The sequence below is a fragment of the Streptomyces sp. NPDC104761 genome (genome assembly GCF_055583445.1).
This window is the reverse complement of the sequence record NZ_JBVJNZ010000006.1, coordinates 219147-333047: the sequence shown is the minus strand read 5'-3', so window position 1 is coordinate 333047 and position 113901 is coordinate 219147. Positions and strand designations below refer to the sequence as shown.

Annotated in this window: 100 protein-coding genes, 2 tRNA genes, 1 pseudogene and 1 riboswitch (1 of these 104 cut by a window edge); of the genes and pseudogenes, 66 read left to right on the top strand and 37 right to left on the bottom strand. The window is 71.7% G+C overall.

Going from position 1 to position 113901, the window contains the following annotated elements; all coding sequences use genetic code 11:
- On the top strand, window positions 1-23 hold the 3' end of the coding sequence (locus ACZ63F_RS19195; protein WP_469712522.1) for a DNA-3-methyladenine glycosylase I. Its footprint begins 565 nt before the window's first position; 23 of the gene's 588 nt are visible here — the last part of the coding sequence; its start codon lies off the left edge, out of view; it ends in the stop codon at window positions 21-23.
- A gap of 72 nt (window positions 24-95) precedes the next feature.
- Here the strand turns inward: ACZ63F_RS19195 and chcB are convergent, their stop codons facing one another.
- Window positions 96-899: a 2-cyclohexenylcarbonyl CoA isomerase gene (gene chcB / locus ACZ63F_RS19190; protein ID WP_469712358.1), complete on the bottom strand. Its 804-nt coding sequence runs from the start codon at window positions 897-899 to the stop codon at window positions 96-98.
- Between the two features lie 446 nt (window positions 900-1345).
- On the opposite strand from chcB, the gene ACZ63F_RS19185 reads away from it, so the two are divergent.
- Window positions 1346-1513: a DUF3117 domain-containing protein gene (locus tag ACZ63F_RS19185; protein WP_004950282.1), complete on the top strand. Its 168-nt coding sequence runs from the start codon at window positions 1346-1348 to the stop codon at window positions 1511-1513.
- Between the two features lie 105 nt (window positions 1514-1618).
- Here the strand turns inward: ACZ63F_RS19185 and ACZ63F_RS19180 are convergent, their stop codons facing one another.
- Complete coding sequence (locus ACZ63F_RS19180) at window positions 1619-2317, bottom strand: O-methyltransferase (protein ID WP_093499247.1); 699 nt, start codon at window positions 2315-2317, stop codon at window positions 1619-1621.
- A gap of 235 nt (window positions 2318-2552) precedes the next feature.
- Here ACZ63F_RS19180 and sigE point away from each other — a divergent pair, with 235 nt between their 5' ends.
- The 4 genes from sigE (at window position 2553) to ACZ63F_RS19160 (ending at window position 5978) form a co-directional block, all read left to right on the top strand.
- Window positions 2553-3269, top strand: a complete 717-nt coding sequence (sigE, locus tag ACZ63F_RS19175; RefSeq protein WP_217553839.1) for an RNA polymerase sigma factor SigE — start codon at window positions 2553-2555, stop codon at window positions 3267-3269.
- Window positions 3266-4234, top strand: a complete 969-nt coding sequence (locus tag ACZ63F_RS19170) for a zf-HC2 domain-containing protein (RefSeq protein WP_469712357.1) — start codon at window positions 3266-3268, stop codon at window positions 4232-4234. The genes sigE and ACZ63F_RS19170 overlap by 4 nt, the downstream gene beginning before the upstream one ends.
- A 387-nt stretch (window positions 4235-4621) precedes the next feature.
- Window positions 4622-5068: a sec-independent translocase gene (locus tag ACZ63F_RS19165; RefSeq protein WP_469712356.1), complete on the top strand. Its 447-nt coding sequence runs from the start codon at window positions 4622-4624 to the stop codon at window positions 5066-5068.
- 238 nt (window positions 5069-5306) lie between these two features.
- Window positions 5307-5978, top strand: a complete 672-nt coding sequence (locus ACZ63F_RS19160) for a hypothetical protein (protein ID WP_469712354.1) — start codon at window positions 5307-5309, stop codon at window positions 5976-5978.
- Window positions 5979-6135: 157 nt separating this feature from the next.
- Here the strand turns inward: ACZ63F_RS19160 and ACZ63F_RS19155 are convergent, their stop codons facing one another.
- The 3 genes from ACZ63F_RS19155 to ACZ63F_RS19145 are packed head-to-tail and all read right to left on the bottom strand — an operon-like array spanning window position 6136 to window position 9218.
- The gene (locus ACZ63F_RS19155) at window positions 6136-7269 is read right to left on the bottom strand and encodes an Mrp/NBP35 family ATP-binding protein (protein ID WP_093499242.1); all 1134 of its coding nucleotides are present in this window, start codon (window positions 7267-7269) and stop codon (window positions 6136-6138) included.
- A gap of 43 nt (window positions 7270-7312) precedes the next feature.
- Window positions 7313-7909: a DUF1003 domain-containing protein gene (locus ACZ63F_RS19150; protein WP_469712353.1), complete on the bottom strand. Its 597-nt coding sequence runs from the start codon at window positions 7907-7909 to the stop codon at window positions 7313-7315.
- Window positions 7899-9218 carry a magnesium transporter MgtE N-terminal domain-containing protein gene (locus tag ACZ63F_RS19145; RefSeq protein WP_469712351.1) on the bottom strand — a complete coding sequence of 440 codons (1320 nt, stop codon included), beginning with the start codon at window positions 9216-9218 and terminating at the stop codon, window positions 7899-7901. Before ACZ63F_RS19145 ends, ACZ63F_RS19150 begins: the two co-directional genes overlap by 11 nt.
- A 199-nt stretch (window positions 9219-9417) precedes the next feature.
- Here ACZ63F_RS19145 and ACZ63F_RS19140 point away from each other — a divergent pair, with 199 nt between their 5' ends.
- On the top strand, window positions 9418-10143 hold the full coding sequence (locus ACZ63F_RS19140) for a hypothetical protein (RefSeq protein ID WP_469712350.1): 726 nt from the start codon (window positions 9418-9420) through the stop codon (window positions 10141-10143).
- Between the two features lie 105 nt (window positions 10144-10248).
- Here the strand turns inward: ACZ63F_RS19140 and ACZ63F_RS19135 are convergent, their stop codons facing one another.
- Together ACZ63F_RS19135 and ACZ63F_RS19130 are read right to left on the bottom strand one after the other, a co-directional pair.
- Complete coding sequence (locus tag ACZ63F_RS19135; protein ID WP_469712348.1) at window positions 10249-10761, bottom strand: hypothetical protein; 513 nt, start codon at window positions 10759-10761, stop codon at window positions 10249-10251.
- Window positions 10762-10771: 10 nt separating this feature from the next.
- Complete coding sequence (locus tag ACZ63F_RS19130; protein WP_469712347.1) at window positions 10772-11902, bottom strand: magnesium and cobalt transport protein CorA; 1131 nt, start codon at window positions 11900-11902, stop codon at window positions 10772-10774.
- Window positions 11903-12389: 487 nt separating this feature from the next.
- Between ACZ63F_RS19130 and ACZ63F_RS19125 the strand changes: the two genes are divergently transcribed.
- The 4 genes from ACZ63F_RS19125 to ACZ63F_RS19110 all read left to right on the top strand — a co-directional run bounded on the left by ACZ63F_RS19125 (window position 12390) and on the right by ACZ63F_RS19110 (window position 15550).
- Complete coding sequence (locus ACZ63F_RS19125; protein WP_469712344.1) at window positions 12390-12986, top strand: suppressor of fused domain protein; 597 nt, start codon at window positions 12390-12392, stop codon at window positions 12984-12986.
- A gap of 174 nt (window positions 12987-13160) precedes the next feature.
- Complete coding sequence (locus ACZ63F_RS19120) at window positions 13161-13802, top strand: DUF6758 family protein (protein WP_450473657.1); 642 nt, start codon at window positions 13161-13163, stop codon at window positions 13800-13802.
- 230 nt (window positions 13803-14032) lie between these two features.
- The gene (locus ACZ63F_RS19115; protein ID WP_469712342.1) at window positions 14033-14890 is read left to right on the top strand and encodes a PHP domain-containing protein; all 858 of its coding nucleotides are present in this window, start codon (window positions 14033-14035) and stop codon (window positions 14888-14890) included.
- 54 nt (window positions 14891-14944) lie between these two features.
- Entirely contained in the window at window positions 14945-15550 is a 606-nt protein-coding gene (locus tag ACZ63F_RS19110) for a MarC family protein (RefSeq protein ID WP_351957963.1), read from the top strand.
- 148 nt (window positions 15551-15698) lie between these two features.
- On the opposite strand, the gene ACZ63F_RS19105 is transcribed toward ACZ63F_RS19110, so the two are convergent.
- Window positions 15699-15851 carry a hypothetical protein gene (locus ACZ63F_RS19105; RefSeq protein WP_089098921.1) on the bottom strand — a complete coding sequence of 51 codons (153 nt, stop codon included), beginning with the start codon at window positions 15849-15851 and terminating at the stop codon, window positions 15699-15701.
- A 161-nt stretch (window positions 15852-16012) separates the two neighbouring features.
- Between ACZ63F_RS19105 and ACZ63F_RS19100 the strand changes: the two genes are divergently transcribed.
- Window positions 16013-16912 (top strand): NYN domain-containing protein, encoded by a 900-nt coding sequence (locus ACZ63F_RS19100; RefSeq protein ID WP_469712521.1) that lies wholly within the window; start codon window positions 16013-16015, stop codon window positions 16910-16912.
- A gap of 33 nt (window positions 16913-16945) precedes the next feature.
- Here the strand turns inward: ACZ63F_RS19100 and ACZ63F_RS19095 are convergent, their stop codons facing one another.
- Both ACZ63F_RS19095 and ACZ63F_RS19090 read right to left on the bottom strand, forming a co-directional pair.
- Window positions 16946-17848, bottom strand: coding sequence for an alpha/beta fold hydrolase (locus ACZ63F_RS19095; RefSeq protein ID WP_469712341.1), 903 nt, complete (start codon window positions 17846-17848; stop codon window positions 16946-16948).
- Window positions 17849-17985: 137 nt separating this feature from the next.
- Window positions 17986-20742 (bottom strand): DEAD/DEAH box helicase, encoded by a 2757-nt coding sequence (locus ACZ63F_RS19090; RefSeq protein WP_469712340.1) that lies wholly within the window; start codon window positions 20740-20742, stop codon window positions 17986-17988.
- 560 nt (window positions 20743-21302) lie between these two features.
- On the opposite strand from ACZ63F_RS19090, the gene ACZ63F_RS19085 reads away from it, so the two are divergent.
- Window positions 21303-22049 (top strand): ferritin-like fold-containing protein, encoded by a 747-nt coding sequence (locus ACZ63F_RS19085; RefSeq protein ID WP_352367017.1) that lies wholly within the window; start codon window positions 21303-21305, stop codon window positions 22047-22049.
- An 83-nt stretch (window positions 22050-22132) separates the two neighbouring features.
- Here ACZ63F_RS19085 and ACZ63F_RS19080 read toward each other — a convergent pair whose 3' ends face one another.
- From ACZ63F_RS19080 to ACZ63F_RS19065, 4 genes are all read right to left on the bottom strand, one after another.
- Window positions 22133-22405, bottom strand: coding sequence for a hypothetical protein (locus ACZ63F_RS19080; RefSeq protein ID WP_352367018.1), 273 nt, complete (start codon window positions 22403-22405; stop codon window positions 22133-22135).
- Window positions 22406-22579: 174 nt separating this feature from the next.
- A complete protein-coding gene (locus ACZ63F_RS19075) occupies window positions 22580-22807 on the bottom strand; it encodes a DUF3107 domain-containing protein (protein WP_352367019.1) in 228 nt (75 codons plus the stop codon).
- Window positions 22808-23018: 211 nt separating this feature from the next.
- Entirely contained in the window at window positions 23019-23663 is a 645-nt protein-coding gene (locus ACZ63F_RS19070) for a TetR/AcrR family transcriptional regulator (protein ID WP_351957958.1), read from the bottom strand.
- Between the two features lie 192 nt (window positions 23664-23855).
- Window positions 23856-24080, bottom strand: a complete 225-nt coding sequence (locus tag ACZ63F_RS19065; protein ID WP_352367021.1) for a hypothetical protein — start codon at window positions 24078-24080, stop codon at window positions 23856-23858.
- A 269-nt stretch (window positions 24081-24349) separates the two neighbouring features.
- Here ACZ63F_RS19065 and ACZ63F_RS19060 point away from each other — a divergent pair, with 269 nt between their 5' ends.
- From ACZ63F_RS19060 to moeZ, 12 genes are all read left to right on the top strand, one after another.
- The gene (locus ACZ63F_RS19060) at window positions 24350-25369 is read left to right on the top strand and encodes an alpha/beta fold hydrolase (protein WP_469712339.1); all 1020 of its coding nucleotides are present in this window, start codon (window positions 24350-24352) and stop codon (window positions 25367-25369) included.
- Window positions 25370-25376: 7 nt separating this feature from the next.
- A complete protein-coding gene (locus tag ACZ63F_RS19055; RefSeq protein WP_469712337.1) occupies window positions 25377-26840 on the top strand; it encodes a DUF3152 domain-containing protein in 1464 nt (487 codons plus the stop codon).
- Window positions 26841-26896: 56 nt separating this feature from the next.
- On the top strand, window positions 26897-26989 hold the full coding sequence (locus ACZ63F_RS19050; RefSeq protein ID WP_351321593.1) for an Ms4533A family Cys-rich leader peptide: 93 nt from the start codon (window positions 26897-26899) through the stop codon (window positions 26987-26989).
- A gap of 165 nt (window positions 26990-27154) precedes the next feature.
- Entirely contained in the window at window positions 27155-28873 is a 1719-nt protein-coding gene (locus ACZ63F_RS19045) for an ABC transporter substrate-binding protein (protein ID WP_469712336.1), read from the top strand.
- 4 nt (window positions 28874-28877) lie between these two features.
- The gene (locus tag ACZ63F_RS19040) at window positions 28878-29921 is read left to right on the top strand and encodes an ABC transporter permease (RefSeq protein WP_469712335.1); all 1044 of its coding nucleotides are present in this window, start codon (window positions 28878-28880) and stop codon (window positions 29919-29921) included.
- Complete coding sequence (locus tag ACZ63F_RS19035) at window positions 29918-30916, top strand: ABC transporter permease (RefSeq protein ID WP_352367027.1); 999 nt, start codon at window positions 29918-29920, stop codon at window positions 30914-30916. Before ACZ63F_RS19040 ends, ACZ63F_RS19035 begins: the two co-directional genes overlap by 4 nt.
- Window positions 30913-32505, top strand: coding sequence for a dipeptide ABC transporter ATP-binding protein (locus ACZ63F_RS19030; protein WP_469712333.1), 1593 nt, complete (start codon window positions 30913-30915; stop codon window positions 32503-32505). Before ACZ63F_RS19035 ends, ACZ63F_RS19030 begins: the two co-directional genes overlap by 4 nt.
- 232 nt (window positions 32506-32737) lie before the next feature.
- Window positions 32738-34519, top strand: coding sequence for a glycosyltransferase (locus ACZ63F_RS19025; RefSeq protein WP_469712331.1), 1782 nt, complete (start codon window positions 32738-32740; stop codon window positions 34517-34519).
- Window positions 34516-35859, top strand: a complete 1344-nt coding sequence (locus ACZ63F_RS19020; RefSeq protein ID WP_469712330.1) for a hypothetical protein — start codon at window positions 34516-34518, stop codon at window positions 35857-35859. The genes ACZ63F_RS19025 and ACZ63F_RS19020 overlap by 4 nt, the downstream gene beginning before the upstream one ends.
- A 190-nt stretch (window positions 35860-36049) precedes the next feature.
- A complete protein-coding gene (locus tag ACZ63F_RS19015; protein ID WP_093499217.1) occupies window positions 36050-37009 on the top strand; it encodes an NAD-dependent epimerase/dehydratase family protein in 960 nt (319 codons plus the stop codon).
- Window positions 36997-37746: a spherulation-specific family 4 protein gene (locus tag ACZ63F_RS19010; RefSeq protein ID WP_469712329.1), complete on the top strand. Its 750-nt coding sequence runs from the start codon at window positions 36997-36999 to the stop codon at window positions 37744-37746. Before ACZ63F_RS19015 ends, ACZ63F_RS19010 begins: the two co-directional genes overlap by 13 nt.
- A gap of 63 nt (window positions 37747-37809) precedes the next feature.
- Window positions 37810-38988 (top strand): adenylyltransferase/sulfurtransferase MoeZ, encoded by a 1179-nt coding sequence (gene moeZ / locus ACZ63F_RS19005; RefSeq protein ID WP_351489685.1) that lies wholly within the window; start codon window positions 37810-37812, stop codon window positions 38986-38988.
- A gap of 62 nt (window positions 38989-39050) precedes the next feature.
- Here moeZ and ACZ63F_RS19000 read toward each other — a convergent pair whose 3' ends face one another.
- The 3 genes from ACZ63F_RS19000 to ACZ63F_RS18990 form a co-directional block, all read right to left on the bottom strand.
- A complete protein-coding gene (locus ACZ63F_RS19000; RefSeq protein WP_469712326.1) occupies window positions 39051-40598 on the bottom strand; it encodes an alpha/beta hydrolase in 1548 nt (515 codons plus the stop codon).
- A gap of 122 nt (window positions 40599-40720) precedes the next feature.
- Complete coding sequence (locus tag ACZ63F_RS18995) at window positions 40721-42262, bottom strand: alpha/beta hydrolase (protein ID WP_469712324.1); 1542 nt, start codon at window positions 42260-42262, stop codon at window positions 40721-40723.
- Between the two features lie 132 nt (window positions 42263-42394).
- A complete protein-coding gene (locus ACZ63F_RS18990) occupies window positions 42395-45169 on the bottom strand; it encodes a lysylphosphatidylglycerol synthase domain-containing protein (RefSeq protein WP_469712323.1) in 2775 nt (924 codons plus the stop codon).
- 161 nt (window positions 45170-45330) lie between these two features.
- Between ACZ63F_RS18990 and ACZ63F_RS18985 the strand changes: the two genes are divergently transcribed.
- From ACZ63F_RS18985 to ACZ63F_RS18960, 6 genes are all read left to right on the top strand, one after another.
- Complete coding sequence (locus ACZ63F_RS18985; protein ID WP_469712322.1) at window positions 45331-45717, top strand: MGMT family protein; 387 nt, start codon at window positions 45331-45333, stop codon at window positions 45715-45717.
- Between the two features lie 266 nt (window positions 45718-45983).
- The gene (locus tag ACZ63F_RS18980) at window positions 45984-49277 is read left to right on the top strand and encodes an ATP-dependent helicase (RefSeq protein ID WP_469712320.1); all 3294 of its coding nucleotides are present in this window, start codon (window positions 45984-45986) and stop codon (window positions 49275-49277) included.
- 192 nt (window positions 49278-49469) lie between these two features.
- Window positions 49470-53045: a UvrD-helicase domain-containing protein gene (locus tag ACZ63F_RS18975; RefSeq protein WP_469712318.1), complete on the top strand. Its 3576-nt coding sequence runs from the start codon at window positions 49470-49472 to the stop codon at window positions 53043-53045.
- Between the two features lie 10 nt (window positions 53046-53055).
- Window positions 53056-54459 (top strand): dipeptidase, encoded by a 1404-nt coding sequence (locus tag ACZ63F_RS18970; RefSeq protein ID WP_469712317.1) that lies wholly within the window; start codon window positions 53056-53058, stop codon window positions 54457-54459.
- Between the two features lie 155 nt (window positions 54460-54614).
- Window positions 54615-55559 (top strand): NAD(+) diphosphatase, encoded by a 945-nt coding sequence (gene nudC / locus ACZ63F_RS18965; protein WP_469712315.1) that lies wholly within the window; start codon window positions 54615-54617, stop codon window positions 55557-55559.
- 10 nt (window positions 55560-55569) lie between these two features.
- Window positions 55570-56172 (top strand): class I SAM-dependent methyltransferase, encoded by a 603-nt coding sequence (locus tag ACZ63F_RS18960; protein ID WP_469712314.1) that lies wholly within the window; start codon window positions 55570-55572, stop codon window positions 56170-56172.
- Between the two features lie 53 nt (window positions 56173-56225).
- Here ACZ63F_RS18960 and ACZ63F_RS18955 read toward each other — a convergent pair whose 3' ends face one another.
- Entirely contained in the window at window positions 56226-56468 is a 243-nt protein-coding gene (locus tag ACZ63F_RS18955) for a mycoredoxin (protein ID WP_089098894.1), read from the bottom strand.
- A gap of 200 nt (window positions 56469-56668) precedes the next feature.
- Here ACZ63F_RS18955 and ACZ63F_RS18950 point away from each other — a divergent pair, with 200 nt between their 5' ends.
- The 5 genes from ACZ63F_RS18950 to ACZ63F_RS18930 all read left to right on the top strand — a co-directional run bounded on the left by ACZ63F_RS18950 (window position 56669) and on the right by ACZ63F_RS18930 (window position 60559).
- Window positions 56669-58864, top strand: a complete 2196-nt coding sequence (locus tag ACZ63F_RS18950; RefSeq protein WP_469712313.1) for an ATP-dependent DNA helicase UvrD2 — start codon at window positions 56669-56671, stop codon at window positions 58862-58864.
- Window positions 58865-59028: 164 nt separating this feature from the next.
- A complete protein-coding gene (locus ACZ63F_RS18945) occupies window positions 59029-59346 on the top strand; it encodes a hypothetical protein (protein ID WP_351957937.1) in 318 nt (105 codons plus the stop codon).
- A gap of 172 nt (window positions 59347-59518) precedes the next feature.
- Window positions 59519-59887: a WhiB family transcriptional regulator gene (locus ACZ63F_RS18940; protein WP_010984500.1), complete on the top strand. Its 369-nt coding sequence runs from the start codon at window positions 59519-59521 to the stop codon at window positions 59885-59887.
- Window positions 59884-60210: a hypothetical protein gene (locus tag ACZ63F_RS18935; RefSeq protein ID WP_469712310.1), complete on the top strand. Its 327-nt coding sequence runs from the start codon at window positions 59884-59886 to the stop codon at window positions 60208-60210. The genes ACZ63F_RS18940 and ACZ63F_RS18935 overlap by 4 nt, the downstream gene beginning before the upstream one ends.
- A 136-nt stretch (window positions 60211-60346) precedes the next feature.
- Window positions 60347-60559, top strand: coding sequence for a hypothetical protein (locus ACZ63F_RS18930; protein WP_469712308.1), 213 nt, complete (start codon window positions 60347-60349; stop codon window positions 60557-60559).
- Between the two features lie 10 nt (window positions 60560-60569).
- Here ACZ63F_RS18930 and ACZ63F_RS18925 read toward each other — a convergent pair whose 3' ends face one another.
- Both ACZ63F_RS18925 and ACZ63F_RS18920 read right to left on the bottom strand, forming a co-directional pair.
- Window positions 60570-62039, bottom strand: coding sequence for an ABC1 kinase family protein (locus ACZ63F_RS18925; RefSeq protein WP_469712306.1), 1470 nt, complete (start codon window positions 62037-62039; stop codon window positions 60570-60572).
- Window positions 62032-63237, bottom strand: a complete 1206-nt coding sequence (locus tag ACZ63F_RS18920; RefSeq protein ID WP_469712305.1) for a TOMM precursor leader peptide-binding protein — start codon at window positions 63235-63237, stop codon at window positions 62032-62034. The genes ACZ63F_RS18925 and ACZ63F_RS18920 overlap by 8 nt, the downstream gene beginning before the upstream one ends.
- Window positions 63238-63463: 226 nt before the next feature.
- Here ACZ63F_RS18920 and ACZ63F_RS18915 point away from each other — a divergent pair, with 226 nt between their 5' ends.
- The 4 genes from ACZ63F_RS18915 to ACZ63F_RS18900 all read left to right on the top strand — a co-directional run bounded on the left by ACZ63F_RS18915 (window position 63464) and on the right by ACZ63F_RS18900 (window position 67306).
- Window positions 63464-64060, top strand: coding sequence for a M48 metallopeptidase family protein (locus tag ACZ63F_RS18915; protein ID WP_469712303.1), 597 nt, complete (start codon window positions 63464-63466; stop codon window positions 64058-64060).
- A 137-nt stretch (window positions 64061-64197) separates the two neighbouring features.
- Window positions 64198-65841, top strand: coding sequence for a TerD family protein (locus ACZ63F_RS18910; protein ID WP_469712301.1), 1644 nt, complete (start codon window positions 64198-64200; stop codon window positions 65839-65841).
- A gap of 11 nt (window positions 65842-65852) precedes the next feature.
- A complete protein-coding gene (locus ACZ63F_RS18905) occupies window positions 65853-66533 on the top strand; it encodes an AIM24 family protein (protein WP_469712300.1) in 681 nt (226 codons plus the stop codon).
- 17 nt (window positions 66534-66550) lie between these two features.
- On the top strand, window positions 66551-67306 hold the full coding sequence (locus ACZ63F_RS18900; RefSeq protein ID WP_457699018.1) for an AIM24 family protein: 756 nt from the start codon (window positions 66551-66553) through the stop codon (window positions 67304-67306).
- Between the two features lie 84 nt (window positions 67307-67390).
- Here the strand turns inward: ACZ63F_RS18900 and ACZ63F_RS18895 are convergent, their stop codons facing one another.
- Window positions 67391-67912 carry an NUDIX hydrolase gene (locus ACZ63F_RS18895; RefSeq protein ID WP_469712298.1) on the bottom strand — a complete coding sequence of 174 codons (522 nt, stop codon included), beginning with the start codon at window positions 67910-67912 and terminating at the stop codon, window positions 67391-67393.
- Window positions 67909-69366 (bottom strand): zinc-dependent metalloprotease, encoded by a 1458-nt coding sequence (locus tag ACZ63F_RS18890; protein ID WP_469712297.1) that lies wholly within the window; start codon window positions 69364-69366, stop codon window positions 67909-67911. The genes ACZ63F_RS18895 and ACZ63F_RS18890 overlap by 4 nt, the downstream gene beginning before the upstream one ends.
- A gap of 192 nt (window positions 69367-69558) precedes the next feature.
- On the opposite strand from ACZ63F_RS18890, the gene ACZ63F_RS18885 reads away from it, so the two are divergent.
- The 4 genes from ACZ63F_RS18885 to ACZ63F_RS18870 all read left to right on the top strand — a co-directional run bounded on the left by ACZ63F_RS18885 (window position 69559) and on the right by ACZ63F_RS18870 (window position 72900).
- Window positions 69559-70671 (top strand): SDR family oxidoreductase, encoded by a 1113-nt coding sequence (locus tag ACZ63F_RS18885; protein WP_351957926.1) that lies wholly within the window; start codon window positions 69559-69561, stop codon window positions 70669-70671.
- A gap of 317 nt (window positions 70672-70988) precedes the next feature.
- Window positions 70989-71450 (top strand): molybdenum cofactor biosynthesis protein MoaE, encoded by a 462-nt coding sequence (locus ACZ63F_RS18880; protein ID WP_469712296.1) that lies wholly within the window; start codon window positions 70989-70991, stop codon window positions 71448-71450.
- A gap of 117 nt (window positions 71451-71567) precedes the next feature.
- Complete coding sequence (locus ACZ63F_RS18875; RefSeq protein WP_351957924.1) at window positions 71568-71732, top strand: hypothetical protein; 165 nt, start codon at window positions 71568-71570, stop codon at window positions 71730-71732.
- A 70-nt stretch (window positions 71733-71802) separates the two neighbouring features.
- Complete coding sequence (locus tag ACZ63F_RS18870) at window positions 71803-72900, top strand: YlbL family protein (RefSeq protein ID WP_469712295.1); 1098 nt, start codon at window positions 71803-71805, stop codon at window positions 72898-72900.
- Between the two features lie 94 nt (window positions 72901-72994).
- Here the strand turns inward: ACZ63F_RS18870 and ACZ63F_RS18865 are convergent, their stop codons facing one another.
- Window positions 72995-73537 (bottom strand): PPA1309 family protein, encoded by a 543-nt coding sequence (locus ACZ63F_RS18865; RefSeq protein ID WP_469712293.1) that lies wholly within the window; start codon window positions 73535-73537, stop codon window positions 72995-72997.
- Between the two features lie 187 nt (window positions 73538-73724).
- Between ACZ63F_RS18865 and ACZ63F_RS18860 the strand changes: the two genes are divergently transcribed.
- The 4 genes from ACZ63F_RS18860 (at window position 73725) to ACZ63F_RS18845 (ending at window position 79150) form a co-directional block, all read left to right on the top strand.
- Window positions 73725-76694: a UPF0182 family membrane protein gene (locus tag ACZ63F_RS18860; RefSeq protein ID WP_469712519.1), complete on the top strand. Its 2970-nt coding sequence runs from the start codon at window positions 73725-73727 to the stop codon at window positions 76692-76694.
- 110 nt (window positions 76695-76804) lie between these two features.
- A tRNA-Met gene (locus tag ACZ63F_RS18855) sits at window positions 76805-76878 on the top strand.
- Window positions 76879-77151: 273 nt separating this feature from the next.
- Entirely contained in the window at window positions 77152-78993 is a 1842-nt protein-coding gene (locus tag ACZ63F_RS18850) for a tetratricopeptide repeat protein (protein ID WP_469712291.1), read from the top strand.
- Window positions 78994-79076: 83 nt separating this feature from the next.
- Window positions 79077-79150 (top strand) — tRNA-Met (locus ACZ63F_RS18845).
- 164 nt (window positions 79151-79314) lie between these two features.
- Here the strand turns inward: ACZ63F_RS18845 and ACZ63F_RS18840 are convergent.
- Window positions 79315-79734, bottom strand: coding sequence for a Fur family transcriptional regulator (locus ACZ63F_RS18840; RefSeq protein WP_469712290.1), 420 nt, complete (start codon window positions 79732-79734; stop codon window positions 79315-79317).
- A 181-nt stretch (window positions 79735-79915) separates the two neighbouring features.
- Here ACZ63F_RS18840 and ACZ63F_RS18835 point away from each other — a divergent pair.
- Window positions 79916-80077: pseudogene (locus ACZ63F_RS18835) on the top strand (catalase-related domain-containing protein); the annotation flags it as partial.
- A gap of 61 nt (window positions 80078-80138) precedes the next feature.
- Here the strand turns inward: ACZ63F_RS18835 and ACZ63F_RS18830 are convergent.
- Complete coding sequence (locus ACZ63F_RS18830) at window positions 80139-80531, bottom strand: CBS domain-containing protein (protein ID WP_093499189.1); 393 nt, start codon at window positions 80529-80531, stop codon at window positions 80139-80141.
- A 192-nt stretch (window positions 80532-80723) separates the two neighbouring features.
- On the bottom strand, window positions 80724-81524 hold the full coding sequence (gene hisN / locus ACZ63F_RS18825) for a histidinol-phosphatase (RefSeq protein WP_352363323.1): 801 nt from the start codon (window positions 81522-81524) through the stop codon (window positions 80724-80726).
- A 219-nt stretch (window positions 81525-81743) separates the two neighbouring features.
- Here hisN and ACZ63F_RS18820 point away from each other — a divergent pair, with 219 nt between their 5' ends.
- Window positions 81744-82352, top strand: coding sequence for a TetR/AcrR family transcriptional regulator (locus ACZ63F_RS18820; RefSeq protein ID WP_469712287.1), 609 nt, complete (start codon window positions 81744-81746; stop codon window positions 82350-82352).
- 172 nt (window positions 82353-82524) lie between these two features.
- On the opposite strand, the gene ACZ63F_RS18815 is transcribed toward ACZ63F_RS18820, so the two are convergent.
- The 4 genes from ACZ63F_RS18815 to ACZ63F_RS18800 form a co-directional block, all read right to left on the bottom strand.
- Window positions 82525-82848: a DMT family transporter gene (locus tag ACZ63F_RS18815; RefSeq protein ID WP_093499187.1), complete on the bottom strand. Its 324-nt coding sequence runs from the start codon at window positions 82846-82848 to the stop codon at window positions 82525-82527.
- A 76-nt stretch (window positions 82849-82924) separates the two neighbouring features.
- Entirely contained in the window at window positions 82925-83935 is a 1011-nt protein-coding gene (gene rsgA, locus ACZ63F_RS18810) for a ribosome small subunit-dependent GTPase A (RefSeq protein ID WP_469712286.1), read from the bottom strand.
- Between the two features lie 11 nt (window positions 83936-83946).
- Complete coding sequence (gene aroA / locus ACZ63F_RS18805; RefSeq protein WP_469712284.1) at window positions 83947-85275, bottom strand: 3-phosphoshikimate 1-carboxyvinyltransferase; 1329 nt, start codon at window positions 85273-85275, stop codon at window positions 83947-83949.
- A gap of 159 nt (window positions 85276-85434) precedes the next feature.
- Entirely contained in the window at window positions 85435-86157 is a 723-nt protein-coding gene (locus tag ACZ63F_RS18800) for a M50 family metallopeptidase (RefSeq protein WP_469712283.1), read from the bottom strand.
- A 105-nt stretch (window positions 86158-86262) separates the two neighbouring features.
- On the opposite strand from ACZ63F_RS18800, the gene ACZ63F_RS18795 reads away from it, so the two are divergent.
- From ACZ63F_RS18795 to ACZ63F_RS18750, 10 genes are all read left to right on the top strand, one after another.
- The gene (locus tag ACZ63F_RS18795) at window positions 86263-87078 is read left to right on the top strand and encodes an SOS response-associated peptidase (RefSeq protein WP_469712282.1); all 816 of its coding nucleotides are present in this window, start codon (window positions 86263-86265) and stop codon (window positions 87076-87078) included.
- A 9-nt stretch (window positions 87079-87087) separates the two neighbouring features.
- On the top strand, window positions 87088-87720 hold the full coding sequence (locus ACZ63F_RS18790) for an alpha/beta hydrolase family protein (protein WP_469712281.1): 633 nt from the start codon (window positions 87088-87090) through the stop codon (window positions 87718-87720).
- A 256-nt stretch (window positions 87721-87976) separates the two neighbouring features.
- Complete coding sequence (gene sigR / locus ACZ63F_RS18785; RefSeq protein ID WP_189267612.1) at window positions 87977-88660, top strand: RNA polymerase sigma factor SigR; 684 nt, start codon at window positions 87977-87979, stop codon at window positions 88658-88660.
- Window positions 88657-88983: a mycothiol system anti-sigma-R factor gene (gene rsrA / locus ACZ63F_RS18780; RefSeq protein WP_469712279.1), complete on the top strand. Its 327-nt coding sequence runs from the start codon at window positions 88657-88659 to the stop codon at window positions 88981-88983. Before sigR ends, rsrA begins: the two co-directional genes overlap by 4 nt.
- A 166-nt stretch (window positions 88984-89149) precedes the next feature.
- Window positions 89150-90487, top strand: a complete 1338-nt coding sequence (locus ACZ63F_RS18775; RefSeq protein WP_469712278.1) for an HD-GYP domain-containing protein — start codon at window positions 89150-89152, stop codon at window positions 90485-90487.
- Window positions 90488-90603: 116 nt separating this feature from the next.
- Window positions 90604-91815 carry an HD-GYP domain-containing protein gene (locus tag ACZ63F_RS18770; RefSeq protein ID WP_469712518.1) on the top strand — a complete coding sequence of 404 codons (1212 nt, stop codon included), beginning with the start codon at window positions 90604-90606 and terminating at the stop codon, window positions 91813-91815.
- A 114-nt stretch (window positions 91816-91929) separates the two neighbouring features.
- The gene (locus ACZ63F_RS18765; RefSeq protein ID WP_469712516.1) at window positions 91930-92910 is read left to right on the top strand and encodes a hypothetical protein; all 981 of its coding nucleotides are present in this window, start codon (window positions 91930-91932) and stop codon (window positions 92908-92910) included.
- 123 nt (window positions 92911-93033) lie between these two features.
- Complete coding sequence (def, locus tag ACZ63F_RS18760) at window positions 93034-93684, top strand: peptide deformylase (RefSeq protein ID WP_093499178.1); 651 nt, start codon at window positions 93034-93036, stop codon at window positions 93682-93684.
- Between the two features lie 304 nt (window positions 93685-93988).
- The gene (cyc1, locus tag ACZ63F_RS18755; RefSeq protein ID WP_469712515.1) at window positions 93989-95074 is read left to right on the top strand and encodes an epi-isozizaene synthase; all 1086 of its coding nucleotides are present in this window, start codon (window positions 93989-93991) and stop codon (window positions 95072-95074) included.
- Entirely contained in the window at window positions 95071-96450 is a 1380-nt protein-coding gene (locus tag ACZ63F_RS18750) for a bifunctional albaflavenone monooxygenase/terpene synthase (RefSeq protein WP_469712276.1), read from the top strand. Before cyc1 ends, ACZ63F_RS18750 begins: the two co-directional genes overlap by 4 nt.
- 39 nt (window positions 96451-96489) lie before the next feature.
- Here the strand turns inward: ACZ63F_RS18750 and ACZ63F_RS18745 are convergent, their stop codons facing one another.
- Window positions 96490-97455, bottom strand: coding sequence for a helix-turn-helix domain-containing protein (locus ACZ63F_RS18745; protein WP_469712275.1), 966 nt, complete (start codon window positions 97453-97455; stop codon window positions 96490-96492).
- 93 nt (window positions 97456-97548) lie between these two features.
- On the opposite strand from ACZ63F_RS18745, the gene ACZ63F_RS18740 reads away from it, so the two are divergent.
- Complete coding sequence (locus tag ACZ63F_RS18740) at window positions 97549-97803, top strand: hypothetical protein (protein ID WP_469712274.1); 255 nt, start codon at window positions 97549-97551, stop codon at window positions 97801-97803.
- On the opposite strand, the gene ACZ63F_RS18735 is transcribed toward ACZ63F_RS18740, so the two are convergent.
- From ACZ63F_RS18735 to ACZ63F_RS18725, 3 genes are all read right to left on the bottom strand, one after another.
- On the bottom strand, window positions 97716-98729 hold the full coding sequence (locus ACZ63F_RS18735) for a ribonucleotide-diphosphate reductase subunit beta (RefSeq protein ID WP_469712272.1): 1014 nt from the start codon (window positions 98727-98729) through the stop codon (window positions 97716-97718). The genes ACZ63F_RS18740 and ACZ63F_RS18735 overlap by 88 nt on opposite strands.
- Window positions 98729-101131 carry a ribonucleoside-diphosphate reductase subunit alpha gene (locus tag ACZ63F_RS18730; protein ID WP_469712271.1) on the bottom strand — a complete coding sequence of 801 codons (2403 nt, stop codon included), beginning with the start codon at window positions 101129-101131 and terminating at the stop codon, window positions 98729-98731. Before ACZ63F_RS18730 ends, ACZ63F_RS18735 begins: the two co-directional genes overlap by 1 nt.
- A gap of 100 nt (window positions 101132-101231) precedes the next feature.
- Window positions 101232-101389: riboswitch (cobalamin riboswitch) on the bottom strand.
- A gap of 42 nt (window positions 101390-101431) precedes the next feature.
- Window positions 101432-101938 carry a GNAT family N-acetyltransferase gene (locus ACZ63F_RS18725; RefSeq protein WP_469712270.1) on the bottom strand — a complete coding sequence of 169 codons (507 nt, stop codon included), beginning with the start codon at window positions 101936-101938 and terminating at the stop codon, window positions 101432-101434.
- Window positions 101939-102111: 173 nt separating this feature from the next.
- Between ACZ63F_RS18725 and ACZ63F_RS18720 the strand changes: the two genes are divergently transcribed.
- A complete protein-coding gene (locus tag ACZ63F_RS18720) occupies window positions 102112-105663 on the top strand; it encodes an NACHT domain-containing protein (protein ID WP_469712269.1) in 3552 nt (1183 codons plus the stop codon).
- Window positions 105664-105787: 124 nt separating this feature from the next.
- Here the strand turns inward: ACZ63F_RS18720 and mctP are convergent, their stop codons facing one another.
- The 3 genes from mctP to ACZ63F_RS18705 form a co-directional block, all read right to left on the bottom strand.
- Window positions 105788-107392: a monocarboxylate uptake permease MctP gene (gene mctP, locus ACZ63F_RS18715; RefSeq protein WP_469712267.1), complete on the bottom strand. Its 1605-nt coding sequence runs from the start codon at window positions 107390-107392 to the stop codon at window positions 105788-105790.
- A complete protein-coding gene (locus tag ACZ63F_RS18710) occupies window positions 107389-107670 on the bottom strand; it encodes a DUF3311 domain-containing protein (protein WP_469712266.1) in 282 nt (93 codons plus the stop codon). Before ACZ63F_RS18710 ends, mctP begins: the two co-directional genes overlap by 4 nt.
- Before the next feature lie 173 nt (window positions 107671-107843).
- A complete protein-coding gene (locus ACZ63F_RS18705; RefSeq protein WP_469712265.1) occupies window positions 107844-108608 on the bottom strand; it encodes a GntR family transcriptional regulator in 765 nt (254 codons plus the stop codon).
- Between the two features lie 359 nt (window positions 108609-108967).
- Between ACZ63F_RS18705 and ACZ63F_RS18700 the strand changes: the two genes are divergently transcribed.
- The 4 genes from ACZ63F_RS18700 (at window position 108968) to ACZ63F_RS18685 (ending at window position 113744) form a co-directional block, all read left to right on the top strand.
- Window positions 108968-110254, top strand: coding sequence for an extracellular solute-binding protein (locus ACZ63F_RS18700; RefSeq protein WP_351957898.1), 1287 nt, complete (start codon window positions 108968-108970; stop codon window positions 110252-110254).
- Window positions 110255-110430: 176 nt separating this feature from the next.
- On the top strand, window positions 110431-111405 hold the full coding sequence (locus ACZ63F_RS18695; RefSeq protein ID WP_469712263.1) for a carbohydrate ABC transporter permease: 975 nt from the start codon (window positions 110431-110433) through the stop codon (window positions 111403-111405).
- On the top strand, window positions 111402-112244 hold the full coding sequence (locus ACZ63F_RS18690) for a carbohydrate ABC transporter permease (RefSeq protein WP_469712262.1): 843 nt from the start codon (window positions 111402-111404) through the stop codon (window positions 112242-112244). Before ACZ63F_RS18695 ends, ACZ63F_RS18690 begins: the two co-directional genes overlap by 4 nt.
- 9 nt (window positions 112245-112253) lie before the next feature.
- On the top strand, window positions 112254-113744 hold the full coding sequence (locus tag ACZ63F_RS18685) for a glycoside hydrolase family 3 protein (protein ID WP_469712260.1): 1491 nt from the start codon (window positions 112254-112256) through the stop codon (window positions 113742-113744).
- The last annotated feature ends 157 nt before the right edge of the window (window positions 113745-113901 follow it).

The following is a 113901-nucleotide window of genomic DNA, read 5'->3' as shown; positions in this document are numbered from 1 at the left end:
GCGTGGCGCGGAGAACCCCGTAAGGGACCGCGCCCCATGAGAAGCGCGGGGAACCGCGTGCTCGGCCCCCACTCGGCCGCAGTTCCCCAGCACCGTCACCGCCCCAGATACTTCGGCTTCTCCTTGTTCACGAACGCCTGCACGGCGATCCCGTGATCCTCGGAGGCCCCGGCCCGAGCCTGCAGCTCGTCCTCCTTGTCCAACGTCTCGTCGAGGGTGTGCGTGAGCCCGTAGGCGACGGCCTCCTTCAGCGCCGCGTACGCCACCGTCGGCCCTTCGGCCAGTTTCCGGGCCACCTTCTCGGCCTCGGCGCGCAGCTCGGCCGACGCCACCACCTTGTTCGCGATGCCCAGCTCGTACGCGTCCTGCGCACCGATGCTCCGGGGAAAGAGCAGCAGGTCGGCGGCGCGGCCCGGTCCCACGACCCGCGGCAGCGTCCACGAGACGCCGGAGTCCGCGGTCAGCGCCACCCCCGCGAACGACGTGTTGAAAGCGGCCGTGTCGGCGACCACCCGGTAGTCCGCCGCGAGGGCGAACCCGAAACCGGCGCCGGCGGCCACCCCGTTCACGGCGGCGACGACCGGCTTCGGCGCCGACACCAGCGCCCGCACGATCGGGTTGTAGTGCTCGCGTACCGTCGTCATCGTCTGCCCCGCCCCGGTCTCCCGGTCGGACGCGAGCAGGGTGATGTGCTCCTTGAGGTCCTGGCCCACGCAGAACGCCCGGTCACCGGCGGCGGTCAGCAGGATCGCCCGGACAGCCGTGTCGGCCGCCGCCTCCTGCGCGGCCTCCCGAAGGGCCACCTTCGTCGCGATGTTCAGCGCGTTCATCGCCTCGGGGCGGTTCAGCGTGATCGTCGCGAGCCCGTCGCCCACCTCGTAGAGCACGGTGTCGGTCATGATGCGTCGTCCCCTCCGTCGTCTTCGTCGTCTTCGTCGGTAGTCGGTAGTCGGTAGTCGTCAGGCGGTCTTCGGTCTTGGTTGTCCGCGTCGCCGCGGCTGACGTACCGCTCAGTACGTTGCTGTCCGAAGGACAGCATGGCGGAGATCGTTGCCGGTGGACCGGAGCGGGCGTGTGACCTGCGTCTAAGAATTCCGGAGCCGACTCGGTCGGCGTAAGGACACGAGGCGGCGAAGTATCGCAGTCACATCGCCGAATTGAGTGGTTTTGCTCGCGTGCGTTGCCCAAGCGATGCCGACTGATGTTGGTCATCGGGTCCTGAGATGCGGGATAATGGCTTGGAAGCAATGTGTTCGATGCCGGAGTCGCGTGTCCCGCCAGAGACCGCGCGTGCCCTCGGGGGCCGTCGGCAGACGATGAGCTGTTTTCAGGAAGGGGAACCAGCATGGCGGCCATGAAGCCGCGGACGGGTGATGGCCCGCTCGAGGTGACCAAGGAGGGGCGGGGCATCGTCATGCGCGTTCCGCTCGAAGGCGGCGGTCGGCTCGTCGTCGAGCTGACCCCTGACGAGGCCGCGGCGCTTGCCGACGCCCTCAAGAACGTCGTCGTCTGAGGCGTCAGCGACCACACCCTTTCGGCCGCCCCGGCATCCTAAGCGGTGCCGGGGCGTCGCCGTTCATGCGGGCCCCCTGCGCGGACCCGTCCCGGCCCGCGAGGCCTACCGCTTGACCGCGCACAGCAGCCCGTCGCCCACCGGCAGCAGCGACGGCACCAGCTCCGGGCTCTCCCGGACCGTGCGCAGCAGCTCGCGCAGCCGCAGCACCTCGGTCGGCTGCGGCCCGGAGTCGACGGTGCGGCCGTTGGCGAAGACACCCTCGAAGACCACCAGGCCACCCGGACGCAGCAGACGCAACGATTCAGCGAGGTAGTCGGAGTACTCCTGGCGGTCGCCGTCGCAGAAGACGAGGTCGTAGCCGGCGTCCGCGAGGCGGGGCAGCACGTCGAGGGCCCGGCCGGGGATGAAGCGGGCCCGGTTGCTGGCGAAACCGCAGGCGCGGAAGGCCTGCCGGGCGAACTGCTGGTGCTCCGGCTCCGGATCCACGGTGGTCAGCACGCCGTCCGGACGCATGCCGTGCAGCAGGTACATCCCGGAGACCCCGCACCCCGTACCGATCTCGGCGACCGCCTTGGCGTCCACGGAGGCGGCGAGCATGCGCAGCGCGGCGCCCGTGCCGGGCGACACCGAGCGCAGCCCTGCCTCGCGGGCCCGGTCACGGGCCCACCGCAGCGCTTCGTCCTCGGCGACAAAGGCGTCGGCGAACGCCCAGCTCGTCTGCCGGTTGCCGGTAATGACCCTCTCCTGTCCCCGTGGTTGCCTGGGCGTGACTGTATCCGTTGGCGTCGGGAACCCGCAGATGGGACCGGGCGTTTAGAGGGGTGGAAGAGAAGGCGGGGGGACACGAATGGATCACGATGACGAGACGGCGGCGGACCACCCGCTGTCGTGGCCGGACGAGCCGTACCAGCACAGATCAAATTCTTGTAAAACCGCTTATCCGGTGCTAACGGGCGAGGTGGCTATGGTAGGGGCTCCACTGGACACCACCAGAGCCGACAGGGGAGGTGCGGCTGCGCCTGGGGATCGGGGAGGAGTGCTGCGGCGCTTTCTCGGATCGGCAGGCAGGCCGAAATCCGTGAACGACACCGCTGCTGACCCCAGCCACGCCGCCGCGCTCGCCACGGGCGAGGACCGGACCGCGACCTTCTCCACCGACGCGGACGGGCAGGCATGGACTCCGCCCACGTGGGAGGAGATCGTCAGCACGCACAGCGGCCGCGTCTACCGCCTGGCCTATCGCCTGACCGGTAACCAGCACGACGCCGAGGACCTCACGCAGGAGGTCTTCGTCCGCGTCTTCCGCTCCCTGTCGACCTACTCCCCGGGCACCTTCGAGGGCTGGCTGCACCGCATCACCACCAACCTGTTCCTCGACATGGTCCGCCGCAAGCAGCGCATCCGCTTCGACGCCCTCGGCGAGGACGCGGCCGAGCGCCTGCCCAGCCGCGAGCCCACCCCCTCGCAGGCCTTCAACGACGCGCACTTCGACGCCGACGTCCAGCAGGCCCTGGACACCCTCGCGCCCGAGTTCCGCGCCGCCGTCGTGCTCTGCGACATCGAGGGCCTGTCGTACGAGGAGATCGCCGCGACCCTCGGCGTCAAGCTCGGCACGGTCCGCTCCCGTATCCACCGCGGCCGCTCCCAGCTGCGCAAGGCTCTCGCGCACCGCTCCCCGGAGGCCCGCAAGGCCGAGCGCCGCTCCTTCGTGCCCCGTGTTCCCGCACTGGGAGGAGGGGGCGCGACCGCGTGAGTGGATCACGACCGAAACCGGCCGAGCGGCAGCTCGCCGAGCAGCATCTGGGAGACCGACTCTCCGCCCTGGTGGACGGAGAGCTCGGTCATGAGACGCGTGAGCGCGTCCTGGCCCACCTGGCGACCTGCGCCCGGTGCAAGGCCGAGGCGGACGCCCAGCGCGCCCTGAAGAACGTCTTCGCGGCGGCCGCCCCGCCCCCGCCCTCGGAGAGTTTCCTCGCCCGCCTCCAGGGGCTGCCCGCGGGCGGCGACCCGGACGGCGGCGGTTCGCCGTTCGGCGGGGGAGACCCCTCGGGACGCGGATCCGGCGGCGGGGTCTTCGGCCTGAGCCGGGACGACCGCTTCGAGTTCGGCTACGTCCCCGCCCGCCCGCACGACCCGGCCGCGGCCGCCGGCCGGGGCTTCCGCATCCACCCCGTCGGCCGCCCGGACGGCGACCGCTCCGCCTCGCGCGGCATGCGGTTCGCGTTCGTCGCCGCCGGCGCGGTCTCCCTCGCCGCGGTCGCCCTCGGCGGCGTCACCGCGGGCCTTCCCGGCTCCCCGGCCGCCGACGCCCGCAGCGGCACCGGCGGCGGCAGCGTCGCCCCGGCCGGCACGGCCGGGGCGGGCACGACCGGGGCCGCCGACTCGCGCCGCCGCCTGCTCACCCCGCTGCTGTCGTCCGGCACCCTGCTCGGTTCCACCGCCGCCGTCCCCACCTCGGTGTCGGCGCCGCTGCTGCCCGGCGTGCCCTCCCCGGCCGCCGCGCAGCAGAAGCTGCGGGAACTGACCGCACCGGTGATGGCCGGCGCGGCCGCGGTCTCCCCGCTGATACGACCGCTGAGCACCAATCCGCCGTTCTCCCTCACCTCGTGGACCGCCGTTCCCGAGGCGACCGGCACCAGCCTGCTCGCCGCACCCGTCCCCGACACCACCTCAGCGCCCTCCCCGTCCCCGTCCCGCTCCTCCCGCGCAGTCCACTGACCGGCCGCTGCCCATCTGCTGAACGACCCCCGCGATCACTCGCGAACCTGGTCGAATCCTGTGAGCCGGCCATGTCCGCGGCGCCGCTGCGGACGGTTTCGCCGGGCAACACCACGTCGTCGCCCCCGCGGCCTCGGCGGGCGGCCGGATCACCGTGACGTCCGGCCCGGCCCCTCGGACAGGAACTGACAGAAACGTCACAGGCAGCCCCCACGCGTGCCGCGACTAGGCAAACAACCCGGAAAACCGGTCGTACACACGCAGTCGGACACCTCGGGCAGTACCGGTCGGACAGGTCCGCCGGGTACCGTGGACCCGGCCCGGACCACGGAACAGCCGCAACAGCGACCGGAGGGCCGAGACCGAGGACATCGCAAGGAGCTTCAGGTGTTCAATGACATAGGACCACTCGAGCTGGTGACGATCATTGTGCTCGCCGTGCTCGTCTTCGGTCCGGACAAGCTCCCGAAGGTCATCCAGGACGTCATGCGGACCATCCGCAAGATCCGGGAGTTCTCGGAGAGCGCCAAGGAAGACATCCGGCAGGAACTCGGCCCGGAGTTCAAGGACTTCGAACTCGAGGACCTCAACCCCAAGACCTTCATCCGCAAGCACCTGGACAGCGACGAGCTGGGGCTGAAGGAGATCCGCAACGGCTTCGACCTGAAGAAGGAGATGGCCGAGGTCACGGACGCGGTGCACAGCCGCGACACCGACCCCTCGCCGTCGTCCTCCGGGAGCGGTGCGTCGGGGAGCGGCCGGCTCGACATGACCAAGAAGCCCGAGGACCCGGGCACGGACGGCCGCCCGCCCTACGACGCGGACGCCACCTGAGTCCCGCACCCCGACCCGCGCATGAGCGGCGCACGTGACGCGTTTCATACCGCGTGTGCGCCGCTCATACGTCTCTTACGGCCCGAACCAGCCGCCCGCGCGACCCACGCACCGGGCGGTTTCGCGGCTGGTCCCAGCGGTGTCGATATGCTGCCGAGTTGTTGTGCGGACCGGACGAGTGCGCCCGAAGGGGGGCGGGCCGCCCCGGACCGACGAGAGCTAGGAGGCGTCCGGGCAGATGGAGACGACAAGTCGGGTGGACGGACAGGCGCCGGTCGCGGAGGGCGCACAGCAGGCCCCCTCCGCCCGCCGCACGGTCGACGGCTACCTGGAGGCGCCCTTTCCCTGGTACGGCCTCGACGAGGCGTTCACGGGGCCGCGCTGGCTGATGCAGGTGGGTACGGCGGCCGACGGTGCGGTGGAGCACGGGTCGATCGGGCACGGCGACGAGCCGTCGGTGCGCAACGAGCACCTCGCCGCGTCCGTCGGTGAGCCGCGGGAGAAGTTCGCGGTCGTCGTGACCGTCGCGGCGAGTCCGTCCCGGCGCAGCGCCGACGGGACGGGGTTGCTGGAGGCCACGTCGGTGTCGTCCGCCGCGTGGCTGGCCGGGGTCGGGCTGCTGTCCTTCACCTGGCCGGGGCAGATGGACCACAGCCTGCGGGACGACTGGCTGGAGCAGCAGACCGAGACGGCGTGGGAGCTGGCGGACGAGCTGTCCGGGCCGGAGTGGTCGACGCTGTCGCTGCCGGTGGACGGCGTGGCGACGCCGTTCCACTACCGGGAGTCGGAGTTCGGGTGGGTGCTCGCCGGGTCCACGGAGGCGGGGGTGCACCTCGGGGCGTACGGACGGGGGATGTCGGCGTACGGGCTGGGGTTCGCCGTGATCAAGGACGTTGCCGCGTACGCGTGAAAGTAAGGGGCGCCGGTGGTTTTTGGCGCCCCTTCGCCGTAGAGGGTGCGGTGCGTGGGCGACTGCGGCTGCGTTGTAGCTGGTCGCGCAGTTCCTCCCCCAGCCTTCGGCCGGGGGCACCCCCAACGCCCCTGACGGGGCGCTGCAAGTACCCCTTTTAGAACTTGTTGCGCGGCGTGATGCCCAGGGACATGCCGGAGAGGCCGCGCTGCCTGCCGCCGAGCTTGCCGGCGATGCCGCGGAGGGCTGCGCCGGCCGGGGAGTCCGGGTCGGTCAGGACGACCGGCTTGCCCTCGTCGCCGCCTTCCCGGAGGCGGACGTCGATGGGGATGGAGCCGAGGACGGGGACCGTCGCACCCGTCGTACGGGTCAGGCCGTCCGCGACGGTCTGACCGCCGCCCGTGCCGAACACGTCGACCATCTCGCCGCAGTGCGGGCAGGGCAGGCCGGACATGTTCTCGACGACGCCGACGATCTTCTGGTGGGTCTGGACCGCGATGGAGCCCGCCCGCTCGGCGACCTCCGCGGCGGCCTGCTGAGGCGTCGTCACGACCAGGATCTCGGCGTTCGGGACCAGCTGGGCGACCGAGATGGCGATGTCGCCGGTGCCGGGCGGGAGGTCGAGGAGGAGGACGTCCAGGTCGCCCCAGTAGACGTCCGCGAGGAACTGCTGCAGGGCGCGGTGCAGCATCGGGCCGCGCCAGACGACCGGGGCGTTGCCCGGGGTGAACATGCCGATGGAGATGACCTTCACGCCGTTGGCCGACGGCGGCATGATCATGTTCTCGACCTGGGTCGGGCGGCCGTCCGCGCCCAGCATGCGCGGCACGGAGTGGCCGTAGATGTCCGCGTCGACCACGCCCACCTTGAGGCCGTCGGCGGCCATCGCGGCGGCCAGGTTGACCGTGACCGACGACTTGCCGACGCCGCCCTTGCCGGAGGCGACCGCGTAGACGCGGGTGAGGCTGCCGGGCTTGGCGAAGGGCACCTCCCGCTCCGCCTGGCCGCCGCGCAGGGCGGAAGCCAGCTCCTTGCGCTGCTCGTCGCTCATCACGTCCAGGGTGACGTCGACGCGGGTGACGCCCTCGACGCGGGAGACCGCCTCGGTGACGCGCTGGGTGATGGTGTCCCGCATGGGGCAGCCCGAGACGGTCAGGTACACGGTGACCGCGACCGCGCCGTCCTCCCCGATGGCCACCGATTTGACCATCCCCAGTTCGGTGATGGGTCGGTTGATCTCGGGATCGTTCACCGTCGCCAGTGCCTCGCGCACCGCGTCTTCGCTAGCCATACCCCCGATGGTACGGCGCGGCGCAGGGCCCCTATAACGCCCCTCAGCGGTCGTCTACGTCACGCCTTGGCGACCGTTCTGCCGGGAATACGGCATGTTCGTGATGCCCGTCCCGCCGCTCGTCCATGTCCTTCAGCAGGTCCTGGAGCTCGGAGCGGATCCAGTCCCGGGTCGCCACCTCGCCCAGGCCCATGCGCAGCGCGGCGATCTCCCGGGTGAGGTACTCGGTGTCGGCGATGGACCGCTCGTTCTGCTTGCGGTCCTGTTCGAGGTTGACCCGGTCGCGGTCGTCCTGCCTGTTCTGCGCGAGCAGGATCAGCGGGGCCGCGTAGGAGGCCTGCAGGGACAGCGCCAGGGTCAGGAAGATGAACGGGTACTCGTCGAACCGGAGCCTGCCGGGTGCCGCGACGTTCCACAGCACCCAGAGGATGATCACGAACGTCATCCAGACGATGAACCGCCCGGTGCCCAGGAAGCGGGCGATGCGCTCGGAGAGCCGCCCGAAGGCCTCCGGGTCCCACTCCGGCAGCAGCCTGCGCCGCGGCGCGCGCGGCTGGTCCAGGCGGTGGCCGCGCGACCGGCCGGCCGCGGTGGCGCCGGACGGCGTCCGCTCACGGGTGCTCTCGCGCTCAGGCGCCATGGATCCCCGCCCCCTTCCCCGCCGTCCGCTCCTTCTCCTTCGGGTCCCCCTCGTCCAGGTGGAACTCGGTCTCCCGCCAGTCCTCCGGCAGCATGTGGTCCAGGACGTCGTCCACGGTCACCGCGCCGAGCAGCGACCCCGCCTCGTCCACCACCGGCGCAGCGACCATGTCGTACGTGGCGAAGAACCCGGCGATGACCGGGAGCGTGGCGTCGGGGTCGAGGGGCTGCAGGTCGTCGTCGGCGACCAGTGAACTGACCAGGGTGTACGGGGGATCGCGCAGCAGCCGCTGGAAGTGCACGGTGCCCAGGTACTTGCCGGTCGGGGTCTCGTCGGGCGGCCGGCAGACGTAGACCTGAGCGGCCAGGGCAGGGGAGAGGTCGGGGTTGCGGACCCGCGCGAGGGCGTCGGCCACGGTCGCGTCGGGCCGCAGGACGATCGGCTCGGTGGTCATCAGACCGCCCGCCGTGTGCTCCTCGTACGACATCAGGCGCCGCATCTCGGCCGCGTCCGCCGGCTCCATCAGGCTCAGCAGCCGTTCCTTGTCCTGTTCGGGGAGTTCGGCGAGCAGGTCGGCCGCGTCGTCCGGGTCCATGGCCTCCAGGATGTCCGCGGCCCGCTCCTCCTTCAGCTTGCCGAGGATCTCGATCTGGTCGTCCTCGGGGAGCTCTTCGAGGACGTCGGCCAGGCGGTCGTCGTCGAGGGCCGCGGCCACCTCGGCGCGGCGCTTGGCGGAGAGGTGGTGCAGCACGTTGGCGAGGTCGGCGGGGCGCAGCTGCTCGAAGGTGGCGAGCAGGCTCTCGGCGCCCTGGCCGTGCTCCTCCAGGGAGAACCCGGTGACCTGCGACCACTCGACGGTGAGCGTCTCGCCTCTGGCCCGCCGGAAGGCCCCCTTCTTCCCCTTGCGGACGAAGACCCGGTCGATCTCCCAGTCCCGGCGGGCCGGCAGCTGCTGCACGGCCAGGTCCAGGACGGTGACCTCCTCGCCGGTCTCGACCAGCTGGACGCGGCGGTCGAGGAGCTCGCCGAAGACGAGGCGTTCGGTCGGACGCTGCTCGAAGCGGCGGACGTTGACCACGCCGGTGGTGATGACCTGGCCGGACTCCACGCCGGTCACCCGGGTCATGGGCAGGAAGACGCGGCGCCGGGTGGACAGTTCGACGACCAGGCCGAGCAGCCGGGGCGGGCGGCGGCCGACGCGCAGCATGACGACGAGGTCCCGGACGCGGCCCACCTGGTCGCCGGCGGGATCGAAGGCGGGGACACCGGCGAGGTGCGAGACGAAGATGCGGGGAGCGCCGGCTGCCATGGGGATGCTTCCTTTACCTACCGGAGTGCTGCTTGCGTGGTTTTCGGTCCCTTCTGCCCGCTCGGTGGGCTTCAGGCTAGCCCGTACCGATCGGATACGCCCTGGTGGGCGGTCCGGACGGACCGGCTCCGCCGGGCGGGTGGGGCACCGGTACGCTGCGGTACGCCCTGCCGGACCCCTCAGAAAGGTGGCCCTGCCTGTGACCGTCATCGCTCCGGGCCGTACCCGCCACGCCGCACTGGTCACCGCGGTGTGCGCACTGGCCGTCCTCACCGGATGCGGCGGGGATCCGGACGCCGGCACGAACGGGGTGGGCAAGCTGGCGCCGGACGTCATCCAGTCGAAGACGCGGGCGGCGGCCTCGTCGGTGGCGACGGTGCGGATGGCGGGGACGGTGGTCACGAGCGGGCGCACGTACGAGCTGGACATGCGCCTGAACGAGGAGGGCGGGACCGGCTCGGTCACCTCGAAGGGCTCGACGTTCCAGCTCCTCCGGGTGGGCGACACGCTGTATCTGCAGGCCGACTCGGGGTTCTGGAACCACGCCGACGGCAGCGACACGACCGCGGCGAGCAAGCTCGACGGCAAGTACGTGAAGGTGCCGCGGACGGATCCCGCGTACAAGAAGTTCAGCGGCTTCACGGACAAGGACCTCCTCCTCTCGGGCCTGCTGACCCTGCACGGCTCGCTCGCGACGGCCGGTCACCACGAGCAGTCGGGTACCCGCACGATCCGCATCACCGGCGACGGCGGCTCCGGCGGCAGCCTCGACGTCTCCCTCGAGGGCAAGCCGTACCCCCTGCGCCTGGAGCGCGGCGGCGGCGCCGGCACCCTCACCTTCTCCGACTGGGGTAAGGACTTCAGCGTGGTCGAACCGGAGAAGGGTGAGACGGTCGACTACGGGAAGCAGTTGCCGGCGTCGTAGCGGGCCATGAGCCCGGCCTCCGTCCCGCCGCGACGGTGATCCGCGGCGACGGTGATCGACCGGGGCGGGGCTGTCCGGCGGCGCCGAACGCGGCCTGGGCTTCGGCTACTTGGACTTGCGGCGTCTCGACAGCAGCCGGGGCAGTGCGGCCGGGACCGGCTGCCGGGTCGTTGCCGGGGACGGGATCGGGGGCGCGGCCAGGTTCTCCGCCGGCAGGGGCGAGGTCGTCCCCGTCGGGGTCAGGCGCAGCACCCTGCACTCCCTCGCCCAGCGCTGGGTCATCGCTTCGCCGTCGGGGGCGTTGAGGCGTTTGCCCTTCAGTTCCGCCACCGCCGCGTCCCACTCGGGGGTGCCGGCGGGCAGCTCCGTGACCGTCGCCGTCCAGGTGACCAGCCGGCCGCCCTTGTCCTTGCTGCGGACGGTCACCTCCGCCGGCCCCCCGTCGGTCAGCCCGCCCAGCGGCTGCTCGGCGCCGTCACCGACCAGGCACATGCCGCCGTCGGCCCACGCGTGCCACACCGCACGCGCCGGGGCCGCCCCGGCGCCCCGCACCCAGACGAGGCCGGACTTCTTCGTGGCCTCCTCGACGAGGGCCTGGTCGAGCAGCTCGCTTGTCATGGCGACCAGCCTAGAGCCAGCCGTTGCGCTTCAGCGTGCGGTGGATGCCGAGACAGATCACCCCGGTGATGGCCATGATCACCGGGTAGCCGTAGCGCCAGTGCAGCTCGGGCATGTACTTGAAGTTCATGCCGTACACACCGCACACCATCGTCGGTACGGCGATGATCGCGGCCCAGGACGTGATCTTGCGCATGTCCTCGTTCTGCGCGACGGACGCCTGCGCGAGGTTGGCCTGGAGGATCGAGTTGAGGAGCTCGTCGAAGCCGACGACCTGCTCCTGGACGCGGGCGAGGTGGTCGGCGACGTCCCGGAAGTACTTCTGGATGTCGGGGTCGACGAGCCGCATCGGCCGCTCGCTCAGCAGCTGCATGGGGCGCAGCAGGGGCGAGACGGCGCGCTTGAACTCCAGTACCTCGCGCTTGAGTTGGTAGATCCGCGCCGAGTCGACACCGCGGGAGACGCCGCCCCTGCGGCCCGGCGTGAAGACCTCCGTCTCCACCTCGTCGATGTCGTCCTGCACCGCGTCGGCGACCGCGACGTAACCGTCCACGACGTGGTCGGCGATGGCGTGCAGCACGGCCGAGGGACCCTTGACGAGCAGCTCGGGGTCGTCCTGGAGCCGGTGCCGCAGCGCCCGCAGCGAGCCCTGCCCGCCGTGCCGGACGGTGATGAAGAAGTCCCGGCCGGTGAAGCACATGACCTCGCCGGTCTCCACGACCTCGCTGTTGGCGGTGAGCTGGTCGTGCTCGACGTAGTGGATGGTCTTGAAGACGGTGAAGAGGGAGTCGTCGTACCGCTCCAGCTTCGGGCGCTGGTGGGCCTGGACGGCGTCCTCCACGGCCAGCGGGTGGAGTCCGAACTCGCTCGCGATACCCGCGAATTCGGCCTCGGTCGGCTCGTGCAGGCCGATCCAGACGAACCCGCCGTCGCGGCGCACCAGCCGCATCGCCTCGTGCGGGGTCAGCGGCTTGCCGGTCTCCACGCGGGCGCCGTCGCGGTAGACGGCGCAGTCGACGACGGCCGAGGGCGTGCCGGGGTCGCGGGTGGTGTCGTACGCGCCGTTGTCCGGCCGCAGGCTCTTGCGCTGCGAGGGGCGGGACGGACGGACCACGGCTCGGAGGTCGCGGATCATCGACATGGGCAGGCTCCTTCGCGACAGGCAGCGGAAGACCGCCGGCGAACGGGTGGAACTACCCGGAATGGGGACGTCCTGGCTTCGGATGTTTGGCACGTCCACAAAGCGGGGAGCACCGCACCGTTGCGGTGGCGACTTCGCTACTGATTCAGATCAGACGAACGGATCCGGACAGATCCGGAACGGACCGGTCAAAGGGATCAGGCAAGCGAAACGAAGTGCTCTTCCGAACGACAACGCGCACGAAAAGGCGGCAGCCAGCCAGAGAAAGAGATTCAGAGGCAGGAAGAGCGAGTGGTACTGCACGGGTGACTTCGATCCATGACAGCCCCACCTCCTCCAGCCGGTCCCTCGTAAGGGAGTCCTGTCGGCGTCGGGGTCTGACCGCGACGCGCTGCGTGCTGCCCCGAACCACCGCGGTCAGAGTAGCAGCAGCCCTCGGTGTCAAGGCGCCGCTTTGCCCGGTGCTGACGAGTTCTATGCTCGCGACATGGTTGAAGTTCTTCCTCTGGTCGAGGCCCGGTTGACCACCGCACTGGGCGAACCGGACGCGCGTGCGGCGGTCACCTTCCTCGGTACGGACCGCATCGAGGTGCTCCGCTTCCACGAGGACCTGCAGGGCGAGAGCGTCGTCCGCTACGCCACGCTCGGGATGTCCGTGCACCCCATGACCGACCCCACCGCGATGGTCGCGGACCCCGTCAAGGGGCCGCGCGCCGAGCTGGTCCTGTCGGTCCGCGCCGGGCTCGCCGAGACCGACAAGGTGCTCCGCGCGCTCGCCGTGCTCGCCGCGTCCCCGCAGGTGGAGGGACTCGTCGTGGCCCCGGGCGCGTCGCTGGACGTCGGCGACCCGCTGTGGCCGGGCGCGCCCTTCACCTCCGTCCTGGTCGGCGAGCCCGGCGGTCTCGTCGAGGATCTGGAGCTGGACGAGCCCCTCGACCCCGTACGGTTCCTGCCGCTGCTGCCGATGACGCCGAACGAGGCCGCCTGGAAACGCGTGCACGGCGCCGGCGCCCTCCAGGAGCGCTGGCTCGCGAACGGGGCCGACCTCCGGGACCCGCACCGCAAATCCGTCCCGCTGGACTGACACGGGGGTGAGCAAACTCACCAAGGGGCATTCGCCGGCGACCAGTTGGCGAAGCCCGTGACGCCGTCGCCGGCGGTCTGCCGCAGGGAGGGAGCCGTCCGTCCACGCGGCCGCGTGCGCTGGACGGGTGATCGTCCTTGACGTGGGGGGTCCTGGGTAGGACCGTGGGGCTCTATGAGGGGCGAACCCAGTTGCCCGAAGTGTGGTGGCCGGGTCAGGGCTCCCGGACTCTTCGCCGACACCTGGCAGTGCGATGTCCACGGGACCGTGCATCCGGTACAGCCCGTGATTCCGCCCAGCGTCGAGGCCCTCGGCGTGGTGGTGCACCGCACCCAGGTTCCGGTGTGGATGCCCTGGCCGCTGCCGGTCGGCTGGCTGTTCACGGGTGTGGCGTGCGCCGGTGACGACCGCAGCGGGGGCCGCGCGACCGCCGTCGCCTGCTCCGGACCCGCGCCGCTCGGCGGCATAGGGGAGATGATCCTGGTCGCCGAGGAGCTGGGGGTCGGCCTCGGGGCGCGGTACGCGGGGATCGACGGACCGGACCCGGGGTCGTACATGAACGTGGAGAAGCCGCCGCAGGCGAAGGTGCTGGCGGCGGGCCGGCCGACGCCGCTGTGGCACGTCTCCGGCGCGCCGGACGACCGGGCCGTCTTCGCGGGCGAGGCCCGGGGGCTGTGGCTGTGGGCCGTGGTGTGGCCCGAGCAGACGGGTCTGCTGATGTACGACGAGCTGGTGCTGACCGATCTGCGGGACGCGGGGGCCGAGGTGGACCTCGTGCCGTGCGGGGCGTTGTCGCCGCGGCTGCTGGAGCCGTAGGGGTTGTGCCGTACGTGGTGGGCGGTGGGCGGCTGCGGCGCCGTGGGGGCAGGTCGCGCAGTTCCTCCCCCAGCCTTCGCCCGGGGGCACCCCCAGCACCCCTTCGGGGCGCGTTCTCCTGTGCGGTGGCTGTATGGGGCGCCCCCGGCTTTCGGGTGTGACAGGGGCACCCTCGGCCGGCCGTTATCCTTGACGCGTTCCCTTCGTCCCGTCCCGCTGGAGTCTGTGTCGTGCGCATCGATCTGCACTGCCACTCCACCGCGTCCGACGGCACGGACACCCCGGCGGAGCTGGTGCGCAACGCCGCCGCCGCCGGTCTCGACGTCGTCGCGCTGACCGACCACGACACCACCCGCGGGTACGCCGAGGCCGTCGCCGCGCTGCCCGCGGGGCTCACGCTGGTCACCGGGGCCGAGCTGTCCTGCCGCCTCGACGGCATCTCCATGCACATGCTCGCCTACCTCTTCGACCCCGAGGAGCCCGCGCTGCTCGCCGAGCGCGAGCTGGTCCGGGACGACCGGGTGCCGCGCGCCCGGGGCATGGTCGCCAAGCTGAACGCGCTGGGCGTGCCGGTCACCTGGGAGCAGGTGCGGCGGATCGCCGGGGACGGTTCGGTCGGTCGGCCGCACGTCGCCTCCGCGCTCGTCGAGCTCGGTGTCGTACCGACCGTGAGCGACGCCTTCACCGAGGAGTGGCTGGCCGACGGCGGCCGGGCCTTCGTGGAGAAGCACGAGACCGACCCCTTCGAGGCGATCCGGCTGGTCAAGGGCGCCGGCGGCGTGTGCGTGTTCGCGCACCCGGCCGCCGCGAAGCGCGGCCGCACGGTCCCCGAGTCGGCGATCGCCGAGATGGCCGCGGCCGGTCTCGACGGCATCGAGGTCGACCACATGGACCACGACGAGGACACCCGTGCCCGGCTGCGCGGGCTCGCCGGCGAGCTGGGGCTGCTGGTGACGGGCTCGTCCGACTACCACGGCAGCCGCAAGACGGTGACGCTGGGCGAGTACACCACCGACCCCGAGGTGTACGGCGAGATCACCCGCCGGGCCACGGGCGCGTTCCCGGTGCCGGGGACCGGCGGAGCCTGAAGCCCGGCCCCGCACGTCCAAGTCCCTCACTCCCGCAAGGCCTGTAGCACCGCCATGTTCGATCTCGCCGTCTTCGGCTCCCTCTTCCTGACCCTCTTCGTCATCATGGATCCCCCGGGGATCACCCCGATCTTCCTCGCCCTCACCGCCGGCCGGCCCGGCAAGGTGCAGAAGCGGATGGCCTTCCAGGCCGTGTGCGTGGCGGGCGGTGTCATCACGGTCTTCGGGCTGCTGGGGCACCAGATCCTGGACTACCTGCACGTCTCCGTGCCCGCGCTGATGATCGCGGGCGGGTTGCTGCTCCTGCTCATCGCCCTGGACCTGCTCACCGGCAAGAACGACGAGCCGAAGCAGACCAAGGACGTCAACGTGGCGCTGGTGCCGCTGGGCATGCCGCTGCTGGCCGGTCCCGGTGCGATCGTGTCGGTCATCCTCGCCGTGCAGAAGGCCGGCAGTGTGGCCATGCAGGTGTCCGTGTGGTGCGCGATCCTCGCGATCCACGTGGTGCTCTGGCTGGTGATGCGCTACTCGCTGCTGATCATCCGGGTCATCAAGGACGGCGGTGTGGTCCTGGTGACGCGGCTCGCGGGCATGATGCTCTCCGCCATCGCCGTGCAGCAGATCATCAACGGCGTCACCCAGGTGATCAAGGGCGCGTAGCCACACGAAGCAGGAGGCGAACGCAGAGCCCCCGCACGGCCTGGTGCCGTGCGGGGGCTCTGAAGACTGTGCGGTGCTCCGCGTGTCGTCGGTGTGGCTGCTGTCGTCTTCTTCTGTCGTTGTCGCGTCGTGCTGTTACGAGAGCCTGTTACGAAGCCTGGGTCTCGGCCGGTCGGATCCACAGGCGCTGCCCCACGGCGGCGGCCTGCTGAACGATCCTGCTGACGGAGGCGGCGTCCACGACAGTGCTGTCCACGGTGGTGCCGTCGACCTCGTCGAGTCGCATGATTTCGAAGCGCATGGCCTCTCCCTTCGTCGTCCTGTTCCGTATCAGTCAACGACTTGCGTGTTACAAACATTCCCTACGCTAAAGAAATTTTTCGAACGTCTAATTACCGACCGGTAAGAGTGTGCACGAGACTGACCGGGACCGGTTGTGTTCGCAGCGTGACCGCCGGGACAATGGAGGTGATGAACGACGACCTCGACGCCCTCCGGGCCCGTATCGACCGCACGAACGAGCTGCTCACCCGCATGCTCGCCGAAGTGGCCAAGACGCCCTCGACGCACGCCATCTTCGTGGACGCGGGCTACCTCTACGCGGCCACGGGCCGGCTCGTCGCCGGGACGGAGGACCGCCGCGCCTTCGACCTCGACGCCGAAGGGCTGATCGAGGCGCTCATCGACAAGGCGCGCCAGATCTTCGCCGACAGCCGGCTGCTGCGCGTCTACTGGTACGACGGTGCCCGCCGCCGCATCCACACCGCCGAGCAGCAGGCCATCGCCGAACTCCCCGACGTCAAGGTCCGCCTCGGCAACCTCAACGCCAACAACCAGCAGAAGGGCGTCGACTCCCTGATCCGCACGGACCTGGAGTCACTGGCCCGGCACCGCGCCATCAGCGACGCGGCCCTGCTCGGCGGCGACGAGGACCTGGTCTCGGCGGTCGAGGCCGCCCAGGGCTACGGCGCCCGGGTCCACCTGTGGGGCATCGAGGCCCCCGAGGGCCGCAACCAGGCCGAGCCGCTGCTCTGGGAGGTCGACAGCCAGCGCACCCTCGACCTCGAGTTCTTCAAGCCGTACGTCTCCCGACGCACCGCCGCCTACGAGGCCGGAGCCACCCGACCCACCCGCGAGGACGTCCGTTTCGTCGGCGCGCAGATCGCGGCGAAGTGGCTCTCCTCGCGCGGCCGCGAGGCGCTCGTCGAACTGCTGCCCGGCCACCCCTACCTGCCGGGCCCCGTCGACCAGGACCTGCTCGTCGAGGCCGAGGGAATGCTCCAGTACTCCCTGCGCGGCCAGGCCGACCTGCGCCGTGCCCTGCGGGACGGCTTCTGGGAGCACCTCCAGACGCAGTACTAGCCGCCGCAGCAGCCGCGGTACGTGTTCGCGGCGCTAGCCCTGGTTCCGGTCCGCGGGGCCTGTCTCGTCCCAGAAGTCCGCGAGCGCCTCGGCGGTGGCGGCGGGGCGGTCGGTGTTGGGGGAGTGCTCAGCCCCCGCGATCACCGTACGGCGCGCCCGCAGCCGCAGTGCCATGTCGTCCAGCAGCGGTACCGGCCAGGTGTCGTCCCGCGCGCCCGACAGGACATGGAAGGGCAGCGGCAGGGCGGCCAGTTCCGCGACGCGGTCCGGCTCCGTGCACAACTGGCGCCCGGTTGCGAGGAGTTGGGCCGGCTTGTTGCCCAGCCAGCGGCGCCGCAGATCCTCGCCGTCCTCCAGGCCCTCCTCCGGCCCGTCCGGTTCCTCCAGCTCCTCCGGTGGCTCCAGGGCCTGCATGGCCTCCCACACCTCGGCCATCGACATCACGGCGAGCGCGTCCCGCAGCAGCTTCACGCGCTGCTGCTGGGAGGAGGAGATCTGCGCCGGGCCCGAGGACATCAGGGTCAGCGAGCGGAACGGCGTGCGGTCGAGGAGCACGGCAGCGCGGGCGATCTGGCCGCCCAGGGAGTGCCCCAGCAGATGCACCGGGCGGCCCGCGCCGACCGCCGCCGCCTGCGCGAGCACGTCCCGCGCCAGTTCGTCCTGGGCGTACGCCGATTCGTCGTGCGCGGGCCCGTCCGACTCGAACTGCCCGCGCCCGTCCACGGCGACCGTCCGGTACCCGCGCCGGCCCAGCGCCTCGTGCAGCCGGTTGAAGTCCTCCTTGCTCCCGGTGAACCCGGGCAGCAGCAGCGCGACCCCCCTGGGCTCGACCCCGGCGGCCACGGGCGCGTCGACGACGGCGAACTCACCCCGGTCGGTGGCGAGCGCATACGCACGGGCATCGGCGGGCGGGACGAAGGTACGAGGCCTGCTCATGGAGGAGAGGGTATCCGGAGCGGGGCGACCGACCGGGGGCCGGCGGGTGAACCCCGGCACCGGGGACCATAGGGCGCCGCACAGACGCCGACGGCCCGGACCACACGGGGTGGTCCGGGCCGTCGTCAGGCGTGTGCTCAGGCCTCCGGGGCCGCGGCGGCCGCCTTGCGGGTCCGGCGGGCCTTCGGCTTCGCCTCCGCGTCGGCCGCCTCGACGGATCCGGCGGACTCGGCCGCCTTGCGGGTGGTGCGTCGCCTCGGCTTCGCCTCCGGCTCCTCGGTGGCCTGCGCCGGGATCTCCGCGGAGGCGGCGGCTGCCGTCTTGCGGGTGCGGCGCGGCTTGGCCTCGGCGGCTTCGGCGGTGTCGACGGCGGCCTCGGCCGTCTTGCGGGTGCGGCGCGGCCTGGGCGCCGCCTCCGCCTCGACGGTCTCCGGGACGGCGGCCGCCGTCTTGCGGGTGCGACGGGGCTTCACCTCGGCGACCGCCTCGGCCGTCTCCGTCTCGGCGGCCGTCGCCGTCGCCTTGCGGGTGCGGCGGGGCTTGGCCTCCGCGCCCTCGGCGGTGTCCACCGCGGCTTCGGCAGCCGCTGCCGTCTTGCGGGTGCGGCGCGGCTTGGGTGCCGCCTCCGACTCCTCGGCGGCCTCCGGGGCGGTTGCCGCCGTCTTGCGGGTGCGGCGCGGCTTGGCCTCGGCGGCTTCGGCGGTGTCGACGGCGGCCTCGGCCGCCTTCCGCGTCCGGCGCGGCTTGGGCGCGGCCTCGGCCTCCGCCTCGGCGCTCGCCGGCTGCGGCGCGGCCGCCACCGGCTCGGCCGGCTCCGCGGCCTTGCGGGTGCGGCGGCGGGCCGGGGCCACCGGGGCCTCGACGGCTTCCGCGGGAGCCTGCGCGACCTCCACCACGGGCTCGGCGGCCTTGCGGACACGGCGGCGCGGCTTGGCCTCGACGGCCTCGGCGGTGTCCACCGCGGCCTCGGCGGCCTCGACGGCCTCCGGGGTGGCGGCCGCGGTCTTCCGCGTGCGGCGCGGCTTGGCTTCCGTGCCCTCGGCGGTGTCGACGGCGGCCTCGGCCGCCTTCCGCGTGCGGCGCGGCTTCGGCTCCGCCGCGGCCTCGACCGCCTCGACGACCGCCGCGACGGCTGCCGCCTCGGGAGCCTCGGCCGTCTTGCGGGTGCGACGGCGCGCGGGGGCAGCCGGTGCCTCTTCGGCCACCGGCGCCTCGGCCACCACCGGCGTCGGCGCCTCGGTCACCACCGGCGTCGGCGTCTCGGCCACCGGCGCGGCCTCCGCGGACCTGCGGGTGCGACGGCGGCGCGGCTTCTCCGCCGCGGCCGGCTCCACGACGGACCCGGCCGTCTCGACCGTCTCGGCGACGGCCTCCGGCGTCACGGTCACCGGGGCGGCGGCCGCCACCGGTTCCTGCGGCGCCCCGTTGCGGGTACGGCGACGGCGGCGCGGGGTCCGCCCTGCCGCCGGCTCCGACGCCGCGAGGGCGTCGTCGGCGGAGGCGGGCGACGCGGCCTCGGCGGCCGGCGCCGTGGACGTCGTACCGGACGCCTGGTCCAGGGCCGAACCGCCGCGCGTGCGACGGCGGCGGCGCGGGGTGCGGGCCGGGCGCTCGCGCTCCTCGACACGACCCTCGGTACGGGCCTCGCCGCGCGCCTCGCCCCGACCGCCCCGGCCACCGCGACCGCGGCCACCACGGCCGCCGGTCTCGCCCAGGTCCTCCAGCTCCTCCGCGTCGAGCCCGGCGCGGGTGCGCTCCGAGCGCGGCAGGACACCCTTGGTGCCCGCGGGGATCTTCAGGTCCTCGAAGAAGTGCGGCGAGGTGGAGTACGTCTCCACCGGGTCGGGGAACTTCAGGTCCAGCGCCTTGTTGATGAGCTGCCAGCGCGGGATGTCGTCCCAGTCGACGAAGGTGATCGCCGTACCCGACGCGCCCGCGCGGCCGGTGCGGCCGACCCGGTGCAGGTACGTCTTCTCGTCCTCGGGGGACTGGTAGTTGATGACGTGCGTGACGCCCTCGACGTCGATGCCGCGCGCGGCGACGTCGGTGCAGACCAGGACGTCCACCTTGCCGTTGCGGAACGCGCGCAGCGCCTGCTCGCGGGCGCCCTGACCGAGGTCGCCGTGGACGGCACCGGAGGCGAAGCCGCGGCGCTGCAGCTGCTCGGCGATGTCGGCGGCGGTGCGCTTGGTGCGGCAGAAGATCATCGCGAGCCCGCGGCCGTCGGCCTGCAGTATGCGCGCGATCATCTCCGGCTTGTCCATGGAGTGCGCGCGGTAGACGAACTGCGCGATGTTCGCGACGGTCGCGCCCTCGTCGTCCGGCGCGGTGGCGCGGATATGGGTGGGCTGGCTCATGTACCGGCGCGCGAGGCCGATGACCGCGCCCGGCATGGTCGCCGAGAACAGCATGGTCTGGCGCTTCGCCGGAAGCATGTCGATGATCTTCTCGACGTCCGGCAGGAAGCCCAGGTCGAGCATCTCGTCGGCCTCGTCGAGGACGAGCGACTTGATGTGCCGGAGGTCGAGCTTCTTCTGGCCCGCGAGGTCCAGGAGCCGGCCCGGGGTGCCGACGACCACGTCGACGCCCTTCTTCAGGGCCTCGACCTGCGGCTCGTAGGCACGGCCGCCGTAGATGGCGAGAACGCGTACGTTGCGGACCTTGCCGGCCGTCAGCAGGTCGTTGGTGACCTGGGTGCAGAGCTCGCGCGTGGGGACGACGACGAGCGCCTGCGGCGCGTTGGTGAGGGCCTCGGGGGCGGCGCGGCCGGCCTCCACGTCGGCGGGAACGGTGACGCGCTCAAGGAGCGGGAGGCCGAAACCGAGGGTCTTGCCGGTGCCGGTCTTGGCCTGGCCGATGACGTCGGTGCCGGACAGGGCGACCGGGAGTGTCATCTCCTGGATGGGGAAGGGGTTGATGATGCCGACGGCCTCCAGGGCCTCGGCGGTCTCGGGAAGGATTCCGAGTTCACGAAACGTCGTAGTCAGGGTGCTGCCTCTTCTGTGTGTCGCGGCGCGAGGCGAGCGCGGGGGTCTTTGACGGACCGTGCCGGGGACGTCGGCTGCCTTACGGGCGGGCCGTGGGGCACGCCGTAGTGCACGGGACCTCTACCGACGCTCTAGCGCTCGTACCGCTGAGGGTGTGTCCCTCCGGTCGTCGTACGCACAGTGCCGTACGAGCCGGGAGGGCTGTCGGGTCGGAGCCGATCGGGCCACCGACCGGGCATCCTCATACGTGCGGCCTGTCGAGGTACGTCCAGAACCGACGGCGTACCAGCAGGCGCATTACCACCATACCCCGGAATCGTGCACATGTGATGGCCGATTTGGTCACGTCGTGGTAGTCACAGTGGTTGACCAGGGACTTCCCCCGGACTTCTCCGGGTACCCCTGAGACTCTCCGGGGCCGGACCGGAGCTTCCCCAGGGCTTCCCGGGAGCCGCGGGCGGGCTATTGTGCGCTTCATGACGAGCTCTGACAAGCCTGAGACCGCCTCCGCCGAACCGACCGGTGTCGCCGCCCAGGACTGGGCGCAGGCGGCCGCCGACCCGCACTACCGTGCCGCGGTCGTGGACCTGCTCGGTGCCCTCGCGTACGGCGAGCTCGCGGCGTTCGAGCGGCTCGCGGAGGACGCCAAGCTGGCGCCCTCGCTGGTGGACAAGGCCGAGCTGGCGAAGATGGCGTCGGCCGAGTTCCACCACTTCGAGCGGCTGCGCAACCGGCTGACGGAGATCGGCGAGGACGCCACGCAGGCGATGGAGCCGTTCGTCGCCGCCCTCGACGGCTTCCACCGGCAGACGGCGCCGTCCGACTGGCTGGAGGGCCTGGTCAAGGCGTACGTCGGCGACTCGATCGCCAGTGACTTCTACCGGGAGGTCGCGGCCCGCCTCGACTCGGACACCCGCGAACTGGTGCTGGCCGTCCTCGACGACACCGGGCACGCCGGGTTCGCTGTGGAGAAGGTGCGCGCGGCGATCGACGCCGACCCGCGCGTGGGGGGCCGACTGGCCCTGTGGGCACGGCGGTTGATGGGCGAGGCGCTCTCGCAGTCCCAGCGGGTGGTCGCCGACCGGGATGCGCTGTCGACCATGCTGGTCGGAGGAGTGGCCGACGGATTCGACCTCGCCGAGGTGGGGCGGATGTTCTCGCGGATCACCGAGGCGCACACGAAGCGGATGGCTGCGCTGGGACTGGCGGCCTGACGCCCTGTAAGGCGGGTTCCGGGGGACGCGCGGCCTGAGGCCGGCTGGGGCTGGTCGCGCGGTTCCCCGCGGCCGTCAGGGCGCTACGCCGGGATCGATCGTCGGCGCAGGTGGCGGCCCGCCGGACGGAGCAGCAGCGACAGGGACGCCGCCGAGACGATCGCCGCGCCCAGAAGGGTGACCAGGACCGTACCGGGGCCGAGCGCGCTGTGCGTGACGAAGTCGCCGAAGAGGGCTCCCGCGACGCCAGTGGAGAACACCAGGGGACGGGCCGGGAGCCGGTGGGACAGGCGACTGGTCGCGGCCCACGACAGGGCCAGGCCGAGCAGTGCGGATCCAAGGACTTCCAGGAGCATCACGAGGGGTCCCTCCCACGGCCGGCCGGTGCTTCACGGTCGTAGCCCGTCATACCCGTGACCTGCGGAATGCAATCCTCCTCTGTGGGCGACTTGTGCGCCACATGTGGAGGGCGAACGCGACGGAGGGGCCGGGCGGACACACGTCCCCCCGGCCCCTCCGTGCTGCTGTGGTCAGACCGCGCTGAAGCCGACCTTGCGCACCGTCGGCTCGCCGAGCTCGATGTACGCCAGGCGGTCCGTCGGAACCAGGACCTTGCGGCCGCGCTCGTCCTCCAGGGACAGCACCTGTGACTTGCCGGCCAGCGCGTCGGCGACGATGCGCTCGACCTCCTCGGCGTTCAGACCGCTCTCCAGAACGATCTCGCGGGGCGCGTGCTGCACGCCGATCTTGACCTCCACGGCTATGTCCCTCCGACGGTCAGTGAAGTGCGCGACCTTCCGCGCCGTACGCAGCACACATTAGCCCGGTGAGGGGACGTACACGCTGCGCACGTGCACGCCAGGAGCGAACACCGAACGGGAATTCCCTCCGGCAGTGCCGTCGGCGACGAGTCAGTGGCGTGCCAGCGACGGTGTCGGGGCGGTGCCAGGGGCGGTGTCAGTGGCGGTGTCAGTGGTGCGCGTCGATGCCGTGCAGCGGGAATCCCGCGATGCCCCGCCAGGCCAGCGAGGTCAGCAACTGGACCGCCTGGTCGCGCGGGACCGAGCGGTCGCTGTGCAGCCAGGAACGGGCCACCACCTGGGCGAGACCGCCCAGGCCCGACGCCAGCAGCATCGACTCGGCACGCGGCAGACCGGTGTCCTCCGCGATGACCTCGCAGATCGCCTCGGCGCACTCGTTGGTGACCTTGTCGACGCGCTCGCGCACAGCCGGCTCGTTCGTCAGGTCGGACTCGAAGACCAGGCGGAAGGCACCGCCGTCGTCCTCGACGTACGCGAAATAGGCGTCCATGGTCGCCCGGACCCGCTGCTTGTTGTCGGTCGTCGACGCGAGCGCGCTGCGCACCGCCTGGATCAGGGCCTCGCAGTGCTGGTCCAGCAGGGCCAGGTAGAGGTCGAGCTTGCCCGGGAAGTGCTGGTAGAGCACCGGCTTGCTGACGCCGGCGCGTTCGGCGATGTCGTCCATCGCGGCCGCGTGGTACCCCTGCGCGACGAACACCTCCTGGGCGGCGCCCAGCAGCTGGTTCCGTCGGGCACGGCGCGGCAGGCGCGTGCCCCGCGGGCGTGCTGCCTCTGTCTGCTCGATGGCTGTCACGCCGCCTCCCAAAGTCGTCCACATGAGTCGTCCACATGCGGATCGCTCCGCGCGGCCATCGTACTTTTCGGTAACCCTGCTGTGCGCGGTGCGAGCGCAGAATTTCACGTACCGGACGACGGTGAAAGCCGCAGCGGGAAATCCCGGGACATGCGGACGGGCCGGGCGGGTCCGCCGGAGACCGGCCCGAGGTCAGCGGTAGTCGTCCTCGTCGAGCGAGACCACCCGTGCCTGTTCGATGAGATCGGCCTCGTTCGCACGGTCCGGGTCGACACCGGTGAGCGGGTCGTCCTGGGACGGCGTCACGTCCGTGTGCTGCTCGGCCGTGTCGCCCTCGGGGGCCTCGACATCGATCTCCGGGGCCTCCTCCGCCTCCAGATCGTCGAGCACGTCGGGGTCGGTGGGGTCATGGGCCATGGTGGGGCTCCCTTCCTTCGAAGATCCCTGGCTGCAGCAGGGGCCACAAACGGGTGCCCTGTTTACGAGCGTAGGAGACAGCGGATGCGGACGCCATGCCATCCAGGGCCGTTTGCTCCGCGTCGCGGCCCTGCCTCTCACCCCGGCCGTACCCGTGTCGCAGCACGGGTGGCAGCACGGGTCGTACGTGGCCCGTGGACGGCTCGGCGGGGCGGTTCTGTGACGGCGAACACATGAATCACGGTGTGATCGTCTCGTAACATTGGCCCATGTCTTCGACCGAGCTGCCCTCCGTGCCGCCCACCAGCGTGCTCCCCGAGGCGGCGGCAGTCAGAGTCGCGGCAGGCGAGCGGCTGCGGTCGGTGGGACTGCCCGGCGTCACCCTCTCGGTCCGCTCGCGGCCCCCCGCGCGCGAGGGTCTGCCGCCCGCGCTCTACATCCACGGGCTCGGCGGCTCCTCGCAGAACTGGTCGCAGCTGATGGAGCAGCTCGAAGACGTCGTGGACGGCGAGGCGGTCGACCTGCCGGGCTTCGGCGACTCGCCGCCGCCGGACGACGGCGACTACTCGGTCACCGGGCACGCGCGCGCGGTCATCCGCTATCTCGACGCGGCCGGCCGCGGTCCGGTCCACCTCTTCGGCAACTCACTCGGCGGCGCCGTCGCCACCCGCGTCGCCGCCGTCCGCCCGGACCTCGTCCGCACCCTCACGCTCGTCTCGCCGGCCCTGCCCGAGCTGCGCGTGCAGCGCACGGCCGTACCGACGGTGATCCTCGGCGTCCCGGGCATCGCAGGACTCCTCACCCGCACCACCGGCAAGTGGACCGCCGAACAGCGGGTACGGGGCGTGCTGGCCCTCTGCTACGGCGATCCCAGCCGGGTGACGCCCGAGGCGTTCGAGCACGCGGTGGAGGAGCTGGAACGGCGGCTGCGGCTGCCGTACTTCTGGGACGCGATGGCGCGGTCCGCGCGCGGGATCGTCAACGCGTACACGCTGGGCGGCCAGCACGGGCTCTGGCGCCAGGCCGAGCGCGTCCTCGCCCCGACCCTCCTGATCTACGGCGGCCGCGACCAGCTCGTCGGTTACCGCATGGCCCGGAAGGCCGCCCGCAGCTTCCGCTACTCCCGGCTGCTGTCCATGCCGGACGCCGGGCACGTGGCGATGATGGAGTACCCGGGTGCGGTGGCCAGGGCGTTCCGTGAACTCCTCGCCTCCGCCGACAGGCCTGCCGGCGGACCGGTTTCCGGGACCGTCGGCGGCGGTCCGGTCGCGCCGGGCGCGGGGAGCTGAGGGGCGAGTGGGACGCCACAGCCGCCGCGGGTCGGCATCCAAGGACGACCCGGCGGACATAGCGGGCACACGCGCGGCCCGGAAGCAGGGCCCGGGGGACGTCGAGCGCGGCCCGGCGGGAACCGCGGTGCCGCGTCCGGCCGGTCGCGTGCCCGGCTCTGCCGAGGGGACTCCGGCGCACGGTGTCCCGCGCTTCTCCGAGGGGACTCCGGCGCACGGTGTCCCGCGCCTCCCCGACGGGACTCCGGTCCAGGGTGGCCCGCGAGTCCGTGGCGGTCACCCGCAGCAGCGTGAAGCGGGCGGTGGCTGGGGCCGGTTGGGCGGGGCGGCCGGTGTGTCCTCCGGGCCCGGCGGTGCTCCCTCCGGGCCCGTCGGTACCGCATCCGGGCCCGTCGTCGCCGCCCTCGGGGCGACCGGTGTGTCGATACCGCGGCAGCGGCAGGGCGGCCCCGGCGGTCCGCGGCAGGACTACGTCGACGCCTTCGACGAGGACGTCGACGTCTTCGCGCCCCGCCCCGGCATCGGCGCCCAGCGCGCGGAAACGTATCCGCCCGGCTCCGGCACCCACACCTCCCCGTTCCCGTCCGGCGCCGAGGGCGGTGCGGGCGACGCCGACGACGCGCCGCCCACCGGCGAGCCCGCGCAGCCCAAGGGCGGCAAGGGCCGGGCCTTCGCGGGCGTCGCGGCCGCAGCCGTCACCACCGTGCTCGCGGTGATCGTCGCCGGGCAGATGATCGGCGGCCGCGACGGCGACGCCGCACGCTCGCAGTCGGCCGCGGACGGTACGCGGGCCACCGACGGCGCCGCCTCGCGCGGGGACGGCCGCACGGCGCCGTCCGCATCGGCCTCCGCCTCGCCGGGCGTGCTGACGCTGCCGTACGAGCAGGCGATGGGCGAGAAGTACCCGCTCAGCGCCAAACTGACCGGGTCCGGGAAGTTCAGCACCGTGCCCGGGAGCGCGAAGGCGCCGGGCACGGGGCGGAAGTACACCTACCGCGTCGACGTGGAGCAGGGGCTGGGCCTGGACGGGAAGCTGTTCGCCGAGGCCGTGCAGAAGACGCTCAACGACGAGCGCAGCTGGGCCCACGACGGCGCCCGCACCTTCGCGCGCGTGTCCACCGGCAAACCCGACTTCGTGATCACGCTCGCCAGCCCCGGCACCACCGCCAAGTGGTGCGCCAAGTCCGGTCTCGACACGACCGAGGACAACGTGTCCTGCGACTCGGCGTCCACCGAACGCGTCATGATCAACGCATACAGATGGGCCCAGGGCAGCAAGACGTACGGCGACAAGATCCACGCCTACCGGCAGATGCTGATCAACCACGAGGTCGGCCACCGGCTCGGCTACGGCCATGTGACCTGCGACAAGGACGGCGAGCTCGCGCCCGTCATGCAGCAGCAGACCAAGTTCCTCGACCACGACGGAATCCACTGCCTGCCCAACCCCTGGCCGTATCCCAAGAGTTGACAGGTGGCTCATACATCACATTGACATGCGCAGAAAGGTCGTCCATATTTCTGGGCATGTCGTCTCTTCACGCCTCCGCGCGCGCCGCCATCGAGCTGGCGCTCATCGGCGTGACCGCGCTCTGCGTGGCCGACATCCACTGTCGCTGACGCCCGCCTTCAGGCGTTCGCGTCGCGATTTTTCCCTGCTGCCGTGACCTGGGTCACGGCTCTTTCGACGACCTGACGCCGGGCAGACGTCTGTTCACTTTCGTCTCACTCCTCGTCAATCTGTCTCGCCCATCGAGACTCGCCTTCCGAGAGGTCGTCATTCCGATGCGTCACCCGTCCGTAACCAGCGCCCGCGCGGCGTACGTCTCGCTTGCCCTTGTCGTGGCAGCGGGGGCCGCCGCCTGCGGGCCGAAGGACAACGATGCCAACGGCTCCAGTGGCGACTCCGCGCCGCACAAGGGCGGCACGCTCACCGTCCTGAACGCCGACCCGCAGACGGACTTCGACCCGGCCCGCCTGTACACCTCCGGCGGCGGCAACGTGCCCTCCCTGGTCTTCCGTACGCTCACCACCCGTAACCGCGCGAACGGCGCCGCCGGCACCAAGGTCGTCCCCGACCTGGCCACCGACACCGGGCGCCCCAGCAAGAACGCGACCGTGTGGACGTACACCCTGAAGGCGGGCCTCAAGTACGAGGACGGCACCCCGATCACGTCCGCGGACATCAAGTACGGCATCGAGCGCTCCTTCGCCCCCGAACTCTCCGGCGGCGCGCCCTACCTGCGGGACTGGCTGGTCGGCGCCGCCGACTACCAGGGGCCGTACAAGGACAAGAAGGGGCTCTCGGCGATCGAGACGCCGGACGACCGCACGATCGTCTTCCACCTGGACAAGCCCGAGGGCGAGTTCCCGTTCCTGGCCACCCAGACGCAGTTCACGCCCGTCCCGAAGGCCAAGGACACCGGCACCAAGTACGAGGAGCACCCGATCTCGTCCGGCCCGTACAAGGTCGTCAAGAACGAGAACGACGGCGAGCACCTGGTCCTGGAGCGCAACACGTACTGGTCCGCGTCCGTCGACGACCAGCGCAAGGCGTACCCCGACAAGATCGACGTGCAGTCCGGGCTCGACTCGTCCGTGATCAACCAGCGTCTGTCGTCGTCCCAGGGGGCGGACGCGGCCGCCGTGACGACGGACACCAACCTCGGTCCGGCCGAACTCGCCAAGGTCACCGGTGACAAGGAACTCGCCGCGCGCGTCGGCACCGGCCACTTCGGCTACACGAACTACATAGCGTTCAACCCGAAGGTCAAGCCGTTCGACAACCCCAAGGTGCGGCAGGCCATCTCGTACGCCGTCGACCGGTCGTCCGTGATCAACGCGGCGGGCGGCAGCGCCCTCGCCGAGCCCGCGACCACCTTCCTGCCCAACCAGAAGTCCTTCGGCTACACGCCGTACGACCTCTTCCCGGCGGGTGACACCGGCAACGCGGCCAAGGCCAAGGAGCTGCTCAAGGAGGCCGGTTACCCGAACGGGCTCACCGTCACGCTGACCCACGACAACGCCGACAACTTCAAGACGAGCCCCGAGATCGCGACGGCTGTCCAGGACGCCCTCAAGAAGGCCGGCATCACGGTCAAGCTGCAGGGCCTGGAGGACAACAACTACTCCGACACGGTCCACAGCGTGAAGACCGAGCCGGGCTTCTTCCTCGCCGCGTGGGGTGCCGACTGGCCCTCCGGCGGTCCCTTCCTCGCCCCGATCTTCGACGGCCGGCAGATCGTCAAGGACGGCGCGAACTTCAACGCCTCCCAGCTCAACGATGCTTCGGTCAACGCCGAGATTGACGCGATCAACAAGTTGACCGACCTTGACGCGGCCGCCAAGCGGTGGGGTGCACTGGACAAGAAGATCGGCGCGCAGGCGCTGACCGTGCCGCTGTTCCACCCGGTCTACAAGCGGCTGGTCGGCAAGGACATCAAGAACGTCGTGATCAGCGACTGGACCGGTGTCCTGGACATCTCCCAGGTCGCGGTGAAGTAGCACCGTGAGCGAGGCACTTGTCGCCACCCAGGCCCCCGAGGCGTCCGCCTCGGGGGCTTCGGGGGCTCGTCAGTTCTGGCGGCGGCTGCGCACGCAGCGGGCCGCCATGGTCGCGGCGGGCGTCGTCGCGCTGCTCGTCCTGGTCGCGCTCGCCGCGCCGCTGCTCACCGCGCTGGAGGGCCAGGACCCGTTCACCTACCACCCCGCCCTCATCGACTCCGCGCGCGGCGGCGTGCCGGTCGGCTCCCTCGGCGGTGTCTCCGCCGACCACTGGCTCGGCGTCGAGCCGCAGACCGGACGGGACCTGTTCGCACGGCTGGTGTACGGGGCGCGGGTGTCGCTGGGCGTCGCGTTCGCGGCGACCGTGATCCAGGTCCTCCTCGGGCTGGTCGTCGGCGTGGCGGCCGCGCTCGGCGGTGGATGGATTGATCAAGTGTTGAGCCGGATCACGGACATCATCGTCGCCCTGCCCCTGATGATCATGTCGCTGGCGCTGCTCGCGATCGTGCCGCAGAGCTTCCCCCGGCCCGTCCTGGTCACCCTCGTCATCGGGCTCATCGCCTGGGGCAGCATGGCGAAGATCGTGCGCGCCCAGACACTCACCCTGAAGGGGCTCGACTACGTCGCCGCCGCGCGGCTCAGCGGCTGGGGTGCCTGGCGCATCGCCCGCCGCGAACTGCTGCCCGGGCTGGCCGCACCGGTCATCACCTACGCCTCGATCCTCATCCCGGTCAACATCAGCACCGAGGCGGCCCTTTCCTTCCTCGGCGTCGGGGTGAAGCCGCCGACCCCCTCCTGGGGGCAGATGCTCACCGCGGCCGACGTCTGGTACCAGGCGGCCCCGCAGTACCTGCTCCTGCCGGCCGGTTCGCTCTTCGTGACCGTCCTCGCGCTGACTGTCCTGGGCGACGGCGTCCGCACCGCCCTGGACCCGCGCGCGGCCTCCCGGCTCGGCGTCGGCACCGGCCGCGGGCGCGCGGCCCTGACGACGGCGAACGCGACGGCGAACGCGACGGCGAACGCGACGTCGAAGGAGGCATCCGCGTGAACGCCTTCGGCGGCTTCCTGCTGCGCCGCACCATCGGCGCCCTGGCGACCCTGCTCGCCATCTCCGTGATCGTCTACGTCGTCTTCTACGTCACCCCCGGCAACGTCGCCCAGATCACCTGCGGCCCGCGCTGCTCCCCGGAGCAGGTGCACCAGGTCGCCCAGCAACTGCACCTCGACGACCCCCTGTACGTGCGCTACTGGCACTTCCTGGAAGGGCTGGCCGTCGGCCAGGACTACTCCACCGGCACCTCCGTGGAGCACTGCTCCGCACCCTGCCTCGGCCTGTCCTACCAGACCGACCAGCAGGTCCTGAGCATCATCCTGACCAGGCTCCCGGTCAGCCTCTCGCTGGTGCTCGGCGCGATGGTGCTGTGGCTGGCCCTGGGCGTCGGCACGGGCGTGCTCTCCGTCTGGCGGCGCGGCCGGCTCACCGAGCGGGTGCTGACCGGCCTCACGCTGGCGGGCTGGGCCACGCCGGTCTTCGTCATCGGCCTGGTCCTGATGATCGTCGTCTGCGGCGAACTGCAACTGCTGCCCTTCCCGCAGTACGTGAAGTTCACCGACGATCCCGAGCAGTGGGCGTGGAACCTGCTGCTGCCGTGGTTCTCCCTCGCCCTCATCGAGTCCGCGTCGTTCGCCCGGATGACCCGGGCGTCGATGCTGGAGACCCTGGCCGAGGACCACATCCGCACCTTCCGCGCATACGGCGTCGGGGAGCGGTCGATCGTCGGCCGGCACGCCCTGCGCGGGGCGCTCGCGCCGGTCATCGCGCTCAACGCCAACAACTTCGGCTCGGCCGTCGGCGGAGCCGTGCTCACGGAGACGCTGTTCGGCCTGCCCGGCCTCGGCCAGGAACTCGTGCACGCCGTCAGCGTGGTCGACCTGCCCGTCGTCGTCGGCATGGTCCTGGTCGTCGGCTTCTTCGTGGTGCTCGCCAACGCCGTCGCGGACGTGCTGTACGCGGTGGCCGACCGACGGGTGGTACTGACGTGAGTCTCGTCCAAGTCACCGATCTGACCGTCGACTTCGGCGACCTGCGGGCCGTGGACGGGCTGTCGTTCACCCTGGAGGGCGGCGCCGCCCTCGCCCTGGTCGGCGAATCGGGCTCCGGCAAGTCCACGGTCGCCGCGGCCCTGCTGGGTCTGCACCACGGCACGGGAGCGCGGCTCGGCGGCTCGGTCGAGGTCGCCGGCACCGACGTACAGGCCGCCTCCGACGGCGAACTGCGCAGGCTGCGCGGCGCGAAGGCGGCGATGGTCTTCCAGGACCCGCTGTCGTCCCTCGACCCGTACTACGCGATCGGCGACCAGATCGCCGAGGTGTACCGCGTGCACACGCGCGCGTCACGGCGGGCCGCACGCGCGCGTGCCGTGGAGGTGCTCGACCGGGTCGGTATCCCGGACGCCCGGCGCCGGTCCCGGTCCCGCCCGCACGAGTTCAGCGGCGGCATGCGGCAGCGCGCGCTGATCGCCATGGCGCTCGCCTGCGAGCCCGAGCTGCTCATCGCGGACGAGCCCACCACCGCCCTCGACGTGACCGTCCAGGCCCAGATCCTCGACCTGCTGCACACCCTGCGCGAGGAGACCGGCATGGGCCTGCTGCTGGTCACCCACGACGTGGGCGTCGCAGCCGAGAGCGTCGACGAGGTACTGGTCATGCGGCACGGGCGCGTGGTCGAACGGGGGCCGGTCGCCGCCGTGCTCGGCGCGCCCGCCGAGCCGTACACCCGGGAACTGCTCTCCGCCGTCCCGCGCGTGGACGCGGCGCGGACGCCCTCCGGGGCGTCCGAGGAGGTCGTTCTGGAGGCGACCGGCCTGCGCCGCGAGTTCGGGCGCGGCAAGCGGGCGTTCACGGCCGTGGACGACGTCTCGCTGACCGTGCACCGGGGCGAGACCCTCGGAGTCGTGGGCGAGAGCGGCAGCGGCAAGACCACCCTCGGGCGGATGCTGGTCGGGCTGCTCGAGCCGACGGCGGGGGAGGTCCGGCACGACGGCCACGCGCGCGTGGGCGTGGACCCGGCCGTCCAGATGGTGTTCCAGGACCCGGTGTCCTCCCTCAACCCGCGGCGCAGCGTCGGCGAGTCGATCGCCGATCCGCTGAGGGCGCGGGGTGAACGAGACGAGGGGCGCATCCGGGGGCGCGTGATCGAACTGCTGGAGCGCGTGGGACTCGAAGCGGCGCACTACCAGCGCTACCCGCACGAGTTCAGCGGCGGTCAGCGCCAGCGCGTGGGCATCGCGCGGGCGCTCGCGGCCGACCCGCGGGTCATCGTCTGCGACGAGCCGGTCTCCGCGCTGGACGTCACCACCCAGGCCCAGGTCGTCGCCCTGCTCGGCGAGCTCCAGCGCGAACTCGGCCTCGCGCTCGTCTTCGTCGCCCACGACCTCGCCGTCGTGCGCCAGGTCAGTGACCGGGTCGCGGTCATGCGGCGCGGCCGGATCGTCGAGACCGGCCCGGCCGACGAGGTCTACGACAACCCGCGGGACCCGTACACCCGGCAGTTGCTGGCCGCCGTGCCCGCCCTCGACCCCGAGGCCGCGGCCCGGCGGCGGGCGGCGCGCCGCGAACTGGCGTCGGCGTGACGTTCCGCCGTCACACGGTCGCCTAGCGCGACAGAACGCGGCCCGCACGGGAAAGTTACGACCGTTCACCCCTTTTGGTGGCGCGATGGACAACCGTCCGTCGCGCCACCGTCTTGTCCGCATACCTTCGTCCCGCTGCGAGCCACCGAGCCACGGTGGCTCCCCATACGGGAGATCGATCGGGGGTGCACACGTGCGCATCGGACTGCTTACGGAGGGTGGTTATCCGTATGTGAGCGGTGACGCCAGACTCTGGTGCGACCGGCTCGTGCGCGGGCTCGGGCAGCACGACTTCGACCTCTACGCGCTCAGCCGCACCCGGCGCCAGGAGGACGAGGGCTGGCTGCCGCTGCCCCCGCACGTCAGCCGGGTCCGGACGGCTCCGCTGTGGACCGCCGACGAGGACGGCGTCACGTACGGACGGCGCGCGCGCCGGCGCTTCGCCGAGAGCTACGCCGAGTTCGTGGGGGTGCTGTGCGCCGGTCCGGCTGCCGACGGCCCACACGGCACGGTCGCCTCTGACGGCACGGTCGGCCCTGACGGCGTGACCGGCCCTGGCGGCGCGGCAGGCTCGAGCGGGCCGGGCGACGCGGGCGGCTCCGGCGCCGTGCCCGGTTCTCTGGCGGACCGTTTCGGCAACGCGCTCCACGGACTCGCCGAACTCGCCCGCGACGAGGGCGGCCTGGCCGCCGCACTCCGCTCCGACACCGCCCTGCGCACTCTGGAGCGCGCCTGTCGCGCACCCGGCGCCCTCGGAACGGCGCGCGAGGCCCGCGTGCCCGATCTGCTCGCCGTCGCCGCCCACCTCGAACGCGCCCTGCGCCCCCTCTCCCTGGACTGGTACGGCGACGACGGCCTCGGCGCGGCCGACCTCTGCCACGCCACCGCCGGCGGCCCGGCCGCCCTGGCCGGCCTGCTCGCCCAGCACTTCTCCGGTGTGCCACTGCTGGTCACCGAGTACGGCGTGCAGCTGCGCTCGCACTACCTCGCCACCGGCCCCGACACGGCCACCCACGCCGTACGCGCGCTGCTCGCCGCCTTCCACGGGCGGCTCGCCGCCGAGGTCTACCGCCGCGCCGCGATCATCACGCCGGGCAACGCGCACACCCGCCGCTGGCAGGAACGGTGCGGCGCCGAGCGTGCCCGCATCCGCACCGTGCATCCCGGCATGGAGGCCGCCCGCTTCACCGAGGTCGGCGAGGCCCCGGACCGCGCGGAACCGGACACGCTCGTATGGGTCGGCCGGATCGAGCCGGCCAAGGACCTGGTGTCGCTGCTGCATGCCTTCGCCGAGGTCCGCAAGGAGGAGCCCAAGGCGCGGCTGCGGGTCGTCGGCGCCCCGGCGGGGCCGGAGGGCGAGGCCTACCTGGGGCACTGCAGGGCGCTCGCCGCACAGCTCTTCCCCGACGAGGCCGAGGGCGTGCACGCCGTCGGCGACAACCCGGTCTCCTTCGACGAGATAGGCGGACCCGAGGCACCGACCCTCGCCGACGCCTACGCGTCCGGCGCGATCGTCGTCCTGTCCAGCGTCGTCGAGGGGTTCCCGGCGGGACTCGTCGAGGCGATGTTCTGCGGCCGGGCGACCGTCTCCACGGACGTCGGCGCCGTGGTGGAGGCGATCGGCGGCACCGGGCTCGTCGTGCCCCCGCGCAATCCGCGGGCGCTCGCGGAGGCGTGCGTGACCCTGCTCCGCGACCCCGAGCGCCGCGCGCGCCTCGGAGCCGCCGCACGCGCCCGGGCGCTCGAACTGTTCACCGTCGAGCAGAACATCGCGGCATTTCACAGCATTTACCTGGAGATCGTCTCGCACTGCCCGGTACGCCGGGTCGTTCTCGACCGGTCCGGCGAGCCCCTGCCGTTCGCCTTCCCGGCCGAGGCCCGCGTACCGGGCCGCTGGACCGGCCCCACGGCGCGGGTCGCCCAACGCGCCGCACCGGGCTGGGCCCTGGGCACCGCCATGCGGCCCGCCGCGGTACGAGCCACCCCGCTCACGGCCACCGAGGGGACGCTGTGAACGGCGCCGAGGGCAGCACCGTCAACGGCGGCCCGGTCAACGCCGGCCCGGGAGAGGTGGACCGGCCCGGACGGCCCGCCGCGGCCGACGCCTGGGACGCGCGGTCGCAAGGGTGGCTCCCGGGAGCCGAGGAGGCCGGCCCGGGGCACGCTCTCCCCTCGAGCGCGGCACCGGCGTCCGGCAGGATCCGCCCGGGCGGCCCGGCTGCCGCGCAGGACACCGTCGGCAGCCGCAGATCCACACCCCGCCGAGGCGCCGCCGACCCGGTGAAGGCGCTCATGCACCGGCACCGCGCCCTCTGCGAGCAGGCCGTGGACCCGCTGGAGATCGCGGCCGGCCTCGAGGCGCACGGCGTCACCGACCGCACCGCCGCCCGCTTCCGGCACCGCGACGTCTTCTCCCTCGCGGAGGAGCTCTACGCGCGCGTGCCCCGCGACGAGAACCCGCGCCCGCACCCCGGACCGGCGCCCGCGCCCCGCGTGCGCGCCGACCGGGCGCTGCTCACCCTCCTCCCCGGCGCCGTCTGCGCGGCGGCCGTGACCGCCGTACGGCTCACCGAGGGCCGCCCCCGCCTCCTCGCGGCAGCCGCCGGGGTGCTCGCCGTCGCCCTGGCCGTACGTCCGGTCCTGCGCCGCGGCCCCCTGGCGGCACCGGCCCGAACCCCCGCCTGGCGCAGCACCACCGGCACCCGTGCGTGGACCTGCTGGCTCCTCGTCTACGCCCTGCTCGGCGACGGCCTGCTGCGGGCCGTGGTGGACGGCGGCCCCGACGGCCTCCCGACCGGCACGGCCGAAGGCCCCTGGCCGGTGACCACGGCTCCCGTCCTCGCCCTCACCCTGGCCTGCGCACCGGCTGCCTGGAGCGCCCACCTGCTCACGGCGGGCGCCCGGCGCAGACTCGCGGCCAGCCGGGGCCTGGAGGAGTTCACCGGGGCCGTACAGCCGCTGCTGCTCGGCACGTTCGCCCTCTTCCTCGCCGCCCTCACCGCCCTGCTCGCCCTGTGCGCCGCCGCACTCGGCGAGGGCGCAGGCTATCCGGCGGCCCTCGCTCTCGGCGCCCTCCTCCTGCTCGCTCGCCTCCTCGCCGTCCACCACGTCCCGCAGGGGCCCGCCCTCGCCGCCGCGGCCGCCACCGAAGCGGCGGCCGTGGCCCTCGTCCTGGCCGGCCGGCTGCCCGGCTGCGCCTTCCTGGCCGTCCCCGTCGACCACGTGGTCGACGCCTGGGGCGCGGGCGGCGTCCAGGCCCTCGCCTGCGGCGTCGCCGCCCTCGCGCTGCTGTGCCGGGCGACCGGCACCCTGACCCGGGCCTCGGCCCACGCGCCGACGGGAGACCCGGAGTGAGCAGCGCCGCCGATCACCTCGCACGCCTCGCCGAGCCGTCCCGGCGGCCGGTGCCCGGCATCCCGCCGCAGGCAACCGCACCACCTCTTGAAGGAGACCACCAGATGACCACCTCCCGACCCGGACCCGGAGCGTCCGGAAGCGCCGGAACCACCGGAGTCGCCGGAGCGCACACCCCGGGAGTCGCGCGATGAGGGTTCTGCTGATCGGAGCCAACGGATACCTCGGCCGCTTCGTCGCCGACCGGCTGCTCGCCGACCCGGCCGTCCAGCTCACCGCGCTCGGCCGCGGTGACGACGCCGACGTCCGCTTCGACCTCGCCACCGGCAGCCCCGGCGCGCTCACCCGCTTCCTCGACGCGGTCCACCCGGGCGTCATCGTGAACTGCGCCGGTGCCACCCGCGGGGGCGCCCGGGAACTCACCCGGCACAACACCGTCGCCGTCGCCACCGTCTGCGAGGCCCTGCGCCGCAGCGGCTGCGGCGCCCGCCTGGTGCAGGTCGGCTGCAGCTCCGAGTACGGCCCGAGCCAGCCCGGCTCCTCCACCGCAGAGGACGCCGTGCCCCGCCCCGGCGGCCCGTACGGCGTCAGCAAGCTCGCCGCCACCGAACTCGTCCTCGGCTCCGGCCTCGACGCCGTCGTCCTGCGCGTGTTCTCGCCCGCCGGTCCCGGCACCCCGGCCGGCTCACCGCTCGGCCGCCTGGCCGAGGCGATGCGCCGTGCCATGCAGTCCGGGGACGGCGAGCTCAAACTCGGCGGCCTCGGCGCCCAGCGCGACTTCGTCGACGTGCGCGACGTCGCCCGCGCGGTCCACGCGGCCTCGCTCTCCGCCGCCCAGGGCGTCATCAACATCGGCTCCGGCCGCGCCGTCCGGCTCCGCGACGCCGCCGCCGTCCTCGCCCGGGTCGCCGGATACGGCGGCGCCCTGCACGAACTGGACGGCCCGCCAGGGCCCTTGCGCGGCGCCATCGGCCACCCCCGGATGGACGGCGAGCACGCGGGCCCGGTCGCGTACCCGTACCCGGACGGATGCGGCAGCTGGCAGCAGGCCGACGTGCGCTGCGCCCGCGACCGGCTCGGCTGGCGTCCCCGCATCAACCTGGAGGAGTCCCTCGCGGACATCTGGATGGAGGCGGCGTGCCGCATCTGAGCAGCACCAGGGCGGGCGCCGCGACCACCGGCGTCCGCACCGCCGTGGGCGTACCCGGCTACGCCCACCCCCTCCTCGCCCCTGCCCAGTGGGCCGAACTCGCCCGCCCGGGCACGCCCCTGCACTGGGTCGTCCTCGACGTGGCGAACGGCCCCGGCACCCTGCCCGACCCGCACTGCCTGGAGGCGGCCGGCCGGCTCCGCAACGCCGGCGTGCGCGTCCTCGGCCACCTGGACACCGCCTACGGCGCCCGCCCGCACGGCGACCTGCTCACTGACGCACGCCACTTCCACGACTGGTACCGCGTCGACGGGTTCCTGCTCGACCGCTGCCCCACCGAGCGCTCCGCGCTCCCCGAGACCCGCCGCACGGTCGCGGCGCTCCGCGCGGTCGGTGACGGCCCCCACATAGTCCTCGGGCACGGCACCCACCCCCACCCGGGGTACGCCGAGAACGCCGACCAGCTGGTGACCTTCGCCGGGCCCTGGAGCGACTACCGCTGGTCCCAGGTCGCCGAGTGGACCGCGGACTACCCGCCCGACCGCTTCTGCCACTTCGTGCACGGCGTGCCCCTGGGCCACCTCGACGAGGCGTTGCGCATCGCCCGCTGGCAGGGTGCCGCCACGATCTACTTCACCGACCGGACCGATCGGTGGGGCCGGGCGGACCCCTGGGAGGCCGTGCCCGGCTACTGGGACGAATTCGTCTCGCGGATCGGAACAGGTGTCTCGGAATGAAGAAGCCCGTGGCAGTGTTACAGGGAGAACAAACGTAGTGATCGACCGATCAACGGAGTCCCCGTGTCGCTGCCACCCCTGGTCGAGCCAGCATCTGAGCTCACCGTAGACGAGGTCCGCAGGTACTCCCGCCACCTGATCATCCCCGACGTCGGGATGGACGGGCAGAAGCGGCTGAAGAACGCCAAGGTGCTCTGTGTGGGCGCCGGCGGCCTGGGCTCGCCGGCGCTGATGTACCTGGCCGCCGCAGGCGTCGGCACCCTGGGCATCGTCGAGTTCGACGAGGTCGACGAGTCGAACCTGCAGCGCCAGATCATCCACAGCCAGGCCGACATCGGCCGCTCCAAGGCCGAGTCTGCCCGTGACACGGTCAAGGGCATCAACCCGTACGTGGACGTGATCCTTCACGAAGAGCGGCTCGAGGCCGAGAACGTGATGGACATCTTCAGCCAGTACGACCTGATCGTCGACGGCACCGACAACTTCGCCACCCGCTACCTGGTGAACGACGCCTGCGTGCTGCTGAACAAGCCGTACGTGTGGGGCTCCATCTACCGCTTCGACGGCCAGGCCTCGGTGTTCTGGTCCGAGTACGGGCCCTGCTACCGCTGCCTCTACCCGGAGCCCCCGCCGCCGGGCATGGTCCCCTCCTGCGCCGAGGGCGGTGTCCTGGGCGTGCTCTGCGCGTCCATCGGCTCCATCCAGGTCACCGAGGCCATCAAGGTCCTCACCGGCACCGGTGAGCCCCTGGTCGGCCGCCTGATGATCTACGACGCCCTGGAGATGCAGTACCGCCAGGTCAAGGTCCGCAAGGACCCGAACTGCGCGGTCTGCGGCGAGAACCCCACCGTCACCGAGCTCATCGACTACGAGGCCTTCTGCGGCGTCGTCTCCGAGGAGGCCCAGCAGGCGGCCGCCGGCTCGACGATCACTCCCAAGCAGCTCAAGGAGTGGATCGACGACGGCGAGAACATCGAGATCATCGACGTCCGCGAGCCGAACGAGTACGAGATCGTCTCCATCCCGGGCGCCAAGCTGATCCCGAAGAACGAGTTCCTCCTCGGCACCGCCCTGGAGGGACTGCCCCAGGACAAGAAGATCGTCCTGCACTGCAAGACGGGTGTCCGCAGTGCGGAGGTCCTCGCCGTCCTGAAGTCCGCGGGCTTCGCGGACGCCGTCCACGTCGGCGGCGGCGTGATCGGCTGGGTCAACCAGATCGAGCCGTCGAAGCCGGTCTACTGAGCACAGGCTCCCCGGCGGGCGGGGGTTCCGGGCACCGCAGGTGCCCGAAGCCTCCGCCTTCCTCATGAGCAGACCGTGCCGTCCTTCGGGACCGTGCCGTCGACCAGGTAGGCGTTCACCGTCGAGTCCACGCAGTCGCTGCCGCTGCCGTAGGCCCCGTGGCCCTCGCCCTTCCAGGTCAGCTCGACCCCGACGCCCTTGCCCAGCTCGTCGGCCATCCTTCGGGCGCCCTCGTAGGGGGTGGCCGGGTCGCCGGTGTTGCCGACCAGCAGGACCGGTGCCGCGCCCGGCGCGCTCACCTCCGGTGTGTCCCACTTCCCGGCCACCGGCCAGTCGTGGCACCAGCCGGCCGAGTCCCAGCCCAGGAAGTCCCCGAAGACGGGCGAGACCTTCTCGAACTCCGCCAGCCGCTGCTTCGTCTCGGCGAGCGTCGGCCGCTCCTTGTCGTCCAGGCACGATATGACCCGCTGGGAGTGCGTGGTCGTGCCGTAGTGCCCCGAGGAGTCCCGCTCGTTGTACTGGTCCGCGAGGGACAGCAGTTCCGAGCCGTCGCCCTCCTCGGCCGCCCTGAGCGCGCTGGTCAGCGTCGGCCAGCTGTCCTTGCTGTACAGCGGCAGCACGATGCCGGTGACCGCGAGGCTCTGGGTCAGCTTCCGCCCGGAGGCCGTGGGCAGCGGCGTGGCGTCCAGCCGCTTCAGCAGAGCGGCGATCTTCCGGGAGCCCTTTTCCGGGTCCTGCCCGGTGGACTTGAGGTAGTCGTCCAGGGCCCGCTGGAAGCCGGCGGCCTGGTTCTTCTCCTGGCCGACCGAGTCGGCCGTCGGGTCCACCACCGCGTCCAGGATCAGCCGTCCCACCTTCTTCGGGAACAGGTGCGCGTACACACCGCCCAGTTCGGTGCCGTAGGAGATGCCGAAGTAGTGCATCTTCGCGTCGCCGAGGACCTGGCGCATCAGGTCCATGTCGCGGGCCGTGTCGGTCGTCGAGACATGCGCGATGAGCTTGCCGGCCGCCTTCTCGCACCCCTTGCCGAAGTCCGCGGTGTCCTGGAAGTACGCGGTCTGCTCCGCCGGGGTGTCCGGGGTGGCGTCGATCGACTCGGCGCGCTGGATGTCCTTGTCGCTGCGGCAGCGGATCCCCTCGCTGGCCCCCACCCCGCGCGGGTCCCAGCTCACCAGGTCGTACCGCTCGCGCAGCGCGGAGACGGTGCCGGCGAAATACGGCATCGTGGAGACACCGGAGCCGCCCGGGCCGCCGAAGTTGAACAGCAGCGAGCCGATCCGCTTCCCCGAACCCCCGCTCGCCTGCTCCCGGATCAGCGCCAGCCCTATCGTCTCCCCGTCCGGCTTCGACCAGTCCAACGGCACCCTGAGCGTCGCACACCGCCATGCGTCCCCGGGCGCGGCGGAGTCCGAAGTGCTGTTGCAGCGGCCCCAGTCGAGCTTCTGGGAGGTGAGGGAAGCCGGCAGGGCGGCCGAGCCGCCGGCGACGGCCGACGGCTGCCGGGGCGGGGCCTTCCCCGCGTCCGAGTCCCCACCCGACGACCCACCGCTGCACCCGGCCACGAGCAGCCCCGCGGCAACAGCGGCTGCCCACCGTACATGTCGCACCATGCGCGTACACCCCCCCACACAGGCTCTCCGCGGGTTCGTTGCGGGAGAGCGGTCAGGCCATGGTAGGCGCATCAGCCGAAGGTCGTTGACGCCTGTGGATAACCCTCTGACCTGCGGGTCTGTTACGTACAGACCGTTCCCGCCTTCGGCACCGTGCCCTCCAGCAAATAGCCGTTCACGGCACCTTGCACGCACTTGTCCTTGCTGTCGTACGCCCCGTGCCCCTGCCCCTTGTACGTCAGCTCGACCCCGACGCCCTTGCCGAGCGCGTCCACCATCTTCTTCGCGCCCTCGTACGGCGTCGCCGGATCCCCCGTGTTGCCCACGACCAGGATCGGCGCCGAGCCGGGCGCGCTGACGTCGGGGTGGTCGGCGGCCCCCGGCACCGCCCAGTTCGTGCAGCTGACCATGCCCCAGGCCAGGTAGTCGCCGAACAGCGGGGAGGCGGCACGGAACTCGGGCAGTTTCTGCTGGACGTAGTCGGCGGTGTACCGGGGCTTCTCGTCGGCGCAGTTGATGGCGATGTTCGCCGCCGTGATGTTGCTGTACTCGCCGTTCTCGCTGCGGCCGTTCATCGAGTCGGACAGCAGCATCAGGATCTTCCCGTCGCCGTCGTACGCCTCCTCGAGCCCCTCGGTGAGGTACTCCCAGAAGTCCTTGGAGTACAGGGACTGTGCGATGCCGTTGGTGGCGGCGGACTGGGTGAGCCGGCGGGGCAGGATGCCCGGGATCGGCTTCTTGTCGAGGTCCGCGAGGAGCGTGGCGACGCGGTCCTTCACGTCCTGCGGGGTGTCGCCGATCGGGCACTCCGTCGTCTTCGAGGTGCAGTCCTCGGCGAAGTTGTCGAGCGCGAGCTGGAAGCCCTTCGCCTGCCCGAGCGAGCTCTGCTCCGGGTCCTGAGTGGGGTCGACGACGCCGTCGAACACGGCCCGGCCCACGTTCTTCGGGAACAGGTGGGCGTAGACGCCGCCGAGTTCGGTGCCGTAGGAGATGCCGAAGTAGTGCATCTTCGTGTCGCCGAGGACCTGGCGCATCAGGTCCATGTCGCGGGCCGCGTCGGTGGTGCGGACGTGCGGCAGGATCGCCTTGGAGTTCTTCTCGCAGGCGGCGTTGAACTGCTTGGTGCGCTCGATCAGCTGGGTGCGCTCGGCGCTGGTGTCGGGTGTCGCGTCCTGCTGGAAGTAGTTGTCGAGCTGGGCGTCGTTCTCGCACTCGACGGGGTCGCTGCGGCCCACTCCGCGCGGGTCGAAGCTGACGAGGTCGTAGCGGGTGCGCAGGGCGGCGTAGTCCGCGCCGAACGCGGGGAGCGTGGTGACGCCGCTGCCGCCGGGCCCGCCGAAGTTGAAGATCAGGGAGCCGATCCGCTTGCTCGCGTCGCCGCTGGCCCTGGCCCGGATCAGGGCGAGACCGATGGTGGCGCCCTTCGGTTTCGACCAGTCCAGGGGCGCCTTCATGGTGGCGCACTCCCAGGTGCCGCCGCTGGGCAGCGGTGACGGCGCATCGCCGCCGCCCTCGGCCTCGTCGGGCGCCGGGCAGCTCTTCCAGTCCAGTTTCTGCGCCGCCAGATCCCCGTCCTTGGCACCGTCGCCGCACCCGGCCAGCGAGGAGGCCAGCACCAGGGCGGCGGTCAGGGCGGCGACACGGATCCGGAAGGGGTTCGGCATGCTCCCATCCTGAGGTCGCGCACGGCCACGCGCGCGGGGCACGAGCCGTCCGGGGTACGGCCCCTGGAGCGCGCTGCGCGGGATCCGGACTGCGGCCCCTGGAGCGCGCCGCGCGGGATCCGGGATACGACCCTAGAGCGCGCCCTTGCGGGAGAGGTGGTTGAAGGCCAGCCAGCCCGGCAGTACCGGCAGCCACAGGGTCAGCAGCCGGTACAGCAGGACGGCGGGCGCGGCTACCTCCTTGGGCAGGCCGACGGCGATCAGGCCGACGGTCAGGGTCGCCTCGACCGCGCCGACACCGCCCGGGGTCGGCGCCGCGGAGCCGAGCGCGTTGCCGGCGAGGAAGACCACCGCGACGCTGGCGATGCTCAGCGAGGTCGACTCGTCGCCGAACGCGCGGATGGAGGCGTCCAGGCACATCACGAAGCAGGCGGTCAGCAGCAGCATGCCGCCGATGCCGGTGACGAGCTTCTGCGGACGCTGGAGCACGTCCAGCATGCGCGGCACGACACCCGCGAAGAGCGACCGCACGCGCGTGCTGACGAACTTCCGCAGGAACGGCACCGAGGTCACCACCAGGACCAGCACCGCGACGGTCAGCAGGCCCGCGATGACCGTGCGGGACGGGGACAGCGACGGGGTCTTCTCGGTGCCGGTCAGATAACCGAAGGACAGCAGCATCAGGATGTGGCAGCCCAGCCCGAAGAGCTGCGAGGCGCCCACGCTCGCCACCGCGCCCCCGGGGCGCACGCCCGCGCGCTGCAGGAAGCGCGTGTTGAGGGCGACACCGCCGACCGCGGCCGGCGCGACGATCTTCACGAACGACCCGGCGAGCTGTGCCGCCACGGTCCGTACGAACGGCACGCGCTCCGGCACGAAGCCGAGCAGCGACATCGCGGCGGCGACGTAGCTGACCGCCGAGAACAGCACCGCGGCGATCACCCAGCCCCACTGGGCGTTCGCGACCAGGGGGCCGAACTCGATGTGGGTGAGCTGGGTCAGCAGGTAGTACCCGCCGATCGCGCCGGCGATGACGCTGATCAGCGTGCGCGGCCGCACCCGCTCCAGGCGGGCCGGCTCCACGGGCGCCTGCGGCCTGATCTTCAGCACCTGGTGCCGGATCTGGGTGAGCAGATCCTCCTCGCGGGCCTCGTCCAGCGCGTCGTCCAGGGCCCGCTTCTCGGCCCTCTGCTCCGCGCGCACCGTCTTCTTGTCGGGCGTCCCGGCCTCCTCGGCGCGGGCCTGCTTGGCCTGCCTGGACGCCTCCAGGACCGCGTCCCGCTCGCGCTGGGCGCGCTCCCTGGCCAGTCTGCGCAGCGTCGCGCGCGTGGAGCGCGTGAGCGCGATCGGCTGGAGCATCGGCAGGCAGTCGGCGACGGCGTCGGGACCGAGCACGCCGACCGCCGAGGCCACCGCGCGTTCGGCGCCCACCCTGAGCCCGAGCGTGGTGACCAGCTGGGCGACGTCCATGCGCAGCAGCAGTTCACCGGCCGCGATCTCGCCGCCACGCAGGTCGGTGAGGATCACGGTGCCGGAACGATCCACCAGGATGGCGTCGCCCGCGAGCCTGCGGTGCGCGATCCGGCGCGACTGCAACGCCTGTACCTGGTGCCAGGTGTGGCGCAGCAGTTCGTCGGTGATCTCCTCGTCGGCCAGCGAGTCGAGGGTGCGGCCGCCGGTGTGCTCGTAGACGAGCATCACGGCGTCGGGGCCCAGCTCGGAGGTGGCGATCAGCTTGGGCGCGTTCGCGCCGGCCGCGATCGCCGCGTACGCCAGCAGTGCCTCCTGCTCCAGGGCCTGGCGCAGGGACTGCAGGCTGGAGCGGGTGGCGAAGCCGCGCAGCGTCAGGTTGCGCCACGCGCGGTAGAAGAAGCCCTGGGCCTGCTGTTCCCGGTCGACGACAGTGACGTCCAGCGGCGGGCCGTCCTCCAGGGTGACGAAGTAGCGCCGGCCCCGGTCGCCGTTCTCGGTGTCCAGAGCCTCCTCGCGGGCCGCGCCGACCGGGTGGAAGCCGACGTGCCTGAGGCCCGCCAGCAGGGTCCGTCCGGTGGGACGGACGTTGGGGGAGCCGACGGCGTACAGCGTGCCGTAGGCGACGGTCCAGCCGATCAGCACCGTGAGGATGATCGAGAACGGGGTGGTGTAGCCGGTGACCAGCATGGAGAACGCGTCGAGGAGCAGCACGATCCACAGCACCGCGCGCCATCTCGGCCGCCGGGACATGCCGACCGCCGTCATGTAGGCGATGACGGGTGCGAGATAGCCGTGCACCGGGTCGGTGAGGGCGTGGATGTCGCCGGGGGAGGGCTGGGTCAGCGCCTCCTGGATCGAGTCCGGGGCGGCCCGCGCGACCCACAGGTCGGTGGCGAGGGTCACGCCGTGCGCGAGGACGGCCGCGAGCACGCCGTCGGCGATGCGCAGCCCGTCCCGCTTGATCAGCCGCTCGATCGCGAACGCGACCGGCACCAGCAGGATCGCGATGCTGGAGGCCAGTCCCGCGAACCTGATCAGCAGGTCGGGAGCCTGCCCGGTGCCCTTGTTGATGTCCTGTTCGAGACCGGAGGTGGTGCCGTGCGCGACCGCCGAGATGCCGAGCAGGACGGCGATGGCGAGCACGCCGACCAGGAGCCGCATGAGGTCGGAGGGGCGGTGCACGCGCGCGGGGAGCAGCGGTTCGTCGCCCTCCACCTCGTCGGCGTGCGCCTCGTCGCACCCGTGTTCCGCCTCGGCTTCCGCTGCGGCCTCCGTTGCCACGGCGTCGGGGTCCACGGCGTCCGGCCGCGCGGTGTCCGGGTGCGATGTGCCGGATCCGGGCGCGTCCGGGCGTGCGCCGGCGTCAGAGGTGCCCGCCCCGCCCTCGGGGTGCACGCCCTGCTGCTCGGTCGTCTCTTCTTGGTCTCGTATCACCAGTCACCGCCCGCACGATGGTGGCATGCTCCACCGACACCGGGGGGCATCAGGGTGCAGATGCGGGGGCGCACAGTCTGCCCCAAGCGCCGCGAGAGGGCGAGGCGGCGGCCCGCCGCGGACCGGGCCGGTTGTCGGTGGGGTGCGGCAGGATGGGGCGAATGAGCGAGCAGAGCCTTCCCGAGGACACCCGAGAGGGGTACGCGGACGAGCTGCCCGAGTACGCCGAGCGGGTCCTGGAGGTCGCCGAGCGGATCCCGCCCGGGCGCGTGATGACGTACGGCGACGTCGCGGAGTGGCTGGAGGAGGGAGGGCCGCGTCAGGTCGGGCGGGTGATGTCCCTCTACGGCGGTGCCGTCCCCTGGTGGCGGGTGGTGCGCGCCGACGGGGTCCTGCTTCCGGGCCACGAGCTGGGAGCGCTGGACCACTACCGTGCCGAGGGGACCCCGCTGAAGGAGGCGACCAGGGCCGCGGAGGGTCATCTGCCGCGGCTCGACATGAAGCGGGCGCGGTGGGACGGCGGCGCGGACGCGGGGGCTCACACCTGACAGCTTCCGCCATCGGAGGCCCTTGGTGGCAACCCGTGGCCCGTACGAGGGACACCGGGGACGTCCGTGGCATGACGTACGTTCGTGAGATGTGCGGCGCGCGTGCCGCGAGTGGCTGCGGAGGCTGACGGGAAGAACCGGAAGCGCTGCTTCCGTCCGGTTCGTCGGCGTAGCGTCGGCTGCGCGTGTCCCGCTCACCCCGCGGCCACCTCCGCGCCCGCGCGACCGCGCACCGACCAGCACACCCACCAGGACCGGCGAACCACGTGAGCTCCTCTTCCTCCACCAGGCACCTGCCGCACCTCGAGGTGCGGCAGGGGAACCGTGGCGCTTACCGACTGGTCCGTACCCCGCCGGCCGACGTGGATCCCCCTCGTCTGGACGCCGCGCAGCGCGCCGTGGTTGACCACGCGTCCGGCCCGCTGCTCGTCCTCGCCGGTCCCGGCACCGGCAAGACCACCACCCTGGTGGAGTCCGTGGCCGCCCGGATCGCGCGGGGCGCGGATCCCGAGCGGATCCTGGTGCTGACCTTCAGCCGGAAGGCCGCCGTCGAACTGCGCGACCGCATGGCCCTGCGGGTGGGCGCGGCCCGTGCGCCCCGGGCGACCACCTTCCACTCGTACTGCTACGCCCTGGTCCGCGCCCACCAGGACAGCGGCCTGTTCGCGGAACCGCTGCGGCTGCTGTCCGGCCCCGAGCAGGACGTCGCCGTCCGCGAGCTGCTGGCCGGCCAGCCCGACCTGGAGCGGCTCGGGCTCGACCACGTGCGCTGGCCCGACGAACTGCGCGCCTGCCTCACCACCCGGGGCTTCGCCGACGAGGTCCGCGCGGTCCTCGCCCGCAGCCGCGAGCTGGGCCTTGACCCGGCCGCCCTGGACGCCTTCGCCCGCCGTATCGGCCGCCCCGACTGGCGGGCCGCGGCTGCCTTCCTCGCCGAGTACCTCGACGTCCTCGACCTCCAGGGCGTCCTCGACTACGCCGAACTCGTCCACCGCGCGGTGCTGCTCGCCCACCGCCCCGACGTCGCCCTGGACCTCGCGGGCCGCTACGACGCCGTGTACGTCGACGAGTACCAGGACACCGACCCGGCCCAGGTACGCCTGCTGCACGCCCTGGCCGGCGGCGGCCGCACCCTGGTCGCGTTCGGCGACCCGGACCAGTCGATCTACACGTTCCGCGGCGCCGACGTGAACGGCATCCTGGACTTCCCGTCCGCCTTCGCGCGCGTGGACGGCCGTCCCGCCCCGGTGCAGGTGCTGCGCACGTCCCGTCGGTCCGGGGCCGGCCTGCTGGCCGCGACCCGGCTGCTGACCCAGCGGATGCCGCTGACCCGGCTGCCCGCCGACAAGGTGCGCGCGCACCGCGAGCTGACCGCCGCGCGGGACGGCGGCCGCGTCGAGGTCTACACGTACCCGACGTCCGGCACCGAGCTGGACAACATCGCCGACATCCTGCGCCGCGCGCATCTGGAGGACGGCGTCCGCTGGAGCGACATGGCCGTCCTGGTGCGCGCCGGGGCCCACACCATCCCCACGGTCCGCCGCGCCCTCACCGCGGCAGGCGTGCCCCTGGACATCGACGGCGACGACGTGCCGCTGCGCCACGAACCGGCGCTGGCGCCCCTGCTGACGGCACTGCGGGCGGTGGCCGAGGCCGAAGCGGCGCCCGATGCGGAAGACGGCGGGTTCCGGCTCGGCACCGAGACCGCGCTCACCCTGCTCACCTCCCCCCTCGCCGGCATGGACGCGGCCGACCTGCGGCGCCTCGGCCGAGCCCTGCGCGACGAGGAGCGCGCCGCGGGCAACGCCTTCCCGCCCCCCTCGGACGAACTGCTCGCGCGGGCGCTCGCCGAGCCCGAACGCCTCGCCGTGCACGACCCCGGGTACGCCCGCGGGGCGCAGCGCCTAGGCGCGCTGCTCGGCAAGGCCCGGGAGCGCCTTGCGGGCGGCGGTACGGCCGAGGAGGCGCTGTGGGTGCTGTGGAACGGCACACCCTGGCCCTCCCGGCTGGAGCGCTCCGCCCGGCGCGGCGGCGCGGCCGGCCGTAACGCCGACCGTGACCTGGACGCCGTGTGCGCCCTGTTCGCCACGGCCGCCCGCGCGGAGGAGCGCAGCGGCGGCCGTGGCGCGCTGAACTTCCTCGCGGAGATCGAGGCCGAGGACATCGCCGCCGACACCCTCGCCGGCCGCGCGGTACGTCCCGACGCCGTACGCCTGATGACCGCGCACCGCGCCAAGGGCCTGGAGTGGCGCCTGGTCGTGGTGGCCGGCGTCCAGGAGGGACTCTGGCCCGACCTGCGCCGCCGCGGCTCACTCCTGGAGGCGGACCGCATCGGCCGCGACGGGCTCGCCGAACCGCTCACCCCGGGCGCGCTGCTCGCCGAGGAGCGCCGCCTGTTCTACGTCGCCGCCACGCGCGCGCGTGAACGCCTCGTCGTCACCGCCGTGAAGGCCCCCGCGGACGACGGCGACCAGCCCTCCCGGTTCCTCACCGAACTGGGCGCCCAACCCCAGGACGTCACCGGGCGCCCCCGCCGCCCGCTCGCCGTGGCCGCCCTGGTCGCCGAGTTGCGCGCCACCACCGTCGACCCGCGCGTGTCCGACGCCCTGCGGGAGGCCGCGGCCCGCCGCCTGGCCCGGCTGGCAGCGCTCGCCGACGAGGACGGCCGCCCCTTGGTGCCGTCCGCCCACCCCTACCGCTGGTGGGGCATGTTCGAGCCGACCGAGAGCAAGGTGCCGCTGCGCGACCGCGACCAGCCCGTGGTGCTCTCCGGCAGCGCCCTCGACCAGCTCGCCAACACCTGCAGCCTGCAGTGGTTCCTGGGCCGCGAGGTGAAGGCCGACGCGCCCGCCACCACTGCGCAGGGCTTCGGGAACGTCGTGCACGTCCTCGCCGACGAGGTCGCCTCCGGACGCACCCCCGCCGACCTTGCCGTCCTCATGGAACGGCTGGACTCGGTGTGGAACGCGCTCGCCTTCGACGCGCCCTGGAAGTCGGCGCAGGAGAAGGACAACGCGCGCGTGGCGCTCGAACGCTTTCTGAAGTGGCACGTCCTGGACCGCACCGCACGCACCCCGGTCGCCAGCGAGCAGGACTTCGACGTCACCCTCGAAGCGGGCGACTACGAGGTGCGCATCCGCGGCCAGATGGACCGGGTGGAGGCGGACGGCGAGGGACGCGCGTACGTCGTCGACTTCAAGACCGGCAAACAGGCGCCCAGCGCGGCAGAGGTGGCCCGGCACCCACAGCTCGCCGTCTACCAGCTGGCGGTCCGCGAGGGCGCCGTCGACGAGGCCTTCGACGGGGTACGGCCGGAGCCCGGCGGCGCCGAACTGGTCCACCTCCGGCAGGGTGCCGCCCAGCGCGACGGCGGCGAGACCCTGCCCAAGGTGCAGGCGCAGGAGCCGCTGGAGGGGGAGTGGGTCGGCGAACTGCTGGCCTCCGCCGCCGGCAAGGTCCTCGACGAACGGTTCGCTCCGACCACCGGCCAGCACTGCACCCACTGCGCCTTCCGCGCCTCGTGCAGCGCGCGGCCGGAGGGGCGGCACGTGGTGGAGTGAGCGGTGTGCCGCGGAGTGCGCTGCGGCGTGGAGTGAACGCCGTGCTGCGGAGTGCGCTGCGGCGTGGAGTGAACGCCGTGCCGCGGAGTGCGCTCCGGCGTGGAGTGAGCGCCCCGTGCCGTGGAGTGGGCGTCGTACCGTCGACTGCGCTGTTTTATCGATTGTCAGTGCCCGCCGCTAGCCTCTTTCCTCATGCCCGCCCGTATCACCGACCCCGAGCAGCTCAAGGAGCTCCTCGGCATCCCGTTCACCCCGGAGCAGACGGCCTGCATCACCGCGCCGCCCGCCCCTCAGGTGATCGTGGCCGGGGCCGGGTCGGGCAAGACGACGGTGATGGCGGCCCGCGTGGTCTGGCTGGTCGGCACCGGGCAGGTGGCCCCCGAGCAGGTCCTCGGCCTGACCTTCACCAACAAGGCGGCCGGTGAGCTCGCCGAACGCGTCCGCAAGGCGCTCGTCAGGGCCGGCGTCACCGACCCCGACGTCATCGACCCGGACAACCCGCCCGGCGAGCCCGTCATCTCCACCTACCACGCCTTCGCGGGCCGGCTGCTGACCGACCACGGCCTGCGCATCGGCCTGGAGCCGACCTCGCGGCTGCTCGCTGACGCCACCCGCTACCAGCTCGCCGCGCGCGTGCTGCGCGAGGCCCCCGGTCCCTACCCGGCCCTCACCCGCTCCTTCGCCGACCTGGTCAGCGACCTGCTCACCCTCGACTCCGAGCTCGCCGAACACCTGGTACGCCCCGAGGACCTGCGGGCCTGGGACGCCGGTCTGCTGAACACCCTGGCAGGCGTGAAGCTCGGCAACGCCGACCTGCGCAAGGTCCCCGAGGCGGCCGCCGCGCGCCGCGAGCTGGCCGAACTGGTCGTCCGCTACCGGGCCGCCAAGCGGGAGCGGGACCTGCTCGACTTCGGCGACCAGATCGCGCTGTCCGCGGCGCTGGCCGGCGTCGCCGAGGTGGGCAGGCTGCTGCGCGACGAGTTCCGGGTCGTGCTCCTCGACGAGTACCAGGACACCTCGGTCGCTCAACGCGTGCTCCTGTCGGGCCTGTTCGGCGCCGGCACCGGCCACCCCGTGACCGCGGTCGGCGACCCCTGCCAGGCCATCTACGGCTGGCGCGGCGCCTCCGTGGCCAACCTGGACGACTTCCCCGAGCACTTCGCGCACGCCGACGGCCGCCCCGCCACCCGTCAGGCGCTCAGCGAGAACCGCCGCAGCGGCGGCCGCCTCCTCGACCTCGCCAACGGCCTCGCCGAGCCGCTGCGCGCCCTGCACGCGGGCGTGCAGGCGTTGCGCCCCGCCCCGGGCGCCGAGCGGGACGGCAGGGTCCGCTGCGCACTGCTGCGCACCCACGCCGAGGAGATGGACTGGATCGCCGACTCGGTGGCCCACCTCGTCCGCACCGGCACGGCACCCGGCGAGATCGCGGTCCTGTGCCGTACGGCGACGGACTTCGCGGAGATCCAGGGCGCCCTCGTCGCCCGCGACGTCCCCGTCGAGGTCGTCGGCCTCTCCGGGCTCCTGCACCTGCCCGAGGTCGCCGACCTGGTCGCCGTCTGCGAGGTGCTCCAGGACCCCGGCGCCAACGCCTCCCTGGTCCGGCTGCTGACCGGCCCGCGCTGGCGCATCGGCCCCCGCGACCTCGCCCTCCTCGGCCGCCGCGCCCGGCTGCTGGTGTCCCACGCGCGCGTGGGCGACGCCGACGACCCGGACCGCAGGCTCGCCGAGGCCGTCGAGGGGGTCGACCCGGCCGAGGTGATATCCCTCGCGGACGCCCTGGACACGTTCCTGGAGCTGCCGTTCGACGGCGACCGGCCCGGCCAGGGGGACGACGGGCTGCCGTTCTCACCGGACGCGCGCGTGCGCTTCGCCCGCCTCGCCACCGAACTGCGCGAGCTGCGCCGCTCCCTGTCCGACCCGCTGATGGACGTCCTGCACCGCGTCCTCGCCGTCACCGGCCTGGAGGTGGAGCTCTCCGCGTCCCCGCACGCGCTGGCCGCCCGCCGCCGCGAGACCCTCTCCAACTTCCTCGACGTCGCCGCCTCCTTCGCCGCCGGCGACCAGGAGGCGACCCTGCTCGCCTTCCTCGGCTTCCTGCGCACCGCCGCCCAGTACGAGAAGGGCCTCGACAACGCCCTGCCCGGCGGTGAGAACACCGTCAAGGTGCTCACCGCGCACAAGTCCAAGGGCCTGGAGTGGGACGTCGTCGCCGTCCCCGGACTGGTCAAGGGCACCTTCCCGAGCAGCCAGGGCCGCGAGAAGTGGACCGCGCAGGCCAAGGTGCTCCCGCACGCCCTGCGCGGCGACAGCGCCACCCTGCCCGACGTCGAGACCTGGGACTCGCGGGGTATGAAGGCCTTCCACGAGGCCATGAAGGACCACCAGCACACCGAGGAACTCCGCCTCGGCTACGTCACCTTCACCCGCCCCCGCTCCCTGCTCCTCGGCTCCGGCCACTGGTGGGGACCCAGCCAGAAGAAACCCCGCGGCCCCTCCGACTTCCTCCGGTCCCTGTACGACCACTGCGCCGCCGGGCACGGCGAGATCGAGGCCTGGGCCGACGAACCGGAGGAGGACGAGGAGAACCCGGCCCTGCACACGGCGGACACCGACCAGGTCTGGCCGCTCCCGCTGGACACGGCCGCCCTGGCCCGCCGCCGCGCGGCCGCCGAGACCGTCCTCGCCCACCTGGAGGCCCTCACGGCCGGAACCGGCGCAGGCGCTCCCGCCGGCCACGACGCTCCCGCCGCCGAGGACCCGGACTGGCCCCCGCCGCCCGAGGACGAGGAACCGGACCCCTACGAGGACGACCTCCCGGCCCCGGATGCCGCCGACTGGGACTCCTGGAGCACCGACCGCCCCATGGTCCCGCACCAGGCCACACCCGCGGCCGGGCCCGCCGGGCGCACACCCCCGCGCACGCCGGAGCACGACAGCGCCCGGGAACGGGAACCCGAGCGCATTCTCCTCACCTCCGAAGACTCCCTCCTCACCCCCGAGGAGGCCCGCACCATCGCCTCCTGGGACCGCGACCTGGACGCGCTCACCGGAGAGCTGCTGCGCGCCCGCCGGACCGTCACCGACGTCCCCCTCCCCGCCACGCTCTCCGCGACCCAGCTGATGCGGCTGGCCGAGGACCCGGACGGGCTCGCACAGGAGCTCGCGCGCCCCATGCCACGCCCCCCGCAGCCGGCCGCACGCCGGGGCACCCGGTTCCACGCCTGGGTCGAGGCACGCTTCGAGGAGCTCACGCTGCCCATGCTGGAGCCCGACGAGCTGCCCGGCAGCGACGCCGAGATCGCCGACGAACGCGACCTCGAAGCCCTCAAGGAGGCCTTCGAACGCACCGAGTACGCGCACCGCACGCCGTACCGCGTCGAGGCCCCCTTCCAGCTCGCCCTCGCCGGCCGGGTCGTCCGGGGCCGTATCGACGCCGTCTACCGGACGGACCACGGCGACGGGGCGACGTACCGGACGACGTACGAGATCGTCGACTGGAAGACCAGCCGTGTCCGCCCCGCCGACCCGCTCCAGCTGGCGATCTACCGGATCGGCTGGGCCGAGCAGCAGGGCGTGCCGCCCGAGTCGGTCACGGCCGCGTTCGTACACGTGCGCACCGGCGAGGTCGAACGACCGGACGGCCTGCCGGACCGGGCCGCCCTGGAAAGACTGATCGTCGGACAAGCTGCCGGAGAAGGGGCCGGGCGAGCTGCCGCACAAGCTGAGTGTGACGAACCGCCCGCCGAGGATGTCTGTCCGGGCCGATAGGCTCGTGACCATGAGCCAGACCCCGGACAGCGCTGTCCGTACGTACATCGAGCAGCACCGCGCCGCCTTCCTCGCCGACCTCTCCGAATGGCTGCGCATCCCCTCCGTGTCGGCCCGGCCCGACCACGCCCCCGATGTACGCCGCAGCGCCGACTGGCTCGCCGCCAGACTGACGGAGACCGGCTTCCCGACCGCCGAGGTCTGGGAGACACCGGGCGCCCCGGCCGTCTTCGCCGAGTGGCTCGCGGGTGACCCGGACGCGCCCACGGTCCTGGTCTACGGCCATCACGACGTCCAGCCCGCCGCCCGTGCGGACGGCTGGGACAGCGACCCCTTCGAACCGGTCGTCCGGGACGGCCGGCTGTACGCGCGCGGAGCGGCCGACGACAAGGGCCAGGTGTTCTTCCACACACTCGGCGTCCGCGCCCACCTCGCCGCCACCGGCCGCACCGCACCCGCCGTCAACCTCAAGCTGCTGATCGAGGGCGAGGAGGAGTCCGGCTCGCCGCACTTCCGGGCCCTGGTCGAGCAGCACGCCGGGCGGCTCGCCGCCGACGCCGTGATCGTCTCCGACACCGGCATGTGGTCCGAGGACACCCCCACCGTCTGCACGGGCATGCGCGGGCTCGCCGAGTGCCAGATCGTCCTGCACGGCCCCGACCAGGACATCCACTCCGGCGCCTTCGGCGGTGCCGTCCCCAACCCCGCCACCGTCGCGGCCCGCCTGGTCGCCGCCCTGCACGACGAGCACGCGCGCGTGGCGATCCCCGGCTTCTACGACGGCATCGTCGAGCTCAGCGACCGCGAGCGGCAACTCTGGGCCGAGCTGCCGTTCGACGAGGAGAGCTGGCTGCGCGAAGCGCATTCGTACGCCACCGAGGGCGAGGCCGGGCACACCACCCTGGAGCGGGTCTGGGCCCGCCCCACCGCCGAGGTCAACGGCATCGGCGGCGGATACCAGGGTCCCGGCAGCAAGACGATCATCCCGTCCTCGGCCCTGCTGAAGCTGTCGTTCCGGCTGGTCGCCGGGCAGGAACCCGAGTACATCGAGAAGATCGTCCGGGCCTGGGCCACCGAGCGGATCCCCGCCGGGATCCGCGCCGAGATCACCTTCCTGCCGGCCACGCGCCCGTGCCTCACCCCGCTCGACCACCCCGGCCTCCAGTCGCTCGCCCGCGCCATGGGCCGGGCCTTCGAGCAGCCCATCCGGTTCACCCGATCGGGTGGCTCGGGACCCGCCGCGGACCTCCAGGACGTCCTCGCCGCACCCGTCCTCTTCCTGGGCATCTCCGTCCCCTCCGACGGCTGGCACGCCCCGAACGAGAAGGTCGAGCTGGACCTCCTCCTCAAGGGCGTCGAGACCAGCGCCTACCTGTGGGGCGACCTCGCCGAGAACTGGCGCCATGCCCCCTGAGCCCCTCACGCCGTCCGGAGCGGCACCGCGGGCGGGGCACACTGGAAGGGCCGCCCCACCGGCCCCGCCCCCGCCCCACCCGTTCTCCTCCCGCCCTTCGTCCCGCTGAACCGCCCGCTGAAACATCCGTTGCACTGGGGGAGTTGGAAGCACCCGTGACCACCTGGACCGACCACACCGCCGACCGACCCATCTCGCTCACCGCCCCGAGCGGCATCGACCGCGCCGCCCACCACCGGCTCGACGAAGCCTGGCTCGCCGCGGCGTGGAGCCACCCCGACACCCGCTGTTTCGTGGTCTCCGGCGGCCAGGTCCTCATCGACGAGACGCCCGACGGCCGCACCGAACTCGTCATGACGCCCTCCTTCGAGGCCCCCCTCACCGAGGCGCACCGCTACTTCCTGGGCACCGACGAGGACGGCGTCAGCTACTTCGCCCTCCAGAAGGACGCCCTGCCCGGCCGCATCGACCAGTCCGCACGCCCGGCCGGCCTGCGCGAGGCCGGACTGCTGCTGTCCCCCCGGGACACCGGCCTGATGGTGCACGCGGTCGGCCTGGAGAACTGGCAGCGCACCCACCGCTTCTGCTCCCGCTGCGGCGAGCGCACGGTCATCGCGGCCGCCGGCCACATCCGCCGCTGCCCCGCCTGCGGCGCCGAGCACTACCCGCGCACCGACCCCGCCGTGATCATGGCCGTCACCGACGAGGACGACCGCATCCTGCTCGGCCGCCAGGTCCACTGGCCCGAGGGACGCTTCTCCACGCTCGCCGGCTTCGTGGAGCCCGGCGAGTCCATCGAGCAGGCGGTCCGCCGCGAGGTCTTCGAGGAGGCCGGCATCACCGTCGGCCCCGTCGAGTACGTCGCAAGCCAGCCCTGGCCCTTCCCCTCCAGCCTGATGCTCGGCTTCATGGCCCGCGCGACCTCGACCGACATCGACGTCGACGGCGACGAGATCCACGAGGCCCGCTGGTTCTCCCGCGACGAACTGGGCGCCGCCTTCGACTCCGGCGACGTCCTGCCGCCGTACGGCATCTCCATCGCGGCCCGCCTGATCGAGATGTGGTACGGCAAGCCGCTGCCGACGAGGAGCTTCGTCTGAGGCGGCCGTCATGACCGCAGAGGAGTACTGGAACCACAACGTCCACTACCACCCCGTGGTCCTGGACGCGGTCCCGGACGGCTGCCGCGCCGCCCTGGACGTCGGCTGCGGCGACGGCCTGCTCGCCGCCAGGCTCGCGACCAGGGCGGAGTCGGTGACCGGCGTGGACCGGTCGGCGGAGATGATCCGGCTGGCGCAGAAGCGGGACGCCGGGAACGTCACCTTCGTCGAGGGCGACTACCTCGACGGAGCCGCCCTCGACGAGGAGGGCTACGACTTCGTCAGCGCGGTCGCCGTCATCCACCACGCCCCCTTCGACGACGCGATCGACCGGCTGGTGGGGCTGCTCGCGCCAGGCGGCCGGCTGGTCATCGTCGGCATGGCGTACAACCACACCCCCCTGGACTGGGTGATCAGCGGCTGCGGAGTCCCCGCGAGCCGGTTGAACGCGCGTCTGCGGGGTGGCAAGCGGGCCCCGCAGGGGATGCCCGTCGAGGACTCCCCCATGCACTGGGGAGAGGTCCGGCGGTCCACCGCGCACCGGCTCCCCGGCCGCCGGTACCGGCGCCGCCTGCTGTGGCGCTACACGCTGGTGTGGGACAAACCGGCCTGAACATGCGAAGGCGGCCCCTGGCATGAGTCAGGGACCGCCGTGTGCCGGGAAAGCTACGCGCCGACCTTCTGCTTCACCTGGGCCAGCGACGGGTTCGTCAACGTCGAGCCGTCGGCGAAGAGCACCGTGGGGACAGTCTGGTTTCCGCCATTCGCCTTCTCGACGAACGCGGCCGACTCCGGGTCCTGCTCGATGTTGATCTCGGTGTACGCGATGCCCTCGCGGTCCAGCTGGCTCTTCAGCCGGCGGCAGTAGCCGCACCACGTGGTGCTGTACATCGTCACAGTGCCCTGCATCTCGCTCGCACTCCTTCGGCAGGTCGGGGAAGGTCGTCCAGGAGAGGAACGTACGAGGCCCGTCCGCCATTCCCGCGGGACGGGCCCGGGCATTCCCGCCGCACGGGCCTCGGGTGACGCCTGCCGCATTAGTACGACCGCATGGGGTTGCCTGTGGACAACCGGCACAGCCGTCTCCGGCGACCTGGCAGCATGGCCGTGTGACAGCAGCAACGCACTCCTCCCTCTTCCCGCCGGTACCGGACTCTGCCGACGCGGTGCTCGAAGGGCTCGACCCCGAGCAGCGCGCGGTGGCGACCGCCCTGCACGGTCCGGTGTGCGTGCTGGCCGGAGCCGGTACCGGCAAGACCCGGGCGATCACCCACCGGATCGCCTACGGGGTGCGGGCCGGCATCCTCCAGCCGTCCAGCGTGCTCGCCGTCACCTTCACCAACCGCGCCGCCGGGGAGATGCGGGGCCGGCTGCGCCAGCTCGGTGCCCAGGGGGTGCAGGCCCGTACCTTCCACTCGGCCGCGCTGCGCCAGCTCCAGTTCTTCTGGCCGAAAGCGATCGGTGGCTCCCTGCCCCGGCTCGTCGACCGCAAGATCCAGCTCGTCGCCGACGCGGCCGCCGCCTGCCGTATCCGCCTCGACCGGGGCGAGCTGCGGGACGTCACCGCCGAGATCGAGTGGTCCAAGGTCACCCAGACCGTCCCCGCCGACTACCCCCTTGCGGCTGTGAAGACCGGCCGGGAGGCTCCCCGCGACCCCGCAGAGATCGCCCAGATCTACTCGGTCTACGAGGACCTCAAGCGCGACCGCACGGTCATCGACTTCGAGGACGTCCTGCTGCTGACCGTCGGCATCCTGCAGGACCGGCACGACATCGCCGACCAGGTACGGGCCCAGTACCAGCACTTCGTCGTCGACGAGTACCAGGACGTCAGCCCGCTCCAGCAGCGGCTGCTGGAACTGTGGCTCGGCGACCGCGACAGCCTGTGCGTCGTGGGCGACGCCAGCCAGACCATCTACTCGTTCACGGGAGCAACCCCGGACCACCTGCTCGACTTCCGCACCCGCCATCCCGGGGCCACTGTCGTCAAGCTGGTCCGCGACTACCGCTCCACACCGCAGGTCGTCCATCTTGCCAACGGCCTGCTGGCCCAGGCCCGCGGCCGGGCCGCCGACCACCGCCTGGAGCTGATCTCCCAGCGACCCGCCGGACCCGAGCCCGTCTACACCGAGTACACCGACGAGCCCGCCGAGGCCGAGGGCGCCGCCCGCCGCATCCGCGAACTCGTCGACGCCGGGGTCCCGGCCGCGGAGATCGCCATCCTCTTCCGGACCAACTCCCAGTCCGAGACCTACGAGCAGGCCCTCGCCGACGCCGGGGTGCCCTACCAGCTGCGCGGCGCCGAGCGGTTCTTCGACCGGCCCGAGGTGCGCAAGGCGGGCGTGGCCCTGCGCGCCGCGGCCCGCTTCGGGGGCAATGACGCGCTGCTGGACGACACCGTTGACCTGCCCTCCCAGGTGCGCGCCGTCCTGTCCGGAGAAGGCTGGACCACCGAGCCCCCGGCCGGCTCCGGCGCGGTCCGGGAGCGCTGGGAGTCGCTGGCGGCTCTGGTCAACCTCGCCCACGACGTCGCCGCGGCCCGGCCCGCGGCCACCCTCGCCGACTTCGTCGCCGAACTCGACGAGCGGGCGAACGCCCAGCACGCCCCGACCGTCCAGGGCGTCACCCTCGCCTCCCTGCACTCGGCGAAGGGCCTGGAGTGGGACGCGGTCTTCCTGGTCGGTGTCGCCGAGGGCATGATGCCGATCACCTACGCGAAGACCGACGAACAGATCGAGGAGGAACGCCGTCTCCTCTACGTCGGCGTGACCCGCGCCAGGGAACGGCTCCACGTCTCCTGGTCGCTCTCCCGCACCCCCGGCGGCAGACCCGGCCGCAGGCCCAGCCACTTCCTGGACGGGCTGCGCCCCGGCTCCACCGGCACCGTCGGCCGCGGTGGCGGTGCGGGCGGCGGAGGCGTCGAACGGGGCTTCACCGGCGGCCCCGCGGCCGCGCCCCGGCGCACCCAGCGCAGCCCCGCCCGCTGCCGGGTCTGCGGACGCACGCTGACCGACGCCGGCGAGATGAAGCTGATGCGCTGCGACGGCTGCCCGTCCGACATGGACGAGGGCCTCTACGAGCGGCTGCGTGAATGGCGTGCCGACCAGGCCCGGCTCAGCGGCCAGCCCGCCTTCTGCGTCTTCACCGACAGGACGCTCATGGCCATCGCCGAGAGCGCTCCGGACGACGACCGCGAGCTGGCCCGCATCCCCGGTGTCGGCATGCGCAAGCTCAACCGCTACGGCGCCGATGTCCTGGCCATCTGCGCAGGCCAGGAGCCCGGGGGAGAAGAAGCGGGGGACTGATGCGAACTCGTCGAAAAAATAGTTTGCGCATGCCCCAGCAATCCCCATAGGTTCTAAGCACGGAAGCGGCGGCCTTCTCGAAGGCCCCGTTCCGTGTTGTACTTGCATATCCGAGCGGATCGGCTCAACACCGGTCCCCTAGACGCCGAGAGGAGGCGAGTCCAGTGATCAGCATCGAGACCAACATCAGCGCGGCCAAAATGACCGATCTCTCGGCCGTCTCCGTGTGCATGCTCGGCGTCTCCAACCTGGGCACCGGTCTGTCCGGCATTCCTGCCGTGCGTCCGGCGTCCTCCGTTTCTCTCGCGGGTCTTCCCGTCCGTGAGCGCAATGAGCGACCGACGAAGGCACTGGAAGCAGTAGCGGCACAGGCGCAGGCCTATGCCTTTACGGCAGCCGGTGCCGGAAGCCGGAAGCAGACGACGCAGCACCACCTGATGTGGGCCTTCCGTGGGCCAGAACCCTGGAGTGATCCAGCCTGATCGATCAGGCCGGCGCCTTCAGGGCCGCGGAACCCCATCCGGGATCCGCGGCCCTTCTGTTTTCCCCGAACGGGGAGAGCGGAGCGAAGGGGCCTCGGGGCAAGAGCAGAACCCGGTACCAGCCGCCAACCGGTCCCACCCGACCGGAACGACCAGACGAGGAAGAACACCCGTGCAACTCGAAGCGCACGCCCCGTCCGTACCGCCTTCCGAAACGATCCCCCCGCCCGGCCTCACGGAGGACTCCACCTTGATCCCGCTCACCGCGCTCACCGCGCTCGACGACGCCATCGAGAACCTCGGCGTACCCGTCCCCTGCCGCTCCTACGACCCGGAGGTCTTCTTCGCCGAGTCGCCGGCGGACGTCGAGTACGCCAAGTCCCTCTGCCGCACCTGCCCGCTGATCGAGGCCTGCCTCGCCGGGGCCAAGGAGCGGCGTGAGCCCTGGGGCGTCTGGGGTGGCGAGCTGTTCGTCCAGGGCGTCGTCGTCGCCCGGAAGCGGCCGCGTGGCCGCCCGCGCAAGAACCCGGTCACGGCATGAACATCCACGGAACGATCGACCGCCCCCTCACGCACGATCCCAAGAAGCAGGCCCCGATGAAGCCGTCCACCAGCGAGCCCGCAGGCTCCGCGATCCCAGACTTCACCACCGCCGGTACCGACACCGGCTCGCGTCAGAACAGGACCCGAGAGATGCAACTCATCCCAGAAGCCCTGGCTCGTGCGCATATGCACGAGCGACTGCACCAGGCCGAGCAGGAACGCCGGGCCGTGCGCCTGGCGACCGCTCGCCGGATGCAGCGCCGGGCCGAGCGCGCCTCGATGCGCGCCCGCCGTGCGCTCGCCATGGCCTTGATGCAGTAACCCAGTACACCTGAAGCGGTGGCCTCCCGATCCCGGGAGGCGAAAACTCCCCGCGGGGGCCGGTCCGGCCGAACGGACCGGTCCCCGCGGTGCGTTGTGCCCGCTGATCCACCCGCGGCGGAGTTATCGTCACCAGGTGACGAGTCTTCCCGGAGGCAGTGATCACGGCGGCTCCGCCACGGAGTCCCACCCGCTCGCGTGCGCCCGCTGCGGCACCCCGGCCGACGGCCCCCCGCCCGTCACCTGGACCTGCTCCGTGGAGAACGGCGTCCGCCAGTTCTTCTGCGAGGCCTGCGCCAGGGACAACCTCCGGGCGATCGAGGGCCGGCTCGACTCGTCCTGGTGGTGAACACCGCCCCCTACTGCGCCTCCACGGCCGCCCCGGCCTCCGCCGCTTCGCCGGCTTCCCCGCCCGCTACGACCTCCGTGACCCCGCCGACTTCGCCGAGCTCCTCGCGTTCTTCGCGCTCATCGAGTTCTTCGATTTCTTCGAACTCCTCGGCCACGAACCCGGGCAGCCAGGACTCCAGTTCCTCCCGCAGCCGCACCGTCGCGCCCAGCTGGCACAGCACGCCGATGGTGCTCAGGGTCACCCGGTGTATCAGGAGGTAGGCCGGCGGCAGGTTGAGCTGCTTGCCCAGCTGATGGGCGGGGTTGCGGGGGTCGGCGATGCGGGCCGCCTGGCTGCGCATCCAGTTGCGGGTGAAGGTGAACTCGTCGACCTGGGCCGGTTCGATGATCGGCAGCAGGTAGTCCAGGACGGCGTCGGGGTTCAGCTCTATGGACTCCTTGACGAACCCCTCCGCGCACAGCAGCTCGTAGACCGCCTCGGCGTCACCGTCCAGCGTCATCCGCAGCGAGTCGCCGATCGGGCTGGGCAGTCCGCCGGAGAGCCGGTCGACGGTGCCGAAGTCCAGTACGCCGAGCCGCCACTCCTCCTCGTCCTCCGGCCCACCGGGCAGCAGGCGGAAATTGCCGGGGTGCGGGTCGGCGTGCAGCAGGCCGGTGCGGGCCGGGCCCGAGAACAGGAAGCGGGCAAGGAGCTGACCGGCCCGGTCGCGCTGCTCCTGGGTACCCTCCGAGATGATCTCGGAGAGCGGTATTCCGTCGATCCACTCCGTTACCAGCACCTGGTCGCACTGGTGCACCACATGCGGCACCACCACGTCGGGGTCGCCCTCGAACTCCTCCGCGTGCGCCGCCTGGGCCTTCGCCTCCAGCGAGTAGTCCAGTTCCTCGGAGACCCGGTCACGCAGCTCCGCGATCAGCGGTTTGATGTCCATACCCGGGATCAGCGGACCCAACAGGCGAGCGAAGCGGCTCAGTTGTCCCAGGTCGGAGAGCAGGGCCTCGCCGGCACCCGGGTACTGCACCTTGACCGCCACCGTCCGGCCGTCCCGCCACACGGCCCGGTGCACCTGCCCGATCGAGGCCGCCGCCGAAGGCTTGTCCTCGAACTCGAGGAACAGCTCCCGCCAGTCCTCCCCGAGGCGTTCGGTGAGCACCGCGTGCACGGTGCGGGTCGGCATCGGCGGGGCGGCGTCCTGGAGTTTGGTGAGGGCCGCCCGGTAGGGACCGGCGACCTCCTCCGGGAGGGCCGACTCGAAGACCGACAGCGCCTGACCGAACTTCATCGCCCCTCCCTTCAACTCGCCCAGGACCTTGAACAGCTGCTCCGCCGTGCGCTGCTGGAGCTCCCGGCCGACGATCTCCGCGGACTCGCCCACGATGCGCTTGCCCAGACCCCAGGTCGCCCGGCCTGCGAAGCCGAGCGGGAGCGCGGCGAGCTTGGCGGTCCGGGTGACCGCCTTCCGGGGAAGATCAGACATGCGCCCTCCAAGTCCCAGTCGGCCGCGCCGCGTCCGCGTGTTCTCGTCGCTCCGCCGACGGCCGTTGCCCCACCATTGTCGCGTGTGAATCCCCGTTGGTTGAGGAGTGTTCCCCCTCAGCTTTCTCCGCAGCTCCGCACGGGCATGCGGGATGTGGCCAGACCGGTCGCGCGTGCCAGTGCAAAAGCGGCACGGACGCCTCCCAGCGTGCCCCCTCGGCGGCCGGCGACTCCCCGTCGAGGAAGGCCAGGGCGTGCGCGGCGGCCAGCCCCGCCACGGCTCCCGCCAGCGTCTGATCGCAGGCGCCCACCCGGCGGGCCTGCCCGGACCGCCACTGGGCGACCAGGCGCGGCCAGGCCGGGTCCCGGTCCGTGCGGTGCTCGTGCAGACAGCGGGCGCAGCCCGTCCCACCGGGCAGGACGAGGGGGCCGACCACGCCGGTGCCCTCCACCACACCCGTGTAGAGGTGCGGGGTACCCGCGGCCATGAGCGGCTCGGCGGCGCGCGCGTCCGGGGCGTGCACCAGGACGTCGTCGCGCGGGGCGATGATCACCAGTGCCAGGCCGGGCTCCGCCGCGGCCGGGTCCGGGCGGCGGGGCGGGCGGTCCGGGGCCGCCCGGCGGACGACTCTGCCCGCGGCCTCGGTGCGGCGCTCGCCGACAGCCTCCGCCGGCAGCCCGCCAGGCGCCACGTCCCACGGCTGGACCCGGCCCACGTCCCGTACGTCGACCTCGCCGACGCCCGCACCCGAGAGCAGCGCGGCCAGCGTGACACCGACCCGGCCCGCGCCCTGCACCTGCACCCGCAGTGCCCGGCGGGCCGCCAGCCGGCCGATCGCGCCGCCCGGCTCCGGAGTGATCAGGGAGAGCGAGGCGAGATCAGGGCGCAGCCGCTCCAGCACCTCCTTCTTCCCCCGCAACGCCTGCGCCGCGGGCCCGCCGCCCTGTGCGTCGTCGACGAGCCCGGCCCGGGACAGCCGTTCCACCAGCGCGTCGACATGGCCGTCCGGCAGGTCCATGCGCCGTCCCTCCTCCCGCAGCAGCCCAAGCCCGCGGGCGCCGTCGAGCAGGTCGAGGAAGCTCCCGGTCGCGGTGTCCATCGGCCCCAGGGTCATCGCGTGCGCGGGAGTCATCCCGAACTGCACGGTGTTGAGGTCGCGCCAGCCGCGCCGCAGCGCGGGCTTCACCAACGGATGCATGTCAGGCCCCCGTAGCCGTCGAAAGGTCACAGAACGTCCCCGTGCGCCGGTGGAGCCGGTCCTGCTCCGCCGACGAGTGCCAGCATGCCCGGACCGCCGGGTGGGCGCCGAAAGTTGTCCACAGGCGGTGGGTATTCGTCGTACAAATCAGACGCATGGTGGGGGATCGGCACCGAACCGTTCCGGACCCGGGACTTCCCCTGTGTGCAGCGGGTAACGTCGGGGCGTGCCCGCCGACCCACTGCACCGCGCCGGAAAGCCACAGCGCAGCACGACGAGCCAGCCGCCCAGCGGCTTGGGGGCGAGCGCGATCGAGGTTCGCAGGAGTGCCCGGCGCCGCCGGACCGTTTCCGCGTACCGCGAGGGCGATCGCACCGTCGTGCTGATCCCCGCCCGGATGTCCGAGGCGGAGGAGAAACGCTGGGTGACCGTCATGCTCAACAAACTCGCCGCCCAGGAGAGCAAGCGAGTGCTGGGCGACACCGAACTGGCCGAGCGCGCCGACTGGCTGTCGGCCCAGTACTTCGGCGGCCGGGCCCGCCCCGCCTCCGTGCGGTGGGTCACCAACCAGAACACCCGCTGGGGTTCGTGCACCCCCGCCGAGGGCAGCATCCGGCTCTCGCACCGGCTCCAGGGCATGCCCGAGTACGTCGTCGACTACGTCCTCTGTCATGAACTGGCGCACCTGCTGGTGCCGGGGCACGGGCCCCGGTTCTGGCGGCTGCTGGAGGCGTATCCGCGGACCGAGCGCGCCCGCGGCTACCTCGAAGGGGTGGTCGCGGCGGGCCGGCTGCCCCACGTGCCCGGCGCGCGCGATGAGTGACACACCCGGGGAGCGCTCCCTCCGGGGCCGTTGAGTGCGGTTGTGTACCGGGTCTGTACCGACTTCATCCGATGTCCGAGTTAGCCGTTAGCCTGGCGCGACGCACTCACATTCGGGATGGGGGACGGTCGTAACGCATGGCCAGGGAATTCCAACGCGGCCACAAGGCCAGGATCAGTGACCTCACGGCCGGTACCGATCTGTACGTAGGTGTGCAGATCTCCGGTCCCGGGCTGACCTTCGACATCAGCTGCTTCGGCCTCGACGCCGACGAACGACTGTCGGACGACCGCTACTTCGTCTTCTTCAACCAGCCGAAGTCGCCCGAGGAGTCCATCCAGCTGCTCGGTGCGCAGGCGGGCGACACGGAGTCCTTCCGGGTCACGCTGGACCGGATCCCGCCGCAGATCCAGAAGCTGGCGTTCACGGCGACCATCGACGGCGCCGGGCAGATGTCGCAGGTCGCGCCCGGATACCTCCGGATCGTCGCGGGCGGCGAGGAGGTGGCCCGGTACTCCTTCGACGGCTCGGAGTTCTCCACCGAGCGCGCCGTGATGCTCGGCGACTTCTACCTGAAGGACGTGTGGCGCTTCGCCGCCGTCGGTCAGGGCTTCGACGGCGGTCTGGAGGCGCTGCTGAAGAACTTCGGCGGCGAGGTGCTGGAGGAGGCGCCCGCCGCGCCGGCACCGCAGCAGCCGCAGACCGGGTCCGCGCCCGGCTTCGCGCCGCCCGCGTTCGGCGTTCCGTCCGCGCCCGCGCCGGCTCCCGCGCCGACCCCGCCGCCCGCACCCGCCCCCCAGGGTTTCACCCCGCCGCCTGCGCCCGGTCCGGTGCCGGCCGCGAACGTGCACCATGCGCCCACTGTCATCGCGCCGTTGACCCCGCAGGCGCCCGGCATGGTGCCGCCCCCGTCCCCGGCGCCCGCGCCCTACGGCCAGCCGCCCGCCCCGCCCGGTTACGGCCAGCCCCCGGCGCCCCCGCAGACCCCGGGCCCGCCGCCCGGATACCCGCAGCCGCCCCAGGCCCCGACCCCGCCTCCGGGCTACGGGCAGCAGCCGCCGTTCGGGCAGGTTCCCGGGCAGCAGAGCTACGCGGTCCCGCAGGGCGCTCCCCAGGGCGGTGCCGGTGTCGGTGCCGCGCTCCAGAAGTTCAAGGAGACGCCCACCGGGCAGCGCTGGACCCTGCAGAACAGCAAGCTCGTCCGCGTCGACCTCGGGATGGGCGGGCAGCCGGTGCTGGCCCGGCAGGGCAGCATGGTGCTCTACCAGGGAAAGGTCGACTTCAGCTACAAGGGCGCCGGGTTCGCCGGCCGGATCGTGGGCAACGCCACCGGCCAGGAGATGCAGCTGATGCGCTGCACCGGCCACGGTCAGGTCTTTCTCGCCGAGAACTCCGCCCACCTGCACCCCATCGAGCTCCAGGGCGACGCGATCTGCGTCTCCGCCGAGAGCGTCCTCGCCTTCGACGAGAGCCTCCAGTACGAGGTCCGCCGGATCGAGGGGCACGGCATCCCCGGCGGCGCGCTGTTCACGATGCAGTTCCAGGGCACCGGCACCATCGTCGTCAAGACGCACGGCACGCCCGTCGTGCTGCCCGTGACGCCGACGACGTTCGCGGACTGCAACGCCGTGGTCGCCTGGTCGGCGGCGTCCCAGGTGATCGTCTCCAGCCAGGTGCGGATGCGGCGCAACGCCTACCCGGGCGACACCGGCGAGAGCGTCAACCTGCAGTTCCGGGGTGCGCCCGGCAACTTCATCGTCGTCCAGCCGTACGAGGTCTGAGGGAGCCCGTCATGAACCAGCCGCTCGCGGGCTACGCCCCCGCACCCGTCACCGCCCGCATGGAGAACCACGGCGACCACATGCTGAAGGTCGCCATGCAGACCGGCAGCGACCTTCTCGCGCGCGTGGGGTCGATGGTCGCCTACGAGGGCTTCGTCCAGTACGAGCCCAACCCGCCGGCCGTGCGCCAGATCGCCCGGGACTGGGTGACCGGCGAGGGCGCGCCATTGATGAAGTGCTCAGGCGACGGTCTGCTCTACCTCGCCGACTACGGCGCGAACGTCGTCGTCATCAACCTGAACGGCGACGGCATCTCCGTCAACGCCACCAACCTGCTCGCCTTCGACGCGCATCTGACGTGGGGCGTGGAGCGGGTCAAGGGGCTCGCGAAGTTCGCCGGCCAGGGCCTGTGGAACACCAGGATCTCCGGGCAGGGCTGGGTCGCGCTGACCTCCCGCGGCAAGCCGATCGTCGTCGACTGCGGCGGCGGCGAGGACGAGACGTACGTCGACCCGGACGCGCTGGTCGCCTGGTCCCCGAACCTCAAGGTGAAGGGCAAGCGCAGCTTCAAGGCGCAGTCACTGATCGGCCGGGGCAGCGGCGAGGCCTACCAGATGGCCTTCTCCGGTCAGGGCATCGTCGTCGTCCAGCCCAGCGAGGACAGCACCGACCGCCTCCGGTTCCGGGGCTGAGGGGGAGTCAGGAAACCATGCAGAGCCCGCTTTTCGCCTTCAACGACTCCCAGGCCCCGGATCGCTACAGCCTGCAGAACAAGCAGATGCTGCGGGTCGTGCTGGAGGGCCACGACGACATCCTCGCCCGCAAGGGCACCATGGTCGCCTACCAGGGGCTCGTCGAGTTCGACGCCGAGTACCAGGGTCACGGCCAGGCACGCGCGCGTGCGTACACCGGCGAGGGCCTGGACCTGATGCGCTGCCACGGGCAGGGCACGGTCTACTTCGCCAACCTGGCCCAGCACATCCACGTCCTGGACGTCGAGCAGGACGGCCTGACCGTGGACAGCGGCTACGTCCTCGCCATGGACTCCTCGCTGCACTACGAGGTCGTCGCCGTCGACAGCCTCTACGGGATCTCCGGGTCCGGGAAGTACCAGCTCAACATCACCGGACGCGGCCAGGTCGCCCTGATGACCTCGGGAGCGCCGCTGCTGATGCAGGTCACGCCCGACAAGTACGTGAACTGCGACGCCGACGCGATCGTCGCCTGGTCCACCGGGCTGCGCGTCCAGATGCAGGCCCAAACGCATTCTTCGGGCGTGTGGCGGCGCCGTGGCAGCACCGGGGAGGGCTGGGAGCTGAGCTTCATGGGAAGTGGCTTCGCGTTGGTCCAGCCGAGTGAACTCCTGCCGCCGCAGCACGCCCAGATCGGTCAGGGCATCGCCGCCCAGTTCGGTATGGGCCAGCAGGGAGCGCGCGGGGCGAACCAGGGCAACGTCTGGAGCTGAGAGCCCGTGTGTAAGGGGCGCTCGCCAGTGCGGGCGCCCCTTACACAGGTGCCGACATGCGCCGACAGCTTCCGAAGCTCCAGGTCAGAGCCGCGCGCGAGTTCCTTCCAGCAGCCGTACGACCGAGTCGTCGGCGACCTCCGGCACCTCGTCGTAGGCGAACCAGCGCAGGTCGAGGGACTCGTCGCTGATCGCGTGGGCTGCGCCCCGCGGGGCGAGGGCCGCGTACTGGACGTCGAAGTGCCAGTGGCACGGCGCCGGGATCGCATGCCGGTCCAGACGCACCGGGCCGCCCGGCAGCAGCGTCAGGCCGGGGATGCCGGACTCCTCGGTCGCCTCCCGCAGCGCCGCGGCCGCCAGCGAGGCGTCGCCCGGCTCGCAGTGGCCGCCCATCTGCAGCCACATCCGCAGCTTCCTGTGCAGGGTCAGCAGCACCCGCCCGTGCTCGGGGTCGACGACCAGCGCGCTCGCCGTGACATGACCGGCATGACAGGCCTTCCACATGCCGTCCGGGTGTGCCGCGAGGTGGTCGAGGTAGGTCTGGCGCAGCCCGTCCTGGTCCTCGTACCCCTTGAGGACGAGGACCGCGTCGTCGTACAGGCTCACTCGGTGTCGTCGCCCTTGTCCTGCTCGCCCCTGTCCTGCTCGCTCTCGCCCTGGGCGTCCTTCTTGCGCAGGTCGGGCTTCTGCGCGGCCTCGCCGAGCATCTTGTCCAGCTCGGAGAAGTCCAGCTGCTCGCGGTGCACGAAGCCGTCCGGGTCGTCCAGGTCGGACGCCGTCGGCAGCATGTCCGGGTGCGCCCACAGGGCGTCCCGGCCGTCGACACCGCGCGCGTCGGTGAGCGAGGCCCACAGGCGGGAGGCGTCGCGCAGCCGGCGCGGGCGCAGCTCCAGGCCGATCAGGGTGGCGAAGGTCTGCTCCGCGGGTCCACCCGTGGCACGGCGGCGGCGCAGGGTCTCGCGCAGCGCGTCGGCGGACGACAGACGCGGCTTCGCGGCCGCGTGGACCACCGCGTCGACCCAGCCCTCCACGAGCGCCAGAGCCGTCTCCAGACGGGCCAGGGCGGCCTTCTGCTCGGGGGTGTCCTCCGGCTGGAACATGCCCTGCTGGAGCGCGTCCTGCAGCTGCTCGGGGTTCTGCGGGTCGAACTGCCCGACCACGTCCTCCAGCTTGGCGGTGTCGACCTTGATGCCGCGGGCGTACCCGTCGACCGCGCCGAACAGGTGCGAGCGCAGCCACGGCACGTGCGCGAAGAGGCGCTGATGGGCCGCCTCGCGCAGCGCGAGGTACAGCCGCACCTCCTCCTTGGGCACGCCGAGGTCCTTGCCGAACGCCTCGATGTTCACCGGGAGCAGCGCGGCCTTGCCGGCCGGGGTCAGCGGCAGCCCGATGTCGGTCGAACCGACGACCTCGCCCGCGAGCACGCCCACGGCCTGCCCGATCTGGGTGCCGAACATGGCGCCGCCCATCGAGCGCATCATCCCGATCAGCGGGCCGGCCATGGCCTGCATCTCCTCCGGCAGGACGTCGCCCATGGCGGCGCCGACCCGCTCGGCGACCGGGTCGACCAGCTCCTGCCAGGCGGGCAGCGTCGCCTCGACCCACTCCGCGCGCGACCACGCCACGGCCGAACCGGAACCCGACGGCAGCGACGTCGCGTCGTCCAGCCACAGGTCGGCGAGCCGGACGGCCTCCTGGACCGCGGTGTGCTCGGCGGAACCCACGCTGGCGTCCTTCACGCCGTCCGAGGTGCCCTGGGAGACCGTCTGGCGGGCGATCTGCTTGGCCATGTCCCAGTTCACCGGGCCGCCCTCGTACGAGAGCATCTGGCCCAGCTGCTGGAAGGCCGCGCCCAGGTCGGTGGGGTTCAGCGAACCGAACATGGCAGCGAACGGATTGTCGGCGCCGGGGCCGCCGAAGCCGCCGGCTCCGGGGGTGCCGAAACCGAACGGATTGGCCGGTCCCTGCCCACCACCGCTCTGCTGGTCCTTCTTCTTGCCCTCGTCGCCGTCTTCCGGCTCCTCCGGCGGAAGGCCGAAACCGAATGGGGTGTCACTCACGGGAATCCTCGGCTGGTAAGGCCACCGGTTCTCTCCGGCGGCGCGGCTGCCCGACAACACCACCCAGCGTAGACACCCCGACCCGATCGGGCCTCGGTGCTTCGCCGACAGTCGGCCTGCGGCAGGATGGATGCCACCTGGTACGGACGCGTCACTCACGCTCGTACTGAAGACAACCGCTGGAGACGCCCGGTGAGTTCCCCAGATCCGCAGGTTCGCGCAGCGCGAAACCACTCAACCCCTCCCGCCGTGCGCGGGCCCGTCGTCGCCGTCACCGGCGCCGCGACCGGGGTCGGCGCGCTGCTCACCGAGCGGCTGGCCGCGTCCGAGGAGGTCAGGCAGGTCATCGCCATCGACGAGCGGCGCGGGGAGTGCGCGGCCGCCCAGTGGCACATCCTCGACGTACGGGATCCGGCCATCGCGGACAAGCTGCGCGGGGCCGACGTGGTGGTGCACCTCGCGCTCGACCTGGACCTGGAGACCGACCCGGCGGCTCGTACGGCCTACAACGTGCGCGGGACGCAGACCGTGCTGACCGCGGCGGCCGCGGCCGGGGTGCACCGCGTGGTGCTGTGCACCTCCGCGATGGTGTACGGCGCGCTGCCGGACAACGAGCTGCCGCTGTCGGAGGACGCGGAGTTGCGGGCCACCGCCGAGGCCACCGGGGTCGGCGACCTCCTGGAGATCGAGCGGCTCGCGCGCCGGGCGCCCCGCGCGCATCCGGGGCTCAATGTCACCGTCGTGCGCCCCGCGGTGCTGGTCGGGGGCACCGACACCGCTCTGACCCGGTATTTCGAGTCGCCCCGGCTGCTCGTCGTCGCCGGGTCGCGGCCCGCCTGGCAGTTCTGCCATGTCGAGGACCTGTGCAGTGCGCTGGAGTACGCGGTCCTGGAGAAGGTCGACGGGGAGCTCGCGGTGGGGTGCGACGGGTGGCTGGAGCAGGAGGAGGTCGAGGAGCTCAGCGGGACCCGGCGGATGGAACTGCCGTCGGCGGTGGCGCTGGGGGCGGCGGCCCGGCTGCACCGGATCGGTCTGACGCCGTCGCCGGCCGGGGACCTCGCGTACACGATGTATCCGTGGGTGGTGAGCGGGAGCCGGCTGCACGACGCCGGGTGGCGGCCGGGGTGGACGAACGAGGAGGTGCTGGCCGAGTTGCTGGAGGAGGTGGCCGGGCGGCACACGGTGGTGGGGCGGCGGCTGGGGCGGAAGGACGCGACGGCCGCGGGGGCGGCGGGAGCGACGGTCGCGTTGCTGGGTGCGGCGGCTGTGGTGCGGCGGGCGCGGAAGGCTCGGCGGCGGATCTGACGGGGGGCGTGGTTTTTTCGCCCCCGCCGCCCCTACCCGTCCCGTCCCTCCAGGGGGTGGGCCCCTGCGACCGCCCGGTTCGGGGGCTGCCGCCCCCGGACCCCCGCTTCGGCCTGCGGCCTCGTCCTCAAACGCCGGACGGGCTGGGTAGTGGGGGTGCGTGTCCGTCGTCGTCCTCAAACGTCCTCAAACGTCCTCAAACGGCGGACGGGCTGGGGAGTGGGAACCGTCGCTGTAGGAGTCTCCAAAGCCGTGCGCGTGTGTGACTGGTGTTGGTCGTATTCCGTGTGGTCGGGGGCGTGCGGCACGATGGGGGTATGGCTGCTGTGAGTGATCATCCTGGGGAGCGGGGCGCCGCGGATCCCGTGAAGCTGATCGGGATCCGGGAGAGTGCGCTCTCCGTGGACGAGGTCTTCGCGGCCGTGGGGGACGACGCGGCCGGTGGGATCGCGCTGTTCGTGGGGACGGTGCGGAACCATGACGGGGGCGCCGACGTGGACGCGCTCGGGTATTCGTGTCACCCCAGTGCCGAGGACGAGATGCGGCGGATCGCCGAGAAGGTCGTCGCCGAGTACCCGGTGCGGGCGCTGGCCGCCGTGCATCGGGTGGGGGACCTGCGGGTGGGTGATCTCGCCGTGGTCGTCGGTGTGTCGTGTCCGCATCGGGGGGACGCCTTCGAAGCTTGTCGAAAGCTGATCGACGACCTCAAGCACGAGGTGCCCATCTGGAAGCACCAGACGTTCTCGGATGGGACGGAGGAATGGGTGGGGGCCTGCTGAAGGGCCCCCGCAGGGCTTCCGCTTGCGTAACCGTACCCCTCGCGTGAGCGTTGTCAGTGCTGGTGACTAATCTGTTGATCAGTCAGTCGCGGACGCTCATGGGGTTGGGAGGTCGGCATGGCGGCGCTTGTCTGGTTGCTGATTCCGCTGGTGGCGGCGGTCGGTGCCGGTGTGTGGGGCAGCTGGGCCAACCGGACCAGAAGGGCGCGCAGCGACGGGCCGGAACTCGACGGGTACGCACGCTTCCGCGAGGCCATGGAGAAGTCCCGCTCCGGTAGCTGAGGGCGGCCGGGGCGCATGCGACGGGTGGCCCTGACGGTGCGCTGACAGACCCGTCCCGTACTGTCTTGGCATGCCACGCCGCACCGCGACGATGCTCGCCTCCACCCTGATGCTGATCGCGCTCCTGTGCGCCGGAGTGCTCATCAACGTGCCGTACTCGGAGATGTCTCCCGGCCCGACCGTGAACACGCTCGGGGACCACGACGGCGAGCCGGTGCTGCAGATCTCCGGCCACAAGACCTACGCGACCTCGGGGCACCTGAACATGACCACGGTGCGGGTCACCAGCGCCGACTACAAGATGAACCTCCTCGAGGCCGTCTACGGGTGGCTCTCGCACGACAACAAGGTCGTGCCGCACGACACGCTCTACCCGGACGGCAAGACGGAGCAGCAGTCCACGCAGGAGAACGCCGAGGAGTTCAGCCAGTCCCAGGAGAGCGCCAAGGTCGCGGCGCTGAAGGAGCTGGATGTCCCGGTGAAGTCCTGGGTGATCGTCTCCACGGTCCTCAAGGACTCGCCCGCCGAGGGCAGGCTGCACGCCGGTGACGTGATCAAGGCCGTCGACGGCACGGTGGTCAGGCAGCCGGCCGACGTCGCCACGCTGGTGACCAAGCACAAGCCCGGCCAGGACGTGGTCTTCACCGTCGTGCCGGCCAAGGAGCAGGCCGCCGCCGAGAAGGCGAACAAGACGGCCACGAAGACCGAGAAGGTCACGGTCACCACGACCACCTCCGACGACAGCGGCGCGAAGCGCGCCATCGTCGGGATCTCCGCCGGCACCGATCACACGTTCCCGTTCTCCATCGACATCAAGCTCGCCGATGTCGGCGGACCGAGTGCGGGGCTGATGTTCTCGCTCGGGATCTACGACAAGCTCACCCCGGGCAGCCTCACCGGCGGAAAGTTCGTCGCCGGCACCGGCACGATCGACGACGACGGCACCGTCGGCCCGATCGGCGGCATCTCGATGAAGACCATCGGCGCGCGCAGCAAGGGCGCCCAGTACTTCCTGACCCCGGCCGACAACTGCGCCGAGGCCGCCAAGGACACCCCGAGCGGGCTCACCCTCGTCAAGGTGAAGACCATCGGCGACGCCCTCGGCGCCCTCAAGGACATCCGCAGCGGGGACACCGGCGCCCTGCCGAAGTGCACCGCCAAGGGCTGAGCAGGCGTACCGCAGCCGTACGGGCAGCCGCGTACACGCAGCCCGGGGCGCCCTTCCTGACGAGAGGCGCCCCGGCTGCCGTCCGGTGGCGGGCTCAGTCCTCGAAGGTCGCCTTCAGCGCGTCCGCCAGGCCCGGCACCAGGTCGGGACCGGTGAGCACCTCCGTCGGCGAGTCCTTCTCGCGCAGCCGTACCGCCGAGTCGCGGCCGCCGTCGCGCAGCACCGCGACCGTCATCCGGACCTCCTGGCGCTCGGGGTGGGCCGCCACCCACTTGGCCAGCTTCGCCTCGCTCAGCCCCTCGGGGACCTGGGACTCGGCGGACGGCGGCAGCATCAGCCGCTCCACCGTGAGCGCGCAGCCGACCACCGCGTCCGGCCAGGCGATGGTGCCGAGGAACTCGTCCAGCGCCTTGTCCGTTGGCACTTCGTCCTGCTCGATCGGGGTGAGACCGGTGGGCGCGGACTCGTCCTCCAGACCGAGCTGGGCGGCGAGGGCCGGTTCCTGGGTGCGCAGCCGCGCGGTGTCGACGAGGGCGAAGAGACGAGCGGGCTGGTCCCAGCCGAGGCCGGAGGCGTACTCGTCGATCTCTAGAACGGCCCGGGTGAGCGGGTTCGCTGCCATGGGAGTGTTGGACATGGTCACAATCCTGCCTCGTTCATGGCCGGAATCGGGAACCGAGTAAGCGGTGAGTAAGTTGCATAGGTGTGGCCCCGCGATCACTGGGGGACACGTCCGGCCCGCGAACAAGTGGGCCTGACGCAACAACAACGGATCAACAGCGGATCAAACAGCGAACTTCGAGGTGCGCACCTTGGCTTTCCAGATGCCGGACCGCGGCGGAGGCCCGACGGGGCCACGGATCAGAGCGACCGGACGTCCGTCCCGGCGGGTGCGAACCCTGCTCCTGACACTTGGCGTCCTTGCCGCGCTCGGCATGGCGTTCACCATGTTCGCGGGCTTCTGGACGGACTGGCTCTGGTACCGGTCGGTGCACTACTCCTCGGTGTTCACCACCACCCTGTGGACCAAGATCGGGCTGTTCGCCGTCTTCGGTCTGCTGATGGCGGCCGCGGTGGGCTTCAACGTCTGGCTGGCGCACCGGCTGCGGCCTCCGCTGAGCGCCATGTCCATGGAGCAGCAGAGTCTCGACCGCTACCGGATGGGCATCGCGCCGTACAAGAAGTGGCTGCTGCTCGCGGTCACCGCGCTGGTCGGGCTGATCGCCGGCGCTTCCGCGGCCGGCCAGTGGCGCACCTGGCTGATGTGGGTCAACGGCGTGCCCTTCCACCAGAAGGACCCGCAGTTCCACCTCGACGTCTCCTTCTACGCCTTCGACCTGCCCTGGTACCGCTTCCTGCTGGGCTTCGGCTTCGCCACCGCGATCCTCTCCCTGATCGCCGCCGCGCTCACCCACTACCTGTACGGCGGGCTGCGCGTCACCAGCCCCGGCGCGCGCGCCACGGGTGCCGCGACCGGCCACCTCTCCGTGCTGCTCGGCTTCTTCGTCGCCCTGAAGGCGGTCGCCTACTGGCTCGACCGCTACGGACTGGCCGTCAAGTCCAGCGACTTCAAGGCCACCGGCAACTGGACGGGCCTGAGGTACGTCGACGCGAACGCCTATCTGCCCGCCAAGACGATCCTGTTCTGCATCGCCGTCATCTGCGCCCTGCTGTTCTTCGCCACCCTGTGGCGGCGCACCTGGCAGCTGCCCGTCATCGGCTTCGGCCTGATGGTCCTCTCGGCGATCCTCATCGGCGGCCTCTACCCGGCGATCGTCCAGAAGTTCCAGGTCCAGCCCAACGAGCAGGCCAAGGAAGCCCCGTACGTCCAGAAGAACCTCAAGGCGACCCGCGAGGCCTACGGCATCGACGACACCCAGGTCACCGAGTACAAGGGCACGAGCACGACCACGGACAAGACCAAGCTCCGGGACGACGTCGACGCCACGGCGAGCATCCGGATCATGGACCCGAACATCGTGTCGCCCACGTTCCAGCAGCTGCAGCAGATGCGGAACTACTACGCGTTCCCGACCAACCTGGACGTGGACCGCTACACCAAGGACGGCAAGGTCCAGGACACCGTCATCGGCCTGCGCGAGCTGAACCTCGCCGGCATCCCGAAGAACAACTGGATCAACGACCACTTCCGCTACACCCACGGCTACGGTGTGGTCGCCGCCAAGGGCACCGAGGCCGACGACCAGGGCCAGCCCGTCTTCACCGAGTCCGACCTGCCGTCCACGGGCGACCTGGGCACGTACCAGCAGCGCGTCTACTACGGCGAGAAGACCAACACGTACTCGATCGTCGGCGGTCCCCAGAAGGAGATCGACTACTCCGACGACAACGGTGAGAAGCTCACCAGCTACGCGGGCAAGAGCGGGGTCAGTCTCTCCAGCCCGATCAACCGCGCCGCGTACGCGGTGGCGTTCAACGAGCCGCAGATCCTGTACTCGGGCGCGATCGGCAAGGGCTCGCGGATCCTCTACAACCGCACGCCCAAGGAGCGCGTCGAGGCGGTCGCCCCCTGGCTGACCATCGACGGCGACGCGTACCCGGCGGTCGTGGACGGCCGTATCCAGTGGATCGTCGACGCCTACACCACGTCGAACGGCTATCCCTACGCCTCTCGTACAACCCTCGGCGACACCACCGCCGACTCGCTGACCGCGACGAACAACTCGCGCGCGGTGGTGGCCCAGCAGAACCAGGTCAACTACATCCGCAACTCGGTGAAGGCGACCGTCGACGCGTACACCGGCGAGGTCAAGCTCTACCAGTGGGACACCGAGGACCCGGTGCTGAAGACCTGGATGAAGGCCTTCCCGGGCACGGTGCAGCCCAAGAGCGCCATCTCGCAGGACCTGATGGACCATCTCCGCTACCCGCAGGACCTGTTCAAGGTGCAGCGCGAACTGCTCACCCGCTACCACGTGACGGACGCCCAGACGTTCCTGACCGGCAGCGAGGTGTGGCAGGTGCCCGACGACCCGACCAACAAGTCGGGCGACGCGGTGCCGCCGTACTACCTGAGCATGAAGATGCCGGACCAGAGCGCGCAGACGTTCTCGCTGTCGACGACGTTCACGCCCAACGGGCGCGACAACCTCAGCGCGTTCATGTCGGTGGACTCCGAGGCCGGTTCGAAGGACTACGGCAAGATCAGAATCCTGAAACTGCCGACCAGTACGACCGTCGACGGACCCAAACAGGTCCAGAGCAAGTTCAACTCCGAACAGGAGATCGCGGCCGCCATCAAACTCCTCAAGGGCGGCGACTCCGAGGTCGAGTACGGCAATCTGCTGACCGTGCCACTGGACGGGGGCCTGCTGTACGCGGAGCCGGTCTACGTCCGCGGTGCCGGGGTCAAGTACCCACTGCTGCGCAAGGTGCTGGTCACCTACGAGGGCAGGACCGTCTTCGAGAACACCCTCGACGAGGCGCTCGACAAGGTCTTCGGTAGCGACGGCTCCGATACGGGCTCCTCGGACACCGGGACGACCTCGCCACCGACGTCGTCCGGCAACCCCACCGTCCAAGCGGCGCTGGACGACGCCCAGAAGGCCTTCGCGGCGGGCCAGGAGGCACTGAAGAAGGGCGACTGGACGGCGTACGGCAAGGCGCAGGGCGAACTGCAGGACGCGCTCAAGCGGGCCGAGGAGGCGCAGTCCAAGGCCGGCAGGACCGGGGGCGGCACGACGGCGAGCGGCAGCCCGAGTCCGAGCGCGACGGCGAGTCCGAGCGCCGGCAGCAGTCCGAGTCCCAGCGGGAGTTCCAGCCCGAGCGGATGATCCCCGGCGGACGACCAGGAGCTCTGATCAAGAGCCGGTGATCAAAAGCCGGTGATCAAGAGTTGGTGATCAAGCCCGGCCCGCGCCGTGATACGGTTTCCACACAACGGCGCGGGGTGGAGCAGCTCGGTAGCTCGCTGGGCTCATAACCCAGAGGTCGCAGGTTCAAATCCTGTCCCCGCTACTGAAGTCGAAGGCCCGGATCCTCTTTGGGATCCGGGCCTTCGCGCGTGCGCGTGGACGGACCGCCAAACGGCCCGCGGTGTCCGGCCGGGCGGCGCCCTGGTGTCCGGACGGGCGGCGAACGCATGTACCGGTGGACCGGGTCGCCGCGCCGCTGTGGGGAGTTGAGGGAGATGTGTTTGACTTGTCGTTCTGTGGGCATGTCGACAAAACGCTGAAGTGACCTCACGGTCTGCGGTATACGTGGTGTACCCAGGTTGCAGGTGGTGCGACGATGGACGTTATGGGGGACAAGGCAACTCTGTTCGAGACGGGGCGATTTGTGCAGCCTTCGGGCGAGGAGCCGACCCGCGACGAGGCCGCCGAGGCCGCTGAGGAGGCACGTCACCGGATCCAGGCCGAGGCCGGTGACGTCGAGTCGATGAGTGTGCTCGGCGCCATGCTGCTGCGCCGCGGCGACCTCGACGGAGCCGAGCCCCGGCTGCGCGCGGCCACCGCCGCCGGCGACCGGGCCGCCGCCAACAACCTCGGGGTCCTGCTGCACCAGCGCGGCTACCCCGAGGAGGCGGCCGGCTGGTGGCGGATCGCCGCCGTCGCCGGATCCGCGGCCGCCGCCCACGCGCTGGGCCGCCACCACCGCGAACGCGGCGACGAACCCGCCGCCGAGTACTGGCTGCGCCAGTCCGCCGAACAGGGCCACGCGCTCGGCGCCTACGCGCTGGCCGACCTGCTGGAGCACCGGGGGGACCCGGACGCCGGACGTTGGATGCGGGCCGCCGCCGAGCGGGGGCACCGGGAGGCGGCCTACCGGCTGGCGCGCGCGCTCGACCGCAGAGCGGCCGCACGCGAGGACGGCACCGGGGCGGACGACGGTGCCGGCGCAGAGGCCGCCGCGGCGGACGCGGAGGCCGCCGAGGCCGAGCAGTGGTACCGGCAGGCCGCCGCCCGCGGCCACCGGCGGGCCGCGCTGCACCTCGGCGCGATCCTGGAGAAGCGCGGCGAGCTCAAGGAGGCCGGGCGCTGGTACCTGACCTCCGCCAAGGACGGCGAGGCCCGGGCCGCCTGCGCGCTCGGCTTCCTGCTGCGCGACGCCGGGGACATCGAGAGCGCCGCCGTGTGGTGGCTGCGGGCCGCCCAGGACGGCGACGGCAACGCGGCGAACGCGCTCGGCGCGCTGCACGCCGAGCGTGGCGAGACGCAGACCGCCGAGCGCTGGTACCGGGCGGCGATGGACGCAGGCGACGACAACGGGGCGTACAACCTCGCGCTGCTCTGCGCCGAGCAGGGGCGGACCGCGCAGGCCGAGCAGTGGTACCGGCGGGCCGCGTACGCCGGGCACCGCGAGGCCGCGAACGCGCTCGCCGTCCTGCTGTTGCAGGTCGGCGACGCGAGCGGCGCCGAGCCGTGGTTCTCCAAGGCCGCGGAGGCGGGGAGCGTGGACGCCGCGTTCAACCTCGGGATCCTCTACGCCGGGCGCGGCGAGGACCGGGTCGCGCTGCGCTGCTACGAGCGGGCGGCAGCCGCCGGGCACACGGAGGCCGCCCTCCAGGTCGGCATCGCCCGGCTCCGTGAGGGCGACGAGGCGGCCGCCGAGCGTCATCTGCGGTGCGCGGCGGGCGGCGGCAGTGCCGAGGCCGCCTACCGGCTCGCCGCCGTCCTCGACGCACGCCGGCCGTCGGTGTCCGAGCACGAGCTCGGGGAGTCGTCCCTGAACGTGAAGACCGAGTGCGAGGAGTGGTACGAGCGGGCCGCCATGCAGGGGCACCGGCGGGCCCAGGTGCGGGTCGGGATGCTGGCCGCCGCGCGCGGTGACGTGGTGGAGGCGGCGCGCTGGTACCGGGCGGCGGCCGAGGCCGGGTCGCGCAACGGCGCGTTCAACCTCGGGCTGCTGCTGGCCAGGGAGGGCAGCGAGCCGGAGGCGGCCGTGTGGTGGGAGCGGGCCGCCGACGCGGGGCACGGGCGGGCGGCGTTGCGGCTCGCCCTGGTCTACGCGCGTCGTGGCGAGCTCGCGGTCGGGCAGCAGTGGGCCGACCGGGCGGTGGCGCTGGGACCGGCTGAGGTGACCCAGCGGGCCGGGCGGCTTCGGGACGCCCTCCGGGAGGAGCTGTCGGCATAGGTCGGTGTTCCCGCAGGTCAGGTGCGGTCGCCGGTATTGATTTGCTTCTGTCCGTGTCCCTCACGTAGTGTTCTGTTCATCGACGCGGGGTGGAGCAGCTCGGTAGCTCGCTGGGCTCATAACCCAGAGGTCGCAGGTTCAAATCCTGTCCCCGCTACTGAAGGCCGAGGGCCGGAATCCGGAAACGGATTCCGGCCCTCGGTGTTTCTGCCCGGGTGAGGCCGATCCCGGGTACGGCCGAGCCCGGGTACGTCCGGGCATGACGAAGGCCCCGGCGCTCGTCATGGGCGCCGGGGCCTTCGGTGACGCTCGTTTCGACCGTCAGACGGCCGCCGCGCAGTCCGGGCACAGGCCGCGGTACGTCACCTCGACGTCGGAGACCGTGAAGCCGAACCGCTCCGAGACGGGAAGGTCGGCCATCGGGTTGCCGGTCGGGTGGACGTCGCGGATCGAGCCGCAGCGTGCGCAGACCAGGTGGTGGTGCGGACGGTGCGCGTTCGGGTCGTACCGCTTGGCGCGCTTGTCCGTCGAGACCTCGACGACCTCGCCGAGCGAGACCAGCTCACCCAGCGTGTTGTAGACGGTCGCCCGGGAGATCTCGGGAAGCTTGACCACGGCCCTGGCGTGGACCTCGTCGGCCGTCAGATGGACGTGCTCGCCGTCGAGTACCTCGGCCACGACGCGTCGCTGCGCGGTCATCCGCCATCCGCGTCCACGCAGCCGTTCCAGAAGGTCACTCATGGCATTCAGCCTAACAGCAGGGCCTCCTTTTTCCGAACAGGTGTGACTTTGGAACCTTGCTCAACTTGGACTAAGTCCAATATGGGATCGGATTCAGGGCCAGGAAAGTGACAGGAATGGCGAGGTCGAGCAGTTGGTCTTCTCCCCGGCGCACTTCATGCCCGGCATGCCTGATGTCCCGGACGAGCAGGAGCGGCTGGTCGGGAACCTGGCTGGCTTCATCGCCAAGGTGTCGCGCGACGGCATCGCCGAGCGCGCCATGGGCAACTTCCGCCCGGCCGACGAGGACTTCGGCAAGCGACTGGAGGTCGCGGTGCAGGCCCTGCGCCCCCTTCGCCTCTGAACAGACGGTTGCGGTTCGGGGCGGCACCTGTGCGGGCGCTGCCCGTGCGGCGCCGCCTCGATCATGCGGAGACGGGCTGCCGGGCAGGGGCCCAGCAGCGGATGATGTCACGGACCGAGACGATGCCAGCCGGTTCACCGCCGTCCAGGACGATCAGATGACGGAAGCCGCCGTGGGCCATCGCCCGGGCCGCCTCCTCCAGCGTCCAGGTCGGGGTGGCGAACACGACGTCGTTGGTGGTGTGGGCGTGGATGGGCTCGGTGTCGGGGTTCTGGCCGAGGCCCACGGAGTTGAGGATGTCGCGTTCGGTGAGGATCCCGATGCCGCCTGCGTCCGGGTCGTGGACGATCGCCGCGCCCACGCGGCGCGCGGACATCAGGGCGGCTGCCTGGCGGAGGGTGTGGGCGGGGCCGACGGTGAGAACCACGGTGCTCATGGCGTCACGGACGAGCATGGAAGGTGCCACCTCCTAGGGAAATCGCCGGATAGTTCAGCGATTCACAAATGCACAAGTGAGGGTTCTCTCAGGGTGGCAGGTAAAGCGCGGGTCAACAAGGGGGTGCGCGCAGCCAATTGAGGGCGCACGCGCTCATATGTGAAGGGGTCAGTGAGCCCGATTGGGCCCGTTGTGCCTCAGAAGACCGTTTCAGTAACGCTGGGTGAGGTACGACAGCAGCTCGTCGTGGAGCAGTCCGTTGGATGCGGCCGCGTTGCCGCTGTGCGGGCCCGGCCGGCCGTCGAGGCCGGTGAAGGTGCCCCCGGCCTCCGTCACCACGATCGCGTTGGCCGCCATGTCCCACAGGGACAGCTCCGGCTCGGCGCAGATGTCCACGGACCCCTCGGCGACCATCATGTACGGCCAGAAGTCGCCGTACGCGCGCGTGCGCCACACCTCGCGGGTGAGGTCCAGGAAGCCGTTCAGCTGTCCGCGCTCCTCCCAGCCGCCGAGCGAGGAGTACGCGAAGGAGGCATCGGCCAGCTTGGAGACACGGGAGACGTGCAGGCGGGTCGCCGAGGACAGGCTGCGGCCGGTGAAGGCGCCGTGGCCCTTCGCGGCCCACCAGCGGCGGCCGAGCGCGGGGGCGGAGACCAGGCCGACGACCGGCTGGTAGCCGCCCTCGCCCGCCTCCGTCAGGGAGATCAGGGTCGCCCAGACCGGGACGCCGCGAACGTAGTTCTTCGTGCCGTCGATCGGGTCGACCACCCAGCGGCGCGGGCCGGTGCCCTCGATGCCGTACTCCTCGCCGAGGATCGCGTCCCGCGGCCGGGCGCGCTGCAACTGGCCGCGGATCAGTTCCTCGGCGGCCTTGTCCGCCTCGCTCACCGGGGTCATGTCCGGCTTGGTCTCGACCTTGAGGTCGAGCGCCTTGAAGCGGTCCATGGTCACGGCGTCGGCAGCGTCCGCGAGCACGTGGGCGAGGCGCAGGTCATCGAGGTAGTCCGGCATGTGACGAACGGTATCTGTCGGGATGGGCGCGGGGCTACCAAGGGAGGCCCGGTGATGCGGGCAAGTGATCGGGTGGTGACCTGGGTTGGCCTCCGGTACGCCTGCGGCGCGCCCGCGCGTGTTGGCCGAAGGCGCCCCCCGGTGCCTTCGCGAACCCTTGACAGTCGATTCGTGCGCGTCAAATCTGGGCGCAGAGTCGCTCGCCCCAGGGAGGCGATGATGCCTGCAGCCCGGGAATCCCTTCTGGACGCCGCGTACGCTGCGCTCGCGCGCCGGCCGTGGGCTGCCGTGCGGATGGTCGACGTGGCGGCCGCGGCCGGGGTGTCCCGGCAGACGCTGTACAACGAGTTCGGCAGCAAGGAAGGCCTGGCGCGGGCGCTGGTGCGCAGGGAGGCCGACGGGTATCTCGCCGGTGTGGAACGGGCGTTGGTGAGTCATGCCGAGGCGCGGGAACGCCTGACGGCGACGGCCGAGTGGATGGCGGTGGCGGCCCGGGAGAACGTGCTGGTACGGGCGATGCTCACGGGGTGCTGGAGCGAGCGGTTGCCGTCGCCGACGCTGTCCGCGGTGCCGTCGTCGTCGGCGGTGCCGGCGCAGCGGCGGGCGGACGGGCCGTTGCCCTCTCCCGGGGACTTCGTGCAGATCGTGCGGGACCGGGCGGTGACGGTGCTGGCGGGGGCGGGGGCCGGCCACGGGAACGGGAACGGCGAGCTGACCCGGTCGTGCGAGCTGGTGGTGCGGCTGGCGTTGTCGTGTGTCGCGGCGCCACCCGGGGAGGGCGGAGTGGCGGAGCTGGTGCGCGGGGCGCTCTACCGGCAGCCGGTGTGAGGGAGGCCGGGGTGGTGCGGGTCGTGTCTCGGCCGCGCCTGGGTGGGGGCTTGTCGCGCAGTTCCCGGCGCCCCTTGGGTGGGGCCGTCGTGCTGTGGGTTGTGAAGTGCTGGTCGCGCCTGCGCGGCGGTGCCGCATATGAGATACGGCCCCGCGCCCCTTGCAGCGCGCTTCAGTGGGCGGAGCCGGAGAGCTGGAGGCCGATTACTCCCGCGATCACCAGGCTGATGGAGATGATCTTCAGGGTGGAGACGAGGTCGCCGAGGAAGACCATGCCGTAGATGGCGGTGCCCGCCGCGCCGATACCGGTCCAGACCGCGTAGGCCGGGCCGACGTCCAGCTTCTTCAGGGACAGGGTCAGGAGGCCGAAGCTGCCCAGGGCGAAGGAGGCGAAGGCTATCGTCGGCCATAGTCGGGTGAAGCCGTGGGAGAGCTTGAGGCACACGGCGAAGCCGGTCTCCAGGATCCCGGCCACGATCACCAGCAGCCACGCCATGTGCTGTCCTCCCGTATGTCCAGCTCGGTGCGATTATGCACTTACCGAACTCCGGTCATGACAAACACCCCGGTGGTCAGTCGCCTTCCTTGCGGTCCCGGGTCGCCAGCAGCCGCCGCAGCGAGTACAGGCGGGCGGGGTCCGCGTGGCCTTCCGCGACCCACTCGTCCAGCGCGCAGTCCGGCTCGTCGTGGCTGCACGCGCGCGGGCAGTTCACGGTCCCGGGCTCCAGGTCGGGGAAGGCGTGGATCACGCGGGACGGGTCGATGTGGGCCAGGCCGAAGGAGCGGACGCCCGGGGTGTCGACGACCCAGCCCTCGTCGTCGGAGAGCGGGAGCGCCAGGGCCGACGTGGTGGTGTGGCGGCCGCGGCCGGTCACCGCGTTGACGTGACCGGTCGTACGGCGGCGGTCCTCCGGGACCAGCGCGTTCACCAGCGTGGTCTTTCCGACGCCGGAGTGGCCGACGAACGCCGTGATCTTGCCGTCGAGATGGTCCCGGACCCGGCGGGCGGCCTCCCCCGCCGCCAGCTCCTCGCGGCTCGTGACCACGTAGGGGATCTCCAGGTCGCCGTACAGCTCCAGGAGCTTGTCCGGCGGGGCCAGGTCCGCCTTGGTCATGACCAGCAGGGGGGTGAGACCGCCGTCGTAGGCCGCCACCAGGCAGCGGTCGATCAGGCGCGGGCGGGGCTCGGGGTCGGCCAGGGCGGTGACGATCGCCAGCTGGTCGGCGTTGGCGACGACCACCCGCTCGAACGGGTCGTCGTCGTCGGCGGTGCGCCGCAGCACGGACGAGCGGTCCTCGATGCGCACGATCCGGGCGAGGGTGTCCTTCTTGCCGGACAGGTCGCCGACCAGGGCCACCCGGTCGCCGACCACCGCGGCCTTGCGGCCCAGCTCGCGGGCCTTCATCGCCAGGATCGTGCGGTCCTCGACCAGACAGGTCAGCCGCCCCCGGTCGACGGTGAGGACCATCCCCTCGGCCGCGTCCTCGTGCTTGGGGCGGATGTTGGTCCGCGGCCGGTTGCCCTTGCGGTTGGGGCGGGAGCGGATGTCGTCCTCGTCGGTGTGCTTGCCGTAGCGGCGCATGTCGTACGCCCCTACGCCCCGTCGCTCCCGAGCATCCCGGTCCACAGGTCGGGGAAGTCCGGCAGGGTCTTCGCCGTCGTCGCCACGTTCTCGATCTGTACGTCGGCCACCGCCAGGCCGATGATCGCACCGGCCGTCGCCATGCGGTGGTCCTCGTACGTGTGGAAGACGCCGCCGTGCAGCCGGCGCGGGCGGATGCGCAGGCCGTCGGCGGTCTCGGTGACGTCGCCGCCGAGTTCGTTGATCTCCTTGGTCAGCGCGGCCAGCCGGTCCGTCTCGTGCAGCCGCAGATGGGCGACCCCGCGCAGGGTGGAGGGGGTGTCCGCGAGGGCGGCGACCGCCGCGATGCCGGGGGTCAGCTCGCCGACGTCACCCAGGTCGACGTCGATGCCGTGAATCCGGCCCGAGCCGGTGAACTCCAGGCCGTACTCGGTCAGTTCGCAGGAACCGCCCATCTCGGTGAAGATCTCGCGCAGCCGGTCGCCCGGCTGGGTGGTCCGGGACGGCCAGTCCGGGATCACGACCCGGCCGCCCGTCACCAGGGCCGCGGCGAGGAAGGGCTGGGCGTTCGACAGGTCCGGCTCGACGGTCAGGTCGCGGCCCAGCAGGGCGCCGGGCGTGACCCGCCAGACGTTCGGCTCGCCGCCCGACTCGGGGGTGTCCACCTGGGCGCCGACCGCGCGCAGCATGTCGACGGTCATCCGGATGTGCGGGAGGGAGGGAAGGCTCCGGCCGGTGTGGCGGACCTCCACGCCCTGGTTGAAGCGCGGGCCGGAGAGCAGCAGGGCCGACACGAACTGGGAGGAGGACGAGGCGTCGATGGAGACCGTGCCGCCGTCCAGGGCGCCGCTGCCGTGGACGGTGAGGGGGAGCGCGCCGCGGCCGTCGTCGTCGATCCGGGCGCCGAGGACGCGCAGGGCGTCGATCACGCCGTGCAGGGGGCGCTCGTACGAACGGGGGTCGCCGTCGAAGCGGACGTCGCCTGCGGCGAGGGTGGCGACGGGGGGCAGGAAGCGCATCACCGTGCCGGCGTTGCCGACGTCGACGGTGGCGGGGCCGCGCAGGCCCGCGGGGAGCACCCGCCAGGCCTCGCCGGAGCCGTCGGGGCCGACGCCCTCGTCGATGCCGACGCCCATCGCGCGCAGGGCGCCGGCCATCAGCAGGGTGTCGCGGGAGCGGAGGGGGCGGCGCAGCCAGCCGGGTTCGGAGGCGAGGGCGGCGAGGACGAGGGCGCGGTTGGTGACCGACTTGGACCCCGGCACGTGAACCGTGGCGTCGACGGCTCCGCGCGCGGTGGGGGCGGGCCAGAGGGCGGTTGGTGCGGTGGGGTTTGCGGCCATGGGGTCACTTTAGTGGCAGGGGGCGATGTGAGCTGGTGGGCGGGCGGCCGGTGGCCGGGTGCGGCGCCGCTTCGGGAAGGAGCGGTGGTCGGGTTCGCGCCGTGGGGCTGGTCGCGCAGTTCCCCGCGCCCCTGTGAGGCCGCCCCTTCGGGGCGAGCATCACATCCCGAGCAGCCAGCGTCCCCCGCCGATCAGCGAGCACAGGGACACCGTGTGGAAGAGGAACAGCCATACGCCCGCCGGGAGGTGGGTCAGTCGCGACAGCTGGTCCGCGTCCGAGTCGCCCGCGCCGCCGCGGGAGCGCTTCGCCTGGAGTTCGAAGGCCGGGCGGACTCCGCCCAGCAGCAGGAACCACACCACGGCGTACGCGAACGCCGCCTGCACCTGCGGTCCGGCCAGCCAGGACACCAGCAGGAAGGTGCCGCCCGTGAGGAAGACCGTCAGGACGCCGTACGCGTTGCGGATCATCACCAGCATCACGATCAGCAGGGCCGTGGCGAGCCAGAGCAGCAGGGTGATGCGGCCGGCGCCGAGCAGGGCCGCGCCGCCGAGGCCGAGCAGCGGGGGAGCGGTGTAGCCGGCCGCGGCCGTGAGGATCATGCCGATGCCGTGCGGCTTGCCCCGGCTGAGCGTGAGGCCGCTGGTGTCGGAGTGCAGCCTGATGCCGGTCAGCCGGCGGCCGGTGAGCAGGGCGGTCAGACCGTGACCGCCCTCGTGGGCGATCGTGATGGCGTTGCGGGATATCCGCCACAGGTTGTGCGGGACGACCACCGCGACCGCGGCGGCCAGGGTCGCGAGCACCACCCACAGATCGGGATCGGACTGGGTACCCGTCAGCCGGTCCCAGAGGTCGGGCAGTGCGAGGGCGGCGAGGCTGTCCATGGTGCGGCGGTTACTCCCATTGGTCAGTCCGAAAGGTGTCGGCGCGTGGCGCCGTCGTCGGGGGGTGGTGGTCGGGTGACGGGCGGGCCTGGCAGTGTTGCACGTATGTGCGGACGGTATGCATCCAGTCGTGGGCCCGAGGATCTCGCAGGAATCTTTGAAGTAGAGAAGTGGGAGCCCGAGGAGACCCTGGAGCCCGACTACAACGTGGCTCCGACCAAGGAGGTCTACGCCGTCCTCGACCGTCCGGTGAAAGACGCCGAGGACCCCCGTCCGGTTCGCCAGCTGCGCAAGCTCAAGTGGGGGCTCGTGCCGTCCTGGGCCAAGACACCCGAGGGCGGTGCCCGGATGATCAACGCGCGCGCGGAGACCGTGCACGAGAAGCCGTCGTACCGCCGCGCCTTCGCCACCCGCCGCTGCATCCTGCCCGCCGACGGCTACTACGAGTGGGTCACCGCCCCACAGGAGCGGGACCTGGAGGTCGAGGGGAAGAAGAAGCGGCCGCGCAAGCAGCCGTACTTCGTGCTCCCCGCCGACGGCTCGGTGTTCGCGATGGCCGGGCTGTACGAGTTCTGGCGGGACCGGACGCTGCCCGACGAGCACCCGCTGGCCTGGTGGGTGACGTGCTCGGTGATCACCACGGAGGCGGAGACCTCGCCGCTGGCCGTGGCGCCCGCCGAGGGGCCGCGGTCGCTGCACGACATCCACCCCCGGATGCCGCTGATGCTGACCCCGGACCGCTGGGACGCCTGGCTCGACCCGGCCCGCACGGACGTCGAGGACCTGCGCTCGCTGCTCGCCCCGCCGCCGGAGGGGCTGATGCGGGCCTACCCGGTCTCCACGGCGGTCAGCAACGTCCGCAACAACAGCCCGGAGCTGCTGAAGGAGCTGGAGGGGCCCGAAGAGGGCACGCTCTTCTAGCCTTCTCACGTGACCACAGCGAAGATCGTCGGTACGGAGGCGGGGGACGCCCGCATCACCTGGCACGAGGCGGAGAAGGCGCGGCTGGTGCTCGCCGTCGGCCACGGCGCGGGCGGCGGCATCGAGGCGCGGGATCTCCAGGGGATCGCAGCGGTCCTGCCGGAGCACGGCGTGACCGTCGCGCTCGTCGAGCAGCCCTGGCGGGTCGCCGGGAAGAAGCTCGCACCCGCGCCGAAGACGCTCGACGTCGGCTGGTGCGGGGTGTGGCCCGCGCTCGCCGCGCCGGGGCTGCCGGTGGTGTCCGGCGGCCGCAGCGCCGGAGCCCGGGTCGCCTGCCGCACGGCGACGGAGCTGGGCGCCGCCGCCGTCCTCGCGCTCAGCTTTCCGCTGCACCCGCCCGGCAAGCCGGAGAAGTCGCGGGCCGGGGAACTGCTCGGGGCCGGGGTGCCCACGCTCGTCGTGCAGGGCGGGAACGACCCCTTCGGGAAGCCGGCCGAGTTCCCGAAGGGGGCGTACGAACTCGTCGAGGTGCCGTACGGGGATCACGGTTTCGCGGTGCCCAAAAAGGCGGGGATCGCGCCGGAACAGGCAGTGACCATCATCACGGACGCGGTCGTCGCATGGACCGCGTCACTCGGGTGACGCCCGGGAATGTTGCGCGGCGGACCACTGTTGAGGCGGACAGAAGTGCTGGGGCACCAGCGCCGACGCCGAACGAGAGGAAGTCCGCCGCATGGGTTCGACCATCTGCCCGAGCCGTAGCAGCAGCGCTGACCTGGACTGGACGGTGCTGCACGCGGCCAAGACCGCTCCTATTCGAGCGGCGGCAGGCACGGGTCGTGTTCTATCCTCCGAGACGAGTGGGATCGGTTTCGGTCCTGCCCGGGATCTTGAGGAGGTGGGTCCGGTCACCGGTACCGACGCAGGGACCGACAACGGCCAGGCGGAGCTGCCCGAGGGCCAGGGCGTCAGCGCGGAGTCGACGTCGGAGCGCACCGCGCGCTTCGAGCGGGACGCGCTCGAATTCCTCGACCAGATGTACTCGGCCGCACTGCGCATGACGCGCAACCCGGCCGACGCCGAGGACCTGGTGCAGGAGACCTACGCCAAGGCGTACGCGTCCTTCCACCAGTTCCGTGAGGGCACCAACCTGAAGGCCTGGCTGTACCGCATTCTCACCAACACCTTCATCAACTCGTACCGCAAGAAGCAGCGCGAACCCCAGCGCTCCGCGGCCGAGGAGATCGAGGACTGGCAGCTCGCGCGTGCCGAGTCGCACATGTCGACGGGCCTGCGCTCCGCGGAGTCGCAGGCGCTCGACCACCTTCCGGACTCGGACGTGAAGGAAGCGCTGCAGGCGATCCCCGAGGAATTCCGCATCGCCGTCTACCTCGCCGACGTAGAGGGCTTTGCGTACAAGGAGATCGCGGACATCATGGGGACACCCATCGGTACGGTGATGTCCCGGCTGCACCGGGGCCGCCGTCAACTGCGCGGCATGCTGGAGGACTACGCGCGTGAGCGCGGGCTCGTCCCGGCCGGCGCCGGAGAGTCGAACGAAGCGAAAGGCTCGGGCTCATGAGCTGCGGAGAGCCGCACGAGACGGACTGCAGTGAGGTACTCGATCATCTCTACGAGTTCCTCGACAGTGAGATGCCGGACGTCGATCGCGTCAAGTTCAAGCAGCACTTCGACGAGTGCTCCCCCTGCCTGGAGAAGTACGGGCTGGAGGAGGCCGTGAAGAAGCTGGTCAAGCGGTGCTGCGGGCATGACGACGTACCCATCGACCTGCGGGCCAAGGTGCTGGGGCGGCTGGACCTGATCCGCTCGGGACAGGCCGTCCCGGACCACGACGTCACGGCCACCCGGTCCGCCGAGCCCGCACCGGTCACGCCGGAGAGCTGACCGGGCGCCGACCGCGGCAGCGGTGCCGGGTCGGCACCGCCGAGCGGTTCCCGCCCCGGTGTCCCATCACCCGAACGTGCTAATCCTCCGGTCATGAGCCCCCGGACCCGCCGGCTCCCGCCCTAGGCTCCGGAGCCTGGACAGGCATGGTCGGGGGAGGGGCGAGATGGAGGCGGTCCCGGTACGGGTACGCGCGTACGTGACCTGCGTCGCCCTCGCCGCTCTGTTCTGTCTGCTGCCGCTGCCCGGTCCGGGTACGCCCTGGTGGGCCGTCGCCCTCCTCGCCGCGCTCTACGCGGCCTGCGAGCACGTCGTACGGCGCCGTCTCGGCGGCACCTTCTACCCGGTCCTGCTCGCCGGTGCCTTCCTCCTGTCACCGCCGGCCGCCGCGCTCGTCCCCCTGCCCGGTGCGCTGCTCTCCCGTACCGAGCAACGGCCGCAGGCGCTGCGCCGGACCTGGCGCGCCGCCGAGCTCGCGCTCGCCGTGTGGGGCGCGGGGCGCGTGCACGGGGCGCTGGGCGGCCGGGACTCGGTGGTGGGCTGCGACTTCCCGTACGCGCTGCTGCCCTGCGCCGCGGCCGTACTGGCCTTCTGCGCCGTGCTCGCGCTGCTGGACGGCGGCATCCTCGCGGTCGCCGAGCGGGTCCCGGTCCGCCGGGCCTGGCGCGGCCTGCTCTCCCGCTCCCTCGCCCCGGTCGGGGTGCACGGGCTGGCCGGGCTGATGATGGCCGTGCTCTGGCGCAGCCCCTACGGTCCCGTCGCGGCCCTGCTGGTCCTGCTGCCGATGTGCGTCTCCTGGTGGGTGTTCGCCCAGTACCACCGGGAGCGCGCCGCCCACCAGGCCACCATCCGTGCGCTCGTCCAGGCCGTCGACATCAAGGACGGGTACACCCGCGGGCACAGCGAGCGGGTCGGACAGGCCTCCGTGATGATCGCGCGCGAACTGGGCATGGCCGACGACCGGGTGGAGGTGCTCCGCTTCGCCGGCATCCTCCACGACGTCGGGAAGCTGGGCGTCCCCACCCGGCTGCTCCGCAAGAACGGGCCGCTCACCCCGGAGGAGCGGCAAATCATCGAACTGCACCCCGAGTACGGCCACGAGATGGTGCGCGGGATCTCCTTCCTCGGCGAGGCCCGCGCGGCGATCCTTCACCACCACGAGCGCATCGACGGCAGCGGCTACCCCTACGGACTCGCGGGCGGCCAGATCCCGGAGTCCGCGCGCGTGGTGGCCGTCGCCGACGCCTTCGACGCGATGACGTCGACGCGCTCCTACAGCAGGGCCCGGCCCGTGGCGGCCGCCGTGGCGGAGCTACGGCGGTGCGCGGGACGGCACTTCGACGCGGGGATCGTCGACGCCCTGGCGCGAGCGCTGGCCCGACACGGCTGGCACCCGGCGGTCACCGCCGACGGACAGTCACCGGACCCGGCGGACCCGCCCGGCCCGGCCCTCTCCGGTCCGCCGAACGGTGACCGTGCGGGCGCCGGACGAGGCGCCCCGTGACGTCCGGCGCCCCGGCGTTCGCCCCGGGACCGGCGGGCGGCGCCAGTGGCCGTGGCGGCGGTCTCGCCGGTCCGGCCGCGGCCCTTCGCTCCGGCCGTCCCGCCGCGCTCGGGTCCATCCGGCTCGCCGCCCTGCTCCTCGCCCTCGGCTGTCTCACCGGCACCCTCTGGGAAGGCCTCGACGACCGCGGCATCGCCCTCGCCTTCGGTGTGCTCGTCGGTGTCGGGGAGTGGGCCCGCTGGACCGGCGCCGAGGTACGGGAGGCCGCCCCGCTCGGCGCCGCCGGCGGCCTCGCCTACGCCCTGCTCGGCGCCGACGCCGGGGTCGCCTCGCACGACGGGGCCTTCCAGGTCGTCACCGTCGTCTGCGCGGCCTCGCTGCTCGGCAACGTCCCGCACATAGCCGACGGCCGGCGCCCCACCCTCGACCACCTCACCCGCCGCGTCCTCACCGTCGGCTTCGCCGCCGTCTGCTACCAACCCCTCTACCGCAGGGGCGCGTTGGAGCACTGGGGCGGACCGGCGTACGCCCTGCTGCTCGTCGCGCTCCTGGTGCTCACCGCGCTGTGCGACGCGGTGCTCGCCGCCGCGCAGGCCCACGCGCGGACGGGGTGGCCGTTCGGGCCGCTGCTGCGGGACGAGCTGCGCGGGCTGCTCGGCATCGGGTCCGCGGTCTGCGCCACCGGGGCCGTGATGGCACTGGCCGTCGCCGTCGTCGGGCTGTGGGCGCTGCCCGTGTTCTGCCTGCCCCTTCTTCTCACCCAGCTCTCCCTGCGCCGGTACGCGGCCGTCCGGGACACCTACCGGCAGACCATCGCCTCCCTGGCCCGCGCCACCGAGATAGCCGGGTACACCCCGGCCGGGCACGCCCGCCGGGTCGCCGCGCTGAGCCAGGCCGTCGGGCGGGACCTGGGGCTGTCCGCAGCGGAGCTCACCGTGCTGGAGTACGCGGCGCTCATGCACGACATCGGCCAGCTCAGCCTCGTCGACCCGGTGCCCGCCGGGGCCACCGCGGGGCTGCCGGCGGCGGAGCAGCGGCGGATAGCCCTGCTCGGCGGAGCCGTCGTACGGCAGACCGGGGTGGCCGCGGCGGTCGCGGTGGTCGTGGAGCGGCAGGCCGACCCCTACCGGGAGCAGCCGGTCGCCGCGCGGATCGTGCGGACCGTCAACGCGTACGAGGAGAAGGCCCGGGATTCCGGGCCCGGCGGTCCGCTGACGGCACTGGAGGAGTTACGGCTGGCGACCGCTGGGGACTACGCTCCGGAGGTTGTGGAGTCCCTGGCCCGCGTGCTCTCCAGAGACTGTCTGACCTTGCGCGCGGCTGGGTAACCCATGGGTAATGAGCGGCGCTCCCGTCGTACGTGGTTGGATGCGAGGGAGAGGGTGATGTCCGGGGGCACAAGCCAGCCCACTGTGCGGAACTGGAACTGGCAGGCGGGAATCGTGAGGATCTTCGGCAAGGGACGGCACCGGCCCTCCGCCTCCTGGCGGCAGGCCACCGACCGCGCGTTCACGCTGATCGGCGACGGCCGGTACGAGGACGCGGGCGAGCTGCTGACGCGCGCAGCCGACCTGGAGCCCTGGCTGTCGGAGTCCTGGTTCAACCTCGCCCTGCTGCACAAGTTCCGGCACGACTGGGAGCAGGCACGGGCCGCCGGGCTGCGTGCGGTGGCCCTCCTCGACCGGGAGACCGGGGCGCCCGACTGGTGGAACGTGGGCATCGCGGCGACCGCGCTGCAGGACTGGCCGCTGGCGCGGCGGGCCTGGCAGGCGTACGGGCTGCGGGTGCCGGGAGGGGCCACCGCAGCCGCTGAGCCGGACGGCATGGACCTGGGCAGTGCCGCGGTGCGGCTGTCCCCGGAGGGGGAGGCCGAGGTGGTGTGGGGGCGGCGCCTTGACCCCGCCCGTATCGAGGTGCAGTCCATCCCGCTTCCCTCGTCCGGGCGGCGCTGGGGCGAGGTGGTCCTGCACGACGGGGTGCCGCACGGCGAGCGGACCACGGCGACCGGACACGCGTACCCCGTCTTCGACGAGATCGAGCTGTGGGCGCCGTCGCCGGTGCCGACGTGGGTGGTGCTCCTCGAGGCGGCGACGGAGGCGGACCGGGACGCGCTGGAGCAGCTGGCGGGGGACGCGGGGTTCGCGGCGGAGGACTGGTCGTCCTCGGTGCGGCTGCTGTGCCGGATGTGCTCGGAGTCACGGATGCCGTCGGACGAGGGTGACGGGGTGCATCTCGATCCCCACGACCACAGTGAGCCGGGGCATCCTGGGCCGCTGGGACACCGGACGGACGGGCAGCTGTGGGTGCCGGAGCGGGAGTGCGGGATCGCTGCGCCGGCCTCGCTGGTGCGGGGGTTGCTGGACGGGTGGGTTGCGGACAGTCCGGATTCCAGGGATTGGCGGGATCTGGAAGAGGTCTGCTGAGGTCGTGTTTCGAGTGCGGCTGCGTGGGGGCTGATCGCGCAGTTCCCCGCGCCCCCAAAAGCAGACACGTACCCTGTACCTGCAACATCCCCCCCGCTTTACCTAGGAAGGCTTACGTCGGTCATGGCGCAGCAGGACACCGATCAGCAGCACGCGGGCGTGCTCCCCGTGGATGACGAGGGGTTCGTCGTCGACACCGAGGGGACCGAGGAGCGCGAGAACGCCTGGCGTGAGCGGGGGACGTCGCGGCCCATCACCGTCGTCGGGAACCCGGTGCTGCACAAGGAGTGCAAGGACGTCACCGAGTTCGGGGCGGAGCTGGACCAGCTCGTCGCCGACATGTTCGCCAGCCAGCGGACCGCCGAGGGCGTCGGCCTCGCCGCCAACCAGATCGGCGTCGACCTGAAGGTCTTCGTCTACGACTGCCAGGACGACGAGGGCGCCCGGCACGTCGGCGTGGTGTGCAACCCGAAGCTGGTCGACCTGCCCGCCGACAAGCGGCGGCTGGACGACAGCAACGAGGGGTGCCTGTCGGTGCCCACCGCCTACGCCCCGCTCGCCCGGCCCGACTACGCCGAGGTCACCGGGCAGGACGAGAAGGGCAACCCGATCAAGGTGCGTGGCACCGGTTACTTCGCTCGGTGTTTGCAGCACGAGACCGACCACCTGTACGGCTACCTGTACATCGACCGGCTCTCCAAGCGTGAGCGCAAGGACGCGCTGCGGCAGATGGCCGAGAACGAGCCTCGCTACCCCGTGGTCGCCAACGACTGATACCCGGGGAGCGCTGCAGGACAGTTGTGACGCCTGGTCGGGCCTGTTCCGACCAGGCGTTCGTCATGTTCGGTCAGGCTCGCTCGTCTGTGCGTCGTACATTCGATCCTTTGTGCACCCCTAGCGAACCCTAATCAGTCACACAAGGGGAGATTCTCGGCACTGTGGGGTAGTGAGTGAAGCAAATCCGTTCCCAGACCGGTCAGTTGTGGTGCTGAATAGTAACTGCGGGGATACGCAACGGCGCACGCCCGGCACAGCGGGAGGGGCGTGCGCACCTGGCTCGGCTGAGAGGGGTTTGTTCGTGCATGCTTTCTCACACAGCACCACATCGACGCCGACGGCGGTCGCGGTCCCACCGCAACTCGCCCTCCCGGTGATCGAGGCCGAGTTTCCCCGGCAACTGCATCCGTTTTGGCCACGGCTACAGGAGAAGACGCGCCTCTGGCTGCTGGAAAAGCGGCTGATGCCGGCGGACAAGGTGCGGGAATATGCCGACGGTCTTTGCTACACCGACCTCATGGCGGGGTACTACCTGGGCGCGTCCGACGAGGTCATCCAGGCGATATGCGACTACAGCGCCTGGTTCTTCGTCTGGGACGACCGGCACGACCGTGACGTCGTGCACGGCCGGTCGGCCGACTGGCGACGGCTGCGGTTCCGGCTGCACGCGGCCCTCGACGCGCCCCAGCACCATCTGCACCACCCGGACACCCTGGTCGCCGGGTTCGCCGACAGCATCGCGCGGTTGTACACGTTCCTGCCCGGGACCTGGAACCGGCGGTTCGCCCGGCACTTCCACGAGGTGATCGAGGCCTACGACCGCGAGTTCCGCAACCGCACCTCGGGATACGTTCCCGGGGTCGAGGAATACCTGGCCCTTCGGCGCCTCACCTTCGCCCACTGGATATGGACGGACCTGCTGGAGCCGAGCGCCGGGACCGAACTCCCGGATGCCGTGCGGAAAAACCCCGCGTACCGCCGGCCGGCGCTGCTCAGCCAGGAATTCGCCGCCTGGTACAACGACCTCTGTTCGCTGCCGAAGGAAATAGCGGGCGACGAGGTGCACAACCTCGGAATCAGTCTCGTCACCCATGAGGGAATGAGCCTGGAGCAGGCCGTCGAGGAAGTCAGGCGACGCGTCGAGGAATGCATCAGCGAATTCCTGGCCGCCGAGCGGACCGCACTGCGGTTCGCCGAGGAACTCGACGACGGCACCGTGCAGGGAAAGGAAATCGGCGCCGCCGTCACGGCCTGCGTCGGCAACATGCGGAACTGGTTCAGTTCCGTCTACTGGTTCCACCACGAATCCGGCCGTTACATGGTCGACAGCTGGGACGACCGGTCCACGCCCCCGTACGTCAACAACGAAGCGGCAGGTGAGAAATGACCGTCGAGTCCGTGAAGCCCGCGACCGCGGAGGCTTCCGCACACGGTGAACTGCGCGAACCGCCCCTGGCCGGCGGCGGTGTGCCGGTCCTCGGGCACGGCTGGCGGCTGGCCCGCGACCCGCTGGCCTTCATGACCCGGCTGCGCGCCCACGGCGACATGGTGCGCCTCAGGCTCGGCCCCAAGGAGGTCTACGCCGTCACCACCCCCGAACTCACCGGCGCCCTCGCCCTGAACCCCGACTTCATCATCGCGGGCCCGCTGTGGGAGTCCCTGGAGGGACTGCTCGGCAAGGAGGGCGTCGCCACCGCCAACGGCCCCCGTCACCGGCGCCAGCGCCGCACCATCCAGCCCGCGTTCAACCTCTCCGCGATCCCCGCGTACGGGCCGGTCATGGAGGAGGAGGCGCACGCGCTGACCGAACGCTGGCAGCCCGGCGCCACCGTCGACTGCACCTCGGAGTCCTTCCGGGTCGCCGTCCGGATCGCCGCCCGCTGCCTGCTGCGCGGCGAGTACATGGACGAGCGCGCCGAGCGGCTCAGCGTCGACCTTGCGAGCGTCTTCCGCGGTATGTACCGGCGGATGGTCGTACCACTCGGCCCGCTGTACAAGCTGCCGTTGCCGGCCAACCGTGAATTCAACCGCGCGCTGGCCGATTTGCATCTCCTCGTCGACGAGATCGTCGCCGAGCGCCGGGCATCTGGTCAAAAGCCGGACGATTTGCTGACGGCATTGCTCGCGGCGAAGGACGAGAATGGCGACCCCATCGGGGAACAGGAGATCCACGACCAGGTGGTCGCGATACTCACCCCCGGCAGCGAAACAGTCGCCTCCACGATCATGTGGCTGCTCCAGGTCCTCGCCGAACACCCCGAACACGCCGAGAAGGTTCGGGCCGAGGTCGAATCCGTGACGGGCGGTCAGCCGGTTGGTTTTGAGCACGTTCGCCGGCTCACGCACACCAACAATGTCGTCGTCGAGGCGATGCGTTTGCGGCCGGCCGTATGGATATTGACCCGGCGGGCCAAGACCGACACCGAGCTCGGTGGCTATCGCATTCCGGCCGGGGCCGACATCGTCTACAGCCCGTACGCCGTCCAGCGCGACCCGCACTCCTACGCCGGGCACCTCGACTTCGACCCGGACCGCTGGCTGCCGGAGCGGGCGGCGGACGTGCCCAAGTACGCCATGAGCCCCTTCAGCGTCGGCAACCGCAAGTGCCCCAGCGACCACTTCTCCATGACCCAGCTCAGCCTGATCACGGCGGCCCTGTGTGCCAAGTACCGCTTCGAGCCGGTCGCGGGGTCGGACGACACCACCCGGGTGGGCATCACCCTGCGCCCGCAGCGGCTGCTCCTCACACCCGTGCCCTGGTGACCCGCCGGCCGGCGGACCACGCCTGATACCGGCGCGCGCTCAGGCGGCCTGCGGGCCCCGGAACGCGCGCCGGTAGGCGTTCGGCGTCGTACCCAGCGACTTCACGAACTGGTGCCGCAGTGCGGCCGCCGTCCCGAACCCGGTCCGGCCCGCGATGGCGTCCATCGTCTCGTCCGTCCCCTCCAGCAACTCCTGTGCCAGCAGTACCCGTTGCCGCAGGATCCAGCGGTACGGCGTGGTGCCGGTCTCCTGCTGGAAGCGGCGGGCGAAGGTGCGTGGGGCCATCAGGGCGCGGGCGGCCAGCTGCTCGACGGTGACCTCCTCGTCAAGGTGCTCCGTCATCCAGGCCAGCACCTCGCCGACCGTGTCGCAGGGGCCCTCGGGCAGCGGGCGCTCGATGTACTGGGCCTGGCCGCCGTCCCGGTGCGGGGGCACCACCATCCGCCGGGCGATCTTCGTGGCGATCTCGGGGCCCTGCTCCTTGCGCACGATGTGCAGGCAGGCGTCGATGCCGGCCGAGGTGCCGGCCGAGGTGATCACCGGGTCCTCGTCGACGTACAGCACGTCCGGCTCGACCCGCGTGCGGGGGAAGCGGCGGGCCAGCAGGTCCGCGTGCCGCCAGTGCACGGCGCACCGGCGCCCGTCCAGCAGCCCGGCCGCGCCGAGCACGAAGACGCCGGAGCAGACGCTGAGCACCCTGGCGCCGCGGTCCACCGCCCGGCGCAGCGCGTCGAGCAGCTCGGGCGGGTGCTCCCTCGTGACGTTGGCGTCCGAGGCCGGCACCGCGATCAGATCGGCCTCTTCGAGTCGGTCCAGGCCGTACGGCGTCGAGACGGTGAGGCCGGGCACGTGGGTGCCGAGCGCGGGACCCTCCGCCGAGACCACCGCGAAGTCGTACACCGGAAGCCCCTCGTCGGAGCGGTCGAGGCCGAAGACCTCGCAGACCACCCCGAGCTCGAAGGGGTGCACACCGTCGAGGAGCACCGTGGCCACGTTCTTCAGCATGCTGCCAGTGTGCCTCGTGGCTGGCAGTAATTCGAGGGTGTGTGGCAGTGCTGCCACTCACGGTAAGGAGTCTGCGGCGCGACAGTGGTGTCCATGAACGGAAACCAGATCGAAGGTCTCGTCGGAATGGTCCTGGTCCTCGGCATCCTGGTCCTCATGGCCCTCCCGTCCGTGCTCGGCGTCCTGCGCGACAGGCGCATCGACCGGCAGATCAGGGAGGCCCATGAGGACCGCGGGGACCGGGAGAAGCCCGGGAAGGCTCAGAAGTCCTCGTCCAGGTCGACCGTGCCCTCCACCGCCACCTGGTACGCGGACGGGCGGCGCTCGAAGAAGTTCGTCAGCTCCTGAACCCCCTGCAGCTCCATGAAGGAGAACGGGTTCTCCGAGCCGTACACCGGGGCGAAGCCAAGGCGGCCGAGGCGCTGGTCGGCGACGCACTCCAGGTACTGGCGCATCGAGTCGGTGTTCATGCCGGGCAGGCCGTCGCCGCACAGGTCACGGGCGAACTGCAGCTCGGCCTCGACGGCCTCCCGGAGCATGTCGGTGACCTGCTGCCGCAGTTCGTCGTCGAAGAGCTCCGGCTCCTCCTTGCGGACGGTGTCCACCACGTCGAACGCGAAGCTCATGTGCATCGTCTCGTCACGGAACACCCAGTTGGTGCCCGTGGCGAGACCGTGCAGCAGGCCCCGGCTGCGGAACCAGTAGACGTACGCGAAGGCTCCGTAGAAGAACAGGCCCTCGATGCACGCGGCGAAGCAGATGAGGTTGAGCAGGAAGCGGCGGCGGTCGGCCTGGGACTCCAGGCGGTCCAGGTTCTCCACCGAGTCCATCCACCTGAAGCAGAACTCGGCCTTCTCGCGGATGGAGGGGATGTTCTCGACCGCCGCGAAGGCGGCCGCGCGGTCCTCCGGGTCGGGCAGGTAGGTGTCCAGGAGCGTCAGGTAGAACTGGACGTGCACGGCCTCCTCGAACAGCTGCCGGCTCAGGTAGAGCCGCGCCTCGGGGGAGTTGATGTGCTTGTACAGCGTCAGCACCAGGTTGTTCGCCACGATCGAGTCGCCGGTCGCGAAGAACGCGACCAGCCGGCCGATCAGGTGCTGCTCCATCGGGGACAGCTTCGCGAGGTCGGCGACGTCGGAGTGGAGGTCGACCTCCTCCACGGTCCAGGTGTTCTTGATGGCGTCCCGGTAGCGCTCGTAGAAGTCGGGGTAGCGCATCGGGCGGAGAGTCAGCTCGAAGCCGGGGTCGAGCAGGTTCTTGTTCTGGGCGGTCATTACTGGCAGGCCTCGCAGGACTCGGGGTTTTCCAGGGAGCAGGCGACGGCGTCTTCGGGGGCCGCCTGCTGGACGGGGATGGTGGCCTGGGCCCGGGCGGCGCGGGCGATCCGGGTCGCCGGGCGCGAGCGCAGGTAGTACGTCGTCTTCAGGCCCGACTTCCAGGCGTACGCGTACATCGAGGAGAGCTTGCCGATGGTCGGCGTCTCCAGGAACAGGTTCAGGGACTGGGCCTGGTCCAGGTACGGGGTGCGGGCGGCGGCCATGTCGATCAGGCCGCGCTGCGGGATCTCCCAGGCGGTGCGGTAGAGATCGCGCACGTCCTCGGGGATCCAGACGAAGTCCTGCACCGAGCCGTTGGCCTCGCGCAGCGCCTCGCGGGTGCGGGCGTCCCAGACGCCGAGGTCCTTGAGGTCCTGCACCAGGTAGGAGTTGACCTGGAGGAACTCACCGGACAGCGTCTCGCGCTTGAAGAGGTTCGAGACCTGCGGCTCGATGCACTCGTAGACGCCCGCGATCGAGGCGATGGTGGCGGTGGGGGCGATGGCGAGCAGCAGGCTGTTGCGCAGGCCGGTCGTCGCGATCCGCGCGCGCAGTGCCGCCCAGCGCTCGGGCCAGGTGAACTCGACGCCGTAGTGGTCGGGGTGCAGCACCCCCCGCGCGGTGCGGGTCTTCTCCCAGGCCGGCAGCGGGCCGCTGCGCTCGGCGAGGTCGGCGGAGGCCTCGTACGCGGCGAGCATGATCCGCTCGGCGATCCGGGTGGACAGCGCCTTCGCCTCGGCGGAGTCGAAGGGCAGCCGCAGCTTGAAGAAGACGTCCTGGAGGCCCATGGCGCCCAGCCCCACCGGCCGCCACCTGGCGTTGGACCGGCCGGCCTGCTCGGTGGGGTAGAAGTTGATGTCCACGACCCGGTCGAGGAAGGTGACGGCGGTGCGCACGGTGTCGTCGAGCCGCTCCCAGTCGATGCCACCGGTCGCCGTGTCGACGAAGGCGCCGAGGTTCACCGACCCCAGGTTGCACACGGCCGTCTCGCCGTCGTCCGTGACCTCCAGGATCTCCGTGCAGAGGTTGGAGGAGTGGATGACGTGGCCGGGGGTGGCCGTCTGGTTGGCGGTGCGGTTGGCCGCGTCCTTGAACGTCATCCAGCCGTTGCCGGTCTGCGCGAGGGTCCGCATCATCCGGCCGTACAGGTCACGGGCCGGGACGGTCTTGCGGGCCAGCCCGGCGGCCTCGGCCCTGCGGTACGCCGCGTCGAACTCGTCGCCCCACAGGTCCACGAGTTCCGGCACGTCGGCGGGGGAGAACAGCGACCACGGCTCGTCCGCGTTCACCCGGCGCATGAACTCGTCAGGGACCCAGTGCGCGAGGTTGAGGTTGTGGGTACGGCGGGCGTCCTCACCGGTGTTGTCGCGCAGCTCCAGGAACTCCTCGATGTCGGAGTGCCAGGTCTCCAGGTAGACCGCGGCCGCGCCCTTGCGCCGGCCGCCCTGGTTCACGGCGGCGACCGAGGCGTCCAGCGTCTTCAGGAACGGCACGATGCCGTTGGAGTGCCCGTTGGTGCCCCGGATGAGCGACCCGCGGGACCGGATGCGGCTGTACGACAGACCGATGCCGCCGGCGTGCTTGGAGAGCCGGGCGACCTGGTGGTAGCGGTCGTAGATCGAGTCCAGCTCGTCCTTCGGGGAGTCGAGGAGGTAGCAGGACGACATCTGGGGGTGCCGGGTGCCGGAGTTGAAGAGGGTCGGGGAGGACGGGAGGTAGTCGAGGCGGCTCATGAGCCCATAGAGCGCGGCCACTTCGTCCACCGACCTGACGGTGTCGTCCTCGGCGAGACCGGCGGCGACCCGGAGCATGAAGTGCTGGGGCGTCTCGATCACGCGACGGGTGATCGGGTGCCGGAGCAGGTACCGGCTGTGCAGCGTGCGCAGGCCGAAGTAGCCGAAGCGGTCGTCGGCGGCCGGGTCGACGAGCGCGTCGAGGCGGGCCGTGTGCAGCCGGACGAACTCGGCGGTCCGGTCGGCGATGAGGCCCTCGCGGTGCCCCACCGCGACGGACTCGGTGAAGGACGTCACGCCCTGCGAGGCGGCCTCGGCGCGGATGGAGACGGTGAGCAGACGCGCGGCCAGCCGCGAGTAGGCGGGGTCCTCCGAGATCAGACCGGCGGCGGCCTCGGTGGCCAGCTCGCGCAGTTCCGCCTCGTCGGCCCGCGCCGACCGGCCGCGCAACGCGGCGGCGGCGACCCGGCCGGGGTCGGCGTCGGGGAGGTCGGCGGTCAGCTCGGTCAGGGTCCGCAGCAACGCGGTACCAGGACCGTCCCCTTCCACGGATGCCGCCAATGCTGCGGATGCCGCGGATTCCCCGGAAACGGCCGCTGAAGCCGGGTCGGCTGGCGCGATGGTCACGTGGGGCTCTCCCTCGCTGGGCACGGGGCCTGGCGGAGGGCAGGGGGCAGCACGAGCGCGCGGGCACGCGTCGAGACCCTGGCCCACTCCACGAGGCCCGGACGTCAGAACGCCCTGACCGGGTGGCCGGGCGTGCTGTCGGCAGGTCCTCGGACTGACTCCTGTGCACGAACACGCACAAGTACACCGTTGCGGGACAGTTCCGGATTCGCACCGGATTCCCCTGCGGCGACAGCGAGCATGAGCATACATCTAGTGCCGGGCTGTCACGTCACCCCCAGATGTTGTGTCGCGGCGGTGTCAGAGCGTCAACTCGTAGGTGAGGAGAGTGATGTCCGCCAGCTCTGGCAGGGGACTCCAGTCCCGGTCCGGTGTGCGGACGAAGCCGAGGCGTTCGTAGAGCCGGTGGGCGGTGTGCATGGTCCGCTGGGTGGACAGCACGACGGCCGTGCAGCCCGGCACGGCCCGTGCGCGGTCCACGCAGGCCCGCACGAGGGCCTCGCCGGCGCCCCGGCCGCGGGCGGCCCGGGTGACGGCGAGCATCCTGATCTCGGCCTCCGAGGGGGCGGCGATGTCGGCCATGGGACCGGGGCCAGGGGCGAAGGTGACACCGCCGAGGAGGGTGCCGCCGGCCACGGCGACGAGGACGGTGGCCGCGGCTGCCCGCTTCGCCACGTCCCTGAGTTCGGTGAGATACGAGTCGCTCTCCCCGAAGTCCAGGAGGCCGTCCTGAAGGTAGGCCTGGGCGGTGAGCTCGCCGAGAGCGTCGTACTCGGCGGGGTCCGCGGGCCGGATCGTGATGTCCATGCCGCCGAGTCTGCCGGAGGGCTCTGCCGACGTGCTCCCGGATTTCCGGGGTGCCACCTTCCCCGTCCGGGCCGTGCGCGCAGTCGAGTTGCGGGGCCGGAAGGGAGTGCTTCCATGGAGTTAGGTGCCCGCGGGTCCTCCGTACCGAGAGCCGTCTCGCAAGGAGAGGCACCATGACGAGAATCGTCCGTCACCCGCCGGGCAAGGTACGGCCACGCAGCGCGCCGATGGCGACGCTGGACCTGCGACGCGCGGGCAGCCGGGTCGGATCCGGCCTCGTGGGCCGGTGGCACGCCCTGACGATCCGTCTGGAGGCCCGCCGCGGCGCCACCCGGCCCAGGAAGTGGCACCGGTGGGTCTCCTACGCCAACGTCACGAGGGCCGTCTGGCTGGTCGCCGCGCTGGCCTTGCTCGCCTGGACCGGCGAGGGGGTGTACATCCTCGCCACGAGCGAGTCGACCGGATTCGAATCATGGCGCAAGCACAACAGCGTGGGGTTCGATACCGTCAGAGGATTCGTCGGCCCGATCCTCGCCGCCTCCCTCGCCGCCGCACTCTTCCTGTTCTGGTGGTACCGGTGGACCAAACGGCGTTACCTCGCCAAGGCGCTGCGCGATCCCCGCAGACTGGTGCCCACCGCGGGCCCCGACACCGCCGAGATAGTCGGCCGGGACGAGATCGCGCAGGTCATCGCCGAACGGCTGCGGGAGCGCGACACGCGCCGGCCCTATCTGCTGGTCGGAGGCGTCGGCGCCGGCAAGACCGCCGTCCTCGTCCGGCTCACCGAACTCCTGGCCCACCAGAACGCCGTACCGGTGCCGATCCGGCTCCGCGACGCGGTGGACGGATCCGGCCTGAACTTCGAACGTCTGGCCAGGCGACGCTTCGCCGACGAGGCGCCCAAGGGCATCCTGGCCCGTACCAAGACCGACCGGGTCTGGCAGCAGCTCCTCGCCGACGACAAGCCGGTCGTCCTTGCCGACGGTCTGGAGGAGGCCCTCCTCGACGACGGCCATGAACAGAACCGGGACAACGTCATCCGCCAGGCCATCGAACGCGCCCACGAGGAGAAACTTCCCCTGGTCATCGCCTCACGGCCGCACAGCCCGCTGGAGAACACCTCCGCCGCGATCGTCGAACTGGAACCGCTCGGCGAGGACGCGGCAGTGCGCTTCGTCGAGGCAGGCGTACCGGAGAGCGACGAGCGCCGGGTGGACTGGATCGTGGAGACGGCGGAGGTGACCGAGTCGCCGATCTACCTCCAGATCGCCCGCGAACTCCACCGGCGCGGAGCCCTGGACCACGACCGTCCGGACCATGATCCCCACCACCTGGACGCGCGCAGCCGCGACCGGGCCACCCTGCGGCTGTGGCTGCTGGAGAGCTGGGCCGAGGCAGTGTGCGAGGGGAAGCTGCGCGAGGACGTCGCACTCGCCCCGCAGGAGCGCCGCGACGCCCTCGAGCTGGTCTCGGCCCTGGCCTGTGTCGGCCTGCTCCAGGACAAACTGGAGGTCGGCCTCCCGGAGCTGCTCGCCCCGGAGGTCCTGCACCCCGGTCCGGCCCGGCGGGCCCGGGCCCTGGCGGAACGCGTGTGGGCCGACCGCGTGTTCGACCACTACGGCAAGCACGGCACCGTGCTCTCCGACTGGCACCGACAGCAGATCTGGGACGCGCTGTGCGAGCGGCTCGGCGACGAGGAACGCCGACGGCTGCGCGCGGGGAACCTCGACCAGTGCCAGGCCGGCCTCGCCCGTCTCGCGGCCCAGGCCGGCAGACTCAAGCTGGTGGAGGGCTCCGGGCGAAGGGTCCGCTTTCCGCACAGCATCATCCAGGCCTACCTCGGCTACCGCCTGCTGAACCAGCTGGGGGAGCGGGGTGCCGGGCAACTCGTCGAGGAGGCGCTGCAGCCGCCCGGTCCCAGCCGGGAACTGCTCATCGCGCTGGTGCTGTTGTCCCGGGTGCGGGAGGCGCGATCGCCGCACCCGGGGAGCGGGATGCGGGCCGCCGTGCGCAAGGGGGTCGCCGAGCGGGTCCGGCAGTCGCCCGTCGGGGGCCGCACGCCGGCCCAGCGGTTGTGTGACGCCGCGCGCCGTCGCACCGACGATCCGAAGGCCCTCGACCTCTACGCCGCGGCTCTGGAGATCGAGAGTGCGGAGCCCGATCCCCGCCGCCTGGGCGACATCGTGGCCGCTGTGCGCGAACGCTGGCCCGCCGTCAAAGGTGACCGCCGCACGCTGAGGGACGCCAAGCGCAGACTGCTCAAGCAGCTCGGAGCCGCGCTGCGCAAGGTGTCCGACCGGGTCGACACTGCCCCGCTGTACTGGGAGCTCTTCCAGGTCGGCGTCGAGGAGTCCTCCTACTCCATCCGCCTGGCCATCGCCCAGGAGTTCGGCGCCGGCGGCAACCCCGCGTTCGCCGTGATCCGCGAGCGGGTCGGTCTGAACAGCGACCCGGTGAGGGAGTACGAGGACCGGCTCGGCCGGCTGAGGGCGTGGAAGCGGCGCGAGTACGAGACGTGGGCCGCGGACATGGCGCGTGCGAGGTCGGCCAAGTCGCTCTCGGGCACCGTGTCGACCGAGCGCGTCCGGCAGCTTCAGCAGGACCGGAAGGAGCTCAACCGGCGCTACCGCGAGCAACGGGTCTGTCTGTTCCGGGAGTTCGTGATGCGGGCCTGGATGGTCCCGATGCTCCTGGGTTCTGTCGACGAGGCCCACCGTGACGAGGCGCGGGAGCGCCTCGCCAAGTGGCTGCGCCACCTCGACCCGAACTTCACCGGCGGCGCCGCCGACCTGCCACTCGCCCTGGAGGCCGCGCTGGCCCAGGGCTTCAAGTACGCGGCCAACCGGCGCCGGCGGTATCCGGAGACCTACCCCGGTGGGCGCGCCGATCTGATTCGGCAGGCGGAGACCGTGCTGCAGCAGTCACGGTGCTGGTACGCGCAGCTCAGCCTGCTGCACGCACTGTGCCTGTGGGAGCTCGAGGACTGCGCCGACGGCAGCGGGGCCTCCGCGGTGCAGACCGTGCAGCGGTGGCTGTCGATGACGGGCACCGTGAACGCGCCGCCGGGGCGGGCCGACGCGTCCGGCGGGACGCCCCGGCGGTGCCTGCACCCGTTCGTCGCCGAAGCCGGTGACCTGGTGGCCCTCGCCCTGGAGACGGGGCAGCCCGAGCGGTTCCTGTGGATCGACGAGAAGGGCACGGCCGACAACATCGGGGCCCGCGCCGACACCTGTGGGGGCCACCGCAGGCACAGCCTGTGGATTGCGCCGTCGGTCGGCTGGAGCACCCTGGATCCGCGCGCCCAGCGGCTCGTCGCCGACGTACTGGTCATGCTGAATCTCATCGAACGGGACGGGCATCCGGACGGGGTCGAGGAACGCCTGGCCCGTGCGGAGCAGCCGGGTATGCCGCTGCCGCCGTGCATCCGTGCGAACCGGGAGCCGCTGCGGCCTGGACTGCGGATCGGCACGTCCACTCCGCCCGAACCGGGCGTGACCTGTCTGCCCGACTGCAAGTTCCAGCTCTGCCCGTACCCGCCGCGCGGCTGGCTGCCCCGTGGGGAGATCCGCGAGCCGTTCTGCCGCCAGCAACAGGCGCTGCTGCCGGGCGGCGTACGGCGCTGGCTGCCGCGGGGGCTGCACCGGAAGACGCCGCGCTGGGTCGGGATGCGGGTGCGCGAACTGGACCGGTTCTGGGACGAGATGGCCCGGCGGACGAGGGAGTAGCGGCGGAGGGGGAAGCCGAAAGCGGGCCGCCGAGGGGGAATTCCCCGGCGGCCCGCTGCGGGTCGTGTGTGGCTGGTCGCGCGGTTCCTCCCCCAGCCTTCGGCCGGGGGTACCCCCGGCGCCCCTAAAGGGGCGCTACCGCCGGGGGCAGTTCCACCTCCACGTCCGGGTCGCCCGCGTCCGCCGTGTAGTCCTCGGGGCTGGTCTCGTCGATGCCCTCGGGGGCCTTGAAGGCCTTCAGGGCGAAGGTCAGGACCACCGTGACGACCACGTTCATCACGAACGCCGTCAGGCCGATGTAGCCGATCTGGCCGAGGCCGGGGATGTCCTTGGACGAGCCGCCGAAGTGCGCCTGGGTCGGGGAGGCCACGCCGTACGCGGCGACCGTGCCGTAGACCATGCCGACCGCCCAGCCCGCCAGCAGGGCCCAGCGGTGGAACCAGCGCGTGAACAGGCCGCCGACCAGGGCCGGGAAGGTCTGCAAAATCCAGATGCCGCCGAGCAGCTGGAAGTTGATGGCGACCGTCTTGTCCATGGTGAGGACGAAGATCAGCGCGCCCACCTTCACCAGCAGCGACACCAGCTTGGAGACCTGGGCCTCCTGCTTGGGCGTGGCGTCCGGCTTGATGAAGTCCCGGTAGATGTTGCGGGTGAAGAGGTTCGCGGCCGCGATGGACATGATTGCTGCGGGGACCAGGGCGCCGATGCCGATCGCCGCGAAGGCCACGCCCGCGAACCAGTCCGGGAACATGTTCTCGAACAGCTGGGGGATGGCCAGCTGGCCGTTGGTGACCTTGACGCCGGCGGCGATGGCCATGAAGCCCAGCAGGGCGAGCAGGCCCAGCATCAGGGAGTACAGCGGCAGGATCGTGGTGTTGCGGCGGATCACGTCACGGCTCCTGGAGGAGAGCGTCGCGGTGATCGAGTGCGGGTACATGAACAGGGCCAGCGCGGAGCCCAGCGCCAGGGTGGCGTACGTCCACTGGCCGGCCGCGGGCGGGACGAGGCCGCCGGCTCCCGCCGCCGTGAACTTGTCGCCCGCCTTGGCGAAGACGTCGTCGAATCCGCCCAGCTTGATCGGGATGTAGATGATCGCCACCGCGATGACGATGTAGATCAGCGCGTCCTTCACGAACGCGATCAGGGCGGGGGCGCGCAGGCCCGAGGAGTAGGTGTAGGCCGCGAGCACCCCGAAGGCGATGAGGAGCGGGAGGTCCTTCACGAACCAGTTGGTGCCGTCGCTGCCGCCGACGCCCATCACGTCCAGCACCGCCTGGATGCCGACGAGCTGCAGTGCGATGTACGGCATCGTCGCCAGGATGCCGGTCAGCGCGACGGCGAGCGAGAGGCCCTTGGAGCCGAAGCGGCCGCGCACGAAGTCCGAGGTCGTCACGTAGCCGTGGCGGTGCGAGACCGACCACAGACGCGGCAGGAACGTGAAGATCAGCGGATACACCAGGATCGTGTACGGCACCGCGAAGAAGCCGGCCGCGCCCGCCGCGTAGATCGCCGCCGGTACGGCGACGAAGGTGTACGCCGTGTACAGGTCGCCGCCGAGCAGGAACCAGGTGACCCAGGTGCCGAACGACCGGCCACCGAGACCCCATTCGTCGAGGGAGTGCTCGTTCTCGGCCTTGCGCCAGCGCGCGGCCAGGAAACCCATGGCCGTGACGGCCAGGAAGAAGAAGATGAAGACGCCGAGCGCGACGCCGTTCACACCGTCCTTCACTGCTGCGCACCCCCGTCCGTGCTCGTCGCGGTCTCGGCCCTGCGGGTGCGCTGGTCGCGCTGCCACAGCCGGTACGCGGTCATGGTGAGCGCGGTGGAGAGCAGCACCCACAGCATCTGGTACCAGTAGAAGAACGGGATCCCGATGAAGACCGGGTCCGTCTTGGCGTACGAGCCCACCCAGAGCATCGCCACGAAGGGCGCTATCAGACAGACGGCGATGGCGACGCGTATGGGCGTCACCACCGCCGCTTTGGTCACATCGGAGGCATCTGACATCTCGCGGCTCCGTCCCCTCACTGACCGCACGGCGATCACCGTTGTTCACCTGTGTAATGCGCAGGCAATCATGGCGAACGCGAAAGGTCAGCGGAAGACCTCATCCGCATATCGGTATGTCGATTCGGTGGAGAAGAGTGAGGTGCCGTCAGGGGACCGTGGTGCGATCGAGGTCAGTCCTGGGGCCGCTTGAGCCGCGCGACGAACTTGTAGCGGTCGCCGCGGTACACCGAGCGCACCCATTCCACCGGCTGGCCGTCGCGGTCCAGGGAGTGGCGGGAGAGCATCAGCATCGGCAGGCCCACGTCGGTGCCGAGCAGGCCGGCCTCGCGCGGGGTCGCCAGCGAGGTCTCGATGGTCTCCTCGGCCTCGGCGAGATGGACGTCGTACACCTCGGCGAGGGCGGTGTACAGGGACGTGTACTTGACGAGGGAGCGGCGCAGGGCGGGGAAGCGCTTCGCGCTCAGGTGCGTGGTCTCGATCGCCATCGGCTCGCCGTTGGCCATGCGCAGCCGCTCGATGCGCAGCACGCGCCCGCCTGCCGATATGTCGAGCAGTCCGGCGAGCCGGTCGTCGGCGGTGATGTAGCCGATGTCCAGCAGCTGCGAGGTCGGCTCCAGGCCCTGGGCCCGCATGTCCTCCGTGTACGAGGTGAGCTGGAGCGCCTGGGAGACCTTGGGCTTGGCGACGAAGGTGCCCTTGCCCTGGATGCGCTCGAGCCGGCCCTCGACGACGAGCTCCTGGAGGGCCTGGCGGACGGTGGTGCGGGAGGTGTCGAACTCGGCGGCCAGGGTGCGCTCGGGCGGGACCGGGGTGCCGGGGGCCTGTGTCTCGGTCATTTCGAGCAGGTGCTTCTTCAGGCGGTAGTACTTGGGCACGCGCGCGGTACGGACGGCTGTCCCGCTCTCGTTCTCCGCACTGCTGACGTCGGTGCTCATGCTCCGCCTTCCCGGCTTATTGACGCGGCTCGCCTCGTGGCACGGCAGCGTACGGGATTCGCCCTGCACGCTGCGTGATCCCCTCTGTATACCGTCGCGCGCGCTGTTGGTCTAGTCCACCGAGCAAGTGGTCTACCGGAATTGTCTCGTCCGCGCCTCGGGTTTTCGAGGGGTTCTTACTTAAAGGTTCCTGCATATGTAGGTCGCATAACGGCTGGTCGGAGCCTATTCGGCCACCCTTGACAGGCCTGGTGGTCTGGGCCAAGCTTCCCGCACTGGTCTACACCATTGGTCCAGGTCCCGGCCCAACGCTCGTGCGGGGAGGCAGGGGGGTTTGTGGCATCCCTGAGGAGGGTGGCGTGAAGCGCAAGCTGATAGCCGCGATTGGTATCGCGGGCATGGTCTTCTCGGTCGCGGCGTGTGGCAGTGACAACAAGGACGACAACAAGTCCCAGGGCTCGGACGCCAAGGCGCTGACCGTGTGGCTCACGGTGGACGCGCAGAACAACTGGCCCGACCTGGTCAAGGCCGCCGACGCCGCCGTGCAGAAGAAGCACCCCGGCATCAAGATCAACCACGAGTACTACGGCTGGCCGGACAAGAACACCAAGCTGGACGCCGTCCTCGCCACGGACAAGGCCCCCGACGTGGTCGAGATGGGCAACACCGAGATGCTCAGCTACATGGTCAAGGGTGCCTTCGCCCCCGTGGACGCCTCCCAGTTCACCAGCTCGGACCAGTGGCTCGACGGCCTCAAGGCCTCCGTCACCTACCAGGGCAAGACCTACGGCGTGCCGTACTACGCCGGTGGCCGCGTCGCCAACTGGCGCAAGGACATCGCCGCCTCGGCCGGCATCAAGACCACGCCGAAGACCTACACCGAGCTGACCGCCGACCTGGACAAGATCCAGAAGAAGGAAGGCGACAAGTTCAGCGCCTGGTACCAGCCGACCCGTGACTGGTACGCGGCCATGTCCTTCGTCTACGACGCCGGTGGCTCCATCGCCGTCGAGAACGGCGGCAAGTGGCAGGGCAACCTCTCCTCGGCCGAGTCCATCAAGGGCCTGACCGAGTTCAAGAACGTCATCGACAAGTACATGCACGGTGACAAGACCAAGGACGAGTCCGACCGCTACATCGTCTACGGCCAGGGCAAGTCGGCCATGATCTTCGGTGCCGCCTGGGAGGGCGCGACCGCGGCCGACCCGAAGAACGACAAGACCGGCGGCAAGCTGAAGGACAACCTCGTCAACTTCGTGATGCCCGGCCCGTCCGGCAAGAACATGCCGGTCTTCCTGGGCGGCTCCGACCTCGCCATCCCGGTGAAGTCGAAGGCGCAGGGCGTCGCCGCCGAGTGGATCAACGCGTTCACCGGTCCCTCCGGCCAGAAGGGCCTGATGGCCAAGGGCAACCTGCCGAACAACAAGACCGACCTCGCCACGCTGAAGAACGACCCGGCGACCGCGGTGCCGGCCGAGGCGGCCGCGTCCAACTGGTTCGTGCCGATGGCGCCGGGCTGGGGCCAGGTCGAGAAGGCCCAGGTGCTCCAGACGATGCTGCAGAACATCGGCACCGGCAAGGAGAGCGTCGAGGCGGCGGCCAAGGAGGCCGACGCGGCGATCGACAAGGTCATCAACACCCCGTAACGGTCTGCGGCCGGGCCTGGGCGACGGGGGGGCCAGGTCCGGCCGGTGGGTTGCAAAAGAGGATGCCGCGTCGGGTTGTGGGGCCACTGCGGGTGCGTTGTGGCTGGTCGCACAGTTTCCCGCGCCCCTGACGGGGCGCGGCACCTGACGTTTCTTGAACCGCTTAGGAGCGCACGATGAGTGCCGTTGATACGACCACACCCGCCAAGGTGCCGGCACCTCCACCGGACTCCCCGCACAGACCACGTGCGAACCGGCGTTCGGGCGGGCCCGCCGTTCCCTGGCTGCTGCTCGCCCCCTGCCTGCTGATCCTGGCGCTCGTCCTCGGCTACCCCCTCTACCGGCTGGTCACGCTCTCCTTCCAGGAGTTCGGGCAGTCCCAGCTGTGGGGGTTCAAGCCGGCCGAGTGGGTCGGGTTCGGGAACTTCTCCGAGGTGCTCGGCGACAGCGAGTTCTGGCAGGTCGTGCTGCGCACGATCGTCTTCGCGGGCGGCTCCGTCGTCTTCACCATGGTCGTCGGCATGCTCGTCGCGCTGCTGCTGCAACGCGTCTCCGGCTGGGTGAAGACACTGGTCAACATCGCGCTGGTGGCCAGCTGGGGCATGCCGGTCATCGTCGCCACCACGGTCTTCAAGTGGCTCTTCGACTCCGACTACGGCATCCTCAACGCCCTGCTCAGCAAGCTCCCCGGGGTCGACATGGTCGGCCACAACTGGTTCGCCAGCGGACCCGAGGGGCTCGCGGTGATCATGCTCCTGGTGGTCTGGGGAGCGGTCCCCTTCGTGGTCATCACGCTCAGCGCCGGACTCACCCAGGTCCCCAAGGAACTGGAGGAGGCCGCCCGCCTCGACGGCGCCGGCCCCTGGGGCGTCTTCCGCTACGTCACGCTGCCCATCCTCAAGCCGGTGATCGTGATGCTCACGACGCTCTCGGTCATCTGGGACATGGGCGTCTTCCCGCAGGTCTTCGTGATGCGCGGCGGCCACCCCGAGGCCGAGTTCCAGCTGCTCACCACCTGGTCCTACGACCGCGCCTTCGTCGTCAACGACTACGGACAGGGCTCCGCGATCGCCCTGCTCACCGTGGTCCTCCTGCTCGGCGTCGTCGCCGTGTACATGCGCCAGATGCTGCAGATCGGAGAGGTCGAATGAGCACCGTAGCCACCCCCGGCCGCAGGAGGGCGAAGGCCGGCTGGAACCTCCTCGGCCTCCTCGTCTTCGTCGTCGCGGGCTTCCCCGTCTACTGGATGCTGAACACGGCGTTCAAGCCGGCGAAGGACGCCATCGACCCGGACCCGAGCCTGTTTCCCACCGGCTTCACCCTGTCCAACTTCAGCCGCGCGCTGGACATCGCCGACTTCTGGGGCCCGGTCGGCCGCAGCCTGATCGTGTCCCTCTCCGTCGTGGTGATCGGCATGGTCATCGGACTGCTGGCAGCCCTGGCCATCTCCCGGTTCGCCTTCCGCGGCCGCAAGGTCGTGATCGTCGGCATCCTCGCGGTCCAGATGATCCCGCTGGTCGCCATGATCATCCCGGTCTTCCTGCTCCTCAACGACCTGGACCAGTACGACAAGCTCAGCGGCCTGATCATCACCTACCTGACCTTCATCCTGCCGTTCACGGTGTGGACCCTGCGCGGCTTCATCGTCAACATCCCGAAGGAGCTGGAGGAGGCCGCCATGGTCGACGGCTGCTCCCGCACCGGCGCCTTCGTCCGCGTGGTCTTCCCGCTGCTCGCCCCCGGCCTGGTCGCCACCTCGGTCTACGGCTTCATCCAGGCCTGGAACGAGTACCTCTACGCCCTGATGCTGCTCAGCCAGGAGCACCAGACGGCGACCGTCTGGCTCGCCAACTTCACCACGAAGCACGGCACCGAATACGCCCCGATGATGGCCGGCGCCACCATGCTCGCCGTGCCGATCGTCGTCCTGTTCCTCCTCGTCCAGCGCAAGATGGCCGCGGGCCTCACCGCGGGCGCCGTGAAGGGATAACCCCATCCGATGACGACATTCGCCAGCGGTACGGACACACTCACGCGCGACGCGCTGACGGTCCTCCAGCCGGGCTTCACCGGCACCACCGCCCCCGACTGGGTACTGCGCCGACTCGGCGAGGGCCTCGCCTCGGTGGGCGTGTTCGGCCGCAACATCATCTCGGCCGAGCAGCTCTCGGCCCTCACCGCCCAGCTGCGCGCCGAGCGGGACGACGTCCTGGTGGCGATCGACGAGGAGGGCGGTGACGTCACCCGCCTGGAGGTGCGCACCGGTTCCTCCTTCCCCGGCAACCACGCCCTCGGCGCCGTCGACGACCCGGAGCTCACCCGGCAGGTCGCCCTCGAACTGGGCCGCCGCCTCGCCGCCTGCGGGGTCAACTTCAGCTGGGCCCCGGTCGCCGACGTGAACTCCAACTCCGCCAACCCGGTCATCGGCGTCCGCTCCTTCGGCGCCGACCAGGACCTGGTCGCCCGGCACACGGCGGCCTACGTCACCGGCCTCCAGGCGTCCGGGGTGGCGGCCTGCACCAAGCACTTCCCGGGCCACGGCGACACCGCCGTCGACTCCCACCTCGCCATGCCCCGCATCGACGCGAGCGCCGAGGTCCTCGGCGCCCGCGAACTGGTGCCCTTCCGCGCCGCCATCGCCGCCGGCAGCCGCGCCGTGATGAGCGCGCACATCCTGGTCCCCGCCCTGGACCCGGCCCGGCCCGGCACGCTGTCCCACCGCGTCCTCACCGAGCTCCTGCGCGGCGAACTCGGCTACGACGGCCTGATCGTCACCGACGGCATCGAGATGCAGGCCATCGCCGGGACCTACGGCATCGAACACGGCACCGTCCTGGCGCTCGCCGCCGGCGCCGACGCGATCTGCGTGGGCGGCGGCCTCTCGGACGAGGAGACGGTGCGACGGCTGCGCGACGCCCTGGTCGCGGCGGTCCGCTCCGGCGAACTGCCCGAGGAGCGCCTGGCGGACGCGGCGCGGCGGGTGCGGGCACTGGCGACCTGGACGGCCACGACGGAGGTGGCCCAGCCGGACCCGGCCCTCACGGACATCGGCCTCGTCGCCGCCCGCCGCGCGCTTCATGTGACGCGCGTCGACCCCTACACGCCGCCGGCCGGGCCGCTCTTCGTCGCCTCCCTCACGCCCGAGACCAACATCGCCGTGGGCACGGAAACCCCGTGGGGCGTCTCCGCCGAGCTGACCCGGCTCGTGCCCGGCACCGAGACCGGCAGCTTCGCGGGGGAGGACGCGGGCCATGCGGCGATCGTCGCGGCGGGGGACCGCCGGATCGTCGCCGTGGTCCGGGACGAACACCGGCATTCCTGGATGACCGCGGCCCTGGACACCCTGCTCAAGGCCCGCCCCGACACGGTCGTGGTGGAGATGGGCGTACCGCAGGCCACGCCCCGGGGCGCCCTGTACATCGCGACGCACGGCGCGGCCCGGGTCTGCGGAGTGGCGGCGGCCGAGGTCATCGCGGGCGTGAGCGCGTAGCAAATCCCTTCGGGGTGGGGGGGGGGGGGGGGGGGGGGGGGGGAGAGGGGGGGGGGGGGGGGGGGGGAGAGGGGCTGGGTGAGGACTTGTCCTATATGCTGGACGACGGCTACCACCTGACCGTGCACCGCGGCAGGACCTGAACGGGCCCACGCCC

What these genes read in the sequence shown, in the direction of transcription:
- ACZ63F_RS19065 (WP_352367021.1), bottom strand. Translation starts at nt 24,080, where the DNA reads ATGGCCCATGACCCCACCGACCCCGACGTGCTCGACGATCTGGAGGCG.
- ACZ63F_RS19125 (WP_469712344.1), top strand. Translation starts at nt 12,390, where the DNA reads ATGGTTGAAGTTCTTCCTCTGGTCGAGGCCCGGTTGACCACCGCACTG.
- ACZ63F_RS18840 (WP_469712290.1), bottom strand. Translation starts at nt 79,734, where the DNA reads ATGAGTGACCTTCTGGAACGGCTGCGTGGACGCGGATGGCGGATGACC.
- ACZ63F_RS19110 (WP_351957963.1), top strand. Translation starts at nt 14,945, where the DNA reads ATGTTCGATCTCGCCGTCTTCGGCTCCCTCTTCCTGACCCTCTTCGTC.
- ACZ63F_RS18880 (WP_469712296.1), top strand. Translation starts at nt 70,989, where the DNA reads ATGGCTGCTGTGAGTGATCATCCTGGGGAGCGGGGCGCCGCGGATCCC.
- ACZ63F_RS18960 (WP_469712314.1), top strand. Translation starts at nt 55,570, where the DNA reads ATGACCGCAGAGGAGTACTGGAACCACAACGTCCACTACCACCCCGTG.
- ACZ63F_RS19060 (WP_469712339.1), top strand. Translation starts at nt 24,350, where the DNA reads ATGTCTTCGACCGAGCTGCCCTCCGTGCCGCCCACCAGCGTGCTCCCC.
- ACZ63F_RS18685 (WP_469712260.1), top strand. Translation starts at nt 112,254, where the DNA reads ATGACGACATTCGCCAGCGGTACGGACACACTCACGCGCGACGCGCTG.
- ACZ63F_RS19080 (WP_352367018.1), bottom strand. Translation starts at nt 22,405, where the DNA reads ATGCTCCTGGAAGTCCTTGGATCCGCACTGCTCGGCCTGGCCCTGTCG.
- ACZ63F_RS18905 (WP_469712300.1), top strand. Translation starts at nt 65,853, where the DNA reads ATGAACCAGCCGCTCGCGGGCTACGCCCCCGCACCCGTCACCGCCCGC.
- ACZ63F_RS19095 (WP_469712341.1), bottom strand. Translation starts at nt 17,848, where the DNA reads ATGAGCAGGCCTCGTACCTTCGTCCCGCCCGCCGATGCCCGTGCGTAT.
- ACZ63F_RS19145 (WP_469712351.1), bottom strand. Translation starts at nt 9,218, where the DNA reads ATGGCAGCCGGCGCTCCCCGCATCTTCGTCTCGCACCTCGCCGGTGTC.
- ACZ63F_RS19100 (WP_469712521.1), top strand. Translation starts at nt 16,013, where the DNA reads ATGGAGGTGATGAACGACGACCTCGACGCCCTCCGGGCCCGTATCGAC.
- ACZ63F_RS18745 (WP_469712275.1), bottom strand. Translation starts at nt 97,455, where the DNA reads ATGCTGAAGAACGTGGCCACGGTGCTCCTCGACGGTGTGCACCCCTTC.
- ACZ63F_RS18865 (WP_469712293.1), bottom strand. Translation starts at nt 73,537, where the DNA reads ATGTCCAACACTCCCATGGCAGCGAACCCGCTCACCCGGGCCGTTCTA.
- ACZ63F_RS18925 (WP_469712306.1), bottom strand. Translation starts at nt 62,039, where the DNA reads ATGTCTGATCTTCCCCGGAAGGCGGTCACCCGGACCGCCAAGCTCGCC.
- ACZ63F_RS19185 (WP_004950282.1), top strand. Translation starts at nt 1,346, where the DNA reads ATGGCGGCCATGAAGCCGCGGACGGGTGATGGCCCGCTCGAGGTGACC.
- ACZ63F_RS18975 (WP_469712318.1), top strand. Translation starts at nt 49,470, where the DNA reads ATGCCCGCCCGTATCACCGACCCCGAGCAGCTCAAGGAGCTCCTCGGC.
- ACZ63F_RS18830 (WP_093499189.1), bottom strand. Translation starts at nt 80,531, where the DNA reads ATGCTCGTCCGTGACGCCATGAGCACCGTGGTTCTCACCGTCGGCCCC.
- rsrA (WP_469712279.1), top strand. Translation starts at nt 88,657, where the DNA reads ATGAGCTGCGGAGAGCCGCACGAGACGGACTGCAGTGAGGTACTCGAT.
- aroA (WP_469712284.1), bottom strand. Translation starts at nt 85,275, where the DNA reads ATGGCCGCAAACCCCACCGCACCAACCGCCCTCTGGCCCGCCCCCACC.
- ACZ63F_RS18995 (WP_469712324.1), bottom strand. Translation starts at nt 42,262, where the DNA reads ATGCCGAACCCCTTCCGGATCCGTGTCGCCGCCCTGACCGCCGCCCTG.
- ACZ63F_RS19050 (WP_351321593.1), top strand. Translation starts at nt 26,897, where the DNA reads ATGTCGTCTCTTCACGCCTCCGCGCGCGCCGCCATCGAGCTGGCGCTC.
- ACZ63F_RS18800 (WP_469712283.1), bottom strand. Translation starts at nt 86,157, where the DNA reads ATGGACAGCCTCGCCGCCCTCGCACTGCCCGACCTCTGGGACCGGCTG.
- ACZ63F_RS18775 (WP_469712278.1), top strand. Translation starts at nt 89,150, where the DNA reads ATGGAGGCGGTCCCGGTACGGGTACGCGCGTACGTGACCTGCGTCGCC.
- ACZ63F_RS18900 (WP_457699018.1), top strand. Translation starts at nt 66,551, where the DNA reads ATGCAGAGCCCGCTTTTCGCCTTCAACGACTCCCAGGCCCCGGATCGC.
- ACZ63F_RS19160 (WP_469712354.1), top strand. Translation starts at nt 5,307, where the DNA reads ATGGAGACGACAAGTCGGGTGGACGGACAGGCGCCGGTCGCGGAGGGC.
- ACZ63F_RS19015 (WP_093499217.1), top strand. Translation starts at nt 36,050, where the DNA reads ATGAGGGTTCTGCTGATCGGAGCCAACGGATACCTCGGCCGCTTCGTC.
- ACZ63F_RS18820 (WP_469712287.1), top strand. Translation starts at nt 81,744, where the DNA reads ATGCCTGCAGCCCGGGAATCCCTTCTGGACGCCGCGTACGCTGCGCTC.
- ACZ63F_RS18935 (WP_469712310.1), top strand. Translation starts at nt 59,884, where the DNA reads ATGAACATCCACGGAACGATCGACCGCCCCCTCACGCACGATCCCAAG.
- ACZ63F_RS19155 (WP_093499242.1), bottom strand. Translation starts at nt 7,269, where the DNA reads ATGGCTAGCGAAGACGCGGTGCGCGAGGCACTGGCGACGGTGAACGAT.
- ACZ63F_RS19120 (WP_450473657.1), top strand. Translation starts at nt 13,161, where the DNA reads ATGAGGGGCGAACCCAGTTGCCCGAAGTGTGGTGGCCGGGTCAGGGCT.
- hisN (WP_352363323.1), bottom strand. Translation starts at nt 81,524, where the DNA reads ATGCCGGACTACCTCGATGACCTGCGCCTCGCCCACGTGCTCGCGGAC.
- ACZ63F_RS18695 (WP_469712263.1), top strand. Translation starts at nt 110,431, where the DNA reads ATGAGTGCCGTTGATACGACCACACCCGCCAAGGTGCCGGCACCTCCA.
- ACZ63F_RS18875 (WP_351957924.1), top strand. Translation starts at nt 71,568, where the DNA reads ATGGCGGCGCTTGTCTGGTTGCTGATTCCGCTGGTGGCGGCGGTCGGT.
- ACZ63F_RS19000 (WP_469712326.1), bottom strand. Translation starts at nt 40,598, where the DNA reads ATGGTGCGACATGTACGGTGGGCAGCCGCTGTTGCCGCGGGGCTGCTC.
- ACZ63F_RS18705 (WP_469712265.1), bottom strand. Translation starts at nt 108,608, where the DNA reads ATGAGCACCGACGTCAGCAGTGCGGAGAACGAGAGCGGGACAGCCGTC.
- ACZ63F_RS18740 (WP_469712274.1), top strand. Translation starts at nt 97,549, where the DNA reads ATGAACGGAAACCAGATCGAAGGTCTCGTCGGAATGGTCCTGGTCCTC.
- ACZ63F_RS18690 (WP_469712262.1), top strand. Translation starts at nt 111,402, where the DNA reads ATGAGCACCGTAGCCACCCCCGGCCGCAGGAGGGCGAAGGCCGGCTGG.
- chcB (WP_469712358.1), bottom strand. Translation starts at nt 899, where the DNA reads ATGACCGACACCGTGCTCTACGAGGTGGGCGACGGGCTCGCGACGATC.
- ACZ63F_RS18970 (WP_469712317.1), top strand. Translation starts at nt 53,056, where the DNA reads ATGAGCCAGACCCCGGACAGCGCTGTCCGTACGTACATCGAGCAGCAC.
- ACZ63F_RS18850 (WP_469712291.1), top strand. Translation starts at nt 77,152, where the DNA reads ATGGACGTTATGGGGGACAAGGCAACTCTGTTCGAGACGGGGCGATTT.
- ACZ63F_RS19105 (WP_089098921.1), bottom strand. Translation starts at nt 15,851, where the DNA reads ATGCGCTTCGAAATCATGCGACTCGACGAGGTCGACGGCACCACCGTG.
- ACZ63F_RS18870 (WP_469712295.1), top strand. Translation starts at nt 71,803, where the DNA reads ATGCCACGCCGCACCGCGACGATGCTCGCCTCCACCCTGATGCTGATC.
- rsgA (WP_469712286.1), bottom strand. Translation starts at nt 83,935, where the DNA reads ATGCGCCGCTACGGCAAGCACACCGACGAGGACGACATCCGCTCCCGC.
- ACZ63F_RS18795 (WP_469712282.1), top strand. Translation starts at nt 86,263, where the DNA reads ATGTGCGGACGGTATGCATCCAGTCGTGGGCCCGAGGATCTCGCAGGA.
- ACZ63F_RS18710 (WP_469712266.1), bottom strand. Translation starts at nt 107,670, where the DNA reads ATGTCAGATGCCTCCGATGTGACCAAAGCGGCGGTGGTGACGCCCATA.
- ACZ63F_RS18860 (WP_469712519.1), top strand. Translation starts at nt 73,725, where the DNA reads ATGCCGGACCGCGGCGGAGGCCCGACGGGGCCACGGATCAGAGCGACC.
- ACZ63F_RS18735 (WP_469712272.1), bottom strand. Translation starts at nt 98,729, where the DNA reads ATGACCGCCCAGAACAAGAACCTGCTCGACCCCGGCTTCGAGCTGACT.
- ACZ63F_RS18815 (WP_093499187.1), bottom strand. Translation starts at nt 82,848, where the DNA reads ATGGCGTGGCTGCTGGTGATCGTGGCCGGGATCCTGGAGACCGGCTTC.
- ACZ63F_RS18750 (WP_469712276.1), top strand. Translation starts at nt 95,071, where the DNA reads ATGACCGTCGAGTCCGTGAAGCCCGCGACCGCGGAGGCTTCCGCACAC.
- ACZ63F_RS18985 (WP_469712322.1), top strand. Translation starts at nt 45,331, where the DNA reads ATGAGCGAGCAGAGCCTTCCCGAGGACACCCGAGAGGGGTACGCGGAC.
- ACZ63F_RS18920 (WP_469712305.1), bottom strand. Translation starts at nt 63,237, where the DNA reads ATGCATCCGTTGGTGAAGCCCGCGCTGCGGCGCGGCTGGCGCGACCTC.
- ACZ63F_RS18720 (WP_469712269.1), top strand. Translation starts at nt 102,112, where the DNA reads ATGACGAGAATCGTCCGTCACCCGCCGGGCAAGGTACGGCCACGCAGC.
- ACZ63F_RS19045 (WP_469712336.1), top strand. Translation starts at nt 27,155, where the DNA reads ATGCGTCACCCGTCCGTAACCAGCGCCCGCGCGGCGTACGTCTCGCTT.
- ACZ63F_RS19150 (WP_469712353.1), bottom strand. Translation starts at nt 7,909, where the DNA reads ATGGCGCCTGAGCGCGAGAGCACCCGTGAGCGGACGCCGTCCGGCGCC.
- def (WP_093499178.1), top strand. Translation starts at nt 93,034, where the DNA reads ATGGCGCAGCAGGACACCGATCAGCAGCACGCGGGCGTGCTCCCCGTG.
- ACZ63F_RS18725 (WP_469712270.1), bottom strand. Translation starts at nt 101,938, where the DNA reads ATGGACATCACGATCCGGCCCGCGGACCCCGCCGAGTACGACGCTCTC.
- ACZ63F_RS18955 (WP_089098894.1), bottom strand. Translation starts at nt 56,468, where the DNA reads ATGCAGGGCACTGTGACGATGTACAGCACCACGTGGTGCGGCTACTGC.
- ACZ63F_RS19090 (WP_469712340.1), bottom strand. Translation starts at nt 20,742, where the DNA reads ATGACACTCCCGGTCGCCCTGTCCGGCACCGACGTCATCGGCCAGGCC.
- ACZ63F_RS18910 (WP_469712301.1), top strand. Translation starts at nt 64,198, where the DNA reads ATGGCCAGGGAATTCCAACGCGGCCACAAGGCCAGGATCAGTGACCTC.
- ACZ63F_RS19130 (WP_469712347.1), bottom strand. Translation starts at nt 11,902, where the DNA reads ATGTCGATGATCCGCGACCTCCGAGCCGTGGTCCGTCCGTCCCGCCCC.
- ACZ63F_RS19135 (WP_469712348.1), bottom strand. Translation starts at nt 10,761, where the DNA reads ATGACAAGCGAGCTGCTCGACCAGGCCCTCGTCGAGGAGGCCACGAAG.